The 115,343-nt window shown below is 39.8% G+C and carries 112 protein-coding genes, 4 tRNA genes, 1 other RNA gene, 2 pseudogenes and 1 other annotated feature (1 of these 120 running past the window's edge); of the genes and pseudogenes, 69 read left to right on the forward strand and 50 right to left on the reverse strand.

Annotated features, from left to right (window positions below; all coding sequences use genetic code 11):
- Positions 1-537: 537 nt before the first annotated feature.
- The 18 genes from ODU50_RS02355 to ODU50_RS02440 all read right to left on the reverse strand — a co-directional run bounded on the left by ODU50_RS02355 (position 538) and on the right by ODU50_RS02440 (position 19,540).
- The gene (locus ODU50_RS02355; RefSeq protein ID WP_053867433.1) at positions 538-1,008 is read right to left on the reverse strand and encodes a sigma-70 family RNA polymerase sigma factor; all 471 of its coding nucleotides are present in this window, start codon (positions 1,006-1,008) and stop codon (positions 538-540) included.
- 632 nt (positions 1,009-1,640) lie between these two features.
- Positions 1,641-3,614: an ATP-dependent zinc metalloprotease FtsH gene (gene ftsH, locus ODU50_RS02360; RefSeq protein ID WP_105152907.1), complete on the reverse strand. Its 1,974-nt coding sequence runs from the start codon at positions 3,612-3,614 to the stop codon at positions 1,641-1,643.
- A gap of 21 nt (positions 3,615-3,635) precedes the next feature.
- Positions 3,636-4,178: a hypoxanthine phosphoribosyltransferase gene (gene hpt / locus ODU50_RS02365; protein WP_044753835.1), complete on the reverse strand. Its 543-nt coding sequence runs from the start codon at positions 4,176-4,178 to the stop codon at positions 3,636-3,638.
- Positions 4,179-4,185: 7 nt separating this feature from the next.
- Positions 4,186-5,454 carry a tRNA lysidine(34) synthetase TilS gene (gene tilS / locus ODU50_RS02370; protein WP_044753838.1) on the reverse strand — a complete coding sequence of 423 codons (1,269 nt, stop codon included), beginning with the start codon at positions 5,452-5,454 and terminating at the stop codon, positions 4,186-4,188.
- The gene (locus ODU50_RS02375) at positions 5,455-6,735 is read right to left on the reverse strand and encodes a serine hydrolase (RefSeq protein ID WP_044753840.1); all 1,281 of its coding nucleotides are present in this window, start codon (positions 6,733-6,735) and stop codon (positions 5,455-5,457) included. It abuts the gene before it with no gap.
- 12 nt (positions 6,736-6,747) lie between these two features.
- Positions 6,748-6,861, reverse strand: a complete 114-nt coding sequence (locus tag ODU50_RS02380; protein ID WP_004194325.1) for an SP_0009 family protein — start codon at positions 6,859-6,861, stop codon at positions 6,748-6,750.
- On the reverse strand, positions 6,858-7,226 hold the full coding sequence (locus ODU50_RS02385; RefSeq protein ID WP_004194327.1) for a septum formation initiator family protein: 369 nt from the start codon (positions 7,224-7,226) through the stop codon (positions 6,858-6,860). The genes ODU50_RS02380 and ODU50_RS02385 overlap by 4 nt, the downstream gene beginning before the upstream one ends.
- The gene (locus ODU50_RS02390) at positions 7,213-7,485 is read right to left on the reverse strand and encodes an RNA-binding S4 domain-containing protein (RefSeq protein WP_004194330.1); all 273 of its coding nucleotides are present in this window, start codon (positions 7,483-7,485) and stop codon (positions 7,213-7,215) included. The genes ODU50_RS02385 and ODU50_RS02390 overlap by 14 nt, the downstream gene beginning before the upstream one ends.
- A 49-nt stretch (positions 7,486-7,534) precedes the next feature.
- Positions 7,535-11,029, reverse strand: a complete 3,495-nt coding sequence (gene mfd / locus ODU50_RS02395) for a transcription-repair coupling factor (RefSeq protein ID WP_105152906.1) — start codon at positions 11,027-11,029, stop codon at positions 7,535-7,537.
- Complete coding sequence (gene pth / locus ODU50_RS02400) at positions 11,029-11,598, reverse strand: aminoacyl-tRNA hydrolase (RefSeq protein WP_105152905.1); 570 nt, start codon at positions 11,596-11,598, stop codon at positions 11,029-11,031. Before pth ends, mfd begins: the two co-directional genes overlap by 1 nt.
- Positions 11,599-11,651: 53 nt before the next feature.
- Positions 11,652-12,767 (reverse strand): redox-regulated ATPase YchF, encoded by a 1,116-nt coding sequence (gene ychF / locus ODU50_RS02405; protein WP_105152904.1) that lies wholly within the window; start codon positions 12,765-12,767, stop codon positions 11,652-11,654.
- Positions 12,768-12,850: 83 nt separating this feature from the next.
- Positions 12,851-13,210: a helix-turn-helix domain-containing protein gene (locus ODU50_RS02410; RefSeq protein ID WP_105152903.1), complete on the reverse strand. Its 360-nt coding sequence runs from the start codon at positions 13,208-13,210 to the stop codon at positions 12,851-12,853.
- Positions 13,211-13,314: 104 nt separating this feature from the next.
- Complete coding sequence (locus tag ODU50_RS02415) at positions 13,315-13,518, reverse strand: DUF951 domain-containing protein (RefSeq protein WP_024394586.1); 204 nt, start codon at positions 13,516-13,518, stop codon at positions 13,315-13,317.
- A gap of 9 nt (positions 13,519-13,527) precedes the next feature.
- Positions 13,528-14,409, reverse strand: a complete 882-nt coding sequence (locus tag ODU50_RS02420) for a diacylglycerol kinase family protein (protein ID WP_105152902.1) — start codon at positions 14,407-14,409, stop codon at positions 13,528-13,530.
- Between the two features lie 243 nt (positions 14,410-14,652).
- The gene (gene dnaN, locus ODU50_RS02425; RefSeq protein WP_004194538.1) at positions 14,653-15,789 is read right to left on the reverse strand and encodes a DNA polymerase III subunit beta; all 1,137 of its coding nucleotides are present in this window, start codon (positions 15,787-15,789) and stop codon (positions 14,653-14,655) included.
- 153 nt (positions 15,790-15,942) lie between these two features.
- Positions 15,943-17,316 carry a chromosomal replication initiator protein DnaA gene (gene dnaA, locus ODU50_RS02430; RefSeq protein WP_105152901.1) on the reverse strand — a complete coding sequence of 458 codons (1,374 nt, stop codon included), beginning with the start codon at positions 17,314-17,316 and terminating at the stop codon, positions 15,943-15,945.
- Between the two features lie 202 nt (positions 17,317-17,518).
- Complete coding sequence (locus tag ODU50_RS02435) at positions 17,519-18,283, reverse strand: ParB/RepB/Spo0J family partition protein (protein ID WP_105152900.1); 765 nt, start codon at positions 18,281-18,283, stop codon at positions 17,519-17,521.
- Between the two features lie 60 nt (positions 18,284-18,343).
- Entirely contained in the window at positions 18,344-19,540 is a 1,197-nt protein-coding gene (locus ODU50_RS02440; protein ID WP_014736606.1) for a S1C family serine protease, read from the reverse strand.
- A 173-nt stretch (positions 19,541-19,713) separates the two neighbouring features.
- Between ODU50_RS02440 and rlmH the strand changes: the two genes are divergently transcribed.
- Together rlmH and ODU50_RS02450 are read left to right on the forward strand one after the other, a co-directional pair.
- On the forward strand, positions 19,714-20,193 hold the full coding sequence (gene rlmH / locus ODU50_RS02445) for a 23S rRNA (pseudouridine(1915)-N(3))-methyltransferase RlmH (RefSeq protein ID WP_004194528.1): 480 nt from the start codon (positions 19,714-19,716) through the stop codon (positions 20,191-20,193).
- Positions 20,194-20,217: 24 nt separating this feature from the next.
- A complete protein-coding gene (locus ODU50_RS02450) occupies positions 20,218-20,901 on the forward strand; it encodes a YoaK family protein (RefSeq protein ID WP_029173853.1) in 684 nt (227 codons plus the stop codon).
- On the opposite strand, the gene ODU50_RS02455 is transcribed toward ODU50_RS02450, so the two are convergent.
- Positions 20,899-20,972, reverse strand: a tRNA-Arg gene (locus ODU50_RS02455). The two genes, ODU50_RS02450 and ODU50_RS02455, sit on opposite strands and share 3 nt — an antisense overlap.
- 112 nt (positions 20,973-21,084) lie before the next feature.
- On the opposite strand from ODU50_RS02455, the gene ODU50_RS02460 reads away from it, so the two are divergent.
- Positions 21,085-21,156, forward strand: a tRNA-Glu gene (locus ODU50_RS02460).
- Positions 21,157-21,161: 5 nt separating this feature from the next.
- Positions 21,162-21,234, forward strand: a tRNA-Asn gene (locus ODU50_RS02465).
- A 172-nt stretch (positions 21,235-21,406) separates the two neighbouring features.
- On the opposite strand, the gene ODU50_RS02470 is transcribed toward ODU50_RS02465, so the two are convergent.
- The 6 genes from ODU50_RS02470 to ODU50_RS02495 form a co-directional block, all read right to left on the reverse strand.
- On the reverse strand, positions 21,407-22,528 hold the full coding sequence (locus tag ODU50_RS02470; protein ID WP_099778684.1) for a site-specific integrase: 1,122 nt from the start codon (positions 22,526-22,528) through the stop codon (positions 21,407-21,409).
- 59 nt (positions 22,529-22,587) lie between these two features.
- Positions 22,588-22,926, reverse strand: coding sequence for a DUF771 domain-containing protein (locus tag ODU50_RS02475; protein WP_105152899.1), 339 nt, complete (start codon positions 22,924-22,926; stop codon positions 22,588-22,590).
- A 62-nt stretch (positions 22,927-22,988) separates the two neighbouring features.
- Positions 22,989-24,233 carry a replication initiation factor domain-containing protein gene (locus ODU50_RS02480; RefSeq protein ID WP_105152898.1) on the reverse strand — a complete coding sequence of 415 codons (1,245 nt, stop codon included), beginning with the start codon at positions 24,231-24,233 and terminating at the stop codon, positions 22,989-22,991.
- 196 nt (positions 24,234-24,429) lie between these two features.
- Entirely contained in the window at positions 24,430-25,149 is a 720-nt protein-coding gene (locus ODU50_RS02485; protein WP_014638874.1) for a type IV secretory system conjugative DNA transfer family protein, read from the reverse strand.
- A 3-nt stretch (positions 25,150-25,152) separates the two neighbouring features.
- A complete protein-coding gene (locus ODU50_RS02490) occupies positions 25,153-25,623 on the reverse strand; it encodes an RNA-binding protein (protein ID WP_105152897.1) in 471 nt (156 codons plus the stop codon).
- Positions 25,624-25,677: 54 nt separating this feature from the next.
- Positions 25,678-26,034, reverse strand: coding sequence for a hypothetical protein (locus tag ODU50_RS02495; protein ID WP_238598120.1), 357 nt, complete (start codon positions 26,032-26,034; stop codon positions 25,678-25,680).
- A 194-nt stretch (positions 26,035-26,228) separates the two neighbouring features.
- Here ODU50_RS02495 and ODU50_RS02500 point away from each other — a divergent pair, with 194 nt between their 5' ends.
- Positions 26,229-26,876 (forward strand): hypothetical protein, encoded by a 648-nt coding sequence (locus tag ODU50_RS02500; protein ID WP_014638871.1) that lies wholly within the window; start codon positions 26,229-26,231, stop codon positions 26,874-26,876.
- 35 nt (positions 26,877-26,911) lie between these two features.
- Here the strand turns inward: ODU50_RS02500 and ODU50_RS02505 are convergent, their stop codons facing one another.
- The gene (locus ODU50_RS02505) at positions 26,912-27,247 is read right to left on the reverse strand and encodes a helix-turn-helix domain-containing protein (protein WP_014638870.1); all 336 of its coding nucleotides are present in this window, start codon (positions 27,245-27,247) and stop codon (positions 26,912-26,914) included.
- Positions 27,248-27,391: 144 nt separating this feature from the next.
- On the opposite strand from ODU50_RS02505, the gene ODU50_RS02510 reads away from it, so the two are divergent.
- Complete coding sequence (locus ODU50_RS02510; protein WP_203181164.1) at positions 27,392-30,253, forward strand: SEC10/PgrA surface exclusion domain-containing protein; 2,862 nt, start codon at positions 27,392-27,394, stop codon at positions 30,251-30,253.
- A 417-nt stretch (positions 30,254-30,670) separates the two neighbouring features.
- On the opposite strand, the gene ODU50_RS02515 is transcribed toward ODU50_RS02510, so the two are convergent.
- From ODU50_RS02515 to ODU50_RS02525, 3 genes are all read right to left on the reverse strand, one after another.
- A complete protein-coding gene (locus ODU50_RS02515) occupies positions 30,671-33,250 on the reverse strand; it encodes a YfhO family protein (protein WP_105153128.1) in 2,580 nt (859 codons plus the stop codon).
- Positions 33,251-33,286: 36 nt separating this feature from the next.
- The gene (locus tag ODU50_RS02520) at positions 33,287-34,909 is read right to left on the reverse strand and encodes an ABC-F family ATP-binding cassette domain-containing protein (protein ID WP_012775415.1); all 1,623 of its coding nucleotides are present in this window, start codon (positions 34,907-34,909) and stop codon (positions 33,287-33,289) included.
- 64 nt (positions 34,910-34,973) lie between these two features.
- Positions 34,974-35,846 carry a YitT family protein gene (locus tag ODU50_RS02525; RefSeq protein ID WP_053866938.1) on the reverse strand — a complete coding sequence of 291 codons (873 nt, stop codon included), beginning with the start codon at positions 35,844-35,846 and terminating at the stop codon, positions 34,974-34,976.
- A 101-nt stretch (positions 35,847-35,947) separates the two neighbouring features.
- Positions 35,948-36,154, forward strand: a binding site (T-box leader).
- Positions 36,155-36,200: 46 nt separating this feature from the next.
- On the opposite strand from ODU50_RS02525, the gene trpS reads away from it, so the two are divergent.
- Positions 36,201-37,226 carry a tryptophan--tRNA ligase gene (trpS, locus tag ODU50_RS02530; protein WP_105153127.1) on the forward strand — a complete coding sequence of 342 codons (1,026 nt, stop codon included), beginning with the start codon at positions 36,201-36,203 and terminating at the stop codon, positions 37,224-37,226.
- A 229-nt stretch (positions 37,227-37,455) separates the two neighbouring features.
- Complete coding sequence (gene guaB, locus ODU50_RS02535; protein ID WP_044759067.1) at positions 37,456-38,937, forward strand: IMP dehydrogenase; 1,482 nt, start codon at positions 37,456-37,458, stop codon at positions 38,935-38,937.
- Between the two features lie 71 nt (positions 38,938-39,008).
- On the opposite strand, the gene recF is transcribed toward guaB, so the two are convergent.
- A complete protein-coding gene (gene recF, locus ODU50_RS02540) occupies positions 39,009-40,103 on the reverse strand; it encodes a DNA replication/repair protein RecF (RefSeq protein WP_105153126.1) in 1,095 nt (364 codons plus the stop codon).
- A 2-nt stretch (positions 40,104-40,105) separates the two neighbouring features.
- The gene (gene yaaA / locus ODU50_RS02545) at positions 40,106-40,489 is read right to left on the reverse strand and encodes a S4 domain-containing protein YaaA (protein ID WP_105153125.1); all 384 of its coding nucleotides are present in this window, start codon (positions 40,487-40,489) and stop codon (positions 40,106-40,108) included.
- 73 nt (positions 40,490-40,562) lie between these two features.
- On the opposite strand from yaaA, the gene yfmF reads away from it, so the two are divergent.
- The 8 genes from yfmF (at position 40,563) to ODU50_RS02585 (ending at position 47,725) form a co-directional block, all read left to right on the forward strand.
- Positions 40,563-41,816: an EF-P 5-aminopentanol modification-associated protein YfmF gene (gene yfmF, locus ODU50_RS02550; protein ID WP_014638852.1), complete on the forward strand. Its 1,254-nt coding sequence runs from the start codon at positions 40,563-40,565 to the stop codon at positions 41,814-41,816.
- Positions 41,813-43,096, forward strand: a complete 1,284-nt coding sequence (gene yfmH, locus ODU50_RS02555; protein ID WP_044759099.1) for an EF-P 5-aminopentanol modification-associated protein YfmH — start codon at positions 41,813-41,815, stop codon at positions 43,094-43,096. Before yfmF ends, yfmH begins: the two co-directional genes overlap by 4 nt.
- 82 nt (positions 43,097-43,178) lie before the next feature.
- Positions 43,179-44,033, forward strand: coding sequence for a cytoskeleton protein RodZ (gene rodZ / locus ODU50_RS02560; RefSeq protein WP_105121897.1), 855 nt, complete (start codon positions 43,179-43,181; stop codon positions 44,031-44,033).
- A gap of 19 nt (positions 44,034-44,052) precedes the next feature.
- A complete protein-coding gene (pgsA, locus tag ODU50_RS02565; RefSeq protein WP_014638849.1) occupies positions 44,053-44,592 on the forward strand; it encodes a CDP-diacylglycerol--glycerol-3-phosphate 3-phosphatidyltransferase in 540 nt (179 codons plus the stop codon).
- On the forward strand, positions 44,592-45,428 hold the full coding sequence (locus ODU50_RS02570) for an energy-coupling factor ABC transporter ATP-binding protein (protein WP_105121941.1): 837 nt from the start codon (positions 44,592-44,594) through the stop codon (positions 45,426-45,428). Before pgsA ends, ODU50_RS02570 begins: the two co-directional genes overlap by 1 nt.
- Positions 45,404-46,246 carry an energy-coupling factor ABC transporter ATP-binding protein gene (locus tag ODU50_RS02575; RefSeq protein WP_105138906.1) on the forward strand — a complete coding sequence of 281 codons (843 nt, stop codon included), beginning with the start codon at positions 45,404-45,406 and terminating at the stop codon, positions 46,244-46,246. Before ODU50_RS02570 ends, ODU50_RS02575 begins: the two co-directional genes overlap by 25 nt.
- Positions 46,239-47,033, forward strand: coding sequence for an energy-coupling factor transporter transmembrane protein EcfT (locus tag ODU50_RS02580; RefSeq protein WP_105138907.1), 795 nt, complete (start codon positions 46,239-46,241; stop codon positions 47,031-47,033). The genes ODU50_RS02575 and ODU50_RS02580 overlap by 8 nt, the downstream gene beginning before the upstream one ends.
- 131 nt (positions 47,034-47,164) lie before the next feature.
- A complete protein-coding gene (locus ODU50_RS02585) occupies positions 47,165-47,725 on the forward strand; it encodes a LysM peptidoglycan-binding domain-containing protein (RefSeq protein WP_398581312.1) in 561 nt (186 codons plus the stop codon).
- A gap of 455 nt (positions 47,726-48,180) precedes the next feature.
- Here the strand turns inward: ODU50_RS02585 and sdaAA are convergent, their stop codons facing one another.
- Together sdaAA and sdaAB are read right to left on the reverse strand one after the other, a co-directional pair.
- Positions 48,181-49,053, reverse strand: coding sequence for an L-serine ammonia-lyase, iron-sulfur-dependent, subunit alpha (gene sdaAA, locus ODU50_RS02590; protein WP_024412601.1), 873 nt, complete (start codon positions 49,051-49,053; stop codon positions 48,181-48,183).
- Positions 49,054-49,065: 12 nt separating this feature from the next.
- Positions 49,066-49,737, reverse strand: a complete 672-nt coding sequence (gene sdaAB / locus ODU50_RS02595) for an L-serine ammonia-lyase, iron-sulfur-dependent subunit beta (RefSeq protein WP_002938202.1) — start codon at positions 49,735-49,737, stop codon at positions 49,066-49,068.
- Between the two features lie 214 nt (positions 49,738-49,951).
- On the opposite strand from sdaAB, the gene mnmA reads away from it, so the two are divergent.
- Positions 49,952-51,076, forward strand: a complete 1,125-nt coding sequence (gene mnmA, locus ODU50_RS02600) for a tRNA 2-thiouridine(34) synthase MnmA (protein ID WP_029179677.1) — start codon at positions 49,952-49,954, stop codon at positions 51,074-51,076.
- A gap of 42 nt (positions 51,077-51,118) precedes the next feature.
- On the opposite strand, the gene ODU50_RS02605 is transcribed toward mnmA, so the two are convergent.
- Positions 51,119-51,508 carry a nuclear transport factor 2 family protein gene (locus tag ODU50_RS02605; RefSeq protein WP_024389859.1) on the reverse strand — a complete coding sequence of 130 codons (390 nt, stop codon included), beginning with the start codon at positions 51,506-51,508 and terminating at the stop codon, positions 51,119-51,121.
- A 125-nt stretch (positions 51,509-51,633) separates the two neighbouring features.
- Here ODU50_RS02605 and ODU50_RS02610 point away from each other — a divergent pair, with 125 nt between their 5' ends.
- The 9 genes from ODU50_RS02610 (at position 51,634) to rpsD (ending at position 59,961) form a co-directional block, all read left to right on the forward strand.
- Entirely contained in the window at positions 51,634-51,960 is a 327-nt protein-coding gene (locus ODU50_RS02610; protein WP_014638837.1) for a helix-turn-helix domain-containing protein, read from the forward strand.
- A gap of 141 nt (positions 51,961-52,101) precedes the next feature.
- A complete protein-coding gene (locus ODU50_RS02615) occupies positions 52,102-52,554 on the forward strand; it encodes an NUDIX hydrolase (protein WP_105153123.1) in 453 nt (150 codons plus the stop codon).
- A gap of 36 nt (positions 52,555-52,590) precedes the next feature.
- A complete protein-coding gene (locus tag ODU50_RS02620; protein WP_105153122.1) occupies positions 52,591-53,046 on the forward strand; it encodes an NUDIX hydrolase in 456 nt (151 codons plus the stop codon).
- A 2-nt stretch (positions 53,047-53,048) separates the two neighbouring features.
- Complete coding sequence (mnmG, locus tag ODU50_RS02625; RefSeq protein WP_105121904.1) at positions 53,049-54,965, forward strand: tRNA uridine-5-carboxymethylaminomethyl(34) synthesis enzyme MnmG; 1,917 nt, start codon at positions 53,049-53,051, stop codon at positions 54,963-54,965.
- A gap of 106 nt (positions 54,966-55,071) precedes the next feature.
- Complete coding sequence (locus tag ODU50_RS02630) at positions 55,072-57,033, forward strand: DHH family phosphoesterase (RefSeq protein ID WP_044758771.1); 1,962 nt, start codon at positions 55,072-55,074, stop codon at positions 57,031-57,033.
- A gap of 10 nt (positions 57,034-57,043) precedes the next feature.
- Positions 57,044-57,496: a 50S ribosomal protein L9 gene (gene rplI, locus ODU50_RS02635; protein ID WP_012775408.1), complete on the forward strand. Its 453-nt coding sequence runs from the start codon at positions 57,044-57,046 to the stop codon at positions 57,494-57,496.
- A gap of 31 nt (positions 57,497-57,527) precedes the next feature.
- Positions 57,528-58,883, forward strand: coding sequence for a replicative DNA helicase (gene dnaB, locus ODU50_RS02640; RefSeq protein ID WP_002938217.1), 1,356 nt, complete (start codon positions 57,528-57,530; stop codon positions 58,881-58,883).
- Positions 58,884-58,886: 3 nt separating this feature from the next.
- Positions 58,887-59,138 carry a Veg family protein gene (locus tag ODU50_RS02645; RefSeq protein ID WP_002938218.1) on the forward strand — a complete coding sequence of 84 codons (252 nt, stop codon included), beginning with the start codon at positions 58,887-58,889 and terminating at the stop codon, positions 59,136-59,138.
- A 211-nt stretch (positions 59,139-59,349) separates the two neighbouring features.
- A complete protein-coding gene (gene rpsD, locus ODU50_RS02650) occupies positions 59,350-59,961 on the forward strand; it encodes a 30S ribosomal protein S4 (protein ID WP_002938227.1) in 612 nt (203 codons plus the stop codon).
- Between the two features lie 94 nt (positions 59,962-60,055).
- On the opposite strand, the gene ODU50_RS02655 is transcribed toward rpsD, so the two are convergent.
- Together ODU50_RS02655 and ODU50_RS02660 are read right to left on the reverse strand one after the other, a co-directional pair.
- Complete coding sequence (locus tag ODU50_RS02655) at positions 60,056-61,222, reverse strand: site-specific integrase (RefSeq protein ID WP_203181165.1); 1,167 nt, start codon at positions 61,220-61,222, stop codon at positions 60,056-60,058.
- A 280-nt stretch (positions 61,223-61,502) separates the two neighbouring features.
- Positions 61,503-62,183, reverse strand: a complete 681-nt coding sequence (locus ODU50_RS02660; protein ID WP_238394212.1) for a helix-turn-helix domain-containing protein — start codon at positions 62,181-62,183, stop codon at positions 61,503-61,505.
- Between the two features lie 151 nt (positions 62,184-62,334).
- Between ODU50_RS02660 and ODU50_RS02665 the strand changes: the two genes are divergently transcribed.
- The 24 genes and pseudogenes from ODU50_RS02665 (at position 62,335) to nrdI (ending at position 80,750) form a co-directional block, all read left to right on the forward strand.
- Positions 62,335-62,562 carry a helix-turn-helix domain-containing protein gene (locus ODU50_RS02665; RefSeq protein ID WP_203181166.1) on the forward strand — a complete coding sequence of 76 codons (228 nt, stop codon included), beginning with the start codon at positions 62,335-62,337 and terminating at the stop codon, positions 62,560-62,562.
- Positions 62,563-62,574: 12 nt separating this feature from the next.
- Positions 62,575-63,201, forward strand: a complete 627-nt coding sequence (locus ODU50_RS02670) for a Rha family transcriptional regulator (protein WP_203181167.1) — start codon at positions 62,575-62,577, stop codon at positions 63,199-63,201.
- Between the two features lie 467 nt (positions 63,202-63,668).
- Positions 63,669-64,001, forward strand: coding sequence for a hypothetical protein (locus tag ODU50_RS02675; RefSeq protein ID WP_050070578.1), 333 nt, complete (start codon positions 63,669-63,671; stop codon positions 63,999-64,001).
- On the forward strand, positions 63,991-64,200 hold the full coding sequence (locus tag ODU50_RS02680) for a hypothetical protein (protein WP_203181168.1): 210 nt from the start codon (positions 63,991-63,993) through the stop codon (positions 64,198-64,200). Before ODU50_RS02675 ends, ODU50_RS02680 begins: the two co-directional genes overlap by 11 nt.
- A complete protein-coding gene (locus tag ODU50_RS02685) occupies positions 64,193-64,393 on the forward strand; it encodes a hypothetical protein (protein ID WP_203181169.1) in 201 nt (66 codons plus the stop codon). Before ODU50_RS02680 ends, ODU50_RS02685 begins: the two co-directional genes overlap by 8 nt.
- 11 nt (positions 64,394-64,404) lie before the next feature.
- Positions 64,405-64,725 (forward strand): DNA-binding protein, encoded by a 321-nt coding sequence (locus tag ODU50_RS02690; RefSeq protein ID WP_203181170.1) that lies wholly within the window; start codon positions 64,405-64,407, stop codon positions 64,723-64,725.
- A gap of 5 nt (positions 64,726-64,730) precedes the next feature.
- Positions 64,731-65,012 carry an XRE family transcriptional regulator gene (locus tag ODU50_RS02695; RefSeq protein ID WP_203181171.1) on the forward strand — a complete coding sequence of 94 codons (282 nt, stop codon included), beginning with the start codon at positions 64,731-64,733 and terminating at the stop codon, positions 65,010-65,012.
- Positions 64,999-65,139, forward strand: coding sequence for a hypothetical protein (locus ODU50_RS02700; protein ID WP_172001133.1), 141 nt, complete (start codon positions 64,999-65,001; stop codon positions 65,137-65,139). Before ODU50_RS02695 ends, ODU50_RS02700 begins: the two co-directional genes overlap by 14 nt.
- 1 nt (position 65,140) lies before the next feature.
- Positions 65,141-65,650 (forward strand): hypothetical protein, encoded by a 510-nt coding sequence (locus tag ODU50_RS02705; RefSeq protein ID WP_172001134.1) that lies wholly within the window; start codon positions 65,141-65,143, stop codon positions 65,648-65,650.
- Positions 65,647-67,244 (forward strand): annotated as a pseudogene (locus ODU50_RS02710) (phage resistance protein). The gene ODU50_RS02705 and the pseudogene ODU50_RS02710 overlap by 4 nt, the downstream one beginning before the upstream one ends.
- A gap of 337 nt (positions 67,245-67,581) precedes the next feature.
- Positions 67,582-67,755, forward strand: a complete 174-nt coding sequence (locus ODU50_RS02715) for a hypothetical protein (protein ID WP_172001136.1) — start codon at positions 67,582-67,584, stop codon at positions 67,753-67,755.
- Between the two features lie 20 nt (positions 67,756-67,775).
- Positions 67,776-68,306 (forward strand): hypothetical protein, encoded by a 531-nt coding sequence (locus ODU50_RS02720; protein ID WP_203181172.1) that lies wholly within the window; start codon positions 67,776-67,778, stop codon positions 68,304-68,306.
- A 93-nt stretch (positions 68,307-68,399) separates the two neighbouring features.
- Positions 68,400-68,891: a hypothetical protein gene (locus ODU50_RS02725; protein WP_238394217.1), complete on the forward strand. Its 492-nt coding sequence runs from the start codon at positions 68,400-68,402 to the stop codon at positions 68,889-68,891.
- A gap of 87 nt (positions 68,892-68,978) precedes the next feature.
- Positions 68,979-69,293: a hypothetical protein gene (locus ODU50_RS02730; protein WP_203181173.1), complete on the forward strand. Its 315-nt coding sequence runs from the start codon at positions 68,979-68,981 to the stop codon at positions 69,291-69,293.
- Between the two features lie 345 nt (positions 69,294-69,638).
- On the forward strand, positions 69,639-69,983 hold the full coding sequence (locus ODU50_RS02735) for a DUF1492 domain-containing protein (protein WP_238394218.1): 345 nt from the start codon (positions 69,639-69,641) through the stop codon (positions 69,981-69,983).
- A 988-nt stretch (positions 69,984-70,971) separates the two neighbouring features.
- Entirely contained in the window at positions 70,972-71,421 is a 450-nt protein-coding gene (locus tag ODU50_RS02740; protein ID WP_105147625.1) for a thiol reductase thioredoxin, read from the forward strand.
- A 132-nt stretch (positions 71,422-71,553) separates the two neighbouring features.
- Positions 71,554-73,068: a flavocytochrome c gene (locus ODU50_RS02745; RefSeq protein WP_105153121.1), complete on the forward strand. Its 1,515-nt coding sequence runs from the start codon at positions 71,554-71,556 to the stop codon at positions 73,066-73,068.
- An 81-nt stretch (positions 73,069-73,149) separates the two neighbouring features.
- Positions 73,150-74,514 (forward strand): metallophosphoesterase, encoded by a 1,365-nt coding sequence (locus tag ODU50_RS02750; RefSeq protein WP_105153120.1) that lies wholly within the window; start codon positions 73,150-73,152, stop codon positions 74,512-74,514.
- A gap of 163 nt (positions 74,515-74,677) precedes the next feature.
- The gene (locus ODU50_RS02755) at positions 74,678-75,691 is read left to right on the forward strand and encodes a glycosyltransferase family 2 protein (RefSeq protein WP_161947067.1); all 1,014 of its coding nucleotides are present in this window, start codon (positions 74,678-74,680) and stop codon (positions 75,689-75,691) included.
- A 257-nt stretch (positions 75,692-75,948) separates the two neighbouring features.
- The gene (locus ODU50_RS02760; protein ID WP_105153119.1) at positions 75,949-76,860 is read left to right on the forward strand and encodes an aldo/keto reductase family oxidoreductase; all 912 of its coding nucleotides are present in this window, start codon (positions 75,949-75,951) and stop codon (positions 76,858-76,860) included.
- Positions 76,861-76,869: 9 nt separating this feature from the next.
- Positions 76,870-77,322, forward strand: a complete 453-nt coding sequence (locus ODU50_RS02765; RefSeq protein WP_099809737.1) for a GNAT family N-acetyltransferase — start codon at positions 76,870-76,872, stop codon at positions 77,320-77,322.
- Positions 77,323-77,544: 222 nt separating this feature from the next.
- Positions 77,545-79,296, forward strand: a complete 1,752-nt coding sequence (aspS, locus tag ODU50_RS02770; protein WP_105153118.1) for an aspartate--tRNA ligase — start codon at positions 77,545-77,547, stop codon at positions 79,294-79,296.
- Positions 79,283-80,221: a YitT family protein gene (locus tag ODU50_RS02775; RefSeq protein ID WP_398581294.1), complete on the forward strand. Its 939-nt coding sequence runs from the start codon at positions 79,283-79,285 to the stop codon at positions 80,219-80,221. The genes aspS and ODU50_RS02775 overlap by 14 nt, the downstream gene beginning before the upstream one ends.
- 76 nt (positions 80,222-80,297) lie before the next feature.
- Positions 80,298-80,750: a class Ib ribonucleoside-diphosphate reductase assembly flavoprotein NrdI gene (gene nrdI, locus ODU50_RS02780; protein ID WP_044985168.1), complete on the forward strand. Its 453-nt coding sequence runs from the start codon at positions 80,298-80,300 to the stop codon at positions 80,748-80,750.
- Positions 80,751-80,902: 152 nt separating this feature from the next.
- Here nrdI and pulA read toward each other — a convergent pair whose 3' ends face one another.
- From pulA to ODU50_RS02810, 6 genes are all read right to left on the reverse strand, one after another.
- Positions 80,903-82,954 (reverse strand): type I pullulanase, encoded by a 2,052-nt coding sequence (gene pulA, locus ODU50_RS02785; RefSeq protein WP_105153116.1) that lies wholly within the window; start codon positions 82,952-82,954, stop codon positions 80,903-80,905.
- Between the two features lie 23 nt (positions 82,955-82,977).
- Positions 82,978-83,961: a LacI family DNA-binding transcriptional regulator gene (locus ODU50_RS02790; protein WP_099809734.1), complete on the reverse strand. Its 984-nt coding sequence runs from the start codon at positions 83,959-83,961 to the stop codon at positions 82,978-82,980.
- 9 nt (positions 83,962-83,970) lie between these two features.
- Positions 83,971-84,681 (reverse strand): hypothetical protein, encoded by a 711-nt coding sequence (locus ODU50_RS02795; RefSeq protein WP_238394219.1) that lies wholly within the window; start codon positions 84,679-84,681, stop codon positions 83,971-83,973.
- A 131-nt stretch (positions 84,682-84,812) separates the two neighbouring features.
- On the reverse strand, positions 84,813-85,655 hold the full coding sequence (locus tag ODU50_RS02800; protein WP_024407722.1) for a sugar ABC transporter permease: 843 nt from the start codon (positions 85,653-85,655) through the stop codon (positions 84,813-84,815).
- 1 nt (position 85,656) lies between these two features.
- Positions 85,657-86,952 (reverse strand): sugar ABC transporter permease, encoded by a 1,296-nt coding sequence (locus ODU50_RS02805; RefSeq protein ID WP_105153114.1) that lies wholly within the window; start codon positions 86,950-86,952, stop codon positions 85,657-85,659.
- A gap of 212 nt (positions 86,953-87,164) precedes the next feature.
- Positions 87,165-88,424, reverse strand: coding sequence for an extracellular solute-binding protein (locus ODU50_RS02810; RefSeq protein WP_024411879.1), 1,260 nt, complete (start codon positions 88,422-88,424; stop codon positions 87,165-87,167).
- 302 nt (positions 88,425-88,726) lie between these two features.
- Between ODU50_RS02810 and malQ the strand changes: the two genes are divergently transcribed.
- Entirely contained in the window at positions 88,727-90,244 is a 1,518-nt protein-coding gene (gene malQ, locus ODU50_RS02815; protein ID WP_105153113.1) for a 4-alpha-glucanotransferase, read from the forward strand.
- Positions 90,245-90,286: 42 nt separating this feature from the next.
- On the opposite strand, the gene ODU50_RS02820 is transcribed toward malQ, so the two are convergent.
- Positions 90,287-90,469 (reverse strand): hypothetical protein, encoded by a 183-nt coding sequence (locus tag ODU50_RS02820; RefSeq protein ID WP_105153112.1) that lies wholly within the window; start codon positions 90,467-90,469, stop codon positions 90,287-90,289.
- 111 nt (positions 90,470-90,580) lie between these two features.
- Here ODU50_RS02820 and ODU50_RS02825 point away from each other — a divergent pair, with 111 nt between their 5' ends.
- Positions 90,581-91,105, forward strand: a complete 525-nt coding sequence (locus tag ODU50_RS02825; RefSeq protein WP_105153111.1) for a hypothetical protein — start codon at positions 90,581-90,583, stop codon at positions 91,103-91,105.
- A 53-nt stretch (positions 91,106-91,158) separates the two neighbouring features.
- Here ODU50_RS02825 and ODU50_RS02830 read toward each other — a convergent pair whose 3' ends face one another.
- Positions 91,159-92,073 (reverse strand): SH3 domain-containing protein, encoded by a 915-nt coding sequence (locus ODU50_RS02830; RefSeq protein ID WP_105153110.1) that lies wholly within the window; start codon positions 92,071-92,073, stop codon positions 91,159-91,161.
- Between the two features lie 178 nt (positions 92,074-92,251).
- The gene (argS, locus tag ODU50_RS02835) at positions 92,252-93,940 is read right to left on the reverse strand and encodes an arginine--tRNA ligase (RefSeq protein WP_105153109.1); all 1,689 of its coding nucleotides are present in this window, start codon (positions 93,938-93,940) and stop codon (positions 92,252-92,254) included.
- A gap of 106 nt (positions 93,941-94,046) precedes the next feature.
- On the opposite strand from argS, the gene argR reads away from it, so the two are divergent.
- From argR to nrdG, 10 genes and pseudogenes are all read left to right on the forward strand, one after another.
- A complete protein-coding gene (gene argR / locus ODU50_RS02840) occupies positions 94,047-94,487 on the forward strand; it encodes an arginine repressor (RefSeq protein WP_002937036.1) in 441 nt (146 codons plus the stop codon).
- A 14-nt stretch (positions 94,488-94,501) separates the two neighbouring features.
- A complete protein-coding gene (gene mutS / locus ODU50_RS02845; RefSeq protein ID WP_398581295.1) occupies positions 94,502-97,042 on the forward strand; it encodes a DNA mismatch repair protein MutS in 2,541 nt (846 codons plus the stop codon).
- A gap of 252 nt (positions 97,043-97,294) precedes the next feature.
- On the forward strand, positions 97,295-97,417 hold the full coding sequence (locus tag ODU50_RS02850) for a DUF3021 family protein (RefSeq protein WP_153603277.1): 123 nt from the start codon (positions 97,295-97,297) through the stop codon (positions 97,415-97,417).
- Positions 97,418-97,450: 33 nt separating this feature from the next.
- Positions 97,451-97,624, forward strand: coding sequence for a hypothetical protein (locus ODU50_RS02855; RefSeq protein WP_192873059.1), 174 nt, complete (start codon positions 97,451-97,453; stop codon positions 97,622-97,624).
- Positions 97,625-97,764: 140 nt separating this feature from the next.
- Positions 97,765-99,936, forward strand: coding sequence for an anaerobic ribonucleoside-triphosphate reductase (gene nrdD / locus ODU50_RS02860; protein ID WP_172030093.1), 2,172 nt, complete (start codon positions 97,765-97,767; stop codon positions 99,934-99,936).
- Positions 99,937-100,027: 91 nt separating this feature from the next.
- Positions 100,028-100,162, forward strand: coding sequence for a hypothetical protein (locus ODU50_RS02865; protein ID WP_002939130.1), 135 nt, complete (start codon positions 100,028-100,030; stop codon positions 100,160-100,162).
- 1 nt (position 100,163) lies between these two features.
- Entirely contained in the window at positions 100,164-100,337 is a 174-nt protein-coding gene (locus tag ODU50_RS02870; RefSeq protein WP_161498820.1) for a hypothetical protein, read from the forward strand.
- Positions 100,315-100,518: a hypothetical protein gene (locus ODU50_RS02875; RefSeq protein WP_029752793.1), complete on the forward strand. Its 204-nt coding sequence runs from the start codon at positions 100,315-100,317 to the stop codon at positions 100,516-100,518. Before ODU50_RS02870 ends, ODU50_RS02875 begins: the two co-directional genes overlap by 23 nt.
- 1 nt (position 100,519) lies before the next feature.
- Positions 100,520-101,007: pseudogene (locus ODU50_RS02880) on the forward strand (GNAT family N-acetyltransferase).
- 176 nt (positions 101,008-101,183) lie between these two features.
- Complete coding sequence (nrdG, locus tag ODU50_RS02885; RefSeq protein ID WP_002939123.1) at positions 101,184-101,741, forward strand: anaerobic ribonucleoside-triphosphate reductase activating protein; 558 nt, start codon at positions 101,184-101,186, stop codon at positions 101,739-101,741.
- Positions 101,742-101,938: 197 nt separating this feature from the next.
- On the opposite strand, the gene ODU50_RS02890 is transcribed toward nrdG, so the two are convergent.
- The 4 genes from ODU50_RS02890 to ODU50_RS02905 all read right to left on the reverse strand — a co-directional run bounded on the left by ODU50_RS02890 (position 101,939) and on the right by ODU50_RS02905 (position 104,925).
- Positions 101,939-102,784: a hypothetical protein gene (locus tag ODU50_RS02890; protein WP_105153106.1), complete on the reverse strand. Its 846-nt coding sequence runs from the start codon at positions 102,782-102,784 to the stop codon at positions 101,939-101,941.
- A gap of 478 nt (positions 102,785-103,262) precedes the next feature.
- A tRNA-Lys gene (locus tag ODU50_RS02895) sits at positions 103,263-103,335 on the reverse strand.
- A gap of 8 nt (positions 103,336-103,343) precedes the next feature.
- Positions 103,344-103,537, reverse strand: a non-coding RNA gene (gene ssrS / locus ODU50_RS02900) — 6S RNA.
- 101 nt (positions 103,538-103,638) lie between these two features.
- Positions 103,639-104,925, reverse strand: coding sequence for a replication-associated recombination protein A (locus ODU50_RS02905; RefSeq protein WP_172030090.1), 1,287 nt, complete (start codon positions 104,923-104,925; stop codon positions 103,639-103,641).
- 69 nt (positions 104,926-104,994) lie between these two features.
- Here ODU50_RS02905 and ODU50_RS02910 point away from each other — a divergent pair, with 69 nt between their 5' ends.
- From ODU50_RS02910 to ODU50_RS02920, 3 genes are read left to right on the forward strand one after another with little or no spacing between them, the layout of a single operon-like run.
- Positions 104,995-105,330: a MazG nucleotide pyrophosphohydrolase domain-containing protein gene (locus ODU50_RS02910; RefSeq protein ID WP_172030089.1), complete on the forward strand. Its 336-nt coding sequence runs from the start codon at positions 104,995-104,997 to the stop codon at positions 105,328-105,330.
- 1 nt (position 105,331) lies between these two features.
- Positions 105,332-105,802 (forward strand): DUF3013 family protein, encoded by a 471-nt coding sequence (locus ODU50_RS02915; protein ID WP_172030088.1) that lies wholly within the window; start codon positions 105,332-105,334, stop codon positions 105,800-105,802.
- A 1-nt stretch (position 105,803) separates the two neighbouring features.
- On the forward strand, positions 105,804-106,157 hold the full coding sequence (locus ODU50_RS02920) for an ASCH domain-containing protein (RefSeq protein ID WP_044671419.1): 354 nt from the start codon (positions 105,804-105,806) through the stop codon (positions 106,155-106,157).
- 153 nt (positions 106,158-106,310) lie between these two features.
- Here ODU50_RS02920 and ODU50_RS02925 read toward each other — a convergent pair whose 3' ends face one another.
- Positions 106,311-106,415, reverse strand: a complete 105-nt coding sequence (locus ODU50_RS02925; RefSeq protein ID WP_221737275.1) for a putative holin-like toxin — start codon at positions 106,413-106,415, stop codon at positions 106,311-106,313.
- Positions 106,416-106,628: 213 nt separating this feature from the next.
- On the opposite strand from ODU50_RS02925, the gene prmA reads away from it, so the two are divergent.
- The 4 genes from prmA to ODU50_RS02945 form a co-directional block, all read left to right on the forward strand.
- Complete coding sequence (gene prmA, locus ODU50_RS02930; protein ID WP_172030087.1) at positions 106,629-107,582, forward strand: 50S ribosomal protein L11 methyltransferase; 954 nt, start codon at positions 106,629-106,631, stop codon at positions 107,580-107,582.
- Between the two features lies 1 nt (position 107,583).
- The gene (locus tag ODU50_RS02935) at positions 107,584-108,330 is read left to right on the forward strand and encodes a 16S rRNA (uracil(1498)-N(3))-methyltransferase (protein WP_398581296.1); all 747 of its coding nucleotides are present in this window, start codon (positions 107,584-107,586) and stop codon (positions 108,328-108,330) included.
- Positions 108,331-108,333: 3 nt separating this feature from the next.
- Complete coding sequence (locus tag ODU50_RS02940) at positions 108,334-108,456, forward strand: membrane protein (protein WP_012027982.1); 123 nt, start codon at positions 108,334-108,336, stop codon at positions 108,454-108,456.
- A gap of 1,169 nt (positions 108,457-109,625) precedes the next feature.
- Positions 109,626-115,343 carry the 5' portion of a SpaA isopeptide-forming pilin-related protein gene (locus ODU50_RS02945; protein ID WP_398581297.1) on the forward strand. The gene runs 1,626 nt beyond the window's last position, so only the first 5,718 of its 7,344 coding nucleotides appear in the window; it begins with the start codon at positions 109,626-109,628; the stop codon falls past the right edge of the window.

Genomic DNA, 115,343 nt, shown 5'->3' on the forward strand with positions numbered 1-115,343 from the left:
CTCCCTTGAATCAGCAGTTTAGGCAAAAACAGAACTTAGTCTGAGACTAAATTCTGTTGATTTTATGCAGTTTTCTCAAAGTAACTTCTGGAAGGACGGGAACTAGAACTTACTTTGAGAATTTACCGAAAGTTCTATGGAGATACTAAAGAATAAGGTTAATTCCAAATAATACCGCTGAATCAGTCAATCCAGCACTTAATACTCAATAAAAATCAAAAATAGCAAGTCTAAGCTACTTATAACATGTGAAATTTTAATTTATAAGTTTGAGTTGAGGATTGTGGATTTCAAGTAGCTGTTTTCTTCTAAAAAAATAACAAAATCGAAACGCTCCATATCCACTTTGAGTGGTAGGTGGCTATTTTTGATTTTAAATGAGTATAAGTTACTATTGGCTGAGTATCACATTTAGTCACTCCTCTCCTATTCCTTCTTCTCTTTGCTATAACCTATATAAAAAGAAACTGAACAGAACTTTTTATGATACTTCTGCCCAATTTCTTAATTTGATTAACATAATGTTAGTGACTAGCTTTAGCGAAAGTCTTTCAAATGAATTTGTAAATCACGTATCATTTCACGACGACCATTAAAACATTGTCCGCTAATTAATTTTTCGTATTTATCAAGTTGATCATTGCTCAGATTTTTTCGATAATCTCTCAAGGCACCTCTCAACATTAATAGTTCATCGTTTATCAATCCCGGTGATTGTATTGCGTGAGATAATTCGTGAATATCTTCATGTGGCATACGGTCAAACTTGCGTTTTTGACTTTCCTGTTTGCGGATACGATCCTTGATTCGATTTCTGAACTTGACTTTGAAATAACAATATAATTGAACTTGTTCATCAACTAGCCACGGTTGATCTTCCAACAATTCAAACAAGGTCATCATTCCTTCTTGTTCCCAATCATCTCGATCCCATAGTTTAATGTAAAACTCTTTTCGAGCCTTGTTTACAATACCTTTGACGCTTGCATACACTTTTTCGAAGTCCATTACTTAATCTCCTTTTGTTGATGGTTTAAGTTTATCGAAAAGTGCTGGCTTTCTACAGGACATTTTTGTCTAGCTTACTTTATTTGATTTTTCTTTTTTAAAGTGCATTTGCTATTGATACTCTATGAAAAACATTGCATTCTGCTCCAGAAGGGAGTTATTATATTGGTTTTTGGTTCCTCATTTCTTAGTTCCACTACCAGTATGGCTTGAAAGAACCATAGCTATGTCTAAAGGTCTAGCTGTTTAAAACTATATTTGTATATTTCTAAGATTGTGATAAATAACTATTGATTCGTTTTTCTTGTAATACTCAATAAAAATCAAAAATAGCAAGTCTAAGCTACTTATAACATGTGAAATTTTAATTTATAAGTTTGAGTTGAGGATTGTGGATTTCAAGTAGCTGTTTTCTTCTAAAAAAATAACAAAATCGAAACGCTCCATATCCACTTTGAGTGGTAGGTGGCTATTTTTGATTTTAAATGAGTATAAATACCCTGTTTCTGATGTGTAGCATGTAAAAAAGCCTTCACCAAGATTATGTACTTAGCGAAGGCTTGGTGGTTATTTTAGTGGTTGAGAGTGAGGGCAGATCCGTTATGGAATGTCTTGCCCAGAGTATTTTTATACTACTCTTTCGTATTAATTTTCTCTTTTACTTCTTCATAAGAAAGGGGATGAACATCTTCGTCATCGTGTTCAATATTCTCTGGCATTTTGCCTGTTTCATACAGAGATTTAATTTGAACACTATCAAGAGTTTCGTATTTGAGAAGTGCTTCTGCAATCAGTTTGTGTGTATCACGGTTTGATTGAATAATATCTGCAGCTTTATTTCGAGCCTCATTTAGCAAATCTCTTACTTCATTATCTAACTCATATGCAGTTTGCTCAGAAATATGTTTTTGAGTTGTTTGTCCACCAAACATTGCATGTCTGCCTTCATACTGCATTGGTCCCATTTTTTCACTCATACCATATTCTGCAACCATGGCACGCGCCATCTGTGTAGCTTGTTCAAAGTCATTTGAGGCACCGGTTGTTTGGGTATTGAAAATAATTTCTTCCGCAACACGACCCCCCATAAGACCAGCCAATTGCTCCTTCATATCTTCTTTAGATAGAAGCATTTGATCTTCTTTAGGGAGGGCAATCATGTATCCACCTGCGCGACCGCGGGGAACAATTGTTACTTTGTGAACTTCACGTGCATTTGATAGTACGAGACCAACAATTGTATGACCTGCTTCATGGTAGGCAACGATTTCGCGTTCTTTGGCTGAAACTTGACGGTCTTTCTTAGATGGACCTGCAATAACACGATCTTCTGCTTCATCAATATCTGAAGCATCAATGACAGTCTTGTTTCGACGTGCAGCTACAAGGGCTGCTTCGTTAAGAACATTCTCTAAATCTGCACCAACAAATCCTGGTGTTTGTTGTGCTACTAATTTCAAATCTACATCTGCTGCTAGTGGTTTATTCTTCGCATGAACTTTAAGTATTGCTTCACGTCCCTTAACATCCGGACGACCAACCAATACTTTACGGTCAAAACGACCTGGACGAAGAAGGGCTGGATCTAAAACATCACTACGGTTGGTTGCGGCAATGACAATGATCCCTTCGTTCCCTTCAAAACCATCCATTTCAATTAAGAGTTGGTTGAGGGTTTGTTCACGTTCATCGTTACCGCCACCCATGCCGACACCACGTTGGCGACCGACAGCATCAATTTCATCGATGAAAATAATGGCTGGTGCTGCTTTTTTTGCATCTTCAAATAATGAACGAACACGGCTGGCACCGACACCAACAAACATTTCAACAAAATCTGAACCAGAAATGGAGAAGAATGGTACACCCGCTTCACCCGCTACTGCTTTGGCAAGCAAGGTTTTACCGGTTCCTGGAGGACCCTCTAGTAGCACACCTGCTGGAATACGTGCTCCAAGTTTAGTAAAGCGTTTTGGATCCTTCAAAAATTCAACAACTTCAACTAATTCTTGTTTTTCTTCCTCTGCACCTGCTACATCTGAGAAACGTACCTTGATGTTACTTTGTTCCAAAGCTTTAGCTTTATTCCGTCCAAAGTTCATTGCACCACGTGCTCCACCACCACCCTGGTTCATCATCATCATGAAGAATACACCAGCAATAACAAGTGGCAACAAATTAAAGATAATGTTCAACCATAGTCCATTAGAACTTTCAGGTTTAATAGTAACCTTTACTCCATTTTCATTTGCAAGAGCTTGTAGCTCTGACAAATTCGTTTCTGACGGTAAAATTAGCGACTTAAAGTTTTTATACTTAACTTTACTAGAAACTTGGAATAACTTAATAGATGAAGCTAACTCATCTTTAGCTTCCTGTTCTGTTTTGTACTTACCAGTAATTTCAATAACACTTGAATTTGGTTGATAAGTAATTTCAGATACATTATTATTTTTCAATTCAGTTACTACTTGTGAATAACTGATTTCTTGAGTTGCTACTTGCTGACCAGCGTTAAAAAATTGAAAGGCTGTAACAATAGTGGCAATAACGAGAATAATGAGAAAAGGATTTTTTATAAATCCTTTATTTGGTTGATTGTTCATAATATAGTAGGAAACCTTTTTCTATTTTGTGTAAACTTCCTCTTTGAGTACACCAACATAAGGAAGATTACGATAATTTTCATCATAATCTAAGCCAAATCCAACTACAAATTCATTTGGAATAGTAAAGCAAGTGTAGTCTGGCTCGATTTCAACAACACGACCTTCTGGTTTATCAAGAAGAGTGGCAATTTTAATAGAAGCTGCCTGACGCAAAGCAAAGAGTTCTTTCAATTCTTTTAATGTGCGACCAGTGTCAATAATATCCTCTACGAAGATGATATGTCGACCTGCAACACTATTGTCCAAATCCTTGATAATCTTAACGGTACCACAACTCTCCGTTCCGCCATGGTAGCTAGAAACAACCATATAATCCGTTTCTACATGGGCATCAATATGTTTCATTAATTCTGCCATAAATGGGATAGAACCTTTTAAAATTCCTACAAGAATAGGATTCTTATCTGCATAGTCTGTTGCTAGAATTTGACCGAGTTCTTTGCATTTTACAACGATTTCTTCTTCTGAAACAAGAATTTTCTTAATATCTTTGTCCAACATAGTTGTTCTACTCTTTCATTTTTATATATAAGGTAGCTTTGATTATATCATTTTTTACTGATTTACTCAAATCACTGCTAACAAGATTCGTAATTCCATAAATTTCTCCATTCTGCTCGATAATAAGCGCATTTTGTCGAACTTTCTGTGAGATTTTATTATCAATAAACCAACGGCGGAGTTTTTTATTTACTCCGTTTATTAAAATGGTATCCCCAGCCTGCCTTCTCCTCACTACAATTGGATTTTCTGTAGGAAAATATAAAATACTATCCGCTTCTTCCAAAGGATGATTGAGAGAAAAAATATATGAACCGTAAGAAAAAATACCCTCTGATTTTATCATGATTTTTTCTGGTTGACTATCCGTCTCTGGTCCTATTTTATAAATTTGAAAACGATGATAATCCTTCTCTAACATGTAATCATTTTTCAATAAATGATAGTAGTTAGCTTTTGAACGCAAGATGTGTAATACTTCATTAAATTGTGGACGAGAGAGCTGTAAATCAGGAAATTTTTCAAAATATTCCTCTAATAGATAACTTTGTACCGCAGGTGTCTGTTGTTGAAAACTCATCACATCTGTAACTGATAAATCCTGTGTCAAATCTCTTAGCGCTTGAAATAGATTATTTGTATCAACTGCAAGATTATTGAGAGTAAGTTCGATTTTAGGATTTTCCTGTTTTAACTTTGGTAAATAGTCATTTCTGACTCTATTTCGAAAATATTTGAAATCTACATTGCTGCAATCTTCAAAATGAAATATCTTTTCAAAATCTGCCTTTTTAAAAGATAAAAGTGGTCGAATAAGTTCCCCTGTTGCAAAAGGCTGAATCGTTTGAATTGCTGATAAGTGACGTAAACGCCCTCCTCTAATCAATCGCATAAAGACAGTTTCTGCTTGATCATCTGCATGGTGGGCTGTCACTAGTGCAGTGTAGCCTTCCTTCTCCATGATTGTAGCAAAAAATCCATAACGCCATTTTCGCGCCGCTTCTTCTGAAAAAACACCTTCAAAATAGGACAGATAAAAGGGAACATTACTTTCTTCTGCTAACTGTTTAAGATATTTTTCCTCAATGACAGATTCTTCTCTCTGTCCATGATTAATATGGGCAATTCCAAGTTCAATCCCTAACACTTGTTTGCATTCGTATAAAAGATGGAATAGGTTCATAGAATCTAACCCACCAGATACGGCTACTAGTACTTTCTTATGTTTATCAAAAAAGTGACCATCCAGTGTCACTTTTAAAAATCTATCTTTCATTTACTTTAAAATCCTGTAAATATCATTTGCAATTTGTGTAATCTCATCATAATTTGATTTATCTGTAAAAATAGATAAAACAAAAGGAGATCCTGCGTAAACAATCGCTACATCGTGTTTGACATCATCTGCATCGCCAATTTTATGAGCAACTGGAACTGAGATGTCTTTCGAAATACGTTGATTATCAAATTGAGTAGATAACAAACTTTCTAGCACATAGCCATTTTGATTATAAATGGTTTCCATCATGTTTCCTGCTACCTCTGCCGAAGTTTCACGTGTAACCATACTCCACTCACTACCTGTTTTAGCAGTTATTACTTGATAAAAATTGGAATCGAATTTATTAGCTACATAATAAGAAAGTAAATTACTAGCTACATTATCTGACTCTTTAGCAGTCTTATTGATCAATTCTTCCACTGAATAATCTTTGTTGTCAGGAGTTTTTGACAGTGAACCACTTCCTCCAGCAACATAAGCTCCTGGGAAGGATATAGATTCGGCTGTATATTTCACTTTAGTAGTCAAATCAATATACCCAGCATTCAGTTGCTCTTGAACGTAATAAAGAATTGGTAGTTTAGCAATGCTGGCAGAATAGAATAGTTTCTCTTGGTTTACACCTGCAGTTTGACCTGTTGACAATTGTTTCACATATATACCAATAGTATCTTTGGAATATTTGTTAGTCAACAACTCTTGAACGGCTTCTACTCTATTATCCGTTTTAGAAAGATTATTTACTGCAATCCAACCTTTATCTGTAACATAGGCAAAATCACCTAGGGAAGTTGTTACGATTTTAGAAACCATAACAGCTTGATAGGGTTGTAAATCATTTTTTATTTCCGTAGCTTCGTTAGCAATTGGTGAGGTTAGCAATGCGAAACCTTTTTTTGTCCAATAAGTTTGCTCAACAGTAGTTTCTGTAACAATTACATCATCAAATAGTAGATGCCTACTTGCAAGAATGTAACCCTTGTCATCTATTTGGAAAACCAATTCTTTTTTGCTATTGACTAGAACATCCGTAATAGAAAAACGTTGGTTCGGCTGTAATTGTCCACCTGCTATAGTCAGTTCTTCATCCGAATAAAGATTCTCAGTTTGAAAAACATTTGGGTTTTGAGGGATAGTTTGAAAATACTGATCATAGATAGTATGAGTCAATTCGTATTCTTCTTGCGCTGTGAGTGCAAATGGTATTTCTGTACTATCGACCACCTGCCATCCAAATAAAACTGGCAATAACCATACGAGCAGTTTTTTCTGCATACTCCCTCCTTTCTACGATTCATTTTCTTCTAACTTTAATTCTCTATTCTTTTGATTCAACTCTTCTAATTTTTCATCAGAATGCTGTAAAAATTGCTCTACAATTTTAAAAATAGATTCGGTCATTTTGGTAACCCTGGAATATTGTAGACAAATTCCCCTTCTTTAGAGTATTGATACTTAGCCCGAACATACTTTGCTGCGTATTCCTCATTTTTCAATTTTGCAACCATCTCTGCTTCCTGCTTCTGTTCTTTGGTCAGTTCTTCGTAATTTTTTTCCAATTCAGCAAGCTTCTTTTCCTGCTGCTGAATATTAGTGTAAGTTCCAACAAGATTATAGGCAGGCAACATAAAAAGAAAGATAACTAGAATGAGAATTGCACCCATAAAACGATTTTTTTGTTGGCGTTCTGCCAATTGATGCTGAGTTTTTTTACGCTCCGACTGAATAAAGGCATTATTCAGTTGTAGAATTTTAGATTTCTTCATCTTTTTCTATCCTTTTTTCACTGATAATTTCATACATTTTCAGTGCGTCTTCTTTTTTAGTCGAATCTTTCATTTCAAGTACTTTTACAGTGAGTAGTTTATTACCAAATTGGATTTCAACCTGATCATTTACTTTTAAATCTGTTGAAGATTTCGCCAAAATCCCATTGACTTTTATTCGTCCTTTATCGGCAACTTCCTTCGCAACTGTTCGACGCTTGATAATGCGGGATACTTTCAAATATTTATCTAGTCTCATACTTTACCTCAGTTCATTATTTTACCATTTTTCAAGGTATTTGAGAAATTTATTCTGCCTTCCTTGCTTTAATTTCTTTTAATTTTTCGGCAAAAGAAATCAATTCCTCTAATATTTCATATTCTTTTTTCTGTTGAATGTTAAACACAACAGCTAGTTTTCCTTTATTTTCCGTTATCTGAGCTTTCAAATTCGTAGCAGATAGTGCTTCGAAGTAATCTTGCGTTAGGAAAATTTGGCCAGCCATAGGTTCGAATGTCACTGTCACTTGATGTTGTCGTCTAAGAACTGTATGACAGAAAACTTGGTCTAAAAATGACTTCAATAGACCGATTTCAAGTAAGTAGGCTACTACATCAGGATACTCTCCAAAACGGTCTATCAATTCTTCTTGTAATTCTTGATAGTTGACACGACTGTCAATATTCTTTATACGCTTGTAAATTTCAATTTTTTGACGTTGATCAGCAATGTAGTCACTTGGTAGATAGGCGTCAATCTGTAGGTTGACCTCAGTGTTGCTTTTCTGACGCTGAGACGCCTTGCCTTGTTTTTCCAAGATGGCTTGTTCCAGCAATTGTGAATACATCTCATATCCCACAGAATCAATAAAACCTGACTGAGCAGCACCTAAAATATTTCCCGCACCACGAATGGACAAATCTTGCATGGCAATCTTGAAACCTGATCCTAGTTCTGTAAAGCCCTTAATGGCTTCCAAGCGTTTTTCAGCTACTTCTGTCAAGGACTTGTCTGGACGGTACATGAGATAGGCATAGGCAATCCGACTGGAACGGCCAACACGTCCTCTAAGTTGATAAAGAGTTGACAGTCCCATATGATCTGCATTTTCAATAAACAGTGTATTAGCATTTGGAATATCAACACCTGTTTCAATGATTGTTGTGGTCACTAGAATATCATACTCACCCTCTACAAAGGCATAGAGAGTATTTTCTAATTGGATCTCCGACATTTGTCCATGGACGTATCCTATAGTAGCTTCTGGAACCAATTCTTTTAATTCAGACACTTTCTGTTCAATGGTGTCAACTTTATTGTAAAGATAGTAAACCTGACCTCCGCGATCTATCTCACGAAGCATTGCATCTCGGATAACGGAAGGATTTGTTTCCATCACATAAGTTTGTACAGGATAGCGATTTGTCGGTGGAGTCTCAATTACTGATAAATCGCGGATTCCCAACATGGACATTTGCAATGTCCGAGGAATTGGAGTTGCAGTTAGGGTTAGGACATCTATTTTCTTTTTCAATTCCTTCAAGCGTTCCTTATGCTTGACACCAAACCGTTGCTCTTCGTCAATAACCAGTAAACCTAAATCAGCAAAAACAACATCTTTTGATAGAAGGCGATGGGTACCAATCAAGATGTCAACTTGGCCTTTTTTCAACTTCTCAAGTGTTTTTTCCTGCTCTGCCTTTGTTTTAAAACGACTCATAACATCCACATTGACGGGAAATTCTGCAAACCGTTCTTGGAAATTAGCATAGTGTTGCTGGGCTAAAACAGTCGTAGGAACAAGAATAGCTACTTGCTTGCCATCATTGACTGCTTTGAAAGCAGCGCGCATAGCTACCTCTGTCTTACCAAAGCCGACATCTCCTACCAGCAAACGATCCATTGGAGAGTCTTTTTCCATATCTTGTTTGATTTCATCAATGGAACGAAGTTGGTCGTCGGTTTCCACATGTGTAAAGTAGTTATCAAACTCAATCTGATTCTCATCATCTGGTGAAAAGGCAAAGCCTTTCAGCTGACTACGCTCCGCATAAAGCTTAATCAAATCATCTGCAATATCCTCCACTTGCTTCTGAACTTTTTGCTTAGTTCGTTGGAACCGGCCATCGTTTAGTTTATTAACTTTTGGAGCTTTCCCATCGGACGCTAAGTATTTGGAGAGAAAATCAATTTGTTCTACAGGAATAGAAATGCGATCGGAGTTTTGATATTGAACCGTTAAATAATCACGATGAATGCCTGAAATTTCAATAGTCTCAATTCCTAAGTATTGACCGATACCATGAACATGGTGAACAACATAGTCACCAACTGCTAATTCACTATAGTCCTTAATACGTTCAGCGTTAGAAATATTGGTTCTACGTGTCTTACGCTTCATTTTCTTATTGAAAATCTCTTTTTCAGTGATGAAAACTAGTTTCTCATCCATCAAATGAAAACCTGAAACTAACTGACCAATCGTAACCTGTTGCTGACCTTCTACTAACTTATCTGCTGCATGTACTGGAAGATGAATATCATACTCTTGTAAAGTTTTCTGTAAAGTCTGTAAACTCACATCAGAACTCGCTTGAATAACAACGGTATTGTTTGATTTCGCATACCGAGTCAATTCATCTTTTAACAATGGAATCTGGTGGAAAAATTCCTGCATAGGATGCTGTGTGAATTGATAAAGAGCATCAAACTTTACATTGCCTAAACCTTTTTGAAAACTTGAAAAGAAGGTGGCAGGTTTGTATTTTCTCAATTCAGCATAAGTTGAGACAAAATAATTCAAACTTGACACTGATTTACCCTTCTGTAAATCATCTGTCAACAAGTCTGCAATTTCTTTTTCAAACTGAGCCTGCTTATCGGAAATTTTATGAAAATCATCTAAAAATAAGGGAGAACCCTTTGGCAAATAATCCAACAACGTCCATGATTGTTCATAGATACAGGACAAGAATTTACGCAAATCTGGATGCCGGTACTCCGTCTGCATGTCCGCTAAAACTTCTCGTAAATAAGACTGTTGCTCCTCTAGGGTCGATTTGTCAATAGCTGTCTGAATGTATCGGCTAGCTCTGCTATAGTCTTCCGAAGACAAAATGATATCGGAAGCAGGAGAGATAGAGATTTCGTCTAGATTTTCCAAGGATTTTTGACTATCGACATCAAAGATACGAATGCCATCAATCTCATCTCCAAAAAATTCTATTCGATAAGGAGCTTCTGCTTGCATGTCAAAAATATCTAGAATATCACCTCGTTGGCTAAATTCTCCCTGAGTTAAGACACGAGCTACCTTTTTATATCCGATATTGACAAGATTATTTACAAGTTTGTCAACTTCTATTTCTTGACCAACTTCAAGCTGTATTTTAGAACCTTTATAAGTCTCAGGACTCGGCAATAAGACCCGACAAGCAGCCATACTAGCAACTAAAATTCCTGAACTGGTAGAATCTGTCAAGAAATTTAAACTGTCAATCCTTGATTGAGTCCGTTCTTTTGATGCAAAAACAAACTCGGCAATAGGACTATCATCTGTAAAAAAGTTGTAAACATTCTCACTTCCAATAATGGCTGTTAAATCTGCAACTAATTTCTCAGCATCATTTTGAGTAGCAGTCACAATCATTATTTTCTCAGCCATACTATCATAGGCAGTCGCCATGATTAATGACTTACTGGTTCCAGTGAGTCCTAATAATAGTTGGCGGGTTGACTTGTTTAAGCCAGACTGCCACTGATTGATTTGCTTGTTCTTGTGAAGTAAATCGAGTATATTCATTATCCGTTAAACTTTCTCATTACTGTATCAAAATCATCTTCTTCGAGATATACGTTGACAGCCTTGTCAAGTTTATCTAGTGCTAAGTCGATTTCAATACGGTCCTCTATATCAAAACCAGACAAGACATGGTTTACAACGCTCATTTTTCCTTTAGGACGCCCAATACCAATCTTGATACGGTCAAATTCCTGTGTTCCAATATGCTTGACAATGGATTTGATACCATTGTGGCCACCAGCTGATCCTTTTTGACGGAAACGGATTTTTCCAACAGCCATATCCAAATCATCATAAGCCACCAAAATATCAGTTGCATCCAGACCATAATAAGTCATTAAGGCATGGACAGCCTTACCTGATTCATTCATGAAGGTCGTTGGTTTGACCAAAAAGATTTTTTCTCCGTCAATAAAGGTAGTAGCAATGTCCGCTTGAAAAATTTTATCGTGGTTAAAGGTCACATTTTCACGCTTAGCAATCTTATCCAGCAGCATAAAGCCGACATTGTGCTTGGTTTCAAAATAGCGGTCTCCGGGATTTCCGAGACCGATGATCAATCGTGTCATTTTTTCTCCTTAATACCAAAAGGCTGGAAAATGCATTCCAACCTGATTATCTATTATACGTTAAAGCGGAACTCCATGATGTCCCCGTCTTGAACGACATATTCTTTTCCTTCTTCACGGAGGCGTCCTGCTTCCTTAACAGCTTTCTCAGAGCCATACTGAATCAAATCATCATAAGACATGGTAACGGCACGGATAAAGCCTTTTTCGAAGTCTGAGTGGATGATGCCAGCACATTGAGGGGCTTTCATACCACGTTTGAAGGTCCAAGCACGAACTTCCTTCTCTCCTGCTGTAAAGTAGGTGCCTAGACCAAGCAAGTGATAGGCTACACGTGTTAATTTGTCCACGCCAGATTCTGTCAAGCCGAGGGCTTCCAAAAACTCACCCTTGTCTTCATCATCTAGTTCTGAAATTTCCTCTTCTGCACGCGCAGAAATCACCACCACTTCTGCATTTTCTGTTGCTGCAAAGTCACGGATTTGCTGAACATAACTGATAGACTCAGGATCTGCTACCTTGTCTTCATCGACGTTGGCAACATAGAGGACTGGTTTAGTGGTCAAGAGGAAGAGTTGCTTAACGATTTTTTGTTCTTCATCTGTGAAGTCAACTGTACGAGCAGATTTTCCGTCTTCTAGGACAAGTTTGATTTTTTCAAGAACTGCAAATTCTGCCACAGAATCCTTGTCTTTTTGCGTACGGGCCATTTTTTCTACACGGGCATAACGCTTGTTGATGCTCTCTAGGTCCGCCAAAATCAATTCTAGGTTAATAGTATCAATATCTGCGATAGGATCAACAAAGGCATCTTCACGGCCTTGTTCACGCATGACATTTTCATCGTCAAAGGCACGCACCACATGGACAATTGCATCAACTTCGCGGATATTGGCCAAGAATTTATTTCCAAGCCCTTCACCTTTAGAGGCACCTTTTACGATACCAGCAATATCGGTAAATTCAAAAGTGGTTGGCACTGTCTTTTTAGGAGTGATGAGTTCTGTCAACTTCTGCAAACGCTCATCGGGCACTTCTACCATGCCGACGTTTGGATCAATGGTCGCGAAAGGGTAGTTTGCTGCCTCAGCTCCTGCCTTTGTAATTGCGTTAAATAGGGTTGATTTACCAACATTTGGCAAACCGACAATTCCTGCTGTTAAAGCCATGTTTTTTACTCTCCAATTAAAAATTCAATCATGACTATTATAGCAGAAAAATAGAGAAAAAGCTTGCCGATTGGCAAGCTTCGTTAAAAATAATGCTTAATAAACATTGCACATAAGAAGACAATGAAAAAAAGAATGAGAAAGACAAAATCTCCTCTTGTAAGCTGTCGTTTGGATTCTTCGTTCAAGTATTCCCAAACATTCATTTTTCCTCGTTGTTCCACCACAATTTCCTTCTCAGGCTCTTTTCCTAAAACCAGATAATCCAGACTGACACCAAAAATTTCTGCCAGCTGGACCAGTTTGTCAATGTCTGGCGTTGCTTCGCCATTTTCCCACTTAGAAACAGCCTGACGGGAGATATAGAGTTTCTCTGCCAACTCATCTTGGGATAGGTTCTTGGCTGTGCGTAAAACTCGAATTTGCTGTGCTAACTGATTCATGGTCATGTCCTCCTCTTTTTTTCTAAGTCTATTATAGTTTAGAAAGGAACAGTTGACTAGCACTTTTTAGGAAAAATTCGCAACCAGCAGTTGCAAACTGTCAACTAGGTTTCACTAGGCAGCACTTGTTGCATTTTTCGTTCAAAATCATGCCGGCTCATCATGACTACATGGTCACAGTTGCTACAGCGGATTTTGATATCCGCTCCTAGACGGATGACTTCCCATTTATTGGCCTTCTTGCCGGTCGATTTGATGACACAGGCATGAGGCTTCTTCATTTCGACAAAGGATCCTAATTGATACATACTTCCTCCTTAAAGATACATACTTCTTTCCTGATAGGTTAACGTTACCTCATTTGCAGTGCATATCTCTCCATCTATTTGCAATAATAATTTTTCTTTTGATTTTAAAACTACATCTACCCCTGTTAAATGCTGAATTGTATGAGAAGATTCATGCCTCTTCGTTAATAAGGCTAACAATGATTGTAGACGTTGGTAGAAATTTCCATTTTTGAAGTAAACAATATCTACTTCCTTCTTTTTAGCACTTGCTGTTGGCCATATCATGATTCCTCCACCAAAATAAAGACTATTTGCTACAGAAATAAAAAAGAGATTACCTAACTGATAAGATTTTCCATCAAGAGTTAATTCTAAGTTTATAGCTTGTTTTGAAAATAATGTTTTAATACCAAAGAATAGATAAGTTAACCTCCCAAGTTTTACCTTGTTCAGAATTTTTTTCAAAATTGAATTCGTTGAACCATTGATAACTTGAGCTGCAAAGCCAAAATCCATACTGTTTACAACCGTTCCATGTGAACTGTTTAAAACATATATCCGACTTGTTTTTCCCTCTAAAATAGCATCTACACTTCTATAGAGCGATGTTATATTCATTGCTTTTGCAAAATCATTTCCAGATCCTGTTGGATAATAAGCAAACGGTAGACTAGCTGGCCAAAAACGCAAGGCTTTAGATAGGGTGCCGTCTCCGCCTAAAATCATTAATTGGTCCTCACTACTGACAAACTCCTTTAAAATAGCCTCTATTTGATTTTTTTCATCCTCAGGCCCAACTGTCATAAAAATGTTAACTGCAAGCTGTGGATAACTTTCTTTTATTTTGAATATGATATGTTCAGCAGTATGACTACCAGCATTAGGATTAGCTAATATATATAACGTCATTTATTCCCCATCACTAAATATATAAAAATAAGCTAGGTGCTATTTTTTAGTATAACATAAAGGGAGCGGGAAAGAACTCGACTGGTCAAAAAAAGAGTTCGTCTTCCCGCCCCCGCACAGTTGATTAGGTCAGATTTGGAGTGTAAAACACGAACAAATCTGCCAATCAACCACTGCGCTGAGATGTTGACACGAACCCTGAGAAGCGAGGTTGGTCTTTTTGCCCAGCCTCCTTAATATTATTTAGTTGGTACGAACTGGTGTAACCAATTGAATAAAATCTTCCCCTTCATTATTTGGAATCAGTGTAAATGGACGGACAGAAGAGATAAAGCTAATTTTCACTTGTTCACTAGTTGTGGCTTTCAATGCTTCTATCAAGTAAGTTGGGTTAAAGCTGATTACTAAGTCTTCACCTGATACTTCTACAGTATCTAATTCCTCATTCACACGTCCAACTTCTGGAGAATTTACATGAGCCGATACAACATTATTAGCAATTTCTAGTTTTACTGTACCATTTTGGGTTGCATTTGAAAGAAGACGAGCACGCTCCATCGAGTGACGAAGATTTGCAGTATCAAAAATTGCAGTTGTTTTAAACTCAGTTGGAATTAAGCGGTCTGTATCAGGGTAGGTACCTTCTAATAAGCGTGTATAGAAGCTAATATGCTCGCTTCTAAAAAGGATTTGATTATTTGAAAAGAAGACTTCTACTGTTTCAATATCATCTGTAAAAACTGCAGTAAATTCACGGAGAGAACGACTTGGAATGACAACATTAAAATCATCACCAGAGGTATCAAGGACCAATTTCCGTTGGCTCATACGGTGTGAATCTGTTGCAACAGTTTTTAGATTTTTATTTTCTGTTAAAACAAAATGAACACCCGTAAGAATAGGACGACTTTCTTGTGTAGAAGCTGCAAATGCTGTTTCATTAATTGTTTGTTTTAATACTTTGGTTTCTAACACCAATGGTTTTGAAGTTGGAACTTCCTGTAAACGAGGATACTGTTCTGCTTCTTTTCCCTTTAATGTGATTTCAGACTTACCACTTGTCAAAACGATTTGCTTTTGTTCAATTTCATTGAAGTCAAGGACTAAATCCGGCATGCTGGATACGACATTAATAAAGAAACCAGCTTCTAAGAGAATGGAGCCTGGAGAACTGATCAAAAGTCCTGCATTTTCATCTTGAATAGAAATAAAATGTTCAATCGAGATTTGTCCATTTGAACCAGTTAAAGTGATTCCTTCACTAGTTACTGTAATTTTTACTGTTGAAAGAATTGGAATAGCATTTTTTGTACTGATTGCCCGTTTAGTAATACTAAGTGCTTGTAGAAATATATTTTTATTAATAGAAAATTGAATCATGGATTCTCCTTTATTTATTATCTATAAGGTTAATAGTAATAGTAGTCTCTGTGTATTTTGTGGAAAAGTGATGAAAGACCAATAAAACTGCGGAAATTAACTTGTTCACAACTTGTGGAAAAAACAGAAGTTTTTTTAAAAGTTATACACAGGTTAACGAAGTTTATTTTTTATACTGGTAATCTCTATTTCTAAATTCTCATCATCCAAGAGGAGAGTTTTTATTTTATTGTATGCATGCATAACGGTTGTATGGTCTCGATTACCAAATTCTTTCCCAATTTTTGGAAGGGAATTGTCTGTCATTTCACGTGATAAAAACATAGCAACTTGTCGCGCGTGAACGATATGTTGAACACGCTTAGAACCTTTTAATTCTTTCAAGCTGACACCGTAGAAATTTCCCACTTCGGTTTGGATTTTCTCAATAGGAATAACCATGTTTTGTGGATTTGTTTGTTTTCTTGATCGAATAGCCTCAGCAGCAACCTCGACACTTATCTCAGACAGTTGCCGCATAGTGGCTATCAAATGGATATCTTTTAAGGCACCTTCAAGGTCACGTACGTTCGAATCAAATTGCCCAGCTAGATAGGATAGCGTCTCATTTGTAAAGTTATAAGGCAGGTTCTCGCACTTGTTACGTAAAATTGCGATACGTGTTTCAAAATCAGGTGGAGTGATTTCACTGGTTAACCCCCATTTGAAACGTGTTACTAGTCTTTCTTCCAAATTGTCTAAGTGATCGGGATTACGGTCGCTTGTGAGTACAATCTGCTTATTTTTTTCATGAAGCGCATTAAAAGTATGGAAAAATTCTTCCTGTGTTGTTGCTTTATTACGGAGAGACTGAATGTCATCAATTAAAAGTAAGTCCAGATTGCGATAGGTTTTTTTGAAACTTTCCATATCATTGAGACGGAGGTGTTCTAAAAATTCATTGATGAATGTTTCCGATGAGACATATTTTATCCTTGCCTGGGGATTATCGGCTAGAACCTTATTTCCAATCGCATTTAAAATATGAGTTTTTCCAAGACCAGGACCACCAAAAATGAATAATGGATTGTAGAGCTCACCTAGGTTATCAGATACAGCTAAAGCTGCAGCCTTTGCCCAGTGATTATTGTCTCCTTGTACAAAATTAGCAAAGGTGTACTGGGATTTTATGTCAGAATGAACCGGTTTAAAAGTTTCCTGAGGAGTAGCCGGCCCAGGTGTCTGTACCTGGTGAAACACTGAACTTCTTGCGTTTGTAATGTTCTTAATTTCCTGTTCATCTTCTGTAAATTGATATTGGATGGCAAGAGGTTCTCCGTAGATTTCAAAACTAGCGGCAATCATTAACTCTTCGAAGTTTTTTTCCCAAAAATCTTTTTTAAATGGACGATTTAAGAAAATATTGGCAACTTGCTGGTTGATTCCAAGTAATTTTGCATCAGCGACATAAAAATCATAAATAGATGGCTTAAAATTTACTTTTGCTAATTCAATAAATCGTTGCCAAAAAAGTTGTTCTTGGTTCATATTTTCCCCCTTTCACATTATATTCGTTAGAATAGTGTACCATAAAAAACAAAAGTTTTCCACAGATAATTTTAAAAATCCACACTATTAAGAAAAGTTTTCCACAAGATGTGAATAAAAGTCAGAACCTTTGCTGGTCCTGACTTTTTGTAATGATTTTAGTGTGGAAAAGAGTGTTTATAAAAATAAATTGTAAACAAGTCTATTTAAAATTGTTGATAATTCTTTCGAATTCATCGAGGTCATTAAAGCTAATTCGAATTTCTCCGCTTCCGTTTTTCTTCTTGATAATTTTTGTAGCTGTTCCAAGAGTTTTACTGAGTGAATCTTCCTGTTCTTTTAAAAATTGGTCGCGTTGTTTAAGCTTAGTGTGTTTTTTCTTATTTGCAGCTATTAATTTTTCAAGCGTACGCACACTTAAATCTTTTGATAAAATGAGTTGAACCCATTCGGCTTGCTTTTCTTCTGAAAATGACACCAATTGTCGCGCGTGCCCTTGTGAAATTTTTCCTTCTTCTACAGCTTGTTTAGTCTGAGATGATAGATTTAGTAGGCGCAATAAATTACTGATATATGGTCTTGATTTTCCCATGATTTGAGCAACTTCATCATGTGTTAACCCTCTACTAATCAATTTTTGATAAGAGGCTGCTTCTTCTATCGGATTTAAGTTAGAACGCTGCAGATTCTCTATGATAGCCTGATAGAGTAAATCATCATCAGTCAGTTCTTTTACCACTGCTGGTATTGTAGTCAGTCCAGCTAATTGACTGGCTCGCAACCTTCTTTCTCCAGCTAATAATTCGTATCCGATAATAGAAGATTTTCTTACAATAATCGGTTGAATTAAGCCATTTTCCTTAATAGATTGAGCGAGCTCAAGTAGCTCCTTTTCATCAAAATGAATTCTTGGCTGATAGGGATTGGGATGGATTTCTGAAATATTTATTGTACGTAATTCTTCCATATATCCTTATTCTAGCAAAAAAAATGAGACTTTACAATTGTGTAAAGTCTCATTTGTCAATTATTCGCTAAGTTCTTCTGTAGAATGTGTCAACTTAATGTCAACAGTTTGTTTCTGATTATTGCGGTAATAAGTTACAGTGATTGTATCTCCAATTTGATGTTTGTAGAGAGCGCTCTGGAGGTCACTCTTATTTTGAATAGCTTCTCCGTCAATCTCAGTAATAACATCAAAAGTTTCTAATTTTCCATCTGCAGGTAGTCCACTTTGTGTAGAGACAATTACGACACCGGATGTTAATTCCGTATTTGATAATCCAGCTTTTTCTAATTGACTAGTTGACAAGGTCGTCAAGTTAACCATATGAACTCCAAGAGCAGGTCGGCTAACTTGTCCAGTTTTTTCAAGCTGATTGATAATAGCTACGGCATCATTTGCAGGAATAGCAAATCCCAACCCTTCTACAGCCACGCCTGAGCTATTTGCAGAACTTGAGGTAATTTTGCTAGAGGTAATGCCTATCACTTGTCCTTGGGTATTGATTAACGGTCCGCCAGAGTTTCCAGGGTTGATAGCTGTATCAGTTTGAATAGCGTTGGTTGAGATTGTTTGTCCATCTTTTGATTGTGAAGTAACTGTCCGACTTAAGCTAGAAATAATACCCTGGGTAACTGTATTGGCGTAGACGCTACCTAGAGGACTACCAATTGCGATAGCAGTTTCTCCAACTTTAATTGTATCGGAATCAGCAAATTCAGCAACAGCAGTGACTTTATCTGCTGATATTTTTATAACAGCTATATCAGAATATGTATCGGAACCAACAAGTTCACCGCTAATTTTTTCTCCAGATGCTAAAAGGATATCAATTTTTTCTGCGTTATTAATAACATGCGTATTTGTCACAATATAGGCATATTGACCATCTTTTTTGTAGATAACACCAGATCCCTCCCCAGCAACGGCTAGTTCGTCAGATGATTCAATATTTCCAAAGATAGCACCAAGACTATTGTTAGCTGACTTTTGGTAATTAATAACAGACACAACAGCATTTTGTACTTTCTCTACAGCTTTTGTGGTGGAAGTTTCATTATTATATTGAACATTGCTGACACTAGTGATAGCAGAATTTGCTTGTTGAACCTGTGGCTGGAAGAAAGAGGCTGATAAGGCCCCGATAAGACCCCCAAAAAATCCAATTACAAATAAAATCGCAAATTTCAAATATTTTTTCATATAAGGAATCCTTTCCATTTCTTTAATTTTCCTTAAGAGTACTATTTCTTTCTTAATTATAACTTAAAGTTTTCAAAAATCAATCCACAACCTGTGGATAACTCTGTGAATTATGTGAAAAACTGTAGCCATATCCTGATTTTCTAAAAATATTTTCTGTCGTATGCTTGTGGATATGTTACAATTATTTTATGAAAATAAAATTGATTACCGTTGGAAAATTGAAAGAAAAGTACCTCAAAGAAGGTATTGCAGAATATAGTAAACGATTGGGACGATTTACTAAGTTGGATATGATTGAGCTTCCTGATGAAAAAACACCAGATAAAGCCAGTCAGGCAGAGAATGAACAAATATTAAAAAAAGAAGCCGATAGAATTATGTCTAAAATTGGAGAGCGAGATTTTGTCATTGCCTTAGCGATAGAAGGCAAACAATTTCCATCGGAAGAATTTAGTCAAAAGCTATCTGATATTGCAGTAAATGGGTATTCAGATATAACTTTTATCATCGGTGGTAGTTTGGGTCTCGATTCTTGTATTAAAAAAAGAGCTAATTTGTTGATGAGTTTTGGACAGTTGACACTTCCCCATCAACTAATGAAATTAGTTCTCATCGAGCAGATTTATCGTGCATTTATGATTCAGCAGGGAAGCCCATATCATAAGTAGTTTCACGTGAAACAAGGAGTGAAAATGAATCAAAAAGATTATCGTGTTTTTGAGGGATTGAGAATTGCTTGTTCATTAACGTTTATCAGTGGTTATTTAAATGCCTTTACTTTTGTGACTCAGGGTGGTCGCTTTGCTGGTGTACAATCTGGAAATGTTATTTCCCTAGCTTATTTTTTAGCTAAAGGTAACTTTGCGCAGGTAGTTAATTTTTCCATTCCCATTTTATTTTTTGTATTCGGACAATTTTTTACCTACTTAGCAAGAAGGTATTTTGAAAAACAAACATGGTCTTGGCACTTTGGTAGCAGTGTAATGATGTTAGTTCTTATTTTACTAACTATCATTCTCTCACCTATTATGCCTGCGTCTTTTACAATTGCTAGTCTAGCCTTCGTAGCCTCTATTCAAGTAGAAACATTTAGAAGGTTACGAGGTGCTCCGTATGCCAATGTGATGATGACAGGGAATGTCAAAAATGCTGCTTATCTCTGGTTTAAAGGAGTTATTGAAAAAGATTCAGAACTTAGAAAAACAGGTAGAAACATCTTATTGACCATTATAGGGTTTATGCTAGGTGTCATTATATCTACTCACCTATCCTTCCAATTTGAAGAATATGCCCTTATTGGTCTAATTTTGCCAGTTTTATATATTAATTATGAATTATGGCAAGAAAAAAGACCTACACGAGGTAGGTCTAAATGATTCCAGCAGGATTCGAACCTGCGACCGTTCGCTTAGAAGGCGAATGCTCTATCCAGCTGAGCTATGGAACCTTAACCATTTTATTTTACATTAAACAAAGCACTCTGTCAATACAATAAAAAATCAAAAAAATGTATTGACAAACAAAGTCACATGTATTATACTAGTTATTGTTCTAAAAATGGTCCGTTGGTCAAGGGGTTAAGACACCGCCTTTTCACGGCGGTAACACGGGTTCGAATCCCGTACGGACTATTTCTTCCGCCATAGCTCAGTTGGTAGAGCGCATGACTGTTAATCATGATGTCACAGGTTCGAGCCCTGTTGGCGGAGTAAATAAAGACTAGGAAACCTTGAGAAATCAAGGTTTTTTCTTGTTTTGGTCAAAAGTTGGTCAATGAATTTAGAACTATCTCAGCTTTTACTGCATATTGGAAAAGAATGAAAAAATTGTGAAAAAGCGACATGAATAATCATACAATAGGAAAATTTGGTCAAAAAATGGTCAAGTGTTTGCTGACATGATTTTTCTAATTTTTTCAGTTTCTTCTTCCTCTTTTTCCTTAATAAGATGAGAGTAAGTTTCTATAATTTGCTTTGTATCTTTGTGACCTACGATTTTCGAAAGTGTCCAAATATCGATTCCTTCAGCCAGTAAAATACTGATATAGGTATGACGAATACCAGTAGCTGTTAGGACTTTTGGAGTTATATTTAATTGATGAAGTAGTTCACTTAGACAAGTATTGACAGTTTTATTTGAAGGTACACCATAAATTGGATTAACAAATAGAAGATTATTTGGATTATCGAAATCAATTGTATCTTGCTCTTTTAACAATTTATCAAGCACCTCTATTACAGTATCATCAATAGGAATATTTCGTACAGATGTTTTTGTTTTAGGGTCTGTAAACTCATTTTTCGCTGAATCGTATCGCCTATAAGTTACAATCTCTTTGCTTTTCCAAAGTATGCAATCCCAAGTTAAGCCTAGTACCTCTCCAAATCTCATACCAGTTTTTAATTGTATGTAAAGCAGGTAGTAAACTAAATTGTCAATATAATTTACATTGTTGTAAAGATAGTTAACTAATTTTTTATAATCTGCTTTACTATGAATATACTTATCTTCTTTTGATTTTGCTGGCTCTAATCCAGTTATCTTTACACCTATTGTAAAGTCATGGAAATCAAGTCGGTCTTGCTTAGCAAATTCCAACACTTTTCTAACTTCAGAATTTAAACGAGCAACATTATCACGACCATTAGTTTTGGCAAATTGATTGATAAAGAGTTGATAGCGACTAGCCTTTATATTTACTAAAGGCATATTTCCGAAAAACTCTTCAATTAGTTTGCCACGTTTTATGTGTTTGTTGAGTGTTGCCTGTTTTTTATTTAAAGGAACGATATGTAGCTCATACCATTTTTTCCAAAGTTCATGTAAACTAATTTGTCTATCAATGTTAGCCCCTTTTAGAAGTCTAAGCTCAATCTCAATTGCTTCAAGTTCAGCTTCTTTTTTAGTTCTAAATCCAGAATTTGAAGCTATTACTTTTCCTTTATCATCAAAGATTCTATAGTCCCATAATTTTTTCTTACCTCTTTGTCTATAGGATGCCATAAGATTACCTCTTTCTAAAAGCAGATAACCAAGGATTTGTCTTGGTTATCATAGCATATTTACCTGAAAATTTCTATAAAATTTTGTTCAAAGTATTCTCGTGTCCTGCTAGCTAGAAAATAATAACGCCCACCTTGGTTCTGTGGGTATTTCACAAAACCATTTGGATTTTGGTCAATATCAATCTTCGAACGAATTTCCGATTTATATAGGACATTTTCAAGAAACCATGGACGAGATACTGAAAGCATTTCAAGGACATCATTCATAGTCATATACTGCCCTTCTACAGCACTTTTCTTCAGTCTTTCATATTCATCTTTATCTACAATAATCTTCGAATCAGGAAGCTTAATAGTGATATTTGCTAAGTCAATAGTAAATTTATTTATTTCCATGACTTTATCTCCCTTCTAAATTATGAGATAATAGACTAGGGATAAGCCTAGTCTTATCTCAGTTAATCGGCAACATCATTCTTATTGTTCTTGGCGGAATTTTTAGGGTTGATGTTGTTTTTTTGATAAAAAATTTGAAAAGCATCTTCAAGTAAATCTTTAAAATTAAGATTAGAGAGTTTGTCACCAAACTTAGATAACCATATTCCAACATCTGGATTTGGTACATAGTTGGCATCGTATTCTTGAACTAGCCTGATGATGAAGTGGTTACGTGCTTCTGTTCCCCATATTGTTTCTATTTTCCATAGAAGTGGATAGAAGCCACTACCTTTCATTAAATATAATATTGTTGCCATCAGGTCATTATTCCTTGAAGATAATGATTCTAGTGCTGGAAAGTCTCCCATACTTTTCATTAAATCACTTGTTACATCAAGAGCTTCTCCATTAGTTGATTCGTAGAAGCAATACTTATCAAGTATTTTATTGACAATTAGCTTGCTCAAGTCTTCAGAGCTTTCTAATGTTAGTAGCAGAGCTAGAATTTGATTACTATAAGTTCCTTTATAGGAAGCCTCCATACGAATCCAAGAATCACAGAATTTTGTGAGGTGCATATACCGTCCTTGATTATCTAATTGCTCCTGGTACTTATTATAGATACGAAGTAAAGCGTTAATATTCTTTTTCTTGCTACCAATATAAACAGTTTGAGCATATCCATTTACCTCTTGAGCACTAATTTTTGATATATTTTTACGTCCCTTGTTATTGGTAATGATGTATTGCTTTGTTTTCAATCCTTGGTAGAGGTCATTGACAGTTAACTTATAGTTAAAATAGTCAACGGCAAAGTCAATACGTGAAAGACGTAATTCATAGTAATCCTCGTCCAGTAATTGCGCCATGTTGTGGACGTCAATTGATTTACCGTTTAAGTCTTGATAACTAGATTTATATTGCGACAATGCAGATGCACTGAACTTTAATATAATACCCATTGTAAAGTTGGTCTGATGCCAAGCAATTGCAAAATAGTAAGGCAAGTCTTGAAAGGTGAATCCATCTGTATAGCCTGCTGGAGGTGTTTTTAATGGAATATAATTTCCAAAAAGAATAGGCAGAGATAGTTTATTAGCTATTATCTCAGATAGCGTTGAAGCAATTTGATGCCAATTATCTGGATAATCACCGACTGTATCTTCTGTGGGTTTGATAACAAATGTTATTTCGTCAACGCTTGTCATAATAACTGTTTTTCGTTCATTGTTATTATTAAGAATTACTTCAATTTCGTATGTCATAAATTATCCTCTCTCCGCCCAAGTACGAAAAGTTAACTAGGCGGTAAATTTTGTTTTAGTTAACTACATGGTAAAAGTGGACTATATCTAGTGATAAGGGGTAATTACTATGGGACGGGGGTCTTTACAGAATCCCCGTTAAGAGGCTGTAAGCCAATCCTTCGCCTGAAGGCTACGGGGCAACAGCCTCATCAAATTAAAAATAACGGTCTGAACGCTGCACAGCTTCCAGAATCAAATTTTCTAGCGGTCGCATGTTATAACTAGGTACTATGATGTGACGACTCTCTTTTCCATTGATTTTCATATATCCTACCCCTCGGGAGTTATTTCTTATGATGTTCTCTTTTTCATCAGAGAAGAGCATTGAGACCGTTTCTTTAGACAATTTACCTAGTGCAATCACTGTACCTATGGAATCACGTGATAAGCCAAGTGTTGACTTATGAGCGTCCTGCTGGGAAACGACTACAAATATAGAAAATGACCGTGATAATTGAATAAGACGTGTAAAGTCTTTTATAGCTTGGTCACGCTCCTTCTTATCAAGGCTATTTTGCCATGCAGTAAATTCATCAAAGCAGACTACTACAAATTCTCTGGACTTATCAAGCCCCTTTTGACGGTTTTCAAGAATTGATAATGCTAAAGTAAGGAGTTCTGCGACATCATTAAAACGCTTAAATCCTTTACATCCATCTAAAAAAGCAAAGTCAGAATCAGCCTTATAGTCGCCAATCAGAAACGTGGCTCTAGGGTAGGTGTGTGCAAAACGTGCTAAAAAAATTTTTGTCGCATAAGTCTTACCAGAACCGCTGGAACCTACTAAAAGAGCGTGTGGTACACGCTCAACTGGTATATCCCAGAAGAAATAATTTCCGTAATCAAAGAGATTTTTATCAAGAAAGCATTTCATTTCTTAAACTCCCTGGTATGAGAAGGAAATTTGAAGGTTCAAATAATACTGGTTGTTATACCGTAGCAACTCCCCAAATTGGTAGGTAAATTGCAACCGTTCACCCTTATCTGACCAGTACACATAAGATTGTGTGTTATTTAAAAACTGATTAAAATGTGTTAAAAAGACTTGCGTCAAGTAGCCTTCTGTATCAGTATCCACTTTTCCATCAAGCATAATAGGAAAGCTTATAATATGGCTATCCTGACTTGGAGAGCTATATAGATACCTGATGTAGCGACTATCAAAAAGTAGCTTACTCTTTGATGTGTTTGCTGTCTTTTCTATCACTTGTTCGATATCAGAAGTGATGAGAGGCAATTCTAATCGCAGTATTGCGTTTTGCTTTTTATTCTCTTGAATCTCATGGAATCTGACTATAAAATAGAGAATTCCAGCAAATAATAAAAATAACCAAGATATAGTTGTCATAAAAGTTCCTTTCTTACTAAATAAAAGGAGCAGGAGGACATGCCTCCTAGTCCATTAAATCACTTCAATAAAAGCAGACTTAGCTTTGACCGAAAGTGCAGCGCGATTCCCACTTATATAAGCATTAATAGAAACATTTTCGAGAATGATTTCTACCTTCTCATCAAACAAAGAAGCAAAGTCAGAGACATTAACCGTATCCGCTTTGATATTTGTTTGATTGAATCGACCGTCTGCAGTTCGCACACCGACACTAAATTGGGTTTGACCAGTTTCTTGTCCAGTCTCGTAATTTTTTATTCTATTTGCTCCAAGGAAAATTCCTTGAAGTATTGTTTGTTTAGTTTCCATAAGAAAACCTATCTTTCCAACCATTTTATTGAATGCACCAATAAATTCACGGCTTTTCAAATTTATTGAAGGTATGTATTAGTGTGTGATAGCTATCTCACATTTTCATATTAACACACAAAAAATCGTATGTCGCCCTAACGTATAGGTACTGATGTAATAGGCTTTTTCCGCTTTCACTAACGGAATAAAGTGCACTTGAATTTGTTCATCGGTTATGCTAAGCTAATGAAAAAATATGTGAGGTGCTATTTATGTCTATAGATATTGTTGAACAAAAAGAAAAATTACTGTTGGCTTGTGTTACGTTGAATTTTGTGAAAGATTTAGAAGAATTTAAAGAATATGAAGAATTCTCCTCTGAGGAAAAAGGTTATAGAGCTATATTAGAATATGTAGTTGATATGATTGACAAAGCGGTAAGGGCCAAAACGCTTGAGAAAATCTATCAGGGAAATCCTTCTACTGATAAAACAATTATCAGTGATAAGGCATATAATGCTATTTTTGACAATGAACTCTTTAACGAACTTGGTGAAAACATATACCAAGGCATTCAAAATAATGATGCAGAAATAATGAAAAAGGTTTCAGATATTATTGAATATCGTATTGAAAACAAAGAATTCCCTAAGATATTGGAGAAGATGAAGAAATCAAGTAATCGTCATTATGCTCTACCTATGTTATTGCAAAATGAGCAACTATTAACGAATGTGCTTGATTATCTCCCTTTAATTGAAAAGATTTTTGAATCAGAGGAGAATGTTACAGTATTTTGCCAACTAGCTGAACGATTGGAAATGTTTAAGATAGTTGAGGAGTTTGAGGACTGGGAGAATGTTGAACAGTTTATCAAATCTGTTCAAACACGAAATGGATTTGATAATTACATAGATTAGAGTATGCAAAAAGCCAAGTCATTTTTCGACTTGGCTTATTTTTCAACTTCTTCTATTAAATTTATCATAAGTTTTAAGAGTCGCTCTTGTTTATCTTTAGGGAGCTCAGCAAGCAGAGACAGTAATTGATTGGTCAGAGGGTTGTTTTCTTTTAGCGAGATATCAAAAAATGTTTCTACATCTGTATCAAGAGCAGACATGATTTTTTCAAGTGTTTGGATTTTTATGTTTGGTTCTAAGTTTTCGAGTTTATAGGCGTATTTTAAAGGGAGGTCGGCATACTCCTCTAGTTGTTGCTGGGTCATGTTTTTTTGGATTCTGAGAATACGAATCCGTTTACCGATATATGCCCTTAAATTTGTTGTTTTCATGTTGATACCTCTTTTAGAACCTATACTACTGTATTTAATATCTTTAAAGAACTACTCCAAAAGCGAATATTTTTGTAAAATAGCTTTTAAATACTATAAAATATGGTATAATATCCTTAAAAAGCTATTTAGGAGAAACATATTATGTTAAAAAACGATGTTAAAGGTCATGGTACCATTAAAAAGCTACGCACTGGTGCGGTTGTATCTGTATTGACTACTTCAATGCTAGTAGGCGGGGTAGTGAGTGCTGAAGAAGTTGTAACTGGTACTGGGGCTACTTCGGTTGAGGTGGTTGCTGAAACCAAGGTAACTGATGCGCAGGTGTCTGAAGCTAAGACTGAGGCAGACCAAGCTAACCAAGCAGTTACAGAACAAGAAGCAGTTGTAGGTGGTTTGGAAGAAACTATTTCTACGGGTGAATCTAAGGTTTCTGACTTGAATACTCAAATTGAAGAGGCTAACAAGGTTACACCTGAGGTCGTGGCAGATGCTAAAACTGATGCCGATGCCAAGTCTGAAGCGTTGGCTACAGCTAATGAAACTGTAGATACTGCTAAAAATTCTGCAAATGCAACAGCAGAAGCGGTAACTATTCAAGAGGGTGTCGTATCTGATGCTGATGCTAATGCTCAAAAAACTGCAAGTGCGGTTGCCGATGCCGAGAAGAAAGTAGCAGACCTTTCAGGTACTACGGATACAACTCAACTTCAGAAAGATGTAGATACCCTTACTGAAGCTGTTGCTAAAGATACTACTGACTTAGCAGAAGCTAAACAGGCTCTTGAGTCTGCACAGTTGGCTGAAACCAACAAGGCTCAAGCTATCGCAACTCAAGAAGGGGTAGTAGCGTCTAAGGAAGCTGACGTTGACTCAACTGCAACTGCTTTGGTGGATGCAACTAAAGCGAAGTCAGACGCTGAAAAAGAAGTATCTACTACTAAATCAGCTCTTGATACTGCCAAGGCGGGTACTACTGTAACTGAAACTGTTCAGGTTGGTACTGAGACTAAGACTATTGGTGGTACATCTACATTAAATTCTGGTGTTGCTCAGTCAGGGCGTTTCTCAGGTGTAAACGGTGTTGTAACCAACGCAGACTATCTGAAGGCTATCCAAAACTACGCTAATGGTACGGGAACCGTTGCCGATATCGAGTCTGCTCTAGCTAAGGGAATCTCTTACCAGAGCGGAGGCTCTACTGTTTCTGTTAAAGTGAACGTTCGCGATTTGTTGGCATCTCCGGGTGTTGCTGAGTTCCAATCTTGGACTGAGAACATTCGTTACTCTTTCTCAGATACCGATAACTCTACTCCTGTAAAAGTTCATGACCTTACAGAAGAGCAACGCACAGATTTGAGTCTTTTCTATGCCTCATTGGTTAATGAATTACGTTCTAAACTAGGTACTCCTTTGTTGGATGTAACTAAGTCTAGTGTGGCAGTAGCGAACGATACTACAGATGCTTTGTTTAATGGTCTGTTTGCTAATTACCAAGGTATGACTCATGACCAGCTTGTTGCTAGTGGTTTCTTTACCAAAGCTAGTGGAACAATTAACGATGTAACAGTCATTGCCAAGGGTATTGCAAACAACGAAACCACTACAATCATTAACAATATTGCAAATATTGCTCAATTTGATGATAGAGATGCAACTGTTTCTACGATGGCAGAGTTGAAGTCTATGGTAGTGGCAGCGGTAGGTCATCAGTTGTATCGCCCTCTTTACAATATTGTAAATGGTGTTGGGAATAACTCTGATTTTTCTACAGCCCTTAAAGTGTTAGGTCTTGTAGAGGGTGGTAGCTCTGTAGGGGTATCCCTCGATGTACTGTCGTTCAAAGACGGTCATGGGGAGCGTGTACCTAAGGTTGTTGTTACATTTAGCGATACTGTAGGTACTCCAATTTCTAATAAGTATTCAACAGTAACAGGTGGTACTACAACAACTACCCCTATTTATGAAACAGTAACTAAAACAGTAGTAGACGAATCAGCAGTCGCAGCAGCTCAATCAGCTTATGATACTGCTTTGGATAATGCCCAAACAGCAAATGTAGCTTACCAAAATGCAAATACTGCATATGTTAATGCACAACAAGCCCTTGCAGACGCTCAAAAACAACTTTCTGACTTGAAGTCAGGTACAGTAGATATTCCTGCTCTTGAGCAAGCAGTAAAAGATGCTGAAACTCAACTTGAAAAAGACCAAGCGTCATTGCAGTCTGCTAAGGAAACTCTTGCAGTAGCTAAAGCGAGTGCTATCGACAAGGCTAACGCTCTATCTAAGGCTAAGGCTGAACTGGTAGAGGCTCGCTCAGCAGATGAAAACGCCCAAGGGGTACTTGCACAAGAAAAAGAAACTTTGGAAGTGCTTAAGAAGGCTGACCAGGTTGCACAACTTGCCCTTACTGATGCTATTGCTAAACAAAGCACGGCTAAGTCTGACTCTGAAAAAGCTACTGCTAAGTACAATGAACTTGCTAAAGCTTTGACGGATAAGGGTGCAGTTCTTACAGTCTTGAATGCTAAGCTTACTGAAGCTAATCAAGCCCTTGCAGTTGCTCGTGCAGAGTATGAGACTGCTAAGGAGTTACTTGCAACCCTTAAAGATGATGCAACTAAGAAAACTGCTCACTACGAAGAGTTGGCTAACCTGAAGGCGGAACAAGACCGTGCTGAGGCTGAGGCTAAACGCTTGGCTGAGTTGAAGGATAAGGCTGAAACTATCAACAATGCAGGTGGTATTGCTACCCCAGTACTAGATGCTAACGGGGTAGTTATTGACTACGTTGATGGGAAGAAAGCAACATCTGTAGTACATACTAAAATTGGAAAACAAGCTGGCATAACGCAGGTTGGTGACAAAATTACTTATTCACGTGTTGAACGTGCTAAGACCTTGCCAAACACAGGGGAGCAAACAAGTCTGTTGGCACTCGCGGGTCTGACAGTATTGTCTAGTCTTGGTCTTGCAAGTGCAAGAAGACGCAAACAAGGATAGATGGCTAAAATGAAAAAATCTTCTTACTTATTGTAGGAAGATTTTTTGGATTCCTAAAAATTTCGGAAAGACTACGCTATTCCAACAATTTTTAGGAATGTTAATAGAATTTTAAATTTTTTAGTTACTCCGAAATGCTTCTTTGTCAAAACTTGGTCAGACTGTATTTTTATAAAAATTCTGCATAATTTAGGAAATACATAAATATTTTATAAAATTTCATGTGGTCAAAATTTGGTCAAATTCCTTCTTTTCATTACTCCCTAGATAAGTGACAAACCCTTGATTATCGCTATTTTTGTTATCTATTTTAACTTATTTTAACGTACAATTATCTGTTGGCGGAGTAGATAAAGCATAGGAAACCTTGAGAAATCAAGGTTTTTTGTTTTTTTACAAGAAAAAAACCGAGAAAGTTTAGGATTCTCGGTTCTTAGAATAATAGTATCCAATGAATTGATAGGAGAAAAATACAAAAACTACACCAAAAGAAATCAGTAAACCTAGATAGAAACCATTTGGTATAAAGGTTAAAACTAGTTTAGTTTGACCTGGACTTACATCCACTTTCATAAAACCCTCTTGCGCTTTTTGGATTTTGATAGGTTTACCATCAATGGTTGCATTCCATCCTTTATCATAGGGTAAAGTAAGGAGGAGTGAGGCTTCTTTATCGGTTACAAAATCAACGGTTACTTTATTACCATCAGTTTTTGTTACTACTTGTTTTTCTTGGAGAATGGAAATAGCCTGTTGGAAAGCTAATAAGTCCAATCGATAAAATTGTGGTTTATCAAAAGAAACTTGATTATTTTCAGGAAAATATACATCGACTTGAACTTGTACATCTGTAGTAAAGCTCCCCACATTGAAGAAAGAGAAAGCATTATCTAGTGTAAACTCACTTGACTGATTATTGACAGTAATGACAACTTTTTTTTGATTCTCATTTGAGAATGTTAAATTTGGCAAATTTAAGTATACCTGGCTATTTGCAGGTATATTTACTAAGAAAGTTGCCTTTGCAGCATCCTCATTGTCAACTTTGTTGACAGTCATTCGATTGTTCAGTTCAACTGTATTTTGTGAAACAACATCTGATAGAGTGTGGTAGTATTTTTTAGATAGCCCTGTTAGTTGATTAAGAAAATTTGTTTGATTATCGAGAGTCAGATTTGTAAAATTGACATCTCTGTAAATCCCTTCAGTCAATAGTGCTAACCCTAGATTAAAACTATTTTCGTAAAGATTAATAGTAGACTGACTCTGATTCAGTGTGAAACCAAACTTATTTGGGTCCGTAGTAGCTAAATTATATTTGATTCCGAATAGGCTATCAGCAATAATTGTATTATTCTGATAACGAAGATTCAAATTGGTACCGTCTGAACGGAAACCGAGCTTATCTAGTACTGAGCTGGAAGCACGGTTTCGAATGGAGGAGAATTGAGAAATACCATTGTAATTGAATTTCATGCTATCATTGCCAGTTTGTGGTAATAGACGTTCTATACGATAAAATGAATCAGTTGTAGTCTTTGTAGACTTTACAATACTGTCAATATCTGTCAATTTTTCTTCATAGTTTGATCGGCTAGGAAAATGCCATTCATCAGAAATCCCCTGAACCTGATAATGACTATGTAATCCAAGTTCTAAGAAAGTGAAGAACAATAATACAATATTAGTCCATTTTAAGGATGATTTATAGCGAATCATTGCTACAAAAAGAATGAAGTAGGCTATTAGAAATTCTAGTGTGAGTAGGAAATTTACATCCATTAGAAACTCATAATGATCTCTAAAAATAAAGGTAGAAGCAAAGCAAATGAGTAAAAATGAAACAATCAGAGTAAAATTTTTAATACTTACTTGACGTAGTCGTACCAATGTCTCTGCTGCTAAATAGATAACGGTTATTGATAGAGCCCATGCATAACGATAGAGGAACATGTTTGGCGCATGCATACCTTGCCAAAAAAGATTGAGTGGTTGTAGGTAGAAACTTGAAATAATGAATGTAAAGAATAGAGCATAGGAGAGTTTGACAGTTGGTTTTATTTCTTTTAATGTAAAGAATAATAAAGCGAGTATTAATGGAACGAGACCAACAGAGATCGTTGGAATAGAACCGAATTTTGTTGTATCAAAGCTACCAACTAAGTTTTTTGCAAAGAAGTCCAGATACCAAGAGTCTTCGGTTTTTAGGTTGACAATTTTTGTAAATGTCTCACCGTGAGTTTTTAAATCCAAGTAGGTTGGTAACAACATGAACATGCTACTTAGAGCAGATAAAATTGACACTATTGTAAAGTTGATAAATCTTTTGATTCTCTGACTATCTATCCATGATAATTGAACCAATGTCCATAATGTTAGAAAAAAAGCCACCATATAACCGAAGTAATAGTTTTGGATAAACAAGCATGTTAATGTTATGTAGTAGAGAATCGGACCCTGTTTTTTTAATAATCGATGCAATCCAAGAAGAATTAGTGGGAGGAGTATAAAAACGTCTAGCCAGTTGTTTATTTCTAATTGACTTGTACTAAAACTCATCAGAGAAAAACTAGTAGCGAGTAATAGTGCCCATTCTTCTTTCAAATTTTTATGGATACCCTTTAGGCTGACATAAGTTGACAACCCAGTCAATCCAAATTTGACAATAGTGACAAGGTATATAGCGTCAGGCATGGATTGTAAATCAAAGAAAAAGACAACTGGAGATAGGAATGAACCTAGGTAATAGGAGGATAGAGCATAAAAATTGAGTCCTAAACCACTTGAAAATGTGTAAAAGAGAGAGCCGTCTCCGTGTAAAGTATTTCGTAATGTTTGATTAAAAATAACATACTGGTGGAAGCCATCACTGGCCAATATTGTTGTATCACTTCCCCACAAGATTCCTTGAAATGCTAAGACGATAGAAATAATAGTCAGCGGAATAAGGAAAGATAAGAGATAATAAATGGATGTTTTTGTAAATATTTTTTTCATAGATTTAAAAGAAAAGGCGAATAAATCGCCTTTTTATTATGCTTTCCAAAGTTCTTGTACTTTAGCCTGTACTTCAGCATTTTCCAAGAATTCATCGTAAGTTTCATCGATTCGATCGATAACACCGTTTTTAGAAATGACGATGATATGGTTTGCTAAAGTTTGAATAAATTCGTGGTCGTGGCTGGCAAAGATGATGGACTCTTTAAAAGCCTTCAAACCATCGTTCAGACTGGAAATTGACTCCAAGTCCAAGTGGTTGGTTGGATCATCTAAGACCAAGACATTTGACTTGAGGAGCATGAGTTTTGACAACATCACGCGCACTTTTTCGCCCCCTGACAAGACGTTTACAGGTTTGTTAACCTCATCACCCGAGAAGAGCATACGTCCCAAGAAACCGCGCAAGAAGGTATTGTCATCTTCTTCCTTGCTGGCAAATTGACGGAGCCAATCAAGAATAGATTCGTTTGTATCAAAGTCACGAGTATTGTCTTTTGGTAAGTAGGATTGACTAGTAGTGACACCCCACTTGACAGTACCTTCATATTCAATATCGCCCATAAGAGCACGAATGAGAGCAGTTGTTTGGATGTCGTTTTGACCAATAAGAGCAGTTTTGTCACCTGGACGCAGGATAAAGCTGATATTGTCAAGAATCGTTTCACCATCGATGACAACTTTTAAGTTTTCAACTGTTAGGAGGTCATTACCGATTTCACGTTCTGATTTGAAGTTGATAAATGGATACTTACGGCTAGAAGGAATAATTTCCTCCAACTCGATTTTATCCAGCATCTTTTTCCGTGAAGTAGCTTGCTTAGACTTAGAAGCATTGGCAGAGAAACGAGCAACGAATTCTTGTAATTCCTTGATTTTTTCTTCTGCTTTGGCATTACGGTCAGCTTGTAGTTTAGCTGCTAATTCACTGGATTGTTTCCAGAAATCGTAGTTACCGACGAAAATCTTGATTTTACCGAAGTCAAGGTCGGCCATATGGGTACATACTTTGTTTAAGAAGTGGCGGTCGTGGGACACGACGATAACCGTATTTTCAAAGTCAATCAAGAAATCTTCGAGCCAGTTGATGGATTGGATGTCGAGACCGTTGGTTGGCTCGTCCAAAAGAAGAACATCTGGTTTACCAAAAAGTGCCTTAGCCAAGAGAACCTTAACCTTCTCACCGTTAGTCAATTCGCTCATGTTTTGGTAGTGGAGGTCTTCTGAAATGTTGAGGTTTTGGAGTAATTGAGAAGCTTCACTTTCAGCTTCCCAGCCACCAAGTTCAGCAAACTCACCTTCTAATTCAGCAGCACGAACCCCATCTTCATCAGAAAAATCTTCCTTCATGTAAATGGCATCTTTCTCTTTCATGATGCTGTAAAGTTGCTCATTTCCCATGATAACAACGTCAATCACGCGCTCATCTTCATAGTCGAAATGGTTCTGACGTAGTACAGAAAGGCGTTCGTCTGGTCCAAGTGAAATATGACCTGTTGATGGCTCGATGTCACCAGCAAGAATTTTTAAAAATGTAGATTTACCGGCCCCGTTTGCACCAATCAAACCGTAGGTATTTCCTGCTGTAAATTTGATATTGACATCGTCAAATAATTTGCGGTCGCTAAAGCGAAGCGACACGTCTGATACTGTAAGCATAGTTTCTCCTCTATTTCTGTCTATTAGTTTTATTGTACTAGAAAGAACTTGAATTTTCAATGAATTACATTGGAATCAAAATATCTCCATCATAATGTTTATGGTCTTTTTGAAGACTGAAGCCACGTCCACGCACCTGACTCGCAGGCATAACAACCATAAAGGCAGTTTCATCAATTTCTAATACCGCTGTCTCCAGTTTCTGCATTTCTGGAATAGAGATGGTAGTCATCAACATGCGCTTGTCAACCCCTGTAAAGCCACCGATAATTGGAAGTTCTGTCACACCGCGATCAGCAACTTTAGTAATATAGTCTTTAATTTCTTCTGATTTTTGAGAAATAATCATGATATTTCGAGAAGATTGGGTACCAGACATCATGCGGTTGACAATATAAGTAATGGTCATTAGGGCAATAATCGAGTACATAACAGTATCAGTATCGAAGGCAATAAATCCAAGACCAACGATAATACCATCAATAATAGCCATTGTCAGACCTAATGATAAAGGGGTGTACTTGTGAATAAATTGAATAAGAATACCTGTCCCACCAGTAGAAGAATTTCCAAGGAAAACAAGCCCAAGTCCAAAACCTAGGATAATTCCACCGAAAATAGCAGCTAGGAGAGGATTTTCTGTCAAGTTGGGTAAACCTGCTGTCAACTTGATGCAAAGAGGATAAATGACAGCACCATAGACAGTTTTGATAAATACAGATTTTCCTAAGAAAAACCAACAGATGATTAATAAAGGGATGTTACAGTAGAGGACAAAGTCAGATGGACTCCACCCCAGAAGAGCATTGAGTGCGATTGCTAAACCTCCGACACCACCAGATACGATATTATTCTCTAGAAAAAAACTGTTAAATCCAATGGCCATGACAACTGATCCGAGTGTGACAGAGATAAAGTCCTTTATACGTTCTTTCATATATTCTCCTTGGTTAGTGTTATAAAAGCAATTTCTATTATCCCTAATTTAGACAGTATCGTCAAGGCTTTGTCAGCTTGACTTTCTAATTTTTTGCGGTTATAATAGGAATCAATCAGAAGAGTAGTAAGTGGATAATTTTTAGAGAGTTTGTGGTTGGTGGAAACAAACAAGAGTCGCTTATGAATGGACTGAGTGAATAGAATCTGAATAAATAAGGATTCGGCTAGCAGGCCTTATGTGCAAAAAGATGTAAGCTTATTTAATGCTTATAAGTGAGGTGGCACCGTGTCCTTGACGCCCTCGCACAGTTTTCTGTGCGTGGGCTTTTATTATGTAAAAGGAGAATATTTTATGAGTAAACCGATTATCCTAACAGGAGACCGTCCAACAGGCAAATTACATATTGGACATTATGTTGGTTCGTTGAAAAATCGTGTTTTATTACAGGATGCAGGTCAACATGAACTTTTTGTCTTTTTAGCAGATCAACAAGCGTTGACAGATCATGCAAAGGAACCGCAAAAGATTGTTGAATCCGTTGGAAACGTAGCACTAGATTATCTAGCAGCAGGACTTGATCCAGCTAAGACAACGATTTTCATCCAGAGTCAAATTCCTGAATTGGCAGAGTTGACCATGTACTACATGAACTTGGTATCTGTTGCACGTCTAGAACGTAATCCAACTGTAAAAACCGAGATTGCTCAGAAGGGATTTGGCGAAGGAATTCCAGCTGGTTTCTTGGTCTATCCTGTGTCTCAAGCTTCGGACATTACAGCCTTCAAGGCAAATTTTGTCCCTGTTGGAAATGACCAGAAACCTATGATTGAGCAGACCCGTGAAATCGTTCGTAGCTTTAACCATGCTTATCAGACTGATATTTTGGTGGAGCCGGAGGGCATTTATCCTGAAAATGAGGCAGCTGGTCGCTTGCCAGGTTTGGACGGCAATGCCAAGATGTCTAAGTCACTTGGAAATGGTATATATCTGGCAGATGACATGGATACGCTCAAGAAGAAAGTCATGTCCATGTATACAGACCCAGACCATATCCGTATCGAAGACCCAGGTAAGATTGAAGGAAACATGGTTTTCCACTATCTTGACGTTTTTGGGCGCGAAGAAGATAAGGCTGAGATTGAGGCTATGAAGGAGCACTATCAACGTGGTGGTTTGGGCGATGTGAAGACTAAACGTTATTTGCTGGACATTTTAGAGAGAGAATTAGGACCAATCCGTGAACGCCGTCTGGAGTTTGCACAGGATATGGGACAGGTCTATGCAATGTTGGAAGCAGGTAGCCAAAAAGCTCGCCAAGTTGCTGCGACAACTCTTGACCAAGTGAAATCTGCTATGGGAATTAACTATTTTAAATAAGGTTAACAATAAAAGAGCAATGTTGAGAAAATGTTGCTTTTTTCATTTATTTTACGACGTAGCAAAAAACAAACGTTCGAATTTTATATAAAACTGAATGGAATTTTCTGAATTTTTAGGAATGATGATATTAAAGCGAATAATGATTGACAAATGATTTCAAAATGTTATCATAATTAAAATACAAATAGCAATCACGCTACATATTAAATAAGAAAAGAGGAAGAAAATGTCAAACTGGGACACTAAATTTTTGAAAAAAGGCTTTACTTTTGATGATGTATTACTTATTCCGGCTGAAAGTCATGTTTTACCACATGATATTGATTTAAAAACACAATTAGCACCAAATTTGACCCTTAATCTTCCGATTATTTCTGCTGCCATGGACACTGTAACAGATAGTAAAATGGCTATCGCTATGGCACGTGCAGGTGGTTTGGGTGTCATCCATAAGAATATGTCTATCGCAGAGCAGGCTGATGAGGTGCGTAAGGTAAAACGTTCTGAAAATGGTGTTATTATCGATCCATTCTTCTTAACACCAGAACACACCATTGCTGAAGCTGAGAAATTGATGGCTACTTATCGTATTTCCGGTGTGCCAATCGTTGAAACATTAGAAAATCGTAAGTTGGTCGGTATTATTACTAACCGTGATATGCGTTTCATTTCCGACTATTCACAGCCAATTTCGACCAACATGACAAGCGATGCTTTGGTAACAGCGCCAGTTGGAACAGATCTTGCGACTGCGGAGTCTATTCTTCACAAGCATCGTATTGAAAAATTGCCATTGGTTGATGAAAATGGTCGTTTGTCAGGCTTGATTACCATCAAAGATATTGAGAAAGTGATTGAGTTCCCAAATGCTGCGAAGGATGAATTTGGTCGTCTTTTGGTTGCGGGTGCTGTTGGTGTCACATCAGATACTTTTGAACGTGCAGAAGCCCTTTTTGAAGCGGGTGCAGACGCGATTGTCATCGATACAGCTCACGGTCACTCAGCAGGTGTTCTTCGTAAGATTAAAGAAATCCGTGATCACTTCCCAACTCGTACCTTGATTGCCGGCAACATTGCCACAGCTGAAGGAGCTCGTGCTCTTTATGAAGCTGGTGTTGATGTTGTGAAGGTCGGTATTGGCCCAGGTTCAATCTGTACAACACGTGTCATTGCAGGTGTTGGTGTACCACAAGTGACAGCTATCTATGATGCAGCTGGTGTTGCGCGTGAATATGGTAAAACCATTATTGCTGACGGTGGTATCAAGTATTCAGGAGATATTGTCAAGGCACTTGCTGCGGGTGGTCATGCCGTTATGCTTGGTTCTATGTTTGCTGGTACAGATGAAGCACCAGGCGAAACAGAAATCTTCCAAGGTCGTAAGTTCAAGACCTATCGTGGTATGGGCTCTATCGCAGCCATGAAACAAGGTTCAAAAGACCGTTACTTCCAAGCATCTGTAAATGAAGCCAACAAACTTGTTCCAGAAGGAATTGAAGGACGTGTAGCCTATAAAGGTTCTGTTGCAGATATGATTTTCCAAATGGTTGGTGGACTTCGCTCAGGTATGGGCTACGTAGGTGCTGGTAACTTGACTGAATTGCATGAAAATGCTCAATTTATAGAAATGTCAGGTGCTGGTTTGAAAGAAAGTCATCCACACGATGTTCAAATTACAAACGAAGCTCCAAACTATTCAGTACAGTAAACAAAAACAAGACCCTGATTGACAGGGTCTTTACTTTTTTGTAAATTTTATTGACAACAGTGTAAATAATCTTATTCTGACTCAGTAACCTTACCAGACTCAATATGGAAGATTTTTAAACTATCAGGTAGCTTATGTAAATGGTCTAAAGATGTCGTTGTAATAAATGTTTGAATCGTATCTGTAATAGTTTCTAGTAGCTTGATTTGACGATTATTATCCAGCTCACTCATAACATCATCTAAGAGTAGAATTGGGTACTCTCGTGTGACTTCTTTCATCAGCTCGATTTCAGCCAGTTTGAGTGACAGAACGAGACTGCGGTGTTGTCCTTGGCTACCATAATGGGCATTCATTCCATTTATAAAGAAAGCTACATCATCTCGATGTGGTCCAACTCCTGTATTTTTCTTAAATAAATCACGTTTGCGACACCTTTCTAATTCCGTCAAGAATATGTCAATTAAATTGACAGAAGTAGTAAACTTAATTGAGGATTGATATTCGATAGTTAGTTCCTCTCTCTTATCTGAAATATCTTGAACTTTTCTATTTCCGAATTCCTCTAATTTCTTTAGAAAGTCAATACGATGTTGGATAACACGACTACCATATTCAGCAAGTTGCTGATCTAACACGGATAGAAAGTTCTCATCAATCTTATCTGTAGATTTGAGGTAAGTATTTCTTTGTTTTAAAACGTGGTTATAATTCGATAGGTCAGAGAGATAGAGTGGTTTGATTTGCCCGAGCTCGACATCGATGAACTTTCTTCTTAAAGCAGGCGCACCTTTTATCAGCTGTAAATCTTCTGGAGCAAATAGGACGACGTTCATATGTCCAATGTAATTAGAAAGTTTTGCTTGTTTGAGATGGTTGACCTTGGTCACTCGCCCCTTATCTGTCAAGTGAATGTCAAGTGGAACTTTACCGCTTGCGCGATGGAGTAAACCCGAAATAGATAATTCCTTTTCTTGAAACTGTAGTAGGTCCTTATCTGTCCGTGTTCGATGGCTTCGTGTTAAAGCTAAAGCATAGATAGATTCTAGAATATTGGTTTTTCCTTGGGCGTTTTCGCCTAAAAAGACATTGAGCCCTTTGTGGAACTCAATATCTAATTGGTTGTAATTTCGAAAATGTTGTAACTCTAATCGTTCTAGCCACATGTCTACATACCAGGGAAACGAACAGGTTTTCTTTCAGTCTTTTTAGTTGCTTTTTTAGGAGTCTTTACCTGCTTCTTATTCTTTTTATTTTCTTGATTTAACTTTTTAACGATTGCAGCCACACGTTCTTTTTCAGCTTGATCTTCTTGGTGTTGCTGTATTTCTTCTGCACTAGGTGCGACGATTGTGATGCTGGTGTTGTGGTCTGGGAGTGTGATAACATCTCCGATACGGATTTTTTTACCGCGTCTTTTTTCATCCTCTCCATTGAAAAGAATGGTATTTTCTTCTAAGAAACCTTTAATGGCACCTCCTGAATGGAGAATACCGGTCGTTTTTAATAATGCTTGTAATGTGATGTAGTCATCAAATAATTTAAATTCCATAAGTCACCTCGTTACAGAATATTATATCACAAAATGGTATAATGGAAGGTACAATGTTTGAAAGAGGAAGAAGATGAAATTACAAGAGGGAGTAGATCTTCATTTTATTGATACAGATCAGTTTACGACAAATCGTATACGTATTCGCTTTGCAGCTGAAATGAGTGAGGCTACCGTTGCTGGTCGTGTGTTAGTTGCAAATATTTTTGAAATGGGTAACCAAGAATTTCAGACTGCTCAGGCTGTTCGGAGAAGATTGGCAGAATTGTATGGTGCTCAGTTCTCGACCTCAGTTTCAAAACGTGGTAGGGTGCACTGTGTAGATGTGACAATTTCATATGTCAGTCCTCGTCACTTGCCAGAAAATGAGGATATTACAGTAGAGATTCTTGATTTTTTATACACGTGTATATTTAGACCACTGAAAAAGGGGCGAGGATTTGATAGTCAGATTTTCGAGGTTGAAAAAACGAATTTAATCAATTTTCTTCAGTCAGAGATAGAAGATAATTTTTATCATGCAGATGTTGAAATGAGTAAGCTTTTTTATAAAGATCCCTCTCTTCAAATTCCACGCGTCGGTAGGCTTGATTTGGTTGAAAAAGAAACAGCAGAATCAACCTTTCAGATTTATCGGAATATGTTGCGTATGGATAAAATTGATATATTTGTCTTAGGGAAGGTTGACAGAGAACAAGTAAAAAGAAAACTTGAAGATTTTGGTTTTACTTATAGAAATCCAAAATTAGAGTTAGAATATCATCAAGAATACTCAAACATCACGCAAGAAAAAATCGAGCGTAAACAGGCAAGGCAGTCCATTTTGGAATTGGCATATCATTTACAGGTGGTTTACAACGATGTAAACTATCCGGCTTTGATGGTATTTAATGGTCTACTAGGTGCTTTCTCCCATTCGAAGTTATTTATGAATGTTCGTGAGAAAGAAAGTTTGGCCTATACAATTGGAAGTCAGGTCTCTATTTTTTCAGGAATGCTGAAGGTCTATGCTGGAATTAGCCGCGAAAATAGACTCAGGGTAATGAAGTTAATTAGTAAACAACTACTTGATTTAAAATGTGGTAAATTTACAGAAGAAGAATTAGAGTTGACAAAAAATATGTTGATTCATTCGGCAACCCTGGCTCAGGATAGGCAGAATAATTTGATAGAACAAGTATATAATCAAGTTACCTTAGGAAATAGAAATTTAAGTTGGCTAGATTGGATTGAGGCTATCAAATCGGTATCAATAGACGATGTCATTCGAGTAGGACAGATGATTAATTTACAGGCTGTTTACTTTATGGAGGGGACAGAAGAATGAAGTTAGTTGAGAAGAAGTATCCTTACATGAAAGAATCTGTCTTTTATGGGAAAGTTGACAATGGGTTGACAGTTGTTTTACTTCCTAAAGTAGATTTCCATGAGACATATGGAATTCTAACGACCAATTTTGGGGGTATTCATACTCGATTTACACTGGCTAATGGTAATAGTGTTGTTTATCCTGCAGGGATTGCACACTTTTTAGAACATAAGCTGTTTGAAACTGAGAATGAAGAGGATATTATGAATGAGTTTGCTAAATTGGGAGCAAGCGCAAATGCTTATACCAGTTTTAGACAGACTAGTTACTTATTTTCAACGACTCAGAAAGTATTGGAGTCTCTATCACTTTTACAATCTTTTGTTCGAGAACCGTATTTTACAGAAGACAATGTAGAAAGAGAACAGGGGATTATTGAACAAGAAATTGAGATGTATCAAGATGATGCAGATTATCGCTTGTTTACGGGAATTTTATCATCGCTTTATCCAGAAAGTCCCTTGGCCTATGATATAGCAGGGACAGTTGAATCAATTGCTGCAATTACTGCGGATGATTTACATGAGAATTTTGATGTGTTTTATCATCCAAGTAACATGAATTTATTCGTTATTGGTAATTTTGATTTAGAGGCAGTTTGGAAACAAATTTCAAGTTATCAAGTAGCTCAGATGGATAATCCAGCTCAGTCGTTTGAATTGGCAGGTGTCCAAAAGTTGCCGATAAAGGAGCATCTCTCAGAACAATTTGAAGTATCTACCCCAAAATTGGCTGTTGGTTTACGGGGAAATGACGAGGTTGATAGGGAGACTATTCAGAAATATCGGCTCAGTTTACAATTTTTATTTGCCATGTTGTTTGGTTGGACTTCAAAACGATACCAACAGTTATACGAGCAGGGAAAAATTGATTCTTCTTTCCAGTTCCAATTAGAGGTTACACCTGAGTACCACTATTTGATTATCTCGGGAGATACTCAAGAACCCATTACGCTTTCTAGTATGCTGATGAAAGCACTTAGGAAATTTGAGGATGATGCAGATGTGACAGAGGATCATTTACAATTGTTGAAAAACGAGATGTATGGAGATTTTATTCGTAGCTTAAATTCTCTTGAGTTTACAGCTAGTCACTTTGTTTCTCAGTATTCAGAATATGAAAATGTTTTTGATATACCTCAAATGATACAAAGTCTTCAGTTAGATGACATCAGAGAGGCAGGGCGTCGCTTTATTGAACACTGTGATATGACAGATTTCACGATTTTTCCAAAATAAGTGGGCGCAACCCGTCGAAATTTCCTTGGAATTTTGTTAGAATAGTATACTGTACATGATGAGCGATAGAGAGAGGGTATGTATGAGACAAAAGAGTATAGGTGAAGTACTTAGAACAGCTAGAGAAGGACGGGGTTGGACATTCGTTGACTTGCAACGGATAACAAAAATCCAAGCTAAATATTTGCAGGCACTTGAGTACAATGATTTTGATTTTATTGCAAACTCAGATGATGTTCATTCTATTTTAAAAGCATATGCTGAGGCTTTGGAATTAGATGCAGATGTCCTACTGGATGCTTACGAGACCAATAGTTTAGTGAAATATTATGAAGATGGAGAAGAAGAACTCCGATCTTCAGAATTGAAAAGAAGCTATAAGGTTCGCAAACGTAAAAAGAACTCTTATCTTCCGTTGATTTACTTATTACTTGCGACGGGTTTGATTATTATTTTTGTGACTTATATTGTTCATAGCAGGCTCCAAAATAGAGCATCTATTACGCCTACTACAACGTCATATAGTATAGTTGAGCAATCTGTATCTGAAGCAAGTAGTGGCACAGAGACGAGTTCTACTGAGCAGGCGCAGTCAAATTCAACGAGTTCAAGTAGTTCCGCTACAGAAAATGTGACTATTTCAGGATCAGGTTCTAACATTGTTGCGACCCTTAAAACAGTGACTTATCCAGTAGAAGTGACTGTAACAGCAAAAAATACAACGAGTTGGATCAGCCTTTCTGACACCTTGTTAGAGGGGGGCGTTACACTAACACCTGATAATCCAACAGTAACTACTACTATTGAAGAAGGAGTGACTTCTACTACACTTGTTCTTGGTGTTGTCAAAGGAGTAGAGGTAAGTGTAGGTGGCCAAAAGTTAGATATATCAGCTCTGACAGCCGATACAGGGTCGGTCACTTTAAATTTTGAATAAGGGCAATAAAGGTATTAGAATGAAAAAAGAAAATATTCCCAATGCATTGACGATAGGTAGGATTTTGGTAATCCCAATTTTTATCTTGTTACTGACCGTTTGGGATTCAACAATTAGTCATGTGTTGGCAGCACTTATTTTTGCATTAGCTAGTATTACGGATTATCTAGACGGCTACTTGGCTCGTAAATGGCAGGTTGTAACAAACTTTGGAAAATTTGCGGATCCGATGGCAGATAAGATTTTGGTGATGACAGCATTTATCATGCTTGTAGAGCTTGGCTTTGCTCCAGCTTGGGTAGTTGCAATTATTATTTGTCGTGAATTGGCAGTGACAGGTCTTCGTCTACTCTTGGTGGAAAATGGAGGAACAGTTCTAGCTGCGGCTATGCCAGGAAAAATCAAAACATTCTCACAGATGTTTGCAGTTATTTTCCTGCTCTTACACTGGAACGTCGTGGGGCAAATAACACTCTATATTGCACTTTTCTTCACCCTATATTCAGGCTATGATTATTTCAGGGGTGCCTCTTACTTATTCAAAGATACTTTTAAATGATGACAAATATTATCGAAGTAAAAAATCTTAAATATAAATACAACCAAGAGGATGAACGCTATACCCTAAATGATGTCTCGTTTCACGTGAAACAGGGAGAATGGTTGTCTATTATTGGACATAATGGTTCGGGTAAATCAACAACAGTTCGTTTGATTGATGGTTTGTTGGAAGCTGAATCAGGTGATATTTATATTGACGGTGATGCCTTAACCATTGATAATGTATGGGAGAAGCGACGCTTGATTGGTGTGGTTTTTCAAAATCCAGATAACCAATTTGTGGGTGCTACAGTTGAAGATGATGTTGCATTTGGTTTAGAGAACCAGGGAGTCCCTTTGGAGGAGATGCGTAGTCGAGTTGACGAAGCTTTGGAATTGGTTGGAATGACTGATTTTAAAACTCGTGAGCCTGCTCGTTTATCTGGTGGTCAGAAGCAGAGGGTGGCGATTGCTGGAGTGGTTGCCTTACGTCCAAAAATTATTATTTTGGATGAGGCTACGTCTATGTTGGATCCAGAAGGTCGTCTCGACTTGATTAAAATTGTCCGTGAAATTAAGGAGCGTCATGGTATGACGGTTATCTCTATAACACATGATTTGGATGAGGTTGCATTGAGTGACCGAGTTATCGTGATGAAAAATGGACAGGTTGAATCAATTAGCACTCCAAATGAACTATTTATGCGAGAAGATTTGGTAGATTTAGACTTGGATAGACCATTTACGACAGAACTGGCTTCATCTTTGCGTCAGACTGGACTTGATTTACCGCTCCGCTATTTTACAGAGGAAGAATTAGAGGAAACTTTATGGGAATTGATCTCCAAGAAGTAAGCTATACCTATCAAGCTGGCACTCCTTTTGAGGGGCGTGCGCTTTTTGGTGTGGATTTGGAGATTGTTGATGGCTCTTACACGGCCCTTATTGGGCATACGGGTTCGGGCAAATCAACGATTTTACAACTCTTGAATGGATTAAATGTACCAACAGAAGGAAGAGTAGTCATTGATGATGTTGTGATTACAGCAACATCTGAAAATAAGGATATTAAGCAAGTAAGGAAGAAAGTGGGGCTCGTTTTCCAATTTCCTGAAAGTCAAGTGTTTGATGAGACAGTTTTGAAAGATGTTGCTTTTGGTCCACAAAATTTCGGAGTTTCTCAGGAAGAGGCTGAAACGATTGCGCGTGAAAAATTGGCCTTGGTTGGAATTGATGAAAGCTTGTTTGAGCGTAGTCCTTTTGAACTATCTGGTGGTCAAATGCGTCGGGTAGCTATTGCTGGGATTCTGGCAATGGAACCAAGTATCTTAGTTTTGGATGAACCAACGGCTGGATTGGACCCTGCGGGGCGTCAGGAATTGATGGATATTTTCGAAAAGCTTCATGAATCAGGCATGACAATCGTTTTGGTAACTCATTTGATGGACGATGTGGCTAACTATGCTGATTTTGTTTACATTATGGAAAAGGGAAAGCTGGTCCGTTCTGGTAAACCAGTCGATATTTTTCAAGAGGTAGATTTTTTAGAGAGTATTCAGTTGGGAGTGCCTAAGATTACTAAGTTTGCAGCTAATTTGGAGAGAAGAGGCTTTGTATTTGAACGTCTTCCTATTACAATTGAAGAATTTACGGGGATGGTGACACATGGATAAATTAATTTTAGGTCGCTATATTCCTGGGGATTCAATTATTCATCGCTTGGATCCAAGAAGTAAGCTTTTAGCAATGTTTGGATTTCTATTGATGATTTTTTGGGCCAATAATTTGGTCACCAATGCCTTGTTGATAGCATTTGTTTTAGGAATGGTTGTTTTATCTCGTATTCGCTTATCATTTTTTATTAATGGTTTGAAACCGATGATAGGAATTATTCTATTTACAACTTTCTTTCAGGTTTTCTTTACACCTGGAGCGACACTTTTATGGGAATTTTGGATTTTTAAATTATCAGTTGAGGGTTTGCAACAGGCGGCGATTATTTTTGTTCGCTTTGTTTTGATTATTTTCTTCTCAACCCTATTGACCTTGACGACAACACCGCTCAGTTTGGCTGATGGTATCGAGTTAGGGCTTGCACCTTTGAAGAAATTTAAAGTTCCTGTGCATGAAATTGGTTTGATGTTGTCCATGAGTTTGCGTTTTGTACCGACCTTGATGGATGATACCACTCGGATTATGAATGCTCAGAGAGCTCGTGGAGTGGACTTTAATGAGGGAAATCTTATTCAGAAGGTAAGGTCAGTTATTCCTATTTTGATTCCCTTATTCGCATCAAGTTTTAAGAGGGCAGATGCTCTTGCAACGGCGATGGAGGCGCGTGGGTATCAAGGCGGAGATGGGAGAACCAAGTACCGGATTTTGGAATGGAAGTTAGCAGATACGTTAGCAATTTTAGTTATGTTAGCTTTAGCTGGACTCTTATTTATATTGAAAAAATGAGTAAAAAACGCTAGAAATAGCGTTTTTATAGTCTAATCTCAATTTTTCTGTAATATTTGTAACAACTTCACAAAGTCTAAGTAATAGTTAGAGGGTATGATAGACACATGACAGAAAGGAATGTGACTATTATGAACATTACATTAAAGAAAAACTTAAAAACAACTATTGCTGGCTTGGTAGCGGGAATTTCCCTTTTGACTGCGGGTGTAGTCAGTGCAGAAACCTATACTGTAAAGTCTGGTGATACCCTGTCTGAAATTGCTGAAACACACAATACTACTGTTGAAAAATTAGCAGAGCAGAATAAGATTACCAACTTAGATTTTATCCATGTCGGTCAAGTTATCGAATTGGGTGATGTGACAGTGAAGGCAGTAGAGAGTTCAGTTGAACAAACTCAATCAACAACAACATCAACTTCTACTGCAACAGTAACAACTAGCACTTATTCTTCAAATTTGAGTGCTGAAGATACAGCAGCAAAAGAATGGATTGCAATGAAGGAATCAAGCGGTAGCTATGATGCACGTAACGGTATCTACATTGGTCGTTACCAGTTGACAAATACTTACTTGAATGGTGATTACTCACCAGAAAACCAAGAGCGTGTAGCAGATGTTTACGTTGCTAGTCGCTATGGTTCATGGTCTGCAGCCAAGGCTTTCTGGTTGGCAAATGGTTGGTACTAAGATAAATTAGAAGAGGTCTAGCACGATGCTAGACTTTTTCTGTCTCACGAATGTATTTCATAACTGCTTTTTCGTTCAGTCCAACGGTACTGAATAGTAGCCTCTAGCCCAAAACTTTTGATTTCCACGCTGTATGGACATAGGTGATGGAAAATATCAATTAAGTCCCGTCTAATTTTTTAGTAAATGGATTTTCTGCAGTACTTAGGAGTGACATACATTTGGTATGTGATAAACTGTAACGGTTTTAACCATGCTAAACTAGTCCACTGGACTAGTTTACTCCTCCTTTATTTAACTTGACAAATTAGATTATAACAGGAAAAAAATAGAAGCTCAAAGCCTTGCCAGCCACCAGCATAGGTGGTAGTTTTCTCGTTTTTCTCTATGAGAAAACTAGCCCGAAGCCATAATAAGAAAAGGACCGTTAGGGTCCTTTTTGGTTTACATTATTGTCAATCTTCCCCAAAAATTTCTTGAGCAAGGCGACGACCCGTCGGTGTAGCTGCAAGGCCTCCTTCAGCAGTTTCACGGAAGGCAGTTGGTAGGGCAGAGCCAACTTGGTACATGGCATTGATGACTTCATCTACAGGGATTTTTGATTCAATTCCTGCCAGTGCCATATCTGCAGCTACCATGGCGTAGCTTGCTCCCATTGCATTACGTTTGACACAAGGGACTTCTACCAGACCAGCGACGGGATCGCAAATCAGACCCAGCATATTTTTTATGACAAAGCAGATGGCTTGGCTGGCTTGGTAGGGAGTTCCACCTGCTGCCAGTGTCAGGGCTGCGGCAGACATAGCAGAGGCAGAGCCGACCTCTGCCTGACAGCCTCCTTCTGCACCAGAGATGGAGGCATTGTTGGCAATGACCAGACCAAAAGCCCCAGCTGTAAATAGGAAGTCAAGTTGCTGTTCTTCTGTCAAATTGAGCTTTTCAATAGCAACTCCTAGCACAGCTGGTAGACAGCCTGCAGATCCTGCTGTCGGAGTGGCACAGACTAAGCCCATTTTGGCATTCAATTCATTAACGGCCATGGCATTTCTTGCGGCGGATAGGACAGCGGAATCTGACAGGGTTTTACCAGATTTCATATAGGCATCTAACTTGGCAGCATCGCCTCCTGTTAAACCAGATACGGATTTGCTTTCAGTAAGTCCATCTACGATGGAGTCTTTCATAACTGTCAAGTTTATTGACATAATTGTCAATATTTCTTCGCGGCTGCGACCGGTCAATTCAATTTCAGTAGCAATCATGAGTTCAGCTACATTACCAGAAAAGTTGTCTGCTTGCTGAACTAATTCTTCGATAGTATAAAACATGTCTTTCTCTTTCTAGTTGAAGAAGGTTACATTGTGCAGGTGTGGAATTTTTTCAATTTCTGCAATAGAATTTTCACATTGGCGAGCATCCACTTCGATAATCATAATGGCTTTTTCGCCAGCTTTTTCACGTGTCACGTTCATTTGGGCGATATTGATGTCATACTTAGAAAGGACATCGGTCACTTTCGCAATCATACCAGGGACATCTTGGTGAACAATAATAATAGTTGGCGTATTCATATTGAGATTGACAGAAAAACCGTTGAGCTCTGTTACTTGAATGTTTCCCCCACCTATGGAAACGCCTGTGGCTGAGATGGATTTTTTATCGTTTTTTATGATGATTCTGGTGGTATTGGGATGTGGGGTATTGCTGTCCTTGTTGACACGCCAGTAAACCTTAATGCCTCGTTCTCTTGCAATATCAAGAGAGTCAGGAATGCGGGGATCATCCGTATCCATGCCCAGAATACCTGCTACCAAGGCTACATCCGTACCGTGACCACGATAGGTCTTGGCAAAGGAATTGTAGAGTTGAAATTCCACCTCTGTTGGCTCATCGCCGAAGATGGAAGACACAATTTTTCCAATGCGGACCGCACCAGCTGTGTGACTAGAAGATGGACCAATCATAACAGGTCCAATAATATCAAAGACCGACTGAAATTTTAAGTTTGTCATAGTAATCCTCACGTTTTTCTTGGTACTATTATATCAAATTTTCCAGTTAGAGAATATGCCTAGATGAATGTGTTTTCTTATGTTAAAATTCTATCGCTTACTCTTTTTGTATGGTATAATACAAGTTGTTCAAAATCGTCAATCGTTTTTGGATAATCAAATTTTGGAATACGACCTTCAAATCGTTATTTCTACGAAAAGATGGGAGAAGATTATGTCAATTGACAATTCTAAAACCCGTGTTGTTGTCGGTATGAGTGGCGGTGTGGATTCATCGGTTACGGCTCTCTTGCTCAAGGAGCAGGGCTACGATGTGATCGGCATCTTCATGAAAAACTGGGACGACACGGACGAAAATGGCTTCTGTACAGCAACAGAAGACTACAAGGACGTGGCTGCAGTGGCAGACCAAATCGGCATTCCTTACTACTCTGTCAACTTTGAAAAAGAGTATTGGGACCGCGTATTTGAGTACTTTTTAGCAGAGTATCGGGCTGGCCGCACCCCCAATCCAGATGTCATGTGTAACAAGGAAATCAAGTTCAAGGCCTTCTTGGATTACGCTATGAATTTGGGGGCGGACTATGTGGCGACGGGGCACTATGCTCAGGTGTCACGCGACGAGGACGGCACCGTTCATATGCTACGTGGGGCAGACAATGGCAAGGATCAGACCTACTTCCTTAGCCAACTCTCACAGGAACAGCTGCAGAAAACCATGTTTCCGCTCGGCCATTTACAAAAGCCTCAGGTAAGGGAAATAGCAGAGCGAGCAGGCTTGGCGACCGCTAAAAAGAAAGACTCGACAGGCATCTGCTTTATCGGTGAAAAGAACTTCAAAGAATTTTTAGGACAATATTTGCCAGCCCAGCCCGGCCGGATGATGACGGTGGACGGTCGTGACATGGGAGAACATACAGGTCTTATGTACTATACCATTGGCCAGCGGGGCGGGCTTGGTATCGGAGGACAAATCGGTGGGGACAATGAGCCTTGGTTTGTTGTCGGGAAAGACCTGTCAAAAAATATCCTCTATGTCGGTCAAGGCTTCTATCATGAGTCCTTGATGTCAACTTCTTTACAGGCTAGTCAAGTACATTTTACACGTAATATGCCTGAAGAATTCACGCTAGAATGCACAGCTAAGTTCCGCTATCGTCAACCAGATAGTAAAGTAACTGTCAAGGTAAAAGGTGACAAGGCAGAAGTTATTTTTGCAGAGCCACAACGAGCAATCACACCAGGACAAGCCGTTGTTTTCTACGACGGTCAAGAGTGTCTGGGCGGTGGCATGATCGATATGGCCTACAAAGATGGGGTTGCTTGTCAGTATATTTAATCAAAAATAAAAGCTTAGCACCCTCATGCTAAGCTTTTTATCTTATCCCCAGAAAGCATCTTCGGCTTTTTGGTCGGCTGAGAAGAGCCAAACTTCCTTGATTTTGCCATCTTCCATACGGAAAAGATCGATGCCATTCATGTTTAGTTCTTCACCATCTGTTCGAGTACCGAGGAATGTTACGTTAGCGGCAACAAGAGTATCATTATCGGATACCCAGTTTGTCACTACTTTGAAAGTTCCATTTGTTTTTTCGGCGAAAGTTGCTAGATGTGCTCCGAGTACTTCCTTACCAATTTTAGCACCAGATGTTGAATGATTTCCGGGTTGATGCCAGATAATGTCATTAGCCATTGTTTCAAAAAGAGCTGCAAAATCACCAGCGATGAGAGCATTGTTATAGGCATTAAAAATTTCCAAGTTTGTTGACATTTGATGTCCTCCAATTTTTTTGATATAGTACAATTATAGCTGAAGCATTCCATTATGCAAGTAGGTAGTTTTGCATTCGTTAGTATCAAAAGTGATACTATTGTGATAAATAAAGGAGAATTTTTTTGAAAAAAGTTAGTGAATATGGTATTTGCCCTTTTGCAACAACACAAAAAGTCTTGACTGGTAAGTGGGGATTGGTGATTATCTACCAACTCAGTACAGGAACGAAACGCTTCAATGAATTACAGCGACTGATTCCAGGTATTACTCAAACCATGTTAACAAGGCACCTTAGACAATTGGAGGAGGATCGCATTATTAGTCGCACGGTCTATGCAGAAGTCCCCCCTCGTGTAGAGTATAGCTTGACTGAGATGGGCGAAAAATTTCGTTCGGTACTGGATGCTGTTGAGGCTTGGGGCTTAGAATATATTGAAACGTTAGCGTAACACTAGATTTGAAATTCTACAAATCTTTTGATAGAATAAGAGTAACAATTATCATGATGGTCAAAGCTCATGGGAATTGTAGGCTTTTTTGTCCTGCAATTTTCGAGAGTTTTGGCTATTTTTTGCTATTGAGGAGAGAAGATGGACTTTCGGACAGTGGTAGGCAACCAGTCCTTTGGTGTTCGTGCGACGGGATTGTTAGTAAAAGATGAAAAACTATTTCTTGTAAGGGCACCGGAGGGGAACTACTATACCTTGGGCGGAGCCATTCAGCTTGGTGAAACAACTGAAGAGGCTGTGCAACGGGAAATGCAAGAAGAACTTGGAATTGATGTGGAGGTTGGACCGCTGGCTTTCATCGTTGAAAATCAGTTTAGTTTGCAGGAGAAATCCTATCATCGGATTGAATTTCTTTATCTTGTTACCCCACTGTCTGAGCCAGTTACCTATCTGGAAGAAGGTAATTCTATTCGCCAGTGTGAGTGGATTGCTTTTACAGACTTGAAAAATCTTGACCTTAACCCTGCCTTTCTCAAGACGGAACTAGTTGGTTGGAAGGGACAGTTGCAGCATTTTATTAATTGGGAAAGCTAGCCTATCTAAATGAAATTTTAGAAAAGAGAAGGAAGAATGGATTTTAGGACCAGAATTGACAATCAGATTTTTGGTGTTCGGGCGACTGCATTGATTATAAAAAATGGGAAAATATTCCTCACGAAGGACTCTAAGGGGCGTTATTATACCATTGGCGGTGCGATTGCAGTCAACGAAACTGCACAAGATGCGGTTGTTCGGGAAGTCAAAGAAGAATTAGGGGTTGACAGCTGTGTCAATCAACTAGCTTTTGTAGTTGAAAATCAGTTTACACACGAAGACATAGATTTTCATAATATCGAATTTCATTTTATTGTTGAGCCTATTGGAGAAATGCCTAAGGAGATGATTGAAGGGAAGTTGAAACAAGCTTGTGAATGGATTGAACTTGACAAGCTTGTCAATCTAGATGTCGTACCAGCTTTTCTGGCTCAAGAATTGCCAAACTGGAATGGGCAAGTCAAACATATCATGAACATAAAGGAGAAATAAAAATGACACACACATTTGCAGAAAACTACGATGTCATCGTAATCGGTGCAGGACACGCGGGTGTAGAAGCAGGCTTGGCAGCCAGCCGAATGGGCTGTAAGACCTTGCTTGCGACCATTAACTTGGATATGGTGGCCTTTATGCCCTGTAATCCCTCCATTGGTGGCTCTGCCAAGGGGATTGTGGTAAGGGAAATCGATGCCCTGGGTGGCGAAATGGGTCGCAACATTGACAAAACCTATATCCAGATGAAAATGCTCAATATGGGTAAAGGTCCAGCCGTACGTGCCTTGCGGGCTCAGGCGGACAAGGCAGAGTACGCAGCGGAGATGAAGCGGACGGTCGAGCGTCAGGAAAATCTGACCCTGCGTCAAACCATGATTGATGAGATTTTGGTGGAGGACGGCAAGGTTATCGGTGTCCGCACGGCTACCAACCAGAAATTCTCCGCCAAGGCAGTTGTGGTGACGACGGGTACAGCCCTGCGTGGCGAGATTATCATCGGAGATCTCAAGTATTCGTCAGGCCCTAATAATAGCCTAGCTTCTATCACGCTGGCGGATAATCTGAAAGAATTGGGACTTGAAATTGGTCGTTTCAAGACAGGGACACCACCGCGTGTCAATGCCCGCACCATTAATTACGACGAAACCGAGATTCAACCAGGCGATGAAAAGCCAAATCACTTTTCATTCTTGTCCAAGGACGAGGATTATTTGCAGGACCAGATCCCTTGCTGGTTGACCTATACCAATGCGACTAGCCATGAGATTATCAACAGCAATCTCCACCGAGCACCTATGTTTTCAGGGATTGTCAAGGGGATTGGGCCCCGTTATTGTCCGTCAATCGAGGACAAGATTGTGCGTTTTGCCGACAAGGAACGCCACCAGCTTTTCCTAGAGCCAGAAGGTCGCAATACCGATGAAATCTATGTTCAAGGGCTGTCAACCAGTCTGCCAGAAGATGTGCAGCAGGACTTGATCCACTCCATTAAAGGCTTGGAAAATGCTCAGATGATGCGGACGGGCTATGCTATTGAGTACGATATGGTTATGCCTCATCAGTTGCGGGCGACGCTGGAAACTAAGAAGATTTCTGGGCTCTTTACAGCAGGTCAGACCAACGGAACATCAGGTTATGAAGAAGCAGCAGGTCAGGGAATTGTCGCTGGTATCAATGCAGCCCTTAAGGTACAGGGTAAGCCGGAGTTAATTTTGAAACGAAGCGACGGCTACATTGGTGTTATGATTGATGACCTAGTAACCAAGGGAACGGTGGAGCCTTATCGCCTCTTGACCAGTCGGGCAGAATACCGCCTGATTCTGCGTCATGACAATGCTGATATGCGTCTGACGGAAATCGGTCGTCAGGTTGGCTTGGTAGATGATGAACGCTGGCAGGTTTTCCAGATTCACAAAAATCAATTTGACAATGAAATGAAACGCTTGGAGTCTATCAAACTCAAGCCAATCAAGGAAACCAACGAAAAAGTTGTTGCTATGGGATTCAAGCCCTTGACAGACGCTTTGACCGCCAAGGAATTCATGCGCCGTCCAGATGTGACTTACGCAGATGCGGTAGCCTTTATCGGCCCTGCTGCAGAGGATTTGGATGCCAAGACCATTGAATTGATTGAAACAGAGGTCAAGTACGAAGGTTATATTGCCAAGGCCTTGGATCAGGTGGAGAAGATGAAACGCATGGAAGAAAAACGTATTCCAGCAGATATTGACTGGGATGATATTGATTCCATAGCGACGGAAGCTCGTCAGAAATTCAAGCTGATTTCACCAGAAACCATTGGCCAGGCTAGTCGGATTTCCGGTGTCAATCCAGCGGATATATCCATTCTCATGGTTTACTTGGAAGGACGCAGTCGTTCCATTTCTAAAAACAAATCAAAGGACAGTCACTAAGGCTGTTCTTTTCGCTGTATGTCAGCTATATGTCAACTACTTTAAAATCATGTGAAAAGTAGCTTTTTTACTGAATTTATGGTAGAATGGCAGGCAGAGGTTAGTGATGAAAAGATTTCGATTTTCGACAATTCACTTTGTCATGATAGGTGTCATTTTATTTGGGTTGGTGGCTCTTGTCCACCGACTTTTTCCAATTGGTGCCAGTACAGTTTTTGCGCTACTCATCAGCCTGTTGGTGTTGATTGCGCTGTTTATTTATCAAAAACATTCTTATGAATTTAGTGAGCTAGAACAGATTGAATATCTCAATAATCAGGCCAATTCTGGTTTGATGATGCTCTTAGATAAAATGCCAGTGGGAGTTATCAAAGTTCGACCAGATAGTAATCAGGTAGAATGGTTTAATCCCTTTGCTGAGCTGATTTTTGCTCAAGAAAATGGTGAGTTTGATCAAAAAAAACTACGTGAAATTATTGACGTTGGTCTGGATGAGGAGCGAATTTATGCGAACTTTTCAGGCAAGAGATACGCTGTTAACGTTGATTTTGATCAAGGGTTATTTTACTTTTTTGATGCGTCAACAGAGTATTCAGCGACAAATAGTTTGATCGGAAGCCGTCCTGTTATAGGGATTATTTCAGTTGATAACTATGATGAGCTTGAGGATGCTGTAACTGATTCTCAAATTAGCCAAGTCAATTCCTTCTTGGCTCAATTTGTTTCGGAATTTTGCCATGATTACGGTATCTACTACCGACGCGGCACAATGGATCGATTCTATTTCTTTACAGATTATGCTGTGTTGGAAAAATTGATAGAGAATAAGTTTTCAGTTATTGATAAGTTCCGCGAGGAGGCTAAAAAGTTAGATTTAGGTTTGACTTTGAGTATGGGATTGGCGTATGGTAATGAAAATCATCACCAAATCGGACAAGTTGCGCTCCAAAATCTCAATATGGCTGAGGTTCGTGGTGGAGACCAGGTTGTGGTCAAGGAAAATGATGAGAGTAAACAGCCACTTTTCTTTGGCGGTGGATCAGCTTCTTCCGTTAAACGAACACGTACACGGACTCGTGCTATGATGACTGCTGTATCAGATAAACTCAAATCGGTTGATGCTGTTTTTGTGGTGGGACATCGTAATTTAGATATGGACGCGCTTGGATCCGCGGTCGGTATGCAGTACTTTGCTCAAAATATTATGAACAATGCCTATACGGTGTATAATCCAGATGAAATGGCACCAGATATTGCACGTGCTATCAAGAAGTTGAGTGATGAAAATTGTTCTAATTTGCTAACGGTTGAGGAAGCCATGAAGATGGTCACTTTCCAGTCGTTGTTAATCATGGTAGATCATTCAAAGATTGGCTTGACTTTGGATAAGGATTTCTATGAACAATTTACCCAGGTTGTGGTCGTTGATCATCATCGTCGCGATACAGATTTCCCAAATAATGCAGTTTTGACTTATATAGAGAGTGGTGCTAGTTCTGCGAGTGAGTTAGTAACGGAATTAATTCAGTTCCAGAATGACAAACACCATAAGCTTAATCGCATTCAATCTAGTTTATTGATGGCTGGGATTATGCTTGATACAAAAAATTTCACATCTCGTGTGACCAGTCGTACTTTTGATGTGGCTAGTTACTTGCGGACTCGTGGTAGCGATAGCTTGGAAATTCAGCAGATTGCTGCGACAGATTTTGAGGAATATCGTCAAATCAATGAACTGATTTTAAGTGGGCAGAGAATTGAGTCCAATGTTGTTATTGCGTGTGCAGATGATACTAAAGAATACGATAATATTATTCCGAGCAAGGCTGCCAATACAATATTGGACATGGCAGGAATTGAGGCGGTATTCGTTGTAACAAGAAATACCAAAGGGTATGTATCTATTTCTGCAAGGAGTCATAGTAAAATCAATGTTCAACGCATCATGGAAGAAATGGGTGGAGGTGGCCACTTTAACCTAGCTGCCGCTCAGGTATATGACCAGACAATCGCAGAAGTATGTGAAAAGTTGACGGATAAAATCCGCGAAGAAATAAATGGAAATTAGGAGAACAGATATGAAAGTAATCTTTTTAGCAGATGTTAAAGGTCAAGGTAAAAAGGGTGAGATTAAGGAAGTTCCAACAGGTTATGCCCAAAATTTCTTGATCAAGAAAAATTTGGCTAAGGAAGCAACAAACCAAGCGATCAGCGCCCTTCGTGGTCAGGAAAAATCTAAGGAAAAGGCTCATGCAGAGATGATTGCAGAAGCAGAGGCTATCAAGGCTAAGCTGGCTGAGGAAGCTACTTTAGTGAAATTTGTCGAAAAAGTTGGTCCAGATGGTCGTACCTTTGGTTCTATTACCAGCAAGAAAATTGCTGAAGAATTGGACAAGCAATTTGGCATCAAGATTGATAAACGCCATATTCAGCTGGATCACCCAATTCGTGCGATTGGTCTCATTGATGTACCAGTTAAAATCTATCAAGATGTAACAGGCATCATTAATTTGAGTATTAAGGAAGCTTAATTATTTATCTAGCCAGTGAGGAGGTGAGATCTTGGCAGAGTTGGATGAATTGCGGGTGCAACCGCAGGATATTCTAGCTGAACAATCGGTATTAGGAGCTATTTTCCTTGATGAAGGCAAGCTGGTCTTCGTTCGTGAATACATCGAAGCTGAAGATTTTTTCAAACATGCTCATAAGCTAATTTTTAAAGCTATGATTGCTCTTTCTGATAGAAATGAGGCAATTGATGCGACTACCATGCGGAACTATCTGGTCAACCATGGTGATTTGGAAAATATCGGTGGTTTGGCCTATTTGGCTGAAATCATTAGTTCCGTGCCGACGGCAGCCAATGCGGAATTCTATGCCAAGATTGTTGCTGAAAAGTCTAATCTCCGTAAACTGATTGCCCGTTTGACGGATGCAGTTAATCAGGCTTATGAGGGTGCGGATGGTTCAGATGACATTATTGCCAATGCTGAAAAAGCTTTGATTGATGTCAGTGAGGGAGCCAGTCGAAGTGGTTTCAAGCGGATTGATGATGTCTTGAATATCAACTTTGACAACCTTGAAACTCGTGCTAAGCAGACGTCGGATATTACAGGGATTGCAACTGGTTATCCTGCTCTTGATGCCATGACAACGGGTCTGCATGAGGAAGAGTTGATTATTCTTGCGGCTCGTCCTGCGGTTGGTAAGACGGCATTTGCGCTCAATATTGCACAAAATATCGGTACAAAACTGGGTTTGACAGTTGCCATCTTTTCTTTGGAGATGGGTGCAGAAAGCTTGGTTGACCGTATGCTCGCTTCTGAGGGAGTTATCAATTCGAGGGCTATTCGTACGGGGCATTTGACGCAGGAAGAATGGAATAAGTACATGGTGGCTCAAGCTAACCTGGCTCGGGCTAGTATCTATATTGATGATACACCAGGTATCAAGATTACAGAGATTCGTTCGCGTTCACGTAAGTTGGCTCAGGAAACGGGCAATCTGGGCTTGATCTTGATTGACTATCTCCAATTGATTACGGGAACAGGTCGTGAAAACCGACAACAAGAGGTTTCTGAGATTTCCCGTCAGTTGAAGATTTTGGCCAAGGAATTGAAAGTACCAGTTATCGCCCTCAGTCAGTTGTCTCGTGGAGTTGAGCAACGTCAGGATAAGAGACCTGTTCTGTCTGATATTCGTGAATCGGGATCTATCGAGCAAGATGCGGATATCGTTGCCTTCTTATATCGTGATGATTACTATGAGCGCGGTGAGCAGGAAGATGGCGGCATTCCTAACAATACGGTTGAAGTCATCATCGAGAAAAACCGTTCCGGTGCGCGTGGTACCGTGGAACTGATGTTCCAAAAAGAATACAATAAATTTGCAAGTATTTCCAAGAGAGAGGATGGATAGAGAATGAGTGATGCATTTACAGATGTTGCTAAAATGAAGCAAATCAAACAAGATATTAAGGACCATGAGGGACAAATTGTTGAATTGACCCTTGAAAATGGTCGTAAGCGTGAGAAGAATAAGCAGGGGCGTATTGTGGAGGTTTATCAGTCTCTCTTTATCGTTGAATTTGAAGATCCAAACAATACCTTTGTGGAATCTTATACTTACTCAGACATTTTGACAGAAAAGATTTTGATTCATTATTTGGATTAATCGCTATATAAGGCTTTACAGAGCCTTTTTTTTGTGCTATACTATTCTTTGTGTGAAATAACAGCAGGGCAAAATGAAGCTCGTCAACAGAAGGTCAGCAAGAAGAGTAATCGTTGCTGTTTCGATGAAGGCCTCCTGCACGAATCAGGTTTGCTTAAAACGTTATTTCCTACAAATAATTTTTATATTTTATTTTAGGAGGACATAACAAATGTCACGTTATACAGGACCATCTTGGAAACAAGCTCGTCGTCTTGGCTTGTCATTGACAGGTACAGGTAAAGAATTGGCACGTCGTAACTACGTACCAGGTCAACACGGACCAAACAACCGTTCTAAATTGTCAGAATACGGTTTGCAATTGGCTGAGAAACAAAAATTGCGTTTCTCTTACGGTTTGGGTGAAAAACAATTCCGTAACTTGTTCGTACAAGCTACTAAAATCAAACAAGGTACTCTTGGTTTCAACTTCATGCTTCTTTTGGAGCGTCGTTTGGACAACGTAGTTTACCGTCTTGGTTTGGCAACTACTCGTCGTCAAGCACGTCAATTCGTAAACCACGGTCATATCCTTGTTGACGGCAAACGCGTTGATATTCCTTCATACCGCGTTGAAGTTGGTCAAGTTATCTCAGTTCGTGAGAAGTCAATCAAAGTTCCAGCTATCCTTGAAGCTGTTGAAGCAACTCTTGGACGTCCAGCTTTCGTATCATTCGATGCTGAAAAGCTTGAAGGTTCATTGACTCGCTTGCCAGAACGCGACGAAATCAACCCAGAAATCAACGAAGCTCTTGTCGTAGAATTCTACAACAAAATGCTCTAATTTTAAGAAATATCTTACAGAAAGCCTACAACAGTGGGCTTTTTGCTTTGTCTTAAAATGTTGATTTCTGGATTTGCTCCCCTTTTTGCTCCCCCTAGAGTGCTTTTAGTGCTGTTTCGTAAAACGAGACGGCTTTTTTTGCGTTCTCTTTTGAGAGGTGGCTATAAATATCCATGGTCATGGATAGAGTGGAATGACCTAGACGGTGTTGCAGTTCCTTGTAAGGTATTCCAGAGTTAAGCAGTAAGCTAGCGTGAGTATGACGGAAACCGTGAAAACCAATGTTAGACACTCCAGCGCGTTTGAAGTGAGTTCTCAGCCGTGTAGCTAGAGTTTTATTATTGGGGTAGTCATGGATAAAGTCCGAAAATACAACTGTTTCAGTCTGCCCTAACTTCCAGGCTTCCTGAATTTGTCTAAGCTGGTAAGCCTTCAGCATGGCAATGGTTGCATGGTCTATGTCTATATCCCGATAGCTTGCTTTTGATTTTGGGCTATTGATTTGTCCAAGGTGGTTTAGTGTCTTGGTAATGCTAATAGTTGCATTCTCCAGATCAATATCAGACCAGCTAAGTGCTAGGGCTTCATTGATACGGCAACCAGTGGCCAGCAGGAACTTGTATAGGGTGACTTCATACAGATTTCTGTATTTGGCTAGGTCAAGTCCTCCCAGGTAGTCGAGAAACTTTTTTAGGTTTTGATTTTCAAAATGCTTGACCTTTTTTCTCTTAGCCTTTTGAGTGTTACGAGGTAGGACGACATCACGCGCAGGGTTAGAAGATATTGCTTGCATGGTCACGCCATACTGTAAAATACGCTTATTAAGCGCGTGGATTTTATCATAGTGCAGATAAGCCCCAGGCTCCCCCTTGTTGGTCTTGTCAGCCAGTTTGTTAACTATGCTTTGAATGAGTGGCGTAGTCAGTTTATCGAGCTTATAGACCCCAAAAAGTGGCAAAACATGGTTATCTAGTAACTTCTTAACGTTGTCTTGCGTGTTGGGCTTGACAGTATGCTTATAGCTTTCCCACCATAGGCTAGATAGTTCCTGATAACTTGCTATTGACGTAGCTTGAAACCTGGTAAAGCCGTCTTGCTGGAAGGCTATTTTTTCTTGTTTGGCTTTCTGCTTAACCTCCTTTTGTGTCCGACCTGTTACTTTGGTCTTTACCTTCTTACCTGTTACCTGGTCAACTCCCAGATATACACTAGCGCGGTACACAGTAGCACCGTTTTTCTTTTTTACTTCAGTTATTTTCATGAATATAAACCTTTCCATCAGCAGGCAAGCTGTTATTAAAAGGGTTTTATAATGTTTTAGGTTTATATCATGCCAGGGCTTACGAGAACAGCCCTATTTTCGTTTGTTTTGGTTTGATAGGGTAAATATACCAGAGGAGTGTTTGGACGTGGCCACTACATGAAAAACAGTGAATTTTCTGAGCCACTAAAAAAGCGATAGGCGTTGCTATTATAACGATTGTGAGGACATAGCTAGACTAGCAGTCATGTTTTTAGGGTGTTGGTGCGGGAATTGACGGCTATCCACGTTTGAGCCAAGACAATAAATTAAAATTTTTTTTACTTTCAATGTTTTTTTGTTTTGCTGGCATTCCCATATCGCTTGTTGAAAATCCTAAATGCTGGGCAATTTCATCACAAATAGAAATCAAACTAGAAGCCGACTCTTTATTCGATTCATTTAAATTGATAGTCCCATCAATTAAGTTTATAGCTGTGATGAATTGTTTATCTTCTTTTAGTGATAAATACCCCTCTTTTTCAGATATTTCAATCAATATAGTAAGAGCTTTATTTAAATTTTTGCTAAGGTTTAAGTCTAAATCTGAATTTAAATTCCAAGGCGGTTCACCTTCATTGATAATTATGCAATCTTTTTGAGTTAAATTTTCAATTCCTCCGTACAGTCTACCGAAATCAAAGCCTAATTCATAAGAATTTGCGTAAATAGAAATGTTTTCTTTGGGTATAAATCGTAAATCTAAATCAGATTTTTTGACACCTAGAAAATCAGCTATTTTTTGAAGATTCCCCGGTGTAGGTAAAGAAGATCCCTTTACGTACCCAGTTATCGTGCTTTTTGGGATACCTGTATTATTATGTAAATCAATTTGCCGGACTCCTTTTTCTTTCATAATTCTATTAAGGTTAACAGAAAAGTATGCCCTATTTTTTATATCCTGTGGGCTATTCTTTGCCATGCGATTCCCCTCCATTTCAGAAATTTTCTATTTTGATTATAACACAAAAAACGAAAAAGTACGAAAAAAATAAAACTTTTATTAAAAAACACTTGACTAAGTACGAAAATAATAGTACTATTATTTTATCACTTTTGAAAGGAGCAAAAAAATGGCACAATGGACACTAAAAGCGTGTCGAGTAAATGCAGGTTATACCTTGCGACAGGTAGCTAATAAAGTAGGCAATAATTTTCAAACTATCTCAAAGTACGAAAAAGATAGTACTTTGATTCCTTTTGAATTATTGAAAGACTTGTCAGAGTTGTATCGTGTTAAGTTAGACGATATTTTTTTAGGCGATAGTACGAAAAAAATAGAACTAACACCAGAAGACTAGAAAGGAGCGAGCATGGAACTAGTATACATGGACGGATGGAAAGAGCCGTATACACTTAGTAGCATTGTGGCAGAATGTGCAGAAGTTAAGCACAGACATCTAAAAATACTAATCAACAAACATAAAGAACGCTTGGAGCGTTTCGGAAAGGTGTCATTTAAAATTTCACCTTCAGAGTCTGGACAGAATGTACGCGACTACATTTTGAACGAACAACAAGCAACATTGCTGATCACGTTTCTAAAGAATACCGAGAAAGTCGCAAACTTTAAGGAAAACCTAGTCAAAGCATTCTTTGAGATGCGGGACGAGGTGGCAGAGTTTCGCTATCAGAGGGCTTTAGAAAAGCCCAAGCGGAAGACCTTGCACGACAGCATAGAAAACTGGGAACAAGCCCCAAAACACGCACACAGCACAGTTACAAACCTATTGCTAAAGGGAACTACTGGAATGAACAAACGCCAGCTAGTGGCCAGCCGTGGCGGTAAGACAGGGATTGACAGCCTAACCAGTCAAGAGCTAATCAGATACCAAGCTTTGGAAGACATGGCTATCGCTATGATTAACCTAGGCATGACCTACCACGATATTAAAACAATGGTATTCAGACCACTAAAAAACGCACCCCAAGGCGCGTGAGAGCAACAAAAAAGGCTTACCGAGACCAATCAGCAAAGCCTTTTAACCACTAACTAAAACAAAATTAACAAGCAGGCAAGCTGTTATTAAAAGGGTTTTAGTAAAGATTTAATAGCTAGATTATACCATATCTAGGGCATTATGACCATACGGAGGGCGCTAACCCTTAAAACTGGAGTAGAAAAGTATTAGGTGCTGGTATCGGCATTAGGTTGCTATGGACCCAGGGCAACCTAAACCACCCTAAGAAAATTACACACAGCTAGGCTATTATTTTGGCACAGGCTTACACGACCACAGGGCAACTTGGTAAGTCTGGAGCGGGTAACCGCTGAGAATAGTCTAGGCTTTAGATAAAAAGGTTACAGGAAATTTTGTATAGTAAGGCTCTTTTAATCACGGGACAAGCACGCGCAACCAGCGCAGACAATTACACAGATAACATCAAAAAAACGAGGTAAAACAACATGGAAGAAACACCAGTAGGATTAAAAAAACTAGCAGAAAATACTAAGCAAGATCAAGCACAAAAAGTACTGTTAAGCGCAAAAGAATTGGAAAATCTAGGCAGTGAGCTGACTGACATAATGAATAGGATTGAGCTGAATAATCTTACTTTGGAAGGTTTGGAGTTCGCACAAGGAAAAGATACAGCAGTATCATTGTGGCTAGTTAGAAAATATATAGAAATTACTTACGCCCAAAATGAAAAGCTAATAGATAAGCTTGACAATATCGCCTTTTTACTTCTTAACAGTAATAATGCAGTAGAGCTGGAGGCCGTGAAGAATGACAGATAAAACTAATGATATCCTAGTTGACTATGAGGGACTTTGTGGAGAATTAAATGACATTCTGGAGGTTTTAGAGTTGGCCAGTACTGAAGACGGCCCAAGAACTTTCCCAATTCTACACACAGCAAACTACGCGCTAAAAAAACTAATCACAGAGCATTATGACATAGCCAGTGAATACCGTAAGGAGTTAAACCATGGATGAACTTGATTTAACACCAGGGCAATATCTAGCCTTTATCTTGATCACGTTGGTTCTTTTGGCCTATGAGCTATACCGATTTTACAACGATAGCGAGATTATAGAGCTACCAGACAAGCAGGAAGAACCAGCAAGCCAACAGCTTAACCCTAACTATGGCGCTTATATTTGGCTAGCTGGAAGACGTTACAACTAAGGAGGAGATACATGACCGAACTTGAAGAAAGAATTTTAAGGCTTATTCCCGTGGGTGCAGATAATCCATGCGCAGGGCGGTATATTGCTGAATTGTTAGGCCTGGACATTAGGACATTGAGGGAGAACATTCACCGCCTTATTGTCCGCCATGGGGTCCCTATTGTGGCCAAACGTGGCCTAGTTAGTGGCTACTATATCCCAGCTAATGACACCGAGCGCCTGGAAGGTATCCGAGAACTGAAGGCCCAATATGACACAGAAGGTAAACGCCTAGATGTGCTGATTAAAGCAGACCTGGAAAGCTATAAGAAATTGCTGAAGGGGGGCTGATATGAATGTTTAGCCTAAGTAAAGAAAGTGAACAGGATCTAACCCAGGGGGTGCTGGAGCTGGTAGAAAGTTACCTGGAGGCGCGTGAGCAAACCCCACCAAGACTGTTAGGGCTAATCACAGCCCAGCAGGTTAAAGATGAACTAGGCATAAAGGATAAGACCTTGAAACGTTGGGAAGATAATGGGCTAAGACGTTACCAGCCCCCACTAGAAGACACTAGGAAAATCTTTTATAGGGTCAGTGATATTCTGGTATTTTTGGGGGTGGAAGATGGCAAGGTATAGTATACACCCAGCGGACAGTGGCGGACATTACCACAATATTAAGTTTTATAAAGACCGTCGCCAAACCTTTGAGCATATCAAAGAACAGCAACGACTGAAGAAGCTGAAAAAGAAACGGAGGAAGTGACATGTATAGCTTAATTGAAATCACCATCAGCAAGGAGAACATGAAGAAGTTGCCTATCACCGAAACGCAGGCACTCAAGAAAGGGGATTACTACAAGTTCTACTACTTTTTGCCCTTTGATACTTATATGACAGGCTTCGTCTATCAAGGGTTGATGGTGACTATTGTCAAAGACTACCCGAAGGAAGTGGACGGTTGGGAGTTGGTCAGAGATAAAAAAATAGCCATGATCAACAATGAACTACTAGAGAAGATGGAAAAGCTGGAACGGCACAACCTGGACAAGATGCGGGTCAACATTGATTATATCTATACTCCAATGCTGACGGAGCTACTGAAATACGGTGTTAACTCACGGGCTGACGTGGCTTACTTGGTTCGAGAGCTGTATATCAACGGTATGGACATGATAGGAGCAATAGAAATCTTTGCTAATCTTACCCAGCGGGGCGACCTAGCAGGCTATTTCTTACAAGTGGCAACATCATTCTTTGAGGGGGTGACTGTTTGAAACAATTAAAAGAGATTTTACAACTGAATTGGAATGAACAGGAGTTTGGCCAGTCTAAACTAAAGGCGGACTACAAGAAACAACTGTATAACATTGTGGCAGTTGATAGCTTGAATAATGCATGGCACAACGGTGAAACTGTATTTATACCAGATAATCGGATCATGTATATCACGGAGCAGAAAGGCACGACAAAGAAATTCATATCCGCAACATTTGAGAAAAAGACCAAGGGCAAAGGTGACAACAAAAAGGATTATATCCATATCACCTACGACTATAATTTTTCGCCGTTTGCTAAGTTGGTTGTCGATTATCTGCTAGGGCGGTTTGTGTTCTATGATGGCAAGTTATACGACGTAAACAACAAGCAGGCGGTTCTAATGGATGAAATCACCATACAGAACTTATACGGCTTCAAGCGTGATGGGGAGTATGTGCTTGAAATCCTTTCAGGTATCGCCAGTAATATCAAAATAGAGCCAGTACGAACGTTACAGCCTTATCAGATAGCTGGGAATGACTTTATTATTGACTTGAAAGAACACCGCTATTACAGGACTAACCCCAATGAAGAACAGTCCTATTTTAAATATTACCCAGTGGACTACACCACCGCTAAAGATGGCCAGGCGATGGCGGACAAGTTTCTAAAGTATGTAATTGCGGATGAACTTTCATTACACAACGCGACTTTACAAACCTACTACATGGCACAGGTTGCCAGCGGCTTACGGTCCAAGACTAATTTTTTATCGCAAAATCTGGAGTACGGACAGGAAAAGGCTTGCGACACATTGCCCTATCTGGACTATTTAACAAGATTGATGTGGAGCTGGACAACCTTATTTCACGGGGATTTGATGCACTTAATGCATGGGCCTTGTTTTCAGGCGGTGAGATGGCGCTTGCAACCGAGCAGGGCGACATAGTAGGCGACAGAGTGGAGCGGGTGCTGAAGATTATTGCAACTGAAAAAACGCACGTCGCCCGAAGTGTTGGAGGAAACCAGGGACTTGTACAGTTGTCTAGCGTTCTATGTATTGATACTAATAGAAACGTATCGCTATCCGATGAAATGAACGGGCGCAAGGTCCTCATACAGTACCAGGACAGACCAGAGGGCGAAACTGACGCAGAACGTGAAGCCATCTTTGCGGAATATTGGCAGGCATTCACTCACCCCGACAAGTCACCTAAGATAGATGGCTGTATTGGTTTCTTGCTGACCAGCTTGGACTATTTCAGGGAGCAAGGGCATAAATTCGAATGGAAAGCCGTTGAAGTTTTCAATGATGTGGACTTGGATGATTTTCAAATGTTGCTACTGAATACATTGACTGAACAGGATTATCTTGTAAGGACTGATAATCTATTTGTTGAAGAGCTTTATAGAAAGACCTACGGCAACAACGGAGTCAAAGCAAAGAATGCAATGGAAACCATCGGAGTTGGGTCAAAGCGTAAAAAAATAAAAAATAGGTTAGTCACTGTTTACGTTGTGAACAACGCTAAACGCTTCACAAGTTACAACCCTGAAAGTGAACAACCTAAAGAATTGAAGCTATTTAGCAACATCGATGACGTGCTTTGAGGTATCAAGGGGTACATGGGGGTTACATAGCTTTTAAGCAACCCCCCGATACCTCACAAACCCAGTTATATCAAGTATCTAGCTATTATTATTACACTAGGTACAGGGGTATACATAGGTATATATAGGATAAAATAAAAAAAGATAATAATTAGACAAAAAATACATATACAAATATAGTGCAAAAAACAAAAAAATAGTAAATATATATAGTAAAATCCCTGATACTCTATGAACCACTGTAAAAACTCAGTAAAATCAAGGGTTTGAGTGGGGTCACGGGTTTCACATACCCCTGTAAAAATATCAGGGGTCTAAGCAAAAATGGAGGAAAAACATGAAAATTAAACTATTTTATCAAAGGCGCAACCAATCCGTAGAGGATTTTGAAAACCGAGTAAATGAGTTTATGGCAACTGTTGAAGTGGTTGACGTGAAATACACCGAAGCAACAGCAGGGCATTATGAAGAATTAGGAACAAACACAGGGCTGTTGGTCCTATATAAATAACAGAACAGGAGACAAACAACATGACACTAAAAACATTTTCAGACAAACCACAAACCTTTACTTTTACTTACGACTTTGAAGACATTGACACCGCCAAAGTGGCAAGTAATGCAGTCTTTGGTTATATGTTTGGGACTTATCACGCGCCAGTAATTGAGGCAACGATTAAGGGCAAAGGTCAGCTAGTGCTGGAGTATGCAGAAGATAAGAAACTAAGTAAGATCTTTAAAAGAATTTGTGACGGGTTTAAAGATTATTACACGCACCAGGGGCAAGAAAATGAAATCAAAGAAGATTACAAACTGGAGCGCGTGCAACAACTCAAACAGTCAGAAGACTTTGATAGTTTGCTGGATAAGCTGGTAGCTTGTGAGCTGGAGCTTATGGGGTTGGCTGATAGCGTGCTAGATGATGATTATCCTGATATGGCAGTAAATGGCGTACATGGCAACCTGGAGGCCATAGATAATGAGGCTATGGCTTTGCTGAAAAGTCTGGACACAGAGAACGATTATAAAGCATTGTGGCAATATACTAGCCGTGAAGAGTAGCTGGAATAGTGAAGAGAGGCCCCGCCTCTTTTTGCTGTTTCTAGGACTTAAGCCAATAGTTTTGGGTTTTTACAGTATAGGGGTATTTTTTGAATGAAAGTATTATATATAGAGACATTTACCAGAGCTATGAAAAAGAAAGGGATAACCCAGGGTAAGGCTGAATTAGATGATTATTCCTTGACCATTGACTTAGATAACCTTTTTATCGTTATGGGTAGAGATAGCTTTGAATTGGCCAGAATACCAGGAACAAAAGGCGGTTATAGGTATTTCTTTCTATGCCCTGATTGTGGCAGACGTTGCAGGAAACTATATAAGCGGTATCTGTATTTTAGTTGTGGGGCGTGTCAGCAGATCCATAAGCAGACACTAAACCGTAGTAAGACAGATTGCCAGTATTATTGGGAATGTGCATTAAGAGAGGCTAGGAAGGTAGAGCCAGGTTGGACCCCTAAGCGTGGCGGTTATATGTTTGATGGTTTCCCAAGTCGCCCTAAAAGAATGAGACGCACCAGGTACTGGAGACACTATAAGCGTTTTATGGAGTACTGGGATAAAGGTAATAGCTTATGGTTAAGGTAGAAAAGTATGGATTGAATACGAGTGTAAGAACGTTACAATTTTTTTTGAAAACTATTTGCCAAACGAACACGGTGAAGAGGGTGCTATATGGAACGCGATAGCCGAGGTAGGTTTTTACCAGGGAACCAGGTAGCAAGAGGAAATAAAGGGAATAGAAAGCCGAAGTATGGCAATACAAACGCTTTAAAGCATGGGTTACGTCAACGCTATACAGGGCTGTTACCAAGCCGAACGGGTGGCCTATCTATTTACAAAGGCGGTCTATATCTTGGGACTTTACCGAGCAAGTACTTTCAGAGACTGGAAACTGGGGAGCTATTGATAGATTACACAGCTTGTCAGTATCTTGTATTAGTTTGTGGCTTTCCTGATGATATGTTTGGACCGCCTGAAGAATACTAGCTAGGTAATAAAACGGAATAGCCGAAGCCCTAAAAAAGGATAATCGGACAAATTGGACACTTTAAAAAGTACTAAGGTTTTACAAAGGTGGCGCGTGATTGAACAGAGAGCGAACAAAGAGAAAACAGCCCATTGAACCATGGACGAACAAAGAACACGCGCAGGCAGTTACAGAATTTTAGGCATAAAAAAGCCCCACGAGACACACGCAGGGTAAGAAGTTTCAACAAGCTTATTTTACCATAGGAGGGGCAACAATGACCATAGAGGAGTTAAAGCAGAGGCTAGAGGGTATTAAGGTGGATTGACAAAGAGATCAGTCAGCTTTACCTGGAGCTTCAATACTTGGAAACTGGACTATTCAAGCAGACAACACTAACGCAGGCCAGGGTACAGACTAGCAGGGTAAACAGTACGGAAAATCAGTTAGTTGCCCAGCTAACACTTAAGGAAGATATAACAAGTAGAATTGACAGACTAACCCAGGACCGCCTGGAGCTTGTCAGCATAATTGACAAGCTAGAGATCCCGAAATATCGCTTAGCCTTAAACCTTTACTATGTTCAACATAAGTTAGATATTGAAGCTAGTGAGATAATGGGAATAAGTAAGACGACATTTTTTAGATATTTGAGGCAAGGACAAGCCGAATTAGTTAGCTTGTTAACTCATGCAGAGAAAGAAAATTAGCCTTGTTTTAGCGCGTGTTTGAGCTTGTTTGATAAATAAACCAGGGATTAAATCAGGCCTTTAGAAACGGAGTTAGAGGCCTTTTTAGAATGCGGGGGGTACTAACCTACCATGGGTACACGTCCGACCTTCACGCCGTCATTGTACATTTTTTCTCACGCCAAAAATTCTAAAGGGGGGGTAAAAATAGCTAAAACCATTGGTATTATTGAGTTTGTAGAGTGTTTAAGGTTTCCCAAATGGTAACATAATCCTAACAAAATAGGGTTAATCCTAACAAAAAGCGTTACGTTTTGGCTAGTTTCAAAGAGCATATAAAGCGAATAGCAAACGATTTTGTAAAATCATAGGATTAGTAACACAATACTAGTGGATACAGTAAAACACAGTAGGATACAGTAAAGGTTATGATTAGTCCCCCTCATTTTTAGAACGGGGGTAGGTTTGGCCAAGGGGCAACAACGCCGACCTTTTGCGCGTACAATTTTCCCTTTTTAAAAGTTTTGATAATGTAAAGATTTTGGGAAAGTTAAGCGGGTCTGAAAATAGATGATCACGCGCTATCTTGGGAAAATGGCCAATATTAGGAGATAGAAACGAAGGTAAGCAAGATAACTTAACAAAAGTATCAAAATGCGAAGATAACCGAATATAAGCGCGTGCTTTTTGATACAATAGTATCAGCAAGATACCAGGGAACTGAAAAAGCACCTTGGAGCGGTGCTAGTTTCTTGCCTGCTGAACTCATAACTTAGGGCAACTGAAAGGCCCTTTTTTGCTCCCCTTTTGGCGAACTTTCGGGGAGTATTTAACACTGTCTAATTATAAGTTATTTGGTTAGAATGCCTATAATATCAGAGGTTAGGGAGTGTAAAGGACGTGTAAAGCTAAGTAATCTTAACTGTACAACAAAATGCTCTAAGATTTGTATCGATATTTTAAAAGCCCTATTTACAAGGGCTTTTTTGTCTGTATTTGAGGAGGGATTATGTGGCGTAAGTATTTTTTGCTAGTGGTATTGACTATTTTGGTCGTAGGTGGGGCATTCTTTCTATCTCAATCAGCGACTGCACCAAATGAATCAGACTACGTGAAAGCTGTAAAGAGTTACCAGGCTATTTCGATAGATGAAGTGGAGCAAAAGGTCCAAGACGAGGAAGAATTTATTTTATACATAGGTCGTGAGACATGCCCTTATTGTCGTGATTTTGTTCCTAAATTAACAGAGGCAGCAGAGCAATCACATGCGACTATTTACTATTTAGATAGCGAGTCGGATCCGAATGGAAAAATACAACAATTTCGACAGAGTCAAGGTCTTGCTACGGTTCCTAGCTTAACCTACTATAAATCAGGTAAATTATCTGGAATACTCCGTAAAGGGAGCCAAGCAACAATATCCGAAATAGCGAGCTTTTTAGCTCTTCAAAATCAGTAAATAGCTGTAAAAATGTGTGATGTTTGAATCATACATTTTTTGTTCATGTTTGTGAAAATATTTCAAAACAAATTGAAAAACATTTCACAATCTTGTATAATACTAATATCAGATAAAAATTGGAGGTTTATCATGAAAAAGAAAGCTTGGTTAGGCTTACTAATGAGTCTACTTGCTGTTGTGTTTTTGGTAGCGTGTGGAGGAAAATCTGACAAAACTGCAACTTCTTCATCGTCTACTATATCTTCTTCAGAAGAGGCTGTTTCAGGTGCATCTGTGAAAGAATATACAGATCCATCTGAGTTGAAAGATAGCTATGATGTTATCGTAGTTGGTTCAGGTGGTGCAGGGATGTCGGCAGCTATATCAGCTAAAGATGCTGGCGCTAGTGTTGCTCTCTTGGAAAAAATGCCTGTTATCGGTGGTAATACGGCTAAATCATCAGCTGGTATGAATGCTTCACAGACTAAATTCCAAGAAGCGGAAGGTATTGCTGATACAAACGATAAGTTCTATGAAGAAACACTTAAAGGCGGTAAGGGAACAAATAGTCCTGAATTACTTCGTTATCTTGTAGATAACTCTGCTAGTGCAATTGACTGGTTGGATGGAATGGGAATTACTCTTAGCAACCTTACTACAACTGGTGGTATGAGTGAGAAACGTACCCACCGTCCAGCAGATGGTTCAGCTGTTGGTGGCTACTTAGTAAATGGTCTTTACCACAATCTTGTTGAACGTAAAGTACCAATTTTTGTCAATGCAGATGTTAAAAAACTCCAAGACAAGGATGGGACTGTGACAGGTGTTGAAGTGAAGATTGCTGGTGAAACTAAGAAAATCTCAGCCAAAGCAGTTGTATTGGCGACAGGTGGTTTCGGTGCAGATTTGGAAATGGTTGCTAAATTAAACCCAGCACTGAAAGGTTATGTAACAACCAACCAGGAAGGTTCAACAGGTGACGGTATTGCGCTTGCTGAATCAGAAGGTGCAGCAACTGTCGATATGGAACAAATCCAAATTCACCCAAGTGTTGAGCAAGAAACTTCTTACTTGATTACGGAAGCTGTTCGTGGTGAGGGTGCTATCCTTGTCAATTCAAAAGGTGAGCGTTTTGTTAACGAATTGGAAACTCGTGATAAAGTTTCTGCGGCTATCAATAGCTTGGAGCCAAACTATGCTTATGTTATCTTTGATGATGCCTTGAAAGATCGTGTGAAAGCTATTGCTCAATACGAAGAAAAAGGTCTTGTAAAAACGGGTGCTACACTTGCAGATTTGGCTAAAGAAATTGACCTACCTGCGGATACACTTCAAACAACGTTTGATACTTGGAACAAGGCTGTAGCGGATAAGAATGATGCGGCATTTGGTCGTACATCAGGTATGGACCATGCTTTGAATACTGGTTCTTACCACGCGATTAAAGTTGCACCTGGTGTTCACCATACAATGGGTGGTGTGAAAATCAATACCAATACTGAAGTATTGAAAACAGATGGTTCAGCAATTTCTGGTCTTTATGCTGCTGGTGAAGTAACTGGTGGTGTTCATGGTCAAAACCGTATTGGTGGTAATGCTGTAGCAGACATCATCGTATTTGGTCGTCAGGCTGGTGAACAAGCAGCTGGATTTGCTAAGAAATAAATTTTAATATGAGGGGTTGGCTACAGTCTAACTCCTCTTTTCGTATTGTCGTCATTCACTAAGATGATATACTTTTAAGGTATGAAGAAGAAAATAGTATTATTGTTAGGAGCTATTGCAGTCATTGTTTTGATTTGGTCTGCTATTGCTGGCCAGCGTCAGCAATCCTATGTCGAGGCTGAATTAAGAGATCAAGATAAAATTTGGATTATCACAGATTTGCATTATTTGTCACAGGATTTATTTGATGATGGAGAGGCTTTTTCTTATATCGAAAAAACAGCTGCTGGCAAGGATTTACGTTATGGAAAAGAGCGGATGGAGGCCTTGGTTGAGCAGGTTGAGCGTGAGCAACCGTCCTTGTTACTAGTCAGTGGGGATTTGACTCTCAATGGTGAAAAGCAGAGCATGGTTGAGTTGGCGCAGTATTTTACCCAGATTGAAGAAAAAGGAACGGAGGTTTTGGTCATTCCTGGCAACCATGATATTGCCAGTGGCTGGGCTAGGGTCTTTAAGGGAGACCAGCAGATAGTGACGGATCAGGTCACCGCCCAGCAATTTTCAGATATATTTGACAATCATGGCTATCAACAAGCCAGCAGTCGTGATCAAGCCTCATTGAGCTATCTGGCCAAGCCATTTTCCAATGCTTGGTTTCTGATGATAGACAGCAACATCTACTCTGACGGCTACGGCAAAGGAGCTCCTCCAATCAATGGATGTATCAAAAAAGAGACCTTGGATTGGATAGATGTACAGCTTCAGGCAGCCAAGGAAGCTGGAGTGAGCTTGATACCTGTTGTCCATCACAATGTCTTGCAACAGCATGCCATGCTCTCAAAAGGCTATACTTTGGATAATGCTGCCGATTTGAAGGCCTTGTTCAATCAATATGGCATTCAATTTGGTTTTTCGGGACACACTCATTCTCAGAATATTGTTGAAGAAGACTTGGGGCAAGTCAGCTATACTGAAGTGGTCAATGGAGCATTTTCTATTTATCCAGCAGTTATCGGCCAATTGAACCTTGATGATGCAAGCATTCGCTATCAAAAAACTCAACTTGATATGGCTTCGTGGACAGAAAAGCACCAACCTAGTAATCCAAATTTGCAGAATCACCTAAGCTACTTACAAATCGTCTTTGACAATACCAGCGACATCATGGTCCACAATGTGTTGAACGATGAACGGTGGTATGATGGCGAGACAGCAGATGCTATTTCACAATTTATCATGCCAGCCAATCGTGCTTATTTTTCAGGAGAAAAATTGGACCAGACTTGGCTTGAAGAGATGGTATTTCCTAGCCAAGCCTATCAGACCTTGCAAGCGGCATCACCGAGAAGTTTCTTGGCTGATTATCTTGATGTGATTATAAAACGGAGTCAAAGTCGAGATGTGGAAAAACTAGTGATTAAAATAAAAAAAGATTTTGCCCAATAGTTTTCCACAGATTGTTGAAAAAATCCACGACTTATCCACAAGCTGTGAATAAGTTATACCGTAGTAACTATCCGAGCAGGTCTGTTTTTACAAACAAAAATACTCAGTAACTTTCCTGAAAATGTGATAAAATAGTAACAAATTGTGTCAAATGGAGAGAAAGATGACCTTACTAAGTATTGCCATTCCGAGTTATAATTCGGAGGCTTACCTTCATTACTGTGTTCATTCCCTTGTAATGGGTGGTGACAAGGTTGAAATTCTGATTATCAACGATGGTTCGACCGATCGGACTCAGGAAATCGCAGAGGGACTAGAGAATCAATTTTCAAACGTACGTGCCATCTATCAGGACAATAAGGGCCATGGCGGAGCTGTTAATACAGGGATACGTGAGGCCAAGGGTAAGTACTTTAAAGTCGTGGATTCAGATGACTGGGTTGATACCAGAGCTTATTTGAAGATCCTAGAGAGTTTACAGGATTTGGAAGATGAAAATACACCTGTTGATGCCTTCATTTCCAATTTTGTTTACGAAAAAGAGGGACAATCTCGTAAAAAATCCATGTCTTATCAATCCACTCTTCCTGAGAACCGTATCTTTGGTTGGGAGGATGTGGGTGCCTTTTCCAAGGGTCAATACATGATGATGCATTCCTTGATTTACAGGACAGATTTATTGCGTGAGGTTGGTCTCGTTCTACCAGAGCATACTTTCTATGTGGATAATATTTTCGTGTTTACCCCTTTACAGGCTGTGAAAACCATGTACTATCTACCAGTAGATTTTTATCGTTACTTTATTGGGCGAAATGACCAGTCTGTCAATGAGTCCGTCATGATTAAGCGCATTGACCAGCAGTTAAAAGTCAATCGAATCTTGGTAGATAATTTAGACTTGGAGGCGATTGATAATCCTGATTTACGGAGTTATTTGCTCAATCATGTGGAGATTACGACCATTATCTCCTGTGCCCTTCTCAATCGTGCTGGAACAGCTGAGCATATGATGAAAAAGCAGGAATTATGGCACTATATTCGTGATAACAATCCAGCTCTCTTTAAAATCGTTCGTAAAGGGTTACTCGGGCAATTAACTAACTTATACGGTTATCCAGGTCGAAAAATTTCCAATGCCGTCTATAAAATTGCGAAAAGAATTTATGGTTTTAACTAGGAGGTTGAATGCCACTTCTCAAAGCTAGTGTCAATATCTCAGCACAGTGGTTGATTGGCTCTAACAATCTGGGAGATTGTTAGAGGTTGGAGATAAGATTTGTACAGCAAATCTCAGCAATTCGTGTTGCACACTTCAAATCTGACCTAATCAACTGTGTGGGGGCGAGACGACGAACTCTTTTTATTTTCGAGTTCTGTCCCGCTCCCTTTTCTGTTATAATGAATAGAAGAAAAACGCTTACAAGGAGAAGACATATGCAAGAATTAGGACAGACAGGTTTACAGGTTTCTCGAATTGCTTTAGGCTGTATGCGAATGGCTAGTTTGACAGAGCAGGAAACTGCTAAAGTGTTAGATACAGTCGTTGGGCAGGGAATCAACTTTTTCGATCATGCAGATATTTATGGTGGAGGTGAGTCAGAAATCCGTTTTGCTCAGGGAGCAAAATTGGCAGGATTGAAACGTGAGGACATGCTTCTCCAATCAAAATGTGGCATTCGTAAAGGCTATTTTGATTTCTCAAAAGAGTATATTTTGGAATCTGTAGATGGGATTTTGAAGCGCTTGGATACAGATTATTTGGATGTTCTCGCCTTACACCGTCCGGATGCTCTGATGGAAGCAGAGGAAGTGGCAGAAGCCTTTTATCTCTTGAAAAAAGCAGGGAAGGTTCATCATTTCGGCGTCAGCAACCAAAACATTTACCAAATGGAGTTATTGCAATCCTATCTCGATCAATCGCTTGCAGTTAATCAATTGCAGCTATCTCCTGCTCACACGCCTTTGATTGATGCCGGACTACATGTCAATATGAAAGATGATGCTGCAACTATGCGTGATGGTGGGCTGATTGATTATTGCCAGCTTAAAAAAATCACTATCCAAGCCTGGTCTCCTTTCTTGATTGATTTGCAACGAGGTATTTTTGCCAATCATCCAGATTATGCTCTTTTAAATCAAACGATTGGGGAAATAGCAGAGCGATACAATGTTTCACATGAAACAATTGTCGTGGCTTGGATTTTGCGTCATCCAGCTAAGATTCAAACCATTGTTGGGTCCATGAATCCAGAACGTTTGACCAAGATTGCACAAGCTAGTGAGATTACCTTGACTCGGCCAGAATGGTACGAAATATATAAAAGTGCAGGCAACATCTTGCCCTAGGAGGAAGCTATGCAGTGGGAAATAAAAGCATTTGACCAATTAAGTTTACAGGAACTTTACGGTATCTTGACACTGAGAGTTGATGTCTTTGTTGTTGAACAGGCCTGTCCCTATCCTGAAGTTGATGGAAAGGATCCAAACTGTCTTCATCTTTTGGGAACTGATGAAGGAGAGTTAGTGGCTTACTTGAGAATCTTGCCAGCTGGTCTAAGTTATGATGAAGTTTCCATCGGTCGTGTGGTCATCAAGTCAAGTCATCGTGGCAAAGGTTTAGGTCGACCAATGATGGGGCAGGCAATTCACTTTATTACAAACGAATGGAAAGAAAGTCAGATTAAAATCGGTGCCCAAGCCCATTTAGAAAAGTTCTATAGTTCGTTAGGTTTTGAGCCAGTTTCAGAAGTCTATTTAGAGGACGGTATTCCTCATTTAGATATGCTTTATACTAAACCAGTCGTTTAAGGCTGGTTTTTTTCACAAGTAATGTCATATAAGAGATCGTTTTTTGAAGGAATACGGCCTGTATTTTTAGAAAAAATAAGGCTGAGTATCTGAATAAAAAGTCTAAGATAGGTCTGCTGGACGGTGAATACAGTTTCTTAGATTTTTCTCGGCAATTTCCCCCAAAAATCAGCCATTTTATGGTAGAATGAATAGGTATAAAATCAGTAAAAGAGGAAGAAAATGAAACGTTCTATGTACGCTGGACGTGTTCGTAAAGAACATGTCGGACAGGAAATTACTTTGAAAGGTTGGGTTGGCCGTCGTCGTGACTTGGGTGGTCTGATTTTCATTGACTTGCGTGACCGTGAAGGTATTATGCAATTGGTGATTAACCCTGAGTCAGTTGAAGCTGAAGTGATGGCAAAAGCGGAGAGTCTTCGTTCCGAGTTTGTTATCGAAGTAACAGGAACGGTTGTGGAGCGTGAGCAAGCTAACGACAATATCCCGACAGGAGCTGTTGAACTGCAAGTAATCAGCTTGACAGTGTTGAACACGGCTAAGACAACTCCGTTTGAAATCAAAGATGGCATTGAAGCCAGCGATGATACCCGTCTTCGTTACCGTTATTTGGATCTTCGCCGTCCAGAAATGCTCAACAACTTCAAATTACGTGCAGCTGTAACCCACAGCATTCGCAATTATCTGGATGACTTGGAATTTATTGATGTGGAGACGCCAATGTTGACTAAGTCAACACCAGAAGGTGCACGCGACTACTTGGTGCCATCTCGTGTGTCAAAAGGTCATTTCTATGCCCTGCCACAAAGTCCACAGATTACTAAGCAACTTTTGATGAATGCTGGTTTTGACCGTTATTACCAAATCGTTAAGTGTTTCCGTGATGAGGACTTGCGTGGGGATCGTCAACCTGAGTTTACACAGGTGGATTTAGAAACCTCATTCTTGAATGAAGTTGAAATCCAAGACATCGTAGAAGGCTTGATTGCTAAGGTCTTGAAAGATACCAAAGGAATCGATGTGACCTTGCCATTCCCTCGTATGGCCTATGACCATGCTATGAACTTCTATGGTTCAGATAAACCAGATACTCGTTTTGAGATGCTTTTGCAAGACTTGACAGAACTTGTCAAGGAAGTTGACTTCAAAGTCTTCTCAGAAGCACCAGTTGTCAAAGCCATTGTAGTCAAGGGTGCGGCGGATAGCTACTCCCGTAAAGACATTGATAAATTAACAGAATATGCCAAACAATTTGGTGCCAAAGGACTTGCTTGGGTGAAAGTTGATACGGGAGAATTAGCGGGCCCAGTTGCTAAGTTCTTGACAAGTATTACAGATAAGTTGACAGCAAGTTTACAACTTGAGGACAAGGACCTGGTCCTCTTTGTGGCGGATGAATTGGAAGTAGCCAACAATACCCTGGGAGCTTTGCGTAACCGCTTAGCAAAAGAGCAAGGTTTGATTGACGAAAGCAAATTCAACTTCCTCTGGATTGTAGACTGGCCAATGTTTGAGTGGTCTGAAGAAGAAGGTCGCTACATGAGTGCCCATCACCCATTCACCTTGCCGACAGAAGAAACAGCTCATCATTTGGATGGTGATTTGGCAGAGGTACGTGCAGTTGCCTACGATATTGTTTTGAATGGTTATGAATTGGGTGGCGGTAGCCTTCGTATCAACCAAAAAGACATGCAAGAACGGATGTTCAAGGCTCTTGGTTTCTCAGCTGAAGATGCGCATGAGCAGTTTGGTTTCTTGCTTGAAGCTATGGACTACGGCTTCCCACCACATGGTGGATTGGCTATCGGTTTGGACCGCTTTGTCATGTTATTGGCTGGTGAGGATAACATTCGTGAAGTTATCGCCTTTCCGAAGAATAACAAGGCATCTGATCCGATGACACAGGCACCAAGTACGGTTGCATCAGCTCAATTAGAGGAATTGGCTTTAGACATTACACTTGAAAATGAATAAATTTTTCAGAAAACGGCGTGTACGCTTTTTAAGAAAGGCCAGAAAGAATAAGTTTTGGTCGGTCATTTTGGGAATTTCTCGGGAAAAATATGCTGAACGGATATCGGGGTCCATTATTTATGGACTCCTATCTAGTATTGCAGTCAATTTTTTCTTTAGACCAGGGAATGTCTATTCGTCTGGAGTTACTGGTCTTGCACAAATTGTTTCTGCTCTGGCAGCTTCTTACGCTGGTTGGAATGTACCGATTGCGGTGGTCTACTACGGTCTGAACATCCCCTTGCTTATCTTAGCCTGGTATAAAATTGGTTATAAATTTACTATCTTTACCTTTATTACGGTATCCTTCAGTTCTTTCTTTATCCAATTTATGCCGCCAGTTACCCTGACGACGGATCCGTTAGTCAATGCTATTTTCGGTGGTCTCATGCTGGGAACTGGGATTGGCTTTGCACTTAGGAACAATGTATCCAGTGGTGGTACTGATATTGTCTCTATCATTATTCGCAAGAAGACGGGACGTCAAGTTGGCTCCATTTCCTTGATTGTCAACATTATGATTATGTTGATTGCAGGGATGACCTTTGGCTGGCAATATGCCCTGTATTCAATGATTGCGCTGTTTATCTCCAGTCGAATGACTGATGCGATTTTCGTGAAACAAAAACGGATGCAGGCCATGATTATTACCAATCATCCTGAACGAGTTATCAAAAAGATACATAAAAAGCTTAATCGCGGTGTGACCATTATCAACGGTGCTGAGGGTGCTTATAACCATGAGCAAAAGACGATTCTCATTACCATCATCACTCGTGCAGAGTTCAATGATTTCAAGCACATTATGAAAAAGGCAGACCCCAAAGCCTTTGTATCGGTAGCTGACAACGTCAATATTATTGGTCGGTTTGTGGAAAGTGACTGATTGACAAACACTACATGTAGGAGTAAAATAGTATTTACAGTCTACATGTAGTGTTTTTATTATAAAGAGGAAATGTATGAAGAATAAAATATATTTGGTTTACATCAGTTTGAGTGGCAATACAGAGAGTTTTGTGAAACGTCTAAAGTCCTTTTTCCAATTTCAAACTGACTGGGAGATTGAACTGGTTCATGTTAAAGACTTGGTCAAGCAGGATATTCCTTTCTATCAGCTAGATGCACCCTTTGTCGCCTTTTTACCAACCTACTTAGAAGGTGGAAATGGAGTGGACAACGGAGATGTGGAAATTCTGACCAATCCTCTTGGAGATTTTATCGCTTTGGGGACCAATGCAGAGCTCTGTCTGGGTGTCGTTGGCTCAGGCAACCGCAATTTTAACAACCAATATTGTCTGACTGCCAAGCAATATGCTGAGCGATTTAATTTTCCTGTTATAGATACCTTTGAACTCAGAGGGATGCAGAATGACATTGAACGCATTGGTCGGAAGATAATGGAATTGATGTAAAGAGCCTCAACTCAGCTTTATGCTGGGTTGTTTTTTTGGTCACACAAAAAAACTCACCAGAGTGACCGATGAGTTTTAAGGAGATTATGAAAAATATTTAGGATTGACTATAGTATACCTCAGACTATATCGTGTTTCATCGGTCTAAAGTCCTATTTGTCTTCTAAAATGCAAATACTCTGTCCTGCAATCGTGATTTCTTGCTGATCACGATTTTCGACTGGAGGATAGTTGTAGAGAACTGCCTTATCTTTTTCACGTTCATAGGTAAAGTCGCTATCCGCAAAGTTGATGATAAATTGAATGGTCTTTTCTTCACTTGTCACTTGATAGCGAAGAACATATTCAGTTAACCAGTAGAAATCACAAGTTTCTTGGATACTTTCGTAGTTATCCTGGCTGAGTATTGGATTATTTTTGCGGAAGGTAATTAATTCCTGAATGAACTCGATATGTTCCTTATAACGAATAGCTCGTGTCCAGTCCAGACGGTTGATACGGTCAGGGACATTGTAAGTATTATCTATTTCATCTTTTGTACGGAAAAATTCCTGTCCGCTGTGAATGAAGGCCATACCCTGAGAGATTAAGATGAGCTGGAGACCAAAACTTGCAGCACGTTTCTGCTGTTGAGGTGTCCAGTTTGGATTCTCAATATGGAAATAGTCAAATGCTGTAGCATTATCATGGCATTCGATGTAGTTGAGGGACTGTTGAGGCGTTAAGAAATGGCTTAATCGGCTACCAGTCAGGAGATGTTGTACCTTTTCGTGCAATTGCTTATCTACTAGACGGTTTGGATTGAGCAAGAGTTTCTTAAAGGTATCACGGTAATCGTCGTTGAAGAAGCTGATTTCAGGTAAATGCTCTGCATTGTACTGGTGAGCCAGCTTTTCAAATTCGAGGCCTGTTGCCATTTTCCATCCTTCACCATAGAGGTAGACATTTGGGTGAATGGCAGATAATTCAGTTTGAATCTGGTTGATTGTTTCGCTATCTAAAATACCCATAAGGTCGAAACGGAAGCCATCAAAACCATAGAGTTCTAGCCATTGGCGAAGGGATTGTTTGATGTAGTTGCGGACCATACTGCGCTCGCTGGCAACGTCGTTACCGCAGAATGTCCCGTCTGTTCGCATGCCGTGGTCATCATAGCGATAGAAGTAGCCTGGAACGATGAGCTCAAATGCGTACTTTTCAGCATGATAGACGTGGTTGTAAACAACGTCCATAATAACTGAAATATCTGCATCATGGTAGGCCTGAATAGCTTCTTGTAGCTCTAGAATACGTGCGTAAGGATCGTTTGGTTGGCTAGAATAAGAACCTTCTGGCAGATTGTATTGCATAGGGTCGTAGCCCCAGTTGTAAACAGCTTGGGGTTTATTTTCATCTACACTGCCAAAATCATAAACAGGCAATAATTGAATATGGGTAACGCCTAGTTCTCTGATGTAATCCATTCCTAGCTTCATTCCATCCATGGTAGGAGACTCTGTCAATCCGAGAAATTGACTGCGATGCTTGAAACCAGCTTCTTTTTGCCATGAGGAATCACGGACGCTCATTTCATAGATAATGGCCTGAGAGATAGGTCGTTGGGTCTTAGCACGACAGATTTTATGAAGTTTATCTGGATTGATAACGTAGCTGTCACCTGAGTTGGCTGTGGAAGACAGGGCGTAGGGATCGTGAACGGAAATCCATTCACCGTTTACTTTGTGGAGATAGTGATAGCTGTGCGCTTCTAGGTCTCCTTCAACAGTAATTTCCCAAACTCCTTTTGCTCCCTTAGTCATTGCATGTGGGTTTCCTTCTAGAACAAGAAAAACTTGCTTAGAAATAGGTGCCCATAACTTAAAGGTTGTTGCCTCTGGTCGATAGGTTGCTCCCAAGTCTTGCCCATTGTATGTATAACTTTGTTCAAAAAGTGTAGAGCGAACGATATGACCATAGCCGAGTTCAGCTTTATTACGGTCCTGGTCGTAGATGGTATAGTCCTTGTCCAATGTCAATGCATGGAGGCTGGTTAGATAATAGATAACGAGATTGTCTACTTCTAGACAGGAATGGATAAAAAGTTGAGACGTAGCATCATTTGATTCGAGTGAGAAGCTCATATGTTCGGAGTCGAATCGTTTTTCCATGACCAAGCGAATAGTTGCTACATCATCAAGGAATGCTTGGAATTGTCGTAATGCCATGAGCCAAAAGGCTCCTTTCTAAGTTAGAGTTCGGTAATGGTATGTGGAATGACACGTCGGTAGCAGACTTGCTTGTCTTCCTTATTGTCATTGATGATTTGGTGGAGAGTATTGAATGCGACACGTCCTAGTTTAATAGCGTGGACGTCAACGTAGGCTACAATATCTAGTTTTGGTTTGACGGAGTCGAAAGAAATGATAGGAAGTTTGACTCCGACTTCGTTGAGATATTTGACAACACCTTCGGCAACGGAAGTGTCGGTTGTGACGATTGCATCCAGGTCTTGTTTGAGTAATTTCTTAGAAATTTTATAGGCACTGTCTTCGAGAAGGAAGCCAGACACAAACTTGACCTTGTTTTCATCCAGGGGAATATTGTGTGATTTAAGGGCGTTCTTGTAACCTGTATAACGGTCTTGAGATACGACCAACTCTTTGTTACCAGCGACGAAGGCAATGTTTTTGTAACCTTTATTGATGAAGTAGTTGGTAGCTTCAAAGCCGGCCTGGATATTATCATTATCAACTAGTGATATGAATGGAGAATCCGCCTTACCAAGAATGAGGAAGGGGAATTTGTGTTGGATAGCCAATTGTACCAATGGATCGTCGGGCTTGGAATAGAGGAAGATGAGTCCGTCCACTCGTTTGCCGTAGACCATCTGAGAAATCGCTTCTAGACGCTGTTCTTCATTCTTTCCTGTGGAGATTTGGATGGCATAATTATGATCTGCTGCAACTTGAGAAATTCCTCGTAAGGCAGTAGGGAAGAAGGGGTTTTGATAGAAAACATCCGAGTCATCTGGCAAAACCAGTCCGATAACCTGTGTATAGCTAGAAACTAGGCTTCGAGCGTTGAGGTTTGGATGGTAGTTGAGATCCGCCATGGCTTTCCTAACCAAGTCTTTCGTTTTTTGGCTAATGGCAGAGCTGTTTTGAATGACACGAGTAACTGTAGATGGCGAGACACCAGCTAATTTGGCCACATCTTTGATGGTAGCACGCATATAGACCTCCTAGATTTCATCTCTGAATTTTGTTTTGAAAAATACCCATAACAAGCATAGTACAAATAGGATATTTTGTATGGTTAGAAGGGTAGTCACAGGTTGACCAAATAGTCCAATTAGACAGGCTATAAGAGTAGGCAGGCCCAGACAGTTGATAGCAAAATTATAGCACTCTGCAAACGTTTCAAAATGGAAGAAACGAGACTTTTTAGTCAAAAAGAGGAAGAAGCTGGCTCCTAGTAGAATGAAGAGTAGGTTTGTTGTTAAAATAAAGGTCGAAATAAGAGTGATGGACAGTCCGACAGCTGCTCGGTTGGCTTGATACCATTTTTTAGAGATGGTTGCAGTCAAGGTCTCCTTACTAGCAAAATCGTCAGTATTCAAACCTTCATAAGTCAATTCGCTTAGAATATCACTTCCTTTACGAATAGTCAGAGACTGATTGGCGAATTGATAAGTAAAGTCAGGACTAGAGCTAACGGTATCACCAAATGTCACTTGCTCCCAGTTAGTATTTCCAGTATAGGTTAGGTGGTTGTTTTCGATGACTGCATGTTGACGGAGGTCATCTACGACCTGATCTGTCAGAGGTGCATAGATACCTTCTACGAAATTTTCTAAAGGATAGGTTTCGAGATTGACAGTCTGTAGGGAGCTCGGAATGAGCAAGAGCGCCACTAAAAAAAGCGTTGTAAACAACCGTTGCCAAAGGTTCATTAGTCTACGATTGGCAAACATATTTCTTGGAGAGAAGATACTAGAAAAATAGGAAAAAGGATAAGGGAGCATTCGTTGGACCTTTCATAAATATCAATGTTTCCCCTAAAAAGGGAAAAGGTGGGACAGGGTTATCCCTTGTCGCCACCGCTTGTTAAACCAGATACAAAGTTCTTTTGTAGGAAGAAGAATAGGATACTGATAGGGAGGGCAATAAGAATGGCACCTGCCGCAAAGTAGGCAATCTTCATATTTTTCACATCACTGATGAAGGTTTGAAGTCCGACAGCTACAGTATAGAATTCTTTTTCACGAAGCAAGAATTTGGATAGGATGTAATCTCCAAAAGGTCCCATGAAGGCCCAGAGCGCTTGTACAGCAATCATTGGACGAACGAGTGGGAGGACGATTTGCCAGAAACGTCTGAAGTGCCCGGCACCGTCTAGTTTTGCAGATTCATCAAGTGAGATTGGTACCGTATCGAAGTAGCCTTTCATGAGCCAAGCGTTCATTGGGATACCACCACCGACATAAAGGAAGATGAGGAACCAGCTTTGGTTGAGCGCATTGAGCATGAGGGCCATAACGAAGAAGGCGGTAAGAGCAGCCATGGTTGGTACCATTTGGATAATCAAGAAGAAGACCAAACTCTGCTTACGAGCGATGAAGTTATAGCGACTATAAGCGTAACCCGCTAGTACCACTATACTTGTTTGAATAACCATTGTCAAGAGAGCAATGATAAGCGTATTGAGGTACCAGGTTCCGTATAGAGTCTCGCTAAAGAGCTTGCTGAAATTGTCTAGTGTAAAGTTGATATTGCTATCCAATTTGAAGGCAACCACGTTACCAGACTTGAAGGCGGACATGATTGTAATCAAGAGAGGATAGATGATGATAACAGACAGAACAATCAGATAGAGATAGGTTAAGGTCTGATTGATTCTACGTCTAAATTTTACAGATAATTTCATCTTATACATCCTCCATTTCAAAAGCATTTAGTTTTTTGAAGGCAATCATGGAAATACTGATGACAATCATTGAGATAATCAATGTAACTGCTGCCGCCATTGAGTATTGAGGTGATGTACCTGTGGTTAATTTATAAATCCATGAAATCAAGATGTCAGTCGAACCAGCTCCACCACCGACACTACCAGGACCACCGTTGTTGAAAAGGTAGATGATTGAGAAGTTGTTGAAGTTGAAGGTGTATTGGCTGATAAGAGTTGGAGCAGCCACCGCCAAAATCATTGGCAAGGTAATACTGCGGAATTTCTGAACAGCACTTGCACCGTCGATATAAGCCGCTTCATACAAGTCATTTGGAATGGATTGTAAAATACCCAAGGTCAAAACATAGATATAAGGGAAACCAAGCCAAGCCTGCATCATAATGAGAGCAACTTTAGTCCAGAATGGGTCGGTCTTCCAAGGGATAAGGAAATTATCGATGAATGGTAGGAATTTGCTCAAGAATGGCAATACCTGTGTGTTAATAGCGCCGACACTATCGTTGAACATGTTACTAAAAGTCAAGATAGTTACGAAGGCAGGAACAGCCCATGGGAGCAAGAAGATAACACCGAAGATACGTTTTCCTTTGATGAATGGTTGATTTGCGATGATGGCTGTCAAGATACCGATAACAATTTGAGCTGTTGAAGCGCAGAGTGCCCAGATAATTGTCCAGCCAAGTACAGAACCAAATGCGGTACGGAATGTGCTTAGTTTCCAGATGTTTGTAAAGTTGGTAATACCAATCCAATCCAACAATGCGCTTGGTGGCAGGTGTTTGAAGTCGTAGTTTGTAAAGGCGATAAACAATGTAACGACAACTGGGAAGATGATAGCAAAGGTCATCGCAATATATGATGGGATAATCAAGAGATATGGGAAACCATTCTCATAGATACCTTTTACCATTTCTTTTAATGTGGTAGCCACTGGCATCCCTGAATTCCATCGTTTCGCAGTATCACGTGCGTCTTTTAGGTTGAGTGCATAGAAAGCGAGATAGACAACTGTGATAATTAAGTGGAAAGAACCACGAATCAGCATGAATAGCGAATTATCTTGTCCACGAACACTACCGAGGGTAATCAAGTTGCCTAATTCACCAGCTGCAATAGCAATAAAATAAACAAGGAAGGCAAGCGTAACACCTAAAAAGATGTATCCTTTGGCTTTTTGTTTATTGTAGATTTGTCCGAGACCAGGGATCAGGGACAAAAGGAGTGCCTTACCTGGATTTTGTTTCATAGTCATAGTCTCCTTATATAGCTTCTGAATAGATGGTGGATGTTATCGTCATTTAGTTTTTCTTTTATTACTTCGTTAACTCGCCTTGCCTAACTTCAGTTATGCCTGCGGCTCATTGCCTTGTACTAAAAGTAAACTAAAAGACTATATCTATTCAGTTTATCGTTAAGTAATAAAGTAGACTGGGAAGAGAACTCCCAGTCCAACTTTAAACTTGACTAGTTGCTGTGTTTTTGAGCAATTTCGTCTGCAATAGCTTTCACAGCGTCTGTTGCAGCAGTCTTAGCGTCTTTTGAACCACTTGCAGCTTCGAAGAGCATGTTACCAGCTGGTGTCCAAACTGAACCCATTTCTGAGATGTTTGGCATTGGTTGAGCTGAAGCAAACTGGTTGATAACTGCAGTTGTCAATTCGTCTTTTTTGCTTACAGCATATTCACGAGCTTCAGTGTTAGCTGGAACTTCGTTTGTAGCGTCGTAAAGTGCTTTTTGTTGGTCTGTAGCAGTCAAGAAGTCAACAAACTTTTGAGCCATTTCTTGGTTTTTAGCACCTGCTGGAACAACCCATGCTTTACCACCACCGAATGCTGAGTAGTTTTTGCCGTTTACAAGAGTTGGTATTGTTGCTACACCATAGTTTACACCAGCTTCTTTATATGAAGCTGCTTTCCAAGGACCTTCGATGATAGCAGCTGCTTTACCGTCTGTAAATTGAGTGTTAATCAAGTTGTTTGCAGCAGTACCGTCTTGAAGACCTTGAGGCCATTTTTCGTACCAAGTTTTAGCGTATTCAATTGCTTTGATGGCGCCTTCATTAGCAAGTCCGATGTCTTTTGGATTTGTACCATTTTCACCGAATACATAGCCGCCGTAACCAGAAAGAAGTCCGTATGTATAGTAGAAATTCGTCCAGTCAGCTAGGAATGCTGAAGTTTTACCCTCTTCACCAGCAAATGCGTATTTACTGTCTTTAGCAAGTGTTTCAAGTTCTGCAAATGTTTTAGGAGCTTCAGTCAACAAGTCTTTGTTGTAGTAAAGAACAAGTGTTTCGATAACCGCAGGTGAACCATAAACTTTACCACCGTTTGTTACAAGAGCAGTTGTTGTGTCATCTGCTTTGCTATCATCTGCAAGAGTCAATTCAGATAGTTGACCTTCAGAACCAAGGCTACCTACACGGTCGTATGGTGCCATCATAACGTCTGGGGCTGAACCTGATTGGTTATCCAATGATAAGTTATCCAAACCAGTTAAAGCATCACCAGTTTTAACGGTAACAGATACACCATTTTCTTTTTCGAAGTTAGCTTTGACATCGTTGATGTAAGATTCATAACCTTGGTCAACGTAGACAGTCAATTCTTTGCTACCTTCAGCAGACTTAGATGCCTCTGTTGATGAACCTGAGTTTGAGCATGCAGCTAAAACAGCAGTTGATGCAGCAAGAAGAGCAACGCTCTTAAGGAGATTGTGTTTCATTTTCTTCCCTCCGAAGATAAATAGTTTTGTGTGACGTCTGCTTTGCGCAAACGTTTTCCTAAGTTGACTTCATTATACACTAGATTGAATCCGTTTGCAAGCGTTTTTATAAAAATTTTTAAAAATTTTTTTGAGTTTAAAAAAATATAAGAATTTTTTTGCACATATTAATGAAAAGAAATATGGAATGGCATGTGAACTAACAGAATTAAATGGAAATTTCTTGATTTGTTACCGTTTTCAGTATATAATAAAAAAGAGAAAACGTTTGCGCTGTGCAAGCGGATTAGATAGGAGAACTTATGAAAGTAAGACAGAGTGGTGTGCTGATGCACATTTCATCATTACCAGGGAAATATGGAATTGGTTCCATGGGACAATCGGCTTATGAATTCGTTGATTTTTTGGTAAGAACTAAGCAACGCTATTGGCAAATCTTACCTTTGGGAACAACCAGTTATGGAGACTCTCCTTACCAGTCATTTTCAGCTTTTGCAGGGAATACTCATTTTATTGATTTCGATATATTGATTGATAAAGGCTGGCTGGCAGCAGAGGATTTGCAAGGTGTTGAGTTTGGGCAGAAACCTACAGAGGTAGATTACGCAGCTGTTTTTAATGCTCGCCGTCCATTACTGGAGAAGGCGGTTGCCAACATGAAGGCACAAGGCTTGCCAGAAGATTACTGGATGTTCTTAGGGGAGAATGACTTTTGGATTCATACCTTTGCGGAGTATATGGCTATAAAAGAGCATTTTGATCTCAAACCTTGGACAGAGTGGGAAGATCAAGGGGCGCGCTTACGTTACCACGATACCTTGGAATATTATCGTCACTTGTTAGCAGATCGAATTGATTATCACCGCATTACACAATATTTATTCTTTTCACAATGGAAGGCTTTAAAGGCTTATGCCAATGCCAAAGGTGTTGAGTTTGTTGGGGATATGCCGATTTATATCGCGGCTGATTCTGCCGACATGTGGGCTAATCCACATTTCTTTAAAACGGATGAAGAAGGCAAGCCGAGTGTGGTTGCAGGATGCCCACCAGATGCCTTTTCGGAAATTGGTCAGCTTTGGGGCAATCCGATTTATGATTGGGAAGCGATGAAGCATGACGGATTTACTTGGTGGGTTGCTCGTTTACGTGAATCCTTTAAGATATACGATATGGTACGTATCGACCACTTTATCGGCTTTGCCTCTTTCTGGGAAATTCCAGCAGGTGAAGAAACTGCTGTAAACGGTTACCGTGTCGAAGCACCAGGTTTTGAATTATTTGATACAATCAAACGTGAACTTGGTGATTTAAATATTATTGCTGAGGATCTCGGTTCTGTGACGGACAAGGTTATCCAATTGCGTGATACGACAGGTTTTCCTGGTATGAAAGTCCTGCAATTTGCCTTTGACCCTGAGGGCGACAGCATTGAAATGCCACATAACCATCCTAATAATGTGGTGGCATATACGGGAACCCATGACAATGATACGATTCTTGGCTGGTACGAAAATGAAACGACTCCTGCTTCACGTGCATTCTTAGATAAGTATAGCAATCGACGCGATGATGAAACGGTCCATCACGCCCTCTTCCGCCTGCTCTTTGGTTCGCCTGCCTTTATGGCGGTGGCTACTATGCAGGACCTACTTGGTTTGGATGGTTCAGCTCGCATGAACTTGCCAAATACGCTTGGTGGTAACTGGACTTGGAGAATGACGGCAGATCAATTGACACCAGAGATTGAAGCGGAATTGCTAGACCTTACAGAAACCTATCGTCGGGTTAATGTGCATTTAGTTGATGAGAAGTCATAATAAAATGAACTCCTCTAAGCAGCTAACTTAGAGGAGTCTTTGTTATCTCTGTTGTCGGACATAGAGCCAGTAGCGAATCCAGTAGTAGATGGTGTAGAGTAGGCAGGCTATGATAGTCCAAATGAAAAATGTATTCAGCACTTTAGCAAGACTTGGCAATAACCAGTTAATCAGTAGAGTGACTACAAAAATAATCACTCCGATATAGGTGGGCAATTTCTTCATGAGCTTTCCTCCTTTGAACTTAGTATAACAAAATTATATTTGCAGTCAAATGAAATATATGATTGACAATATAAAAATATGAGTATAAAATATAGAAAAAAGGAGGCTATTATGAAAAGACCAATTCATTTGTATATCTTTGTTGTGCTGTCATCTATTGCGAGCGTAGTGCGTGTCTTTAATGTGTTTTTTGCGAAGTACGATGAGGCAGCTGTGCGTCAATTGTTGCAGAATTTTAATGTAGAGGGGCTTGATGAGGTATATTTTACCTATATGAGAGAGTCTGTCAATTTCCAAACGAATCTTGTCAATAAGGCATTTGCAGTTGTGTTATTACTTGCTGTGATTGCGACGATTGTACTGGTTTTCCTCAAGAAAAATGAGCAGGCTTCTTATGCCTACCTGGGTTATCTTTTTGTAACTCTCTTATTTTCGACCTATGCTTTTATTGGTGAGAAAGGGTTGAGTCAAATTTATACTGATTCAGTTATGCGTCAGTCAGTAGAGGCGCAGGCAATGATGAATTATATTATTCGAGTTGTCCTATTTGCTATCTATTTTGGGGTAACTATTTTCTTCCATCTGCGTAAACCGAAAGAAAAACCGAGCACAGCTATTAATTCGACAGATATTTAATGAAAAAGCACAGTCTAAAAAGATTGTGCTTTTAAATATTGTCTTTTTTGTGATCAGGAGATGGAGATGTAGCGTCGGGCACCTGAGTAACTGATATAGCTAATCCATGTGCGACCTTCGGCAGTAATAACTTTATCATAGCGAACGACTGAGCCAGCTCCGTAGAAGGTGATTTCAGGACTGGACAGACTTGGATTGTTGCGGACACTAGAGTAGGACTGGATGGTGTAGCTTCCTGATGCTGGTAGGCTATTGTTTGTAGATTGAGTAATGGTAGGTTGGATAGCGATATAGCGCCGAGCTCCAGAATAGCTGATATAGCTAATCCATTGTTGTCCGTCGGCTTCAAGAACCTTGTCGTAGCGGACGCTTTCGCCAGCATAATAGTAATCGAGGGTAGGGCTAGATAGACTAGCTTGAGATTTGATGGCCAGTTGGCTGGTAAAAGTATAGGTGCCGCTTGGGGCTAAGGCGGGTTGAGAGTTGGTTGTTCCCGCTCCGAGGTCTTTAAAATGAATGTAGCCGCTAACGGCATTTTTGGGGATAACTCGCCTTCCGTAGGTATAGCGAACGCCGTAGTTGTATTCCTCAATCTCTACGGTATCTCCATTTACTGCAGAAACCCATGCGACATGCATGGGAGTTTCCCACCAGGCAACGGCGCCGACAGTAGGTGTCATGTTAACTTGATAACCTTCTTGTTTGGCACGATGGCCCCAAACATTGGCATCACCATAGGCAGGTGGTAATGTAAAACCGTTAACAGTGCTAAGTCGAAAGGCTACAAAGGAGGTGCACTGGCGTGTGTAGAGTCTCCATGGATCGACTGCATCAATTGCTGTGTAGGGATAGTCATCTCCTCGTGCATTGGCTGAGGCTGAAGGTGGGGATTGTAAATTGATACCGACAATGAAAATGGCAGCTAGAAGCTGACAGGCGATTCCTTTTCTTCTCAAGAATGTTTTCATTATTTCTCCTTGTGTAATAGATGTAGAGGCATCACTTGTGCCTCCCATCTATGTATTCGTAATTGAAATGAATCTTTTTGATTTTCATTTGGGATAAGGAGTTGTTGTGGTAAGGAATCGGAAACGATAGTAGGCAATGTGGTAGAAAAAAGCCTCGGCTGATGGCCGAAGGCTTTGATTACATTTTTTCTGGTGCTTTTACGCCGAGAAGACGTAGAGCTTCTTTGAGGACAAGCCCTGTTGCGTAGGCAAGTGCTAGACGGCTGTCACGCTCTGGGCTTTCATCCAAGATACGAGTGTGTGCGTAGTACTTGTTGAAGGCTTGCGCCAGGTTGATAGCATATTTAGCAATGAGGGATGGGTCAAATTTATCACCAGCACGTTCTACAACGTTTGAGAAGTTTTGGATGTGCTTGATGATGTCCCAGCTTTCTGCATCAGCCAGTTTGTAGTCATTTTCTGCGCTTGGTACAAAGTTGGCTTTGCGCAGGATAGACTGGATGCGGGCGTATGCGTATTGTACATAAGGACCTGTTTCGCCTTCGAAGGAAACCATAGCTTCTAGGTCGAAGTCGTAGCCGTTGTCACGGTCGGTTTTGAGGTCGTAGAACTTAACAGCGCCTACACCAACTGCGTGTGCCACTTCTTCCTTGTTTTCAAGGTCAGGGTTTTTAGCTTCGATTTGAGTAAGGGCGCGTGAAATAGCTTCATCTAGAGTTGGCTCGAGTAGGATAATATTTCCTTTACGAGTAGAGAGTTTTTTCTTATCCTTGGTAACCAGACCGAAGGTGATGTGGGTCATATCGTCGCTCCAGTCGAAATCCATTTCTTTCAAGACAGCCTTGAGCTGTTTGAAGTGGTTGATTTGCTCCTGACCAACGACATAGATGCTTTTCACAAAGTCGTAAGTGCGTTTGCGGTACATAGCTGTTGCCATGTCACGTGTGATGTAAAGTGTTGCACCGTCTGTTTTCATGATGAGGGCTGGTGGAAGATTGTAGTTTTCAAGGTCAACGATTCTCGCACCTTTAGATTCTTGAAGAAGTCCCTTTTCTTCTAAGATTTGGATGCCTTCGTCCATCTTATCGTTGTAGAAAGCTTCGCCATTATAGCTGTCGAAAGTTACATCGAGTTTGTCGTAAATGCGGTTGAATTCGACCAAGCTTTCATCACGGAACCATTGCCATAGCTCGTGTGCTTCTGGATCGCCATCTTCCAATTTTTTGAACCATTGACGTGCTTCGTCGTCCAACTCAGGCTTTTCTTCCGCTTCAGCGTTGATACGCACATAGAGTTTGAGGAGTTCTGAAATTGGGTCTGCTTCGACCGCAGCCTTGTCACCCCAAAGTTTGTAGGCAACAATCAACATACCGAACTGTTTACCCCAGTCACCCAAGTGGTTGATGCGGATTGGCTTGTAGCCAAGCTTTTCGTGGATGTTAGCAAGGGCATCACCGATAACGGTTGAGCGCAAATGTCCAACTGAGAATGGTTTAGCAATGTTTGGGCTAGACATGTCGATGGTTACATTGCGTCCTTGACCAATGTTGAGTTTACCGTATTGGTCTTTTTCAGTAATAACATCTGTCAAGACTTGGTGGGAGATAGCAGCCTTGTCCAAGAAGAAGTTGACGTAAGGACCAGTTGCAACAACGTTCTCAAAGCCAGTTGTATCGAGTTTTTCAACGATGTCCGTTGCGATAGCCTGTGGAGCCTTGCGTTCCACTTTAGCAAGTGAGAAGGCTGGGAAGGCAATATCGCCCATTTCTGATGATTTTGGTTTTTCTAGCAGATTGTAGATAGCTTCCACTTCCAAACTCGGAAGGATGGCAGCCAATCTTTCTGCAATCACTTGTTTTTGATTCATATAGGATTTCCTCCAAAGTTATTGATTCTATTTTAACACATTTCTAGGCTAATAGCGGGGAAAAGTGTTATAATATTTCTATAAATATACATTTTGAGGTAAAATGATGAATAAAGCAGGACGACATGATTTAATAAAGGCCATGATTCGTCAAGAAAAAATAGGGCGACAAACGGATATTCAGCAAGGTTTAGAGGCTCGAGGGGTAGTGGTAACCCAGACAACCTTGTCTCGTGATTTACGTGAGTTGGGAGTGATAAAAATTCATGAAAATGGGCGTTCATTTTATTCTTTGGCTATCGAAGAAGAGCGCGTGAATTTTATCCAATTATTGGCACAATATGCGTATAAAGTAGATAGGGCTAGTTTTATTCTGGTCCTTCATTCAGAACTGGGAGAAGCGGCCTTGATGGCCAATATCATTGATGCAGAAAAGCCAGAGACTATTTTGGGAACGCTGGCGGGAGCTAATACACTTTTAGTTATTTGTCGAGATGATGTAGCGGCTCAGCAAGTTGAAGCGGAGATTAACTACTATTTGAATTAGAACAGGGAGAGATGATGGCAACAGAAAAAATTTCTCCGGGAATGCAGCAGTATCTGGATATAAAAGCACAGTATCCAGATGCTTTTTTGCTTTTCCGTATGGGAGACTTTTATGAGTTATTTTATGAAGATGCGGTAGAAGCGGCACAGATTTTGGAACTGTCCCTGACCAGTCGTAATAAGAATGCGGAGAATCCGATTCCTATGGCGGGGGTACCGTATCACGCGGCACAACAGTATATCGACACACTTGTTGAATTGGGGCATAAGGTCGCTATTGCTGAGCAGATGGAAGATCCTAAGCAGGCAGTCGGCGTGGTCAAGCGGGAAGTAGTGCAGGTCATTACTCCTGGTACGGTAACAGACTCGTCCAAAATGGGAGCAGATAGTAACTATTTGGTTGCGATTGACCGTCAGGGAGTGCAGTTCGCACTTTCTTATATGGATGTATCAACAGGTCAGTTTTTTGTGACTAGTTTGGATGATTTTACCAGTCTTTGCGGTGAAATCCGCAACTTACGGGCACGTGAATTGGTCATCGGCTATGCTCTGTCGGAGGAAGAGGAGCAGGTTTTCTCGAATCAGATGAACTTGTTGCTGTCTTTTGAGGATGAGGTGACGGAGGATGTTCAGCTGATTGACAACTCGCTGACGGACTTGGAAAAGGCTGCGGCAGGTAAACTCCTCAGCTACCTTCATCGGACTCAGATGCGAGATCTGAGCCACTTGCAAAAGGTGGTCCATTATGAAATCAAGGACTATCTGCAAATGGACTATGCAACCAAGTCTAGCCTAGACCTGCTTGAAAACGGTCGGACTGGCAAGAAGCATGGTAGCCTGTACTGGTTGCTAGATGAAACCAAGACAGCCATGGGTATGCGACTATTGCGGACATGGATTGATCGTCCCTTGATTGATCTTAAGCGGATTGAGAGCCGCCAGGCTGTCGTGCAGGTCTTTCTGGATTACTTCTTTGAACGGAGTGACTTGGTCGAGGCTTTAAAAGGTGTCTATGACATCGAACGTTTGGCCAGTCGGGTGTCTTTTGGAAAAACCATGCCCAAGGATCTCTTGCAGCTCTCCCAGACTCTAGGAAATATCCCAGCAATCAAGAATATCTTGCAACAAATCAATGAGCCTGCTCTAGGCAATCTGGTAGCTGGATTGGACCCAATTCCAGAACTGCATGCTCTCATCAGCTCTGCTATTGATCCAGAAGCCCAAGGGACCATCACAGATGGAAATATCATCCGTACGGGCTTTGACGAAACGCTGGATCAGTACCGTCTGGTCATGCGTGAGGGAGCGGGTTGGATTGCGGAGATTGAGGCCAAGGAGCGTGAAGCATCTGGTATCAATAATCTCAAGATTGATTACAATAAAAAAGACGGCTACTATTTCCATGTGACCAATTCCAATCTGGGCAATGTGCCTAGTCATTTCTTCCGTAAGGCGACCTTGAAAAACTCGGAGCGCTATGGAACGGAAGAGTTGGCTAAGATCGAAGGGCAGATGTTGGAGGCGCGTGATAAGTCTGCTAATTTGGAGTACGAGATTTTCATGCGGATTCGCCAAGAGGTTGAGAAGTATATCGGTCGCTTGCAGAAGTTGGCTCGGACCATTGCAACCATCGATGTTTTGCAGGCCTTTGCAGTTGTGGCGGAGCAGCAACATTTGGTTTGTCCACGCTTTACAGATCAAAGAGAACTAACCATTGACCGTGGACGTCATGCAGTGGTGGAGAAGGTCATGGGCAAGCAGACCTACATTCCCAACTCTATTCACTTGACTACCGATACGCATATGCAACTGATTACAGGTCCAAACATGAGCGGTAAGTCTACCTATATGCGGCAGTTGGCGGTTATCGTCATTCTGGCGCAGATGGGTTCCTATGTGCCTGCGGATCAGGCTGCATTGCCGATTTTCGATGCTATTTTTACCCGTATTGGGGCAGCAGACGACTTGGTTAGTGGTCAATCGACCTTCATGGTCGAGATGATGGAGGCCAATAAGGCGGTCCGTCTGGCGACAGATCGTTCGCTCATCCTCTTTGATGAGTTAGGGCGGGGAACGGCCACCTATGACGGCATGGCTCTGGCCCAGTCTATCATCGAGTATATCCACGACAAGATTGGTGCCAAGACTCTCTTTGCCACCCACTACCATGAGTTGACAGACCTTAGCCAGACCTTGGAACACTTAGAGAATGTCCATGTATCGACCTTGGAGAAGGACGGCCAAGTCACCTTCCTCCACAAGATTGCACAAGGCCCAGCTGACAAGTCCTACGGGATTCACGTGGCTAAGATTGCGGGAATGCCAGAGGAACTATTGCAGCGGGCGGATAGGATTTTGCAGACACTTGAAAACCAAGCCCCTACTGCACCAGCTACCCCAGCTCCGTCAGTAGTGGAAGAGCCGTCTGGTCAAATCGACCTCTTCGCAGACACGCCTTCTCACCCAGTCCTCGATGAACTGGAAAAACTAGACATCTACAATATGACCCCAATGGAAGTCATGATGAGGGTGGCAGAATTGAAGAAAAAACTATAATATAGTCATTTAGTTTGCTTTATTACTTCGTTAACTCACTTTGCCGTACTCCAGTTATGTCTACGGTTGTTGATGCGAACTTTGTTCGCTTTATTTCCAACCTCCAACTATCTCCCAGATAGTTGGAGCGAGTACTAAAAGCAAACTAAAAGACTATACAATGAAAGTCAGGACAGTTGTTCTGGCTTTATTGCCGTTTAGTCAGTTTAGGTGTTGTTCTCGGAACCATTATTTCTCTCATAACCCCTGCTATTGTCGGTCAAGAAACTTATCTACCTCTTCTGGCTGATTTTTATCTTGGTCTACGCTTTGCTATTTTTCCTAAACTATCGGAAAATGGAGCGGCAAATTAAGGAAATCAACGGTCGTTTGTAGTATAATAGCACTATCATTTAATTGGAGTGTCTTATGAAAGTTATTTTGACGATTGTCTATAGTTTGGGGGTAGTGTGGAATACTCTCTATATTGCCTATAATGTCGGTAAACTTCCTTTGTTAAATTTGCTTTGGCCTGCTGTGATTTTAGTAGCCTGTGCTATTAACCTGTACTTTTTATGGACTAGAAAACAAGAGTCAGAATAGGCTCTTGTTTTTAGTTATTTTAGAATATGAACTATATATTGTGTAAAAAAAAGAAAATTAACTTTTTGTATACTAGATATTGATTTTTATTTTGTGAAGTGCTACACTAATAGAAGTGAAGAATTTTGGAGGTTTGTCAGATGAATGTGCAAGAAAATGTCTTACCGAGTATAGAATTATTGGTTTTGAAACGTGATGGACGGACAGTATCCTTTGATCAGGATAAGATTTTTTCTGCTCTTCGGCGGGCAAACCAAGAATTAGAACATCCTGTTTCAGAGGCAGGTTTAAAAATTGTATTAGAAGCTGTTTTGGCTGAAATTGGTCGCCGATTTGAGAAAGATGTTCAAATTTACGAAATTCAAACGGTCGTTGAACAGGAATTGTTAAAGGCTCATTTATATGATTTGGCGGAGCTTTATATTCAATACCGAACACGCCGTGATTTTCGCCGTCATCAGGCTACCGATATTAATTTTGAGATTCATAAGCTGTTGAGCAAGGACCAGTCTGTGGTCAATGAAAATGCCAATAAGGATGCGGATGTGTTCAATACTCAACGGGACCTGACAGCAGGTATTGTCGGAAAGTCTATCGGTCTCAAATTATTGCCAGCTCATGTGGCCAATGCCCATCAAAAGGGGGACATCCATTATCACGACTTGGATTACAGCCCTTATACACCAATGACCAACTGTTGTTTGATTGATTTTAAAGGGATGTTGGCACAGGGCTTCAAGATAGGAAATGCAGATGTAGAAAGTCCGAAGTCTATCCAAACAGCTACGGCTCAGATTTCACAAATCATTGCCAATGTGGCTTCTAGTCAATATGGTGGTTGCTCAGCTGACCGTATCGATGAAGTTTTGGCGCCCTATGCGGAACTCAATTACCAAAAGCATTTGAAAGATGCCAAGGATTGGGTGTTAGCAGACAAGCAAGAAGAATATGCGCGTGCTAAAACGCAAAAAGACATCTATGACGCTATGCAGTCTTTGGAGTATGAAATCAATACCCTTTTTACTTCCAATGGACAAACACCCTTTACCTCACTCGGTTTCGGGTTAGGGACATCGTGGTTTGAGAGAGAAATTCAAAAAGCGATTTTGAACATTCGTATCAAGGGTTTGGGGCGCGAAGGTCGGACAGCTATCTTTCCTAAGTTGATTTTCACAGTTAAGCGTGGATTGAACTTGGAGCCAGATTCTCCAAACTATGACATCAAGCAATTAGCGATTGAATGTGCGACCAAGCGTATGTATCCAGATATGCTTTCTTATGACAAGATTGTTGAGTTGACAGGTTCCTTCAAGGTGCCAATGGGCTGCCGCTCTTTCCTTCAAGGTTGGAAGGATGAAAATGGGGAGGATGTGACATCTGGTCGTATGAACCTAGGTGTCGTAACCGTCAATTTGCCACGGATTGCCATGGAGTCTGCAGGAGATATGGATAAGTTCTGGGAAATCTTTGCAGAACGCATGGCCATTGCCAAGGATGCTCTGGTCTATCGTGTGGAACGAGTGAAGGAAGCAACTCCAGCTAATGCTCCAATTCTCTATCAATATGGGGCATTCGGCAAACGCTTAGCTAAGACAGACGCTGTAGATGAAGTCTTTAAAAATCGTCGAGCAACCGTATCTTTGGGCTACATTGGTTTGTATGAAGTTGCAACAGTATTTTACGGTGGTGAATGGGAGACCAACCCAGAGGCAAAAGATTTCACGGTGGATATTATCAAGAAAATGAAAAACTTGGTTGAAGATTGGTCGGATGAATATGGTTATCATTTCTCAGTATATTCGACACCATCTGAAAGCCTGACAGACCGCTTCTGCCGTATGGATACAGAGAAATTTGGCATCGTTAAGGACATTACGGATAAAGAATATTACACTAACAGTTTCCATTATGATGTACGCAAAAATCCAACACCGTTTGAAAAACTGGACTTTGAGAAAATTTATCCTGCTGTAGGTGCCAGCGGTGGCTTTATCCATTACTGTGAATACCCTGTGCTGCAACAAAATCCAAAGGCCTTGGAAGCTGTTTGGGACTATGCCTATGACCGTGTAGGTTACTTGGGGACCAATACTCCGATTGACCATTGTTACGCTTGCGATTTTGAGGGCGATTTTGAGCCTACGGAGCGTGGCTTCAAGTGTCCAAGTTGCGGAAATAGTGATCCTAAATTGGTAGATGTTGTTAAACGAACTTGTGGGTATCTAGGCAATCCACAGGCACGTCCGATGGTAAAAGGTCGTCACAAGGAAATTTCGGCGCGTGTGAAACACATGAATGGGTCGAGCTTATAAGTAATAAACAGACTATGTAGAGCTTCCACAGTTCCAGTTAGCTGTGGAAGTTTATTATAAACGAACAAGAGATAAAAAAGAGGAGAAAACAATGGGAAAATACCAATTAGACGATAAGGGGAAGGCCCTGGTGACACGCTATCATGAGAAGAATTCTAATGTGAAGCAGGATAAAAAAGCGCGTGTGCAGGAATTGCTCAAACAAGCAAAAAACAAGAAAAAATAGTATGGACTATACAGATATTAGTATTCTCCATACCAATGATATGCATTCCTACATGGGGAATTTTCCTAAGAAGGCACAGCTGATTGCGGATATTCGGGATGGTAATGAGAAAAAGGGGATTCTGAGCTATAGACAGGTCTCCACCCTCAGATGTGGGCATTACCCCAGGCGGTGAGGGTTTTATGGTCAATGGCAGAGCAGTCAAGCTAGACAAGGTTTATCAGATTGTAACTAATTCTTTTGTCTGGAGCGGCAAGGACAACTATGATGATTTCCACAAGGCAGAAATTATACAGGACTTGGGACTGGATATTGACATCATCAGCGAATTTTTCAAGAGACAATATGGAGGCTAGAATGGAGTTAAGAAGACCAACTGTGGCGGATAAGAAAACGATTTTGGATATGTTGGCAGAGTTTGAAGCAGCAGGTTCTGCTATGGATGGAGGTTTTATCTCTAGGGATGTAAACTTTGAGGAGTGGTTAGAGAAGCTAAAACTGGCTGAGCTAGGGATTGGAGTGTCAGAAGGATTTGTTCCGTATGTTCAGTATGTATCGTTTGACCCGACAGGTCGAGCCCTTGGTTTTCTCAGTCTACGCCTACGGCTCAACGATTTCCTGCTCAATAAAGGCGGTCATATTGGCTATTCCATTCGCCCGACCGAGCGTGGGAAGGGTTACGCTAAGGAACAACTGCGACTCGGTTTGCAGGAAGCCGCAACCAAAAATATTTCCAAGGTCCTTGTGACCTGCTCGACAGACAATCAAGCCAGTCGCCGTACAATTGTGGTGGCGTTTTGGAAGATGTTCGAGACGGGGTAGAAAGATACTGGATTGAGGATTAATGGGAGTGACAAACTACTGAATCAAAACAGGAAAGGAATTGAGATTGGTTCCGCACTAAGCTTGCTGGGATCAATCCGAGCTAAAGCATTGGAAGTACCATTTATGGATAAAAACAGTCTGTGTACTGGTAAAACGAAACGATCAGATTTCATTTGCTTATGCTCAGGTATTTGAAATGAATAATCCTAAACCACAAGAATGGAAGAGCGAGGAACTTAGCCAAGGGCGAATAATGGACTACAAAGCCTTTAACTTTGTGGATGGAGAAGGAGTTCGTTGCTCTCTATATGTTAGTGGCTGTCTGTTTCACTGTGAGGGCTGCTACAATGTTGCAACCTGGTCTTTTAAAGCTGGGATTCCCTATACCAAGGAGCTTGAAGACCGCATTTTAGCAGACTTGGGCCAGCCCTATGTGCAGGGCCTAACCCTCTTGGGTGGCGAGCCTTTTCTGAACACAGGCACGGTCCTCCCACTCGTAAAGCGAATTCGGAAAGAACTGCCAGAAAAGGACATTTGGTCTTGGACAGGCTACACATGGGAAGAAATGATGTTAGAAACTCCGGATAAGTTAGAGTTGCTATCCTATTTAGATATTCTAGTTGACGGTCGCTATGACCGTACCAAGCGCAATCTCATGTTGCAATTTCGAGGCTCATCGAATCAACGCATCATCGATGTACAGAAATCATTACAGGAAAAACGAGTTGTCCTGTGGGATAAGTTAAAAAAATAGAGGTTAGCATAGACTTAAATTTCACCTCAAATATTGAGATAATCTGTATTATAAAACGCATAAAATCATATTGCTAAAAACATTGATTTTATGCGTCTTTCTATTTTTTGAGCTTTTATCTAGCCTCTATTTTTGAATAAATTTTGATTCTATAGCTTGTGTAGTGGGTAATCTCACAACAGAGATTATGGAGCTTTTTAGTGAATCAAAAAGTTTGTGAGTAGTCCTGCCATGGTTCCAGCAATAATATCTTTTATCATGCTGTTGTTTAGAAGACTCTGGTTTTTAGAAACAGTATCTTGAAATTTATCATTATTTTTTTCCTTGCTTGCCTCTAACAATTGAGTGAAAATGGAAAGAATTCCTTCAGACAGGATGTATTGATTTTCAGATATGATATTTTGTAAGCTTAAACTAATATCATCCCATGGAATATCATTGATATTTGTGTCTACATTTTTTGAGTTATTTATGATGTTTGAATTTGATACTGCATCTCCGTTATGGGCTGTTGTATTATTATTTCCTAAGACATTATTATCCCCTGAAACATTTGTTTGTGTACTTCCTGATTTAAAGACAGTTTGATTTTCGATTTTTTCATTTTTAATATCAATTAAAAAATTGTTCTGCAGTGAGCTATCAAATGATTTTGTAACAGCATTGAAAACCTGATTGCGAAACTGGCTATTTTTAAAAAAGAGGTAGTAGTTTTGACTGGAACCCAAGTTAAAAATAATGTAATATTTGTCTTTTAAATGCTTTTTATATTTGGAATAGACTATGAAACCGTACAACGTTAATAACAATACACCAATGAATGGTGGGATTAGGCTGATAAAGAATAGTACTATTAAGATAATGTAATCCATCAACGTAACTGGGGATTGCAATTCACTTTTGTAGAGCATGGAAATATTATTAATTTGTATGCAATTGTTTCTCGTTAAAATTGTGTTGTTTTTTATTGACAATTCATCGGTTTCGATTGTGTAGTTTTTATCGGAGTTTAGGCTTTTTAATTTTTCTAATAGTTCATTCATAATTATTCTCCTTCATATAAACCTATTATGTTAAATTAGACTAAATGTTGTGCTCGTTTGTTTTGCTTATTCATATTGATATTACATGCTTATCCAAGTCTGGTGCATCAGATAGCTTGCGCTAGATTAGTTTAGCGAATACCTACATAAAAAGAAAAACACATTTATTATACCTATAAATGTTCAAAAAGTCAAACCGCAATAAACAAACGCGTAACGTTATTGTTAGGTAAAATGTAACAAATTCATCGCTATTCTAGAGTTTATGGCTTAAGCAGTCGGTACAATCCTTATACATATGACTGATGGCTTTGTCCTGATTATTCGTTATGAAGGAAATAGAAGTTGAGAATCATGATGAAATTCGTAGATTGGTGACTTTTAATGAAGAAAAGTTTAAAAAATGAAGCGTAGAACAAATTCACTCAAAAAACGAGAAAAAGCCTTGATAAATCAAGACTTTCCTCATATCAACCAATCCTCCCTGTAGGGATCGAACCTACGACCCACGGATTAAGAGTCCGCTGCTCTGCCAGCTGAGCTAAGGAAGGTAAAAAATAAAAATGCTGTATTGGTACCGGTTATCCATGGATTGTATTGATCCCGCACGCTAAAAGCAGGTGGGTGACGCGTTTCTAACTTAGTTGCTTCTGGGTGTGCCAGCTTGCATACTGTCAGAGGATCTTTGTCTCCCTAGTAATACAAAAATAGTCGGTCAACACATAGGTATGAATTCGTATACCACAGCAGTTCTTATTTATGATTTAATAATACCACTTTTTTTTGAAAAATCAAGAGAAAAATGGTAAAAATGTAAGCGATATCAAATTGTGTGTGCCAAAAAACCAGTTCTATCAAGGATTTTGGCGTCTATTTTTTTTCAAATTTTTTATCTTTTCTTGGGTCATACCCAAGGCACGCTCGTATTTGCCGGTGTCGTTGGCGGTGAAGTAGTCCGCATTCAGTAACTTATCGGGCAGGTATTGTTGGTCCACCCATTTTTCAGGATAGGCATGCGGATACTGGTAGCCAATAGCATTTCCCAGCTCCTTACTACCAGCATAATGGCCGTCCCGCAGGTGATTTGGGATAGGCAGATGACCGTTTTTCCGCAAATCAGCCAGAGCTGCATCCATGGCCTGATAGGCAGAATTGGACTTGGGAGAAAGAGCCAAATCGACTACCACATTGGCAATTAAAATGCGAGCCTCTGGAAAGCCGATTTTCTGGGCAGCTTCAAGGGCCGTCACCGTATGAATCTGAGCCTCTGGATTGGCCAAGCCGATGTCTTCGTAGGCAATGACCGTCAAGCGACGAGCCAGACTAGGCAGGTCTTCCGCCTCAATCAAACGGGCGGCGTAGTGGAGGCTGGCATTGACATCGCTACCCCGAATGGATTTTTGCAGAGCCGAGAGGATGTCGTAGTGGGCATCGCCGTTCTTGTCCATGCTGATGTAGGACTTTTGCAGGCTATTTTCCACGGCGTCTAGGTCAATATGGCGACTGCCATCGTCACTTTCCTTGGTCGAAAGTACAGCCAGTTCTAGCGAATTATAGGCGGCACGCAGGTCACCGTTGGTAGCATTGGCTAGGAAGTCCAGAGCCTCAGGCTCAATGGTGACGGGGAAGTCAAAACCACGTTCACTGTCTGTCAGAGCCAGTTCCAAGGCCTGTCGGATGTGGCTGGTTTGCAAAGGTTGTAATTCAAAAATCTGCACTCGACTGCGAATGGCAGGCAGAATTGAGAAGAAGGGATTTTCCGTTGTTGCCCCAATCATGATGATATTGCCATTTTCCAAGAGAGGAAGCAGAAAGTCCTGTTTGGTCTTGTTGAGGCGATGAATCTCATCGAGCAGGAGGACCAGACCGCCAGAAAATTTGGCCTCTTCAGCGATTTCCTGCAGGCGTTTTTGGTTGTCGGTCGTGGCATTAAAGGTCCGAAAGGCATACTTGGTTGTGCCAGCAATGGCGGACGCAATCGAGGTCTTGCCAATCCCTGGCGGACCGTAGAGAATCATGGACGACAGCATATTGGCATTAATCATGCGGCGGATAATCTTTCCAGGACCGACCAGGTGTTCCTGACCGATGACGTCATCAATGGATTTGGGCCGCATACGAAGGGCGAGATTGGCTGGCATAGGCTTCCTTTCAGTGCATTTATGGTATAATCATTATACTACAATTTTAGGATTTGGAGAGAAACGAAGATGACGGAGTTGACGGTGAGTGTTTTGGAAGAATACTTGCATGACCACTATGGGACGACATTTCCAGAGCAAAGTCTCTTTATGAAATTAGTGGAAGAAATTGGTGAAGTGGCAGAGCTACTGAATCAGCGTGCAGGCCGCAAGATGATGGAGAGCGAAGCCGACAGCTCTGCTCGTCTGGCAGAAGAATTAGCTGATGTTATTCACTATGCTGTAGCCTTGGCGGCGGTGAATCAACTAGATTTAACCAAGTCCATTTTGGAGAAAGACAAGCAGGCTTCCGTCAAATACGGTCGAGAAATAAATTTATTGGAATTTATAGAAAAGAGGAAATAGAATGGCAAAACATGGATTTTTAGATGTGCTGGAAGTGGCACTGGATAAACATTTTACCTACGATTATGAACTCAACTGGGACAAGAAAAACCACGCAGTTGAGTTGGCTTTCATCTTAGAAGCACAGAACGCGGCTGGGGTTGAAACGGTGGACGACGAAGGCAATGCCTCTGCGGAGGATATTTTCCTAGAGGAGTATGTCCTTTTCTACAACCAGGACAAGTCTCGGTTTGACGAGGAAGACTACCTGGTCGCTCTGCCATTTGACGCCAAGAAGGGCTTTTCAGCGGAGTTTCTGATCTACTTCGCAGGTTTTCTCAAGGACACCGCCGACCAAGGTTTAGACGACCTCATGGACTTTTTGGCGGACCCAGAAGCCCAAGAATTTGCGATTGCTTGGGACGGTGAGGCCTTTGAAAAAGGCAGAGCAGACTTGGTGGAAGGGGAGTTCTACCCATATCCGAGGTATTGAGATGGTTCATGAAATGTTATTGGCTCCAAAACCTTTTGAAATGATGAAGTCTGGTCAGAAGACCATTGAGCTACGACTTTACGATGAGAAGCGCAAGCATATACAAATTGGAAATCGCATCCGTTTTTATTGTACAGAGAATCAGACGCAAACGATCGAGGTGCAAGTATTAGATCTTCACATATTTGATAATTTTGCTCAGTTATACAAAGAACTGGATTTATTGTCTTGTGGGTATACGCAAAGCAGTATCAGAGAGGCGAAACCAGAAGATATGGAAGTTTACTATTCGCGAGAACAGTTAGAACAATATGGTGCAGTAGGTATAGAATTGAGGGTAATAGATTCTATTTGACATTCCGTTTCCTCTCTTGCTTGACTGCAGGCGAAACTTTTGCTACTATAAAAATAGAAAAGGCGTTGAGTTCCAGCTCAACGCCCTGACAGGACCATAACGATGGTTCAGCTTTTGGACAAAATAGACCGCCAGCTTGAAATCTTGGGCGGTCTATTTTTTATCTAGCATGGTTACGATGATTGTAATGATCAAACCAAGCATATTTACAAGTAAGCTTGCAAAAGCTATGATGACCATTAGTTCATCTGCTGACAAATCAGGTTCTCCTTTCCGTTGGATTTTGTGTCTATTTGCATAGGCACCACCACCTTTCAGAAATCAGAACCACCGCTCAGATTTTCCTGTCATTTCATTTATTCGAAAATTATTTTGATTTTACTTACCATATAACATTAACTTGTAAAATAGGCTAGAAATCGGTACAATAATACAGTGATTGACGCATAGAAAAGTAAAGGAACAAGAAATATGAACTCATGGCAAGAAGTAACGATTCACGTGCATCGTGATGCAGAGGAAGCCGTTTCAAATCTGATGATTGAAACGGGCAGTCAGGGGGTGGCTATTAGCGACTCAGCTGACTATGTGGGACAGGAGGACCGTTTCGGTGAACTTTATCCCGAGGTGGAGCAGTCGGATATGATTGCGATTACGGCCTATTATCCTGATACTGTGGATATTGAGGAAATCAAGGCAGATTTGGCAACTCGCCTGGCGGATTTGACGGGCTTTGGCTTGGAGACGGGTCAGGTCAGCCTAGAAAGTCAGGAACTGGCAGAGGAAGACTGGGCGGATAACTGGAAGAAATATTATGAGCCAGCCCGCATTACCCACGATTTGACCATTGTGCCGTCTTGGACCGACTATGAGGCGACTGCTGGTGAGAAGATTATCCGCCTGGATCCAGGTATGGCTTTCGGTACGGGAACTCATCCGACGACCAAGATGAGCCTCTTTGCCTTGGAGCAGGTCCTGCGTGGTGGCGAAACGGTCATTGATGTCGGCACAGGCTCAGGCGTCCTTTCCATTGCCAGCTCCCTCTTGGGTGCCAAGGAGATTTACGCCTATGACTTGGATGAAGTGGCGGTGCGTGTGGCCCAGGAAAACATTGACCTCAACGCCCACACTAGCAATATTCATGTTGCGGCAGGAGACCTCCTCCGTGGCGTTGACATTGAAGCAGAAGTCATCGTTGCCAACATCTTGGCGGATATTCTCATTCATCTGACCGAGGATGCCTACCGTCTGGTCAAGGACGAGGGCTACTTGATTATGAGTGGCATCATAGCGGACAAGTGGGACATGGTGCGAGCATCTGCGGAGGCGGCTGGCTTCTTCCTTGAGACCCACATGATTCAGGGCGAGTGGAATTGCTGCGTCTTTAAGAAGACGACTGACCGCTCAGGCGTGATTGGAGGCTAGGATGCAGCAGTATTTTGTCAATGGCAGAGCACCGCAGGGCATTTTCCAGATTAGCGATAAGGACACTGCCAAGCACATGTTTTCTGTTATGCGCTTGCAGGCAGACGACCAGATTGTCCTAGTCTTTGATGACGGCATCAAACGCTTGGCGCGTGTAGTGGATAGCCAGAACCAATCTGTTGAAATCATCGAAGAACTGACAGATAATGTCGAATTACCCGTTTCCGTTACTGTTGCCATGGGCTTTCCTAAGGGAGATAAGCTCGAATTTGTCGCCCAAAAGGCAACGGAATTAGGCATGACAGCCCTCTGGGCCTTTCCAGCTGACTGGTCTGTGGTCAAATGGGACGGTAAAAAATTAGCCAAAAAAGCAGAAAAGCTAGAAAAAATCGCCCAAGGCGCAGCCGAGCAAAGCAAACGAAATCGCATTCCAGCTGTTCGCTTGTTTGAGAAAAAATCGGATTTCCTGGCTCAACTGGCAGGCTTTGACCAGATTATCCTAGCCTACGAAGAGGCCGCAAAAGAAGGCGAACAAGCCAACCTGGTGAAAATCTTGTCTGGCTTAGAAATTGGCCAATCAGTCCTTGTCATCGTCGGTCCAGAAGGTGGCGTGTCGCCTGAGGAAGTAGCTGCTTTCGAAGGAGCAGGAGCGGTCAAGACAGGCCTAGGTCCTCGCATTCTCCGGGCGGAAACAGCTCCGCTTTATGCTCTTTCGACCATTAGTTATGCGACGGAATTGTTGAGGTAGTCCATGTTTGCCTTAGGGACGATTATAAATACCTTGGCCATTGCCCTAGCAGGTTTGCTAGGATCTTGGTTTGGCCATTTACTGAAAGAACGGCATCAGTCGGGACTGACGATGGGGAATGTTTGAGTCATCCTTGCATAGCTGATTAGGGTAGATTTTGAGTGTATCGTCATTTAGTTTTTCTTTTATTACTTCGTTAACTCGCCTTGCCTAACTTCAGTTATGCCTGCGGCTCATTGCCTCGTACTAAAAGTAAATTAAAAGACTATAAAATACGAATTGCTGTGATTTTTTTTTTTACAAATCCTATATCCAACTTTTTTACCTCACTTTTGATTTCTAGGGTCAGGCTGAAACAGTTTCTTGGGCTGTCTCGGCACAAACTTTGTTTGTTCAATTTCTAACCTCAAGCAATTCTCTCAGATTGCTAGAGCAATCAACTACTGCACTGAGATATTGACACTAACTTAAAGAAGTGGCGTTGTACTTTTTACCTAGCTGCGCTATTATTTGTGCTAGATTGCCTGTGAGTAATTTTTTCTTCATGCATATTAGGCTAAAAAGGTAAAAAGTCCTTTTTAAGTAGTTCGGGAATTCTTTATCAAGAAAAACAATTTAGGACAGACTTATATATAATAGCTCACAAATCCGAGTTTTTGGCAACAGAAATAGCGTCGCCGAAATATTTAAGCTACATCTTTTATTCAATCGAATCTAAAATTAGTCTATTAATGATTTTGAGAAAAATTAAAAATTTGTATATAAAAACGAACAAAATTAGTTTTAAGGTATCTAGAAACTAGTATTGTTCGTTTTTTGTTTTGTTTATCAATCGGTAGAATGACCAGATGAGGTATTTCAAAAAAACAAATCTTTTTGTCCTAGACTCATTAGAGAGTCAGTGTTTGAAATGTAATATGGTGTGATGCATATTTTTTGAAATATGGTCATTTTTATATTAAGGTGATTTTTGTCATTTCCAGATGTTCTTTTTCTATTTTTTCTGTGTTTATCGCTGAATGTCGCTTGATTTTAGAGGGAAATCAAGTAAGATTGTATATGGAAAAAATCTGTGTAAGTGTTATTGTAAAAAGTGAAAACTAGAGGAAGATTGCAGGGAACTTACGGCGATTGCTATTTATATTATAGTGCATTGAAATAATGGTGTTTGAACTATCAATTTCATGTAAGCTTAATAAGTATTAAAGTTGATTTTGTTTATATTTAGAACCGAAAAAGATAATGTCCCTGTATCTCAACTTTAGCAGATTTAGACACAAACCAAGGAGTACGAGATGATAGAATTTAGAAAGAAAGCAGTTCAATTAGCTAGTTTAATGTCAGTTTTTTTTCTATGCACGTATAGTTTTACAGATGCGATGTATATCATGGCAGAAAGTTTGTCGACCGATGGTGCTTCAACAATAAGACGCACCTATATCGAAGACAAAAAGGAGGACAAAGATAGATTAAATATTGAGTTAGTAGAATCGTTGTCTAGTCCAAAGACTATAGGTCAAAAAATTACAATAGATAAGCAGAGTTTAGCTACACAGAATTTTAACGAAAAAGGTATAGTAGTTATCACTCAAAAAGGGCTAGAGTTAAAGAAAGATGATTTAGAAAAAGGTTGGAAACTAGATGAGTCATATAACGAGAAGGACCTAGCTATAACAAAGAGTGAGACAGAAAAACGCTCTCTTTCAAATGAATTAGATGTATTGTCAAAGACTGTAGAAGAACTTCCAGTGTATGGAGAAAACTACCATTCCTATAGACTGCTGCCAACAACAGAATTGGATTATTCGGCAGATAATGTAAGTCTGACTTTAAGTTTTACCAAGGTCAGTGAGGTTATTAAGGGGGAGTTAGTAGCGGTAGTAGATGCGGAACATATCGCATATTTTAAAGCTGAACCGAGTGTCTTTAAGGAGTATTCTCAAGTTAATGAAAAGCCTTCATCTACTGAGGATGTCAATGTAGTAAGTCCTTCTCAAGACCCACCCGTCTCTGAAACAAAAGAAAATGTACCTGATAATCCAGAATCACAAGGAAGTTCAACAGTTCCAGAGTCAGAGCAAGCGGTGGATGCTTTGGTCGAACAACGAGGAGTTATCTGTATCAAATTAACAAAATCTAGTTCTGAACAAGAAGAGGGCATTGAGGATGCTGAAAATGAAGCTATCGAAGGTGCTACATTTGAGGTGCGTAATGTAGAAAGTGAAAATCTTGTTTATACTGGTCATACAGATAAAGATGGTCTCCTAACGATTTCAAATCTTCCGTTGGGAAACTATGCGATAATTCAAAAATCTACCATAGATGGTTATGAGATTTCTGCCACAAAAGAAGTAGTGGAGTTAACAGTAGCTCAATCAAGACAAAATGTCTCAATTAGCAACTTCCCTAAAAATCCTTTAGAAGGACTTATGCTGAACTCAATATTGGATTCATCTTTGATGCCGCGTTCAGCGAGAGTAGCACGTTCGCTACTTGATACTTCATTATTTGATAATCCTACTGTGACAGGAAATGCAAATGCCACTACAACGACCACCGTATTCGGGAATAAAACAACAACCATCACGCGTGAAGAGTCAAACATAAAATACATTTTTAAACCTATTACAATTTCAATTCCAGGTGTTTATCAAAGCTATTCACAAGATGGTGTCTTGAAGAAAAAAGAGGTAGTGGTTGACTCAAATACCAATACAACAAAAATCATTTGGGAATACACTACTACGGTAGGCGGTGTCAATAGCAATATCACCTCCATTAGAAATGCCTTCTCAACAACAACTGACTCTGGTTTGGGTGAACCTAAAATTACTTCTATCATGAAGGATGGAGTTGCAATAACGCCCAATATGACTTACTACGGAAATTTCGACAATTTTAAGTCAGCTACCGATAATTTACCAGTTGGAAACGGGACGTATGTCTATACGATTGAGACTCCTGTGGTGATTCCAAGTGATAACTATAGTTTGGATTATCGGTCGGAAGTAACTGTCGATGCTCCAAAGGGCAGCAAGCTTACCTATAATGGTACATCGGTTACCCTAACTCAGAAGGAAACACGTACCTTATCAACAGCAGATACTATTACGCTTCCAGCTAAAAATGATGGTGGTCCTCTAGGGGACTTAAAGGTAGATACGGTCAATACTTCCAATACCAATCGTACAATTGGTAAGTATAGTGATGATGACGATAAGGTCATCGAATGGACTAGTTCACAACTAAATGATACGTCGACAACCCAAAGGTTTACATTTGATGTTGCTCTAGATAGCTCACAAGCTGTCCATGAATATAAGGTTTATATATATGAACCAAGTAATGGAACCTATACTGAAACTAAAGCTGAAAAGGTCATTACGTCTGGGAACCAGATTACGGTTGACAATGTTCCAGCAGGTGCGGTCGCTTTGGTTAAGACAGTGACAAATGTGAAAGACGAAAAAGTTAATCACACCATTTCAGGAGCACAACTAGAAGCGCTGAAAGGTGATATAAAAATCCAGAAGAATTGGGAGGCTGATAGTGATAAGGTAGACGTGACCTTTACGGTTAATGGAGGAAGTTTAACTAATCGTAAGGAAACACTTAGCGCAAATAATACACAAATTACGATTGCTAATGTTGATAAGTTTTCTGGTATGAGAAGCACAGCAACTAAAAAGAGGATATATTATGATGTGACCGAAGCTGTTCCATCAGGTTATATTCTTTCTAGCGCACAGACTGACTGGGAAAATCTTTACTATGTCTTTACAAATAAAAAGGATAATACCACGACACCAGTATTCCCACCAGATACTTGCGGAAACTATGGGGTAAGCAGTATAGACCTTGTAAGCATCAATTATGTCATGTATAAATCAGGTTCTAAAATTTGGGGTGGTTTTGACGGTTCGATGAAAATGAACTTGAAAATACCTGCTTTTGCGCGTGCAGGAGATTCATTTACTTTAGAATTGCCACCAGAGTTAAAGTTAAGTCATGTTGCAAATCCTAATGTTGCATGGTCCACTGTGTCTGCAAATGGTAAGGTGATAGCAAAAGTTTATCACGAAAAAGATAATTTAATTCGCTTTGTACTGACCACAGAGGCTTATTCCGTACAAGAGTACAATGGTTGGTTTGAGATTGGAGTTCCAACCAGTAATGTGATTAAAATCAATAATAAAGCGACTACAGAACTATATAAAACAGGGGTGCTTCCAAACCTTCCCGAGTGGTATACAACGACTACTCGCAATCAGACATTGATTAATAAGAAACTGAGCTTCAAATCCACCTATAATGGAAGTGGAATGAATTGTGAAAAAACGATACAAGCAGATGGAAGATTAGATGCTACAAATAACGACAATCGTGAGGGAGGGCTATCTAAGTTTGGAGGAATAAATAAATATCAATATAGCCAGACTGTAGATACTTTTACTTGGGAATTAGTTTATAATGCAGGAGGAAATAATATAACTGGAGGTCTAGGTAATAGGAGAAAATTTTATGATTTTCTTCATCCAGGTTTAGAGTTGTTTCCAAATGGAAATGTAGCAAATAGTATTCCTCAATCTATCGAACTCTATGTAGCAGATGGTACCAAGGCTATGTCCTATTCTAAGGATAGCTTAGAAAAGCTCACTTATAAAGGAACATCAAATAATGGGAATATCCACCATTATTACCTACCAGGTACGGATATTGGAATATCTGTTCGAGTTTATTCTGAGAGAAATTCTTATCCGGCTTTTGATGGATTTGAAAGCACTCATACAATCGAATTTTATCAAGAAGGTTGGAAACTAGGTAATAAAGCAATTGTAGTCCGTCTAAAAGAACGGAAAAAGTTTCAGAAAAATGGTCTGTACTATAATGGTATGAGTGTACCATGGAATAGTCCAGTTATGGGTGGAGGAAGAACCACTAATATCTATCGTCGTGAGGGAGATACAGTATCACAAGGTGGTGCTTATCCTGTAGATTGGTATGGTTTTAAACTGAAAAAGGTTGGAATTAAAAATGGTCAGAAAATTCCACTTTCAGGTGCGATTTTCACATTATATAAAGGAAATGAACCATATCGAACCGCAGTTTCAGATGATAATGGAGATATTCAGTTTTCGGAGATAATTGGTGGTACCTACACCTTTAAAGAAACTAGTGCACCACCTGGCTATATCTTAGATCCGACAGAGCACACTATTGTCGTAACCAATAATCAAAATATTACCATTGATGGGAAAAAATACGATGTCAATAAGCCAACAGAGGTTGTTAATACTAAATCAACTACACTTCAAATCAATAAATTTGAATTTGGTGAAAGTAAGCCATTGAAAGGAGCTGTCTTTAGACTGCAAAGTAAAAATGGTGGAAATTATGATGTCACAATAGGAAAAGTTCTTCCTGCAAGTCAGTTTATTTTCTCTAACCTCGCAAAAGGCATTTATACTTTGACGGAGACAAAAGCTCCTGCGGGCTATAAAACGATTCCTCCTCTTGATATTGAGGTTTATGAGGAAAATGGAGAGTTAAAAGTACGTAAATTAACAGACACTTCCAATACACAGACGGGAGCGGTAGAAGCTGTCAACGGAAACTTTAGTATAAATGTTGTTGACGAGGACTTTAGTACTGAGTTCACCAAGGTAAATGAGCAAGGTCAGCCACTCGCAGATGCAGTGTTTGAGCTTCGTCAGATAACCCAAACAGGCTACAAACGAGTTCTAACAGGCTTAACTTCAAATAGTCAAGGCAAGCTCCGTGTGGACCACTTGCAAGGTGGTACAACCTATGAACTTTGGGAAACTAGTGCGCCAGCAGGTTATAGTAAGTTAACAACAGCTGCGGCACGATTTACGGTATCTGAGACTGGAACTATCAGTTTTGAATCTGGTACTAGTGAGCGTATTATTAACCGCCCTCCAACTTATAAAGTTAAAGTTCAGAAAATTGATGCACTGACTGGACAGAAAGTAACTGTGCAGACACGTATTGGTATTACGGATAGCCAAGGGAATGTAATTGATGGGCAAATTGCAAACTTTGACAATGGAGAGTTCAGCTTCCCTAAAAACTTTGCCCCAGGAACTTACTATATCAAAGAAGAAAAAACTCCATCGGGTTATATCGGCTTATCAGGTTTGGTACCATTCACTATTCGGGCAGATGGTATAGTAGAAGTGAATAGTGATTATCTTGAAGGTATTGATGTGACGACGAGCTCGCCAGATACGATTACGATAAAAGTCAAGAACTATCCACTCGGAAAATTCAAAGTTAGCAAGCGTGTTAAAGGGATTAGTGATTTGACCAACCTTATCACTGGACAAATGACTTTTACTTTGACAAAGAATGACGATCCGACCGTCACCATTGTCAAACAGCAAGCTGCAAACCAAGACTTTGTTTTTGAAAACCTCCAGCCTGGGGTCTATACTCTGACAGAAGCACAAGCCCCATCTGGCTATATCAAATCGACAGAAAACTACACGATTTATGTTAATAGGGATGGCAGCGTGCGTTTTTACTCTGACTCGGATACAAGTAGTCACATAGCACGTGGTTTGTATGTGATAAAATCTGCAGAGATTGCTATGGCCTCTACCTATGGCTCTAGTACAGAAGATAAGGCGCTGGACGGTGATTTGACAACCGGTGCCTTGTACCAACTCTCAAGTTCGACTTTGAATGAGGGACAATGGTGGGGAGTGAACTTAGGTTCGCCTCAGCGCGTAACGCAAATTCGCTTTGCTCAAGGTAAAAATACCACAAACGGTAGTGACCATGACAAAATGGATAGCTATGCCCTTGAGTATTCACCGGATGGTATCACCTATCAATCAATTGGTAATTTCACCGAGACCGACCTTACTCAGACTGTAGATATCTATGCTCAATACATTCGTGTACGGAATCTACAGACGGGAACAAATAGATGGTTGGGAATCCGAGAATTGCAGGTAAGTGTTCGAGATGCTACCCAAACGATTGAAGCA

The organism is Streptococcus sp. 2020WUSS084 (genome assembly GCF_044427445.1).
Classification (GTDB): Bacteria; Bacillota; Bacilli; order Lactobacillales; family Streptococcaceae; genus Streptococcus; species Streptococcus suis.

Bases quoted from the DNA above. Each gene is read 5' to 3' on its own strand.
- ODU50_RS02355 (WP_053867433.1), bottom strand. From the start codon at position 1,008: ATGGACTTCGAAAAAGTGTATGCAAGCGTCAAAGGTATTGTAAACAAG.
- ftsH (WP_105152907.1), bottom strand. From the start codon at position 3,614: ATGAACAATCAACCAAATAAAGGATTTATAAAAAATCCTTTTCTCATT.
- hpt (WP_044753835.1), bottom strand. From the start codon at position 4,178: ATGTTGGACAAAGATATTAAGAAAATTCTTGTTTCAGAAGAAGAAATC.
- tilS (WP_044753838.1), bottom strand. From the start codon at position 5,454: ATGAAAGATAGATTTTTAAAAGTGACACTGGATGGTCACTTTTTTGAT.
- ODU50_RS02375 (WP_044753840.1), bottom strand. From the start codon at position 6,735: ATGCAGAAAAAACTGCTCGTATGGTTATTGCCAGTTTTATTTGGATGG.
- ODU50_RS02380 (WP_004194325.1), bottom strand. From the start codon at position 6,861: ATGACCGAATCTATTTTTAAAATTGTAGAGCAATTTTTACAGCATTCT.
- ODU50_RS02385 (WP_004194327.1), bottom strand. From the start codon at position 7,226: ATGAAGAAATCTAAAATTCTACAACTGAATAATGCCTTTATTCAGTCG.
- ODU50_RS02390 (WP_004194330.1), bottom strand. From the start codon at position 7,485: ATGAGACTAGATAAATATTTGAAAGTATCCCGCATTATCAAGCGTCGA.
- mfd (WP_105152906.1), bottom strand. From the start codon at position 11,029: ATGAATATACTCGATTTACTTCACAAGAACAAGCAAATCAATCAGTGG.
- pth (WP_105152905.1), bottom strand. From the start codon at position 11,598: ATGACACGATTGATCATCGGTCTCGGAAATCCCGGAGACCGCTATTTT.
- ychF (WP_105152904.1), bottom strand. From the start codon at position 12,767: ATGGCTTTAACAGCAGGAATTGTCGGTTTGCCAAATGTTGGTAAATCA.
- ODU50_RS02410 (WP_105152903.1), bottom strand. From the start codon at position 13,210: ATGAATCAGTTAGCACAGCAAATTCGAGTTTTACGCACAGCCAAGAAC.
- ODU50_RS02415 (WP_024394586.1), bottom strand. From the start codon at position 13,518: ATGTATCAATTAGGATCCTTTGTCGAAATGAAGAAGCCTCATGCCTGT.
- ODU50_RS02420 (WP_105152902.1), bottom strand. From the start codon at position 14,409: ATGACGTTATATATATTAGCTAATCCTAATGCTGGTAGTCATACTGCT.
- dnaN (WP_004194538.1), bottom strand. From the start codon at position 15,789: ATGATTCAATTTTCTATTAATAAAAATATATTTCTACAAGCACTTAGT.
- dnaA (WP_105152901.1), bottom strand. From the start codon at position 17,316: ATGAACCAAGAACAACTTTTTTGGCAACGATTTATTGAATTAGCAAAA.
- ODU50_RS02435 (WP_105152900.1), bottom strand. From the start codon at position 18,283: ATGGAAGAATTACGTACAATAAATATTTCAGAAATCCATCCCAATCCC.
- ODU50_RS02440 (WP_014736606.1), bottom strand. From the start codon at position 19,540: ATGGAAAGGATTCCTTATATGAAAAAATATTTGAAATTTGCGATTTTA.
- rlmH (WP_004194528.1), top strand. From the start codon at position 19,714: ATGAAAATAAAATTGATTACCGTTGGAAAATTGAAAGAAAAGTACCTC.
- ODU50_RS02450 (WP_029173853.1), top strand. From the start codon at position 20,218: ATGAATCAAAAAGATTATCGTGTTTTTGAGGGATTGAGAATTGCTTGT.
- ODU50_RS02470 (WP_099778684.1), bottom strand. From the start codon at position 22,528: ATGGCATCCTATAGACAAAGAGGTAAGAAAAAATTATGGGACTATAGA.
- ODU50_RS02475 (WP_105152899.1), bottom strand. From the start codon at position 22,926: ATGGAAATAAATAAATTTACTATTGACTTAGCAAATATCACTATTAAG.
- ODU50_RS02480 (WP_105152898.1), bottom strand. From the start codon at position 24,233: ATGACATACGAAATTGAAGTAATTCTTAATAATAACAATGAACGAAAA.
- ODU50_RS02485 (WP_014638874.1), bottom strand. From the start codon at position 25,149: ATGAAATGCTTTCTTGATAAAAATCTCTTTGATTACGGAAATTATTTC.
- ODU50_RS02490 (WP_105152897.1), bottom strand. From the start codon at position 25,623: ATGACAACTATATCTTGGTTATTTTTATTATTTGCTGGAATTCTCTAT.
- ODU50_RS02500 (WP_014638871.1), top strand. From the start codon at position 26,229: ATGTCTATAGATATTGTTGAACAAAAAGAAAAATTACTGTTGGCTTGT.
- ODU50_RS02505 (WP_014638870.1), bottom strand. From the start codon at position 27,247: ATGAAAACAACAAATTTAAGGGCATATATCGGTAAACGGATTCGTATT.
- ODU50_RS02510 (WP_203181164.1), top strand. From the start codon at position 27,392: ATGTTAAAAAACGATGTTAAAGGTCATGGTACCATTAAAAAGCTACGC.
- ODU50_RS02515 (WP_105153128.1), bottom strand. From the start codon at position 33,250: ATGAAAAAAATATTTACAAAAACATCCATTTATTATCTCTTATCTTTC.
- ODU50_RS02520 (WP_012775415.1), bottom strand. From the start codon at position 34,909: ATGCTTACAGTATCAGACGTGTCGCTTCGCTTTAGCGACCGCAAATTA.
- ODU50_RS02525 (WP_053866938.1), bottom strand. From the start codon at position 35,846: ATGAAAGAACGTATAAAGGACTTTATCTCTGTCACACTCGGATCAGTT.
- trpS (WP_105153127.1), top strand. From the start codon at position 36,201: ATGAGTAAACCGATTATCCTAACAGGAGACCGTCCAACAGGCAAATTA.
- guaB (WP_044759067.1), top strand. From the start codon at position 37,456: ATGTCAAACTGGGACACTAAATTTTTGAAAAAAGGCTTTACTTTTGAT.
- recF (WP_105153126.1), bottom strand. From the start codon at position 40,103: ATGTGGCTAGAACGATTAGAGTTACAACATTTTCGAAATTACAACCAA.
- yaaA (WP_105153125.1), bottom strand. From the start codon at position 40,489: ATGGAATTTAAATTATTTGATGACTACATCACATTACAAGCATTATTA.
- yfmF (WP_014638852.1), top strand. From the start codon at position 40,563: ATGAAATTACAAGAGGGAGTAGATCTTCATTTTATTGATACAGATCAG.
- yfmH (WP_044759099.1), top strand. From the start codon at position 41,813: ATGAAGTTAGTTGAGAAGAAGTATCCTTACATGAAAGAATCTGTCTTT.
- rodZ (WP_105121897.1), top strand. From the start codon at position 43,179: ATGAGACAAAAGAGTATAGGTGAAGTACTTAGAACAGCTAGAGAAGGA.
- pgsA (WP_014638849.1), top strand. From the start codon at position 44,053: ATGAAAAAAGAAAATATTCCCAATGCATTGACGATAGGTAGGATTTTG.
- ODU50_RS02570 (WP_105121941.1), top strand. From the start codon at position 44,592: ATGACAAATATTATCGAAGTAAAAAATCTTAAATATAAATACAACCAA.
- ODU50_RS02575 (WP_105138906.1), top strand. From the start codon at position 45,404: ATGGGAATTGATCTCCAAGAAGTAAGCTATACCTATCAAGCTGGCACT.
- ODU50_RS02580 (WP_105138907.1), top strand. From the start codon at position 46,239: ATGGATAAATTAATTTTAGGTCGCTATATTCCTGGGGATTCAATTATT.
- ODU50_RS02585 (WP_398581312.1), top strand. From the start codon at position 47,165: ATGAACATTACATTAAAGAAAAACTTAAAAACAACTATTGCTGGCTTG.
- sdaAA (WP_024412601.1), bottom strand. From the start codon at position 49,053: ATGTTTTATACTATCGAAGAATTAGTTCAGCAAGCAGACAACTTTTCT.
- sdaAB (WP_002938202.1), bottom strand. From the start codon at position 49,737: ATGACAAACTTAAAATTTCAGTCGGTCTTTGATATTATTGGACCTGTT.
- mnmA (WP_029179677.1), top strand. From the start codon at position 49,952: ATGTCAATTGACAATTCTAAAACCCGTGTTGTTGTCGGTATGAGTGGC.
- ODU50_RS02605 (WP_024389859.1), bottom strand. From the start codon at position 51,508: ATGTCAACAAACTTGGAAATTTTTAATGCCTATAACAATGCTCTCATC.
- ODU50_RS02615 (WP_105153123.1), top strand. From the start codon at position 52,102: ATGGACTTTCGGACAGTGGTAGGCAACCAGTCCTTTGGTGTTCGTGCG.
- ODU50_RS02620 (WP_105153122.1), top strand. From the start codon at position 52,591: ATGGATTTTAGGACCAGAATTGACAATCAGATTTTTGGTGTTCGGGCG.
- mnmG (WP_105121904.1), top strand. From the start codon at position 53,049: ATGACACACACATTTGCAGAAAACTACGATGTCATCGTAATCGGTGCA.
- ODU50_RS02630 (WP_044758771.1), top strand. From the start codon at position 55,072: ATGAAAAGATTTCGATTTTCGACAATTCACTTTGTCATGATAGGTGTC.
- rplI (WP_012775408.1), top strand. From the start codon at position 57,044: ATGAAAGTAATCTTTTTAGCAGATGTTAAAGGTCAAGGTAAAAAGGGT.
- ODU50_RS02645 (WP_002938218.1), top strand. From the start codon at position 58,887: ATGAGTGATGCATTTACAGATGTTGCTAAAATGAAGCAAATCAAACAA.
- rpsD (WP_002938227.1), top strand. From the start codon at position 59,350: ATGTCACGTTATACAGGACCATCTTGGAAACAAGCTCGTCGTCTTGGC.
- ODU50_RS02655 (WP_203181165.1), bottom strand. From the start codon at position 61,222: ATGAAAATAACTGAAGTAAAAAAGAAAAACGGTGCTACTGTGTACCGC.
- ODU50_RS02660 (WP_238394212.1), bottom strand. From the start codon at position 62,183: ATGGCAAAGAATAGCCCACAGGATATAAAAAATAGGGCATACTTTTCT.
- ODU50_RS02665 (WP_203181166.1), top strand. From the start codon at position 62,335: ATGGCACAATGGACACTAAAAGCGTGTCGAGTAAATGCAGGTTATACC.
- ODU50_RS02670 (WP_203181167.1), top strand. From the start codon at position 62,575: ATGGAACTAGTATACATGGACGGATGGAAAGAGCCGTATACACTTAGT.
- ODU50_RS02675 (WP_050070578.1), top strand. From the start codon at position 63,669: ATGGAAGAAACACCAGTAGGATTAAAAAAACTAGCAGAAAATACTAAG.
- ODU50_RS02680 (WP_203181168.1), top strand. From the start codon at position 63,991: ATGACAGATAAAACTAATGATATCCTAGTTGACTATGAGGGACTTTGT.
- ODU50_RS02685 (WP_203181169.1), top strand. From the start codon at position 64,193: ATGGATGAACTTGATTTAACACCAGGGCAATATCTAGCCTTTATCTTG.
- ODU50_RS02690 (WP_203181170.1), top strand. From the start codon at position 64,405: ATGACCGAACTTGAAGAAAGAATTTTAAGGCTTATTCCCGTGGGTGCA.
- ODU50_RS02695 (WP_203181171.1), top strand. From the start codon at position 64,731: ATGTTTAGCCTAAGTAAAGAAAGTGAACAGGATCTAACCCAGGGGGTG.
- ODU50_RS02700 (WP_172001133.1), top strand. From the start codon at position 64,999: ATGGCAAGGTATAGTATACACCCAGCGGACAGTGGCGGACATTACCAC.
- ODU50_RS02705 (WP_172001134.1), top strand. From the start codon at position 65,141: ATGTATAGCTTAATTGAAATCACCATCAGCAAGGAGAACATGAAGAAG.
- ODU50_RS02715 (WP_172001136.1), top strand. From the start codon at position 67,582: ATGAAAATTAAACTATTTTATCAAAGGCGCAACCAATCCGTAGAGGAT.
- ODU50_RS02720 (WP_203181172.1), top strand. From the start codon at position 67,776: ATGACACTAAAAACATTTTCAGACAAACCACAAACCTTTACTTTTACT.
- ODU50_RS02725 (WP_238394217.1), top strand. From the start codon at position 68,400: ATGAAAGTATTATATATAGAGACATTTACCAGAGCTATGAAAAAGAAA.
- ODU50_RS02730 (WP_203181173.1), top strand. From the start codon at position 68,979: ATGGAACGCGATAGCCGAGGTAGGTTTTTACCAGGGAACCAGGTAGCA.
- ODU50_RS02740 (WP_105147625.1), top strand. From the start codon at position 70,972: ATGTGGCGTAAGTATTTTTTGCTAGTGGTATTGACTATTTTGGTCGTA.
- ODU50_RS02745 (WP_105153121.1), top strand. From the start codon at position 71,554: ATGAAAAAGAAAGCTTGGTTAGGCTTACTAATGAGTCTACTTGCTGTT.
- ODU50_RS02750 (WP_105153120.1), top strand. From the start codon at position 73,150: ATGAAGAAGAAAATAGTATTATTGTTAGGAGCTATTGCAGTCATTGTT.
- ODU50_RS02755 (WP_161947067.1), top strand. From the start codon at position 74,678: ATGACCTTACTAAGTATTGCCATTCCGAGTTATAATTCGGAGGCTTAC.
- ODU50_RS02760 (WP_105153119.1), top strand. From the start codon at position 75,949: ATGCAAGAATTAGGACAGACAGGTTTACAGGTTTCTCGAATTGCTTTA.
- ODU50_RS02765 (WP_099809737.1), top strand. From the start codon at position 76,870: ATGCAGTGGGAAATAAAAGCATTTGACCAATTAAGTTTACAGGAACTT.
- aspS (WP_105153118.1), top strand. From the start codon at position 77,545: ATGAAACGTTCTATGTACGCTGGACGTGTTCGTAAAGAACATGTCGGA.
- nrdI (WP_044985168.1), top strand. From the start codon at position 80,298: ATGAAGAATAAAATATATTTGGTTTACATCAGTTTGAGTGGCAATACA.
- pulA (WP_105153116.1), bottom strand. From the start codon at position 82,954: ATGGCATTACGACAATTCCAAGCATTCCTTGATGATGTAGCAACTATT.
- ODU50_RS02790 (WP_099809734.1), bottom strand. From the start codon at position 83,961: ATGCGTGCTACCATCAAAGATGTGGCCAAATTAGCTGGTGTCTCGCCA.
- ODU50_RS02795 (WP_238394219.1), bottom strand. From the start codon at position 84,681: ATGAACCTTTGGCAACGGTTGTTTACAACGCTTTTTTTAGTGGCGCTC.
- ODU50_RS02800 (WP_024407722.1), bottom strand. From the start codon at position 85,655: ATGAAATTATCTGTAAAATTTAGACGTAGAATCAATCAGACCTTAACC.
- ODU50_RS02805 (WP_105153114.1), bottom strand. From the start codon at position 86,952: ATGACTATGAAACAAAATCCAGGTAAGGCACTCCTTTTGTCCCTGATC.
- ODU50_RS02810 (WP_024411879.1), bottom strand. From the start codon at position 88,424: ATGAAACACAATCTCCTTAAGAGCGTTGCTCTTCTTGCTGCATCAACT.
- malQ (WP_105153113.1), top strand. From the start codon at position 88,727: ATGAAAGTAAGACAGAGTGGTGTGCTGATGCACATTTCATCATTACCA.
- ODU50_RS02820 (WP_105153112.1), bottom strand. From the start codon at position 90,469: ATGAAGAAATTGCCCACCTATATCGGAGTGATTATTTTTGTAGTCACT.
- ODU50_RS02825 (WP_105153111.1), top strand. From the start codon at position 90,581: ATGAAAAGACCAATTCATTTGTATATCTTTGTTGTGCTGTCATCTATT.
- ODU50_RS02830 (WP_105153110.1), bottom strand. From the start codon at position 92,073: ATGAAAACATTCTTGAGAAGAAAAGGAATCGCCTGTCAGCTTCTAGCT.
- argS (WP_105153109.1), bottom strand. From the start codon at position 93,940: ATGAATCAAAAACAAGTGATTGCAGAAAGATTGGCTGCCATCCTTCCG.
- argR (WP_002937036.1), top strand. From the start codon at position 94,047: ATGAATAAAGCAGGACGACATGATTTAATAAAGGCCATGATTCGTCAA.
- mutS (WP_398581295.1), top strand. From the start codon at position 94,502: ATGGCAACAGAAAAAATTTCTCCGGGAATGCAGCAGTATCTGGATATA.
- ODU50_RS02855 (WP_192873059.1), top strand. From the start codon at position 97,451: ATGAAAGTTATTTTGACGATTGTCTATAGTTTGGGGGTAGTGTGGAAT.
- nrdD (WP_172030093.1), top strand. From the start codon at position 97,765: ATGAATGTGCAAGAAAATGTCTTACCGAGTATAGAATTATTGGTTTTG.
- ODU50_RS02865 (WP_002939130.1), top strand. From the start codon at position 100,028: ATGGGAAAATACCAATTAGACGATAAGGGGAAGGCCCTGGTGACACGC.
- ODU50_RS02870 (WP_161498820.1), top strand. From the start codon at position 100,164: ATGGACTATACAGATATTAGTATTCTCCATACCAATGATATGCATTCC.
- nrdG (WP_002939123.1), top strand. From the start codon at position 101,184: ATGAATAATCCTAAACCACAAGAATGGAAGAGCGAGGAACTTAGCCAA.
- ODU50_RS02890 (WP_105153106.1), bottom strand. From the start codon at position 102,784: ATGAATGAACTATTAGAAAAATTAAAAAGCCTAAACTCCGATAAAAAC.
- ODU50_RS02905 (WP_172030090.1), bottom strand. From the start codon at position 104,925: ATGCCAGCCAATCTCGCCCTTCGTATGCGGCCCAAATCCATTGATGAC.
- ODU50_RS02910 (WP_172030089.1), top strand. From the start codon at position 104,995: ATGACGGAGTTGACGGTGAGTGTTTTGGAAGAATACTTGCATGACCAC.
- ODU50_RS02915 (WP_172030088.1), top strand. From the start codon at position 105,332: ATGGCAAAACATGGATTTTTAGATGTGCTGGAAGTGGCACTGGATAAA.
- ODU50_RS02920 (WP_044671419.1), top strand. From the start codon at position 105,804: ATGGTTCATGAAATGTTATTGGCTCCAAAACCTTTTGAAATGATGAAG.
- prmA (WP_172030087.1), top strand. From the start codon at position 106,629: ATGAACTCATGGCAAGAAGTAACGATTCACGTGCATCGTGATGCAGAG.
- ODU50_RS02935 (WP_398581296.1), top strand. From the start codon at position 107,584: ATGCAGCAGTATTTTGTCAATGGCAGAGCACCGCAGGGCATTTTCCAG.
- ODU50_RS02940 (WP_012027982.1), top strand. From the start codon at position 108,334: ATGTTTGCCTTAGGGACGATTATAAATACCTTGGCCATTGCCCTAGCA.